The following is a 115,343-nucleotide window of genomic DNA, read 5'->3' on the forward strand; positions in this document are numbered from 1 at the left end:
GAGGGATCAGGGTCTGAGGGGTTGCGGGCCGAGGACGCCCCGGTGATCGGGCTGATCTGGGCCCAGGCGCGCGACGACGCCGGCCGTCCGGTGATCGGTGCGGGCGGGACGATCCCGTGGCACGTCCCCGAGGACTTCGCGCACTTCCGCCGCACGACGGCCGGGCACCCGGTGGTGATGGGCCGGCTCACCTGGGAGTCGCTGCCACGCCGGTTCCGGCCGCTGCCGGGGCGCACCAACGTGGTGGTCACCCGGCAGCAGGGGTGGGCCGACGACGGCGCGGTGGTCGCGCCGTCGGTGCCTGCCGCGCTGGACCTCGCCCGCGAGGCGCCGGGAGGCGACGAGGTCTGGGTGATGGGCGGCGGGCAGGTCTACGCGGAGGCGATGGCGCTCGCGGACCGGCTCGTCGTGACCGAGGTGGACCTGGAGGTCGCCGGGGACACCTTCGCCCCCCGGATCGACCCGGCCCGGTGGGTGCTGAGCGACGCCGTGCCCGACGACGGCGGGTGGCTGCCGTCGTCGGGCACGGCCCGGTTCCGCGTCAGGACCTCCGTGCGCCGCTGACCCGGCGTCGCGCAGCAGGCGGGTCACCAGGAGGCGTTGGCCGCCATCTCCAGGGCGATCTCCTGCCACCAGGCGCCCGCCGAGGGGCCGCCGTTGCAGGTGCCGTCCGACTCGCCCGGCAGCTTGACCCAGAGCAGGGCGTCGAGCCCGGTGCTGTCGTCGACCAGGCGGGGCTGCTCGCCCAGGGCCCGGTCGCGCGGGTTGCACCACTCGCCGTTCGAGCCGTTGCCGTTGCGCGAGGTGTCGACGACGTAGCCGGCCCCACCGGTCAGCGCCGAGATCTGCTCGCCGTAAGCCCGCTCGGCAGCCGTCGGGTTGTAGTTGGACGTGTTGAGCGCGAAGCCGACGGCGTGGTCGAACCCGATCTGGTTCAGCCGGTCCGCCGCGACGGACGGGCTCAGCCAGCCCGAGTGCCCGGCGTCGATGTACACCCGGCCCCCGGCCTCCGTCAGCTGCTCGGCGGCGTACCGCAGGAACCCGACGCGGTCGCCCTGGCCGTCGCAGTCGCCGAGCTGTGCAAGGGCGTCCGGCTCCAGGACGACGAAGGGGTTGCCCTGGATCCCCGCGGCGACCTCGTCGATCCACCGGGCGTACTCGCTCTGCTCGACCCCGCCGCCCGAGTGGCTGCCGCAGTCCCGGCCGGGGATGGCGTACACCGCGAGCATCGCGGTGCTGCCGTCGGCGGCCGCGCGACCGGTGTAGTCGGCCACGGCCTCACGTTCCGTGACGGCGTCGTTCCAGTTGCCGACCCAGTAGGCCTGCGGTGTGTGCGCGATCTTCGCCAGCAGGTCGCGGTCGGTGCCGCTCGCGGACTCCCAGGCGCCGTACGCCTGGGTGGTCGGGTCGACGTAGAGGTCGCCGACCGGCGCCGGCGTGGGCTCGTCGGTCGGGTCCGGCGTCGGGTCCGGGGTCGGCTCGTCGGTGGGGTCCGGGGTGGGTGTCGGCTCCGGTCCCACGTCACCCGTGCAGGGCACGCCGGACAGCGTGAACGCTGTCGGCACCGGGTTCGCACCCGTCCAGGAGCCGATGAAGCCGAAGCTCGCCGTCGACCCGGTGGCCAGGTTCGCGTTCCAGGCCACACCCGTCGCCGAGACCGAGGTGCCGGACTGGACGACGTCGGCGTTCCACGCCTGGGTCACGGCCTGGCCGGGGGCTGCCGTCCATCCGAGCTGCCACGAAGGCACCGGGTCGCCGAGGTTGGTCACGGTGACGTCGGCCTGGAACCCGCCGGACCACTCGCTGGACACCTGGTAGTCGACCGTGCAGCCCTGCGCGGCCGTGGCGCTGGTCGCCGTGAGCACGCCGGCCGTGCCGGCTGCCACGAGGGCGAGGGTCGCGGTGAGGGCGGTCAGTCGGGTACGTCGTCGTCCCGGGATCATGGAGGCTCCGCATCGTCGTCGAGTCGGGTCGCGGGCCACGCTACGAGGGGGCGCGGACCGCCTCCAGCACCTAAACGGTTCGGTCGGCCTCAGGAAGCGTCGGCGGTCGCCACGAACGTCCAGGTGGGGTCCACGGCCTCGCCGTACCCGCGCGACTGCACGGTGAGGCTCCCGTCAGGACCCGTCACGAGGCGCAGCACGAGCGTGGCGAGCACCTCGCCGACGACGGCGCAGCGCACGTCGAGCGTGCCCGGCGCGGTCCAGCCGCTGGTCACCACGACCGTGCCCGGACCGCCGTCGCCCGGCAGGGCCCCGCCCCGGGAGGTGAGGAGGTCGGCTCTCACCGGCTCTCCGTAACGCAGGGGCAGCGTCACGATCCCGCCCGCCGCGTCCGTCTGCCTGGTCAGCGTGCCGCCGTCGGTGCCCAGGTCCAGGTCGATCGTCACGGTCGCGTCCCCGGCCCGGAACGCCCAGCCGCCGACGAGGGGCCGAGCGTGGTCCGGTTCGTGCCTCGGTGCCGGCCACGACAGCGCGCCCGGGGAGGCCGCCGTCGCACCGGGAGCGGGTTCGCCCCACGCGCCGCCGAGCTCGCCCAGGAGCAGGTCGATGAGCCGGTGGTCGCCGGTCGGGCAGGCCTGCGTGTCCCCGGTGACCACCACGACGATGTCGCGCGCGGGGTCGGTCCACACGAGCTGTCCGCCCATCCCGAACATCAACCCTCCGCCGGCGACGGGGAGCCACAGCAGGTGCCCGTAGCCGCCCGCGAGCTGGGCGCCCCACGCCTGCAGCGAGGTGTCGGCGTGCGGCGTCGTCATCTCCCGGAGGAGACTCGCGGGGACGAGCCTGTTGCCGTCGGTCCTGCCGCCGTCGCGCAGCAGCCGCCCCAGGTGCAGCAGGTCGCGTGGGCTGCACACCAGCCCGGAGCCGCCCTGCGAGACACCCTCGGGGTCCGTGAGAAAGCGGAACGAGCCGCTGACCCCCAGCGGGTCGAGCAGCCGTGGGCGCAGGTAGTCGGTGAGCGACGTGCCGGCCAGGCGCTCGACGAGGGCGGCGAGCACGTGCGTCCCGCTGGTGTCGTAGGTGAACACCGTTCCCGGACGGTGGGTCGGCGGCACCCGGAACCACGACTCGACCCAGCCCCGCCCGGCGCGGTCGTAGGTCGTGGCGCGGTGCGGTCCTTGCATGCTCAGCAGGTCCCGCACCCGGGTCCCCCCGGTCCACGGGTGGACCGGGGAGTGCTCGGGGAGGTGCCGGACCACCGGGTCGTCCAGGCCGAGCCGACCCTCCGCGACCAGCAGGCCGACGGCGAACCCGGTGACCGTCTTGGACACCGAGTAGGTGCGCCGCGGGGTGTCCACGGTCAAGGGCGGGTTCGTCGCGCTGACCACCAGCTCGTCGCCGCGCAGCACCTCGACGCTGTGCAGCGCGAGGTCGAGCGCCTCGGCCTCGCGCTGCAGAAGGGTCAGCGGGTGCACCTCGTCAGAGGAGGTCGCGTACGGCGGCGTACTGCTCGCGCACCTCGGGCCGGGGGTCGGCGGCCAGGGTGGTGGCCACCTGGGTCGACCACGCCGGCGCCGTCGCGTCCGGGGCGCTCGCGGCGGCGAGGACCCATGCCGCCTGCCGTGCTGCGCCGTCGGCCACGTACTCGCCGGGCTCCGGGATGCCGATGGGCAGGCCGAAGACCTGCGTCGCGACGGTCTGGACGGCGGGGGACTGCGCCGCGCCGCCGATCAGCATGACCTGCTCGACGGGTACCCCCTGGGCGCGCAGCGCGTCGAGGCCGTCGGCCAGCCCGCACAGCATGCCCTCGACGTAGGCGCGGGCCAGGTGCTCGCGCGTGGACGTCGCGATCCGCACGCCGTGCAGCGTGCCGGTGGCGTCGGGGCGGTTGGGGGTGCGTTCGCCCTCGAGGTAGGGCACGAGCACGAGGCCGTCGGAGCCGGGAGGGGCGGTCAGGGCGAGTCGTGAGAGCTCGTCGTAGTCGACGTCGAGCACGGAGCGGGCGGCGTCGAGCACGCGCGCCGCGTTGAGGGTGACGGCGAGCATCAGGGCGTTGCCGGTGGCGTCGGCGAACCCGTTGATCGCCCCGGACCCGTCGGCGGTGCGTCGCGGCGCGACGGCCGAGACGACGCCGGAGGTGCCGAGCGAGATGGCGATGTCACCCGGGCGCATGCCGAGACCGAGCGCGGCGCCGGCGTTGTCGCCGGTCCCCGGTCCGATCAGGGCACCGCCGTCCACGTCGCGGCCGGCGACCGACGGGTGTGCGAGGCCACCGGACTCGGACGGTGCGAGGACGCGGGGCAGGACGACGTCGTCGCGGCCGAGGGCGAGGCGCAGCAGGTCGCGGCGGTAGGCGCCCTGCTCGGGTGTCGCGTCGTCGTCGGAACCGGTCTCGGGCCCGGACGCCTCGGCGTCGAAGTAGCCGGTGCCGGAGGCGTCGGACCGGTCGGTGAAGAGCGCCGTGAGGTCGGGCCCGAGGGGGGACTCGTCCGCGGGGCCGTAGCCGGCGATGCGCCAGCTCAGCCAGTCGTGAGGCAGGGCGACGGCGGCGACCCGTGCGGCGTTCTCCGGCTCGGCGTCGCGCAGCCAGCGCAGCTTGGTGATGGTCAACGACGCGACCAGCACCGACCCGGTGTCGTCGGCCCAGCGCTGGGCGCCGGCATCGCGGTCGCCGTCGCCGAGCTCGCGGATCAGGTCCTCGGCGGCGGGGGCGGACCGGGTGTCGTTCCACAGCAGGGCGTCGCGGACGACGCGACCGTCGGCGTCGAGGGCGACGAGGCCGTGCTGCTGGCCGCCGACGGCGATCGCGGCGACGTCGTCGAGCCCGCCGGCGGCGCGGGACGCCTCGGTGAACGCCGTCCACCAGTGGTCGGGGTGGACCTCGGTGCCGTCGGGGTGCTGTGCGGAGCCCGTGCGCACCAGGGCGCCGGTCTGCGCGTCACGGACGACGATCTTGCAGGACTGCGTGGAGGTGTCCACGCCGGCCACGAGGGGCATCTTCGCTCCTAGGTAGGTTCAGACGACAAGCGTTGTGGGCGCGATTTCTGGGCTCGGAAGCCCGGCGTACCGGGCATTCCGGGCCAGAAATCGCGCCCACAACACCGAAGGTGGATCGGCCGATCAGCCGTTCCTTGTCGGCTGACCCTGCGGTTCCGCTTCGGGCGGGTGCCTCGTGCCTCGGCCCCCACCCTCTGCGTCACCTCCGTCTCAGCCGATGAGGTGCTTCAGGGCGAGCTGGTGCAGCTTCACCAGACCGTAGTCGCGCTCGGCGGTGGCGTCGACGTCGATGCCGTCCACGGACTCGTCGGCGAGGAACGCGTCGAACGACTCGCCGGCGCCCAGCGTCGACTCGCCGAGCTCGAAGATCCCGGCGTGCTGGAACGCGGCCTGGACCTCGGGGTCCTCGCGGTAGGCCTTGGCCTTGGCGGCGAGCATGTCGTAGGTGGCCATGTTGGCCTTGGCCGACTCCCAGACACCGTCGAGGTACTCGGTGCGCGACGGCTTGTAGTCGAAGTGCCGCGGGCCCTCGTAGCGCGGCCCGCCGTTCGGGAAGCCGTTCTCCAGCAGGTCGACGGTGAAGAAGGCGCTCAGCAGGTCACCGTGGCCGAACACGAGGTCCTGGTCGTAGCGGGGACCGTGCTGGCCGTTGAGGTCGATGTGGAACAGCTTGCCGCAGTACAGCGCCAGCGCGAGGCCGTGCGTGTAGTTGAGGCCCGCCATCTGCTCGTGGCCCGTCTCCGGGTTGAGGCCCACGATGTCGCCGTTGTCGAGGGTGTTGATCAGCGCGATGGCGTGCCCGATGGTGGGCAGGAAGATGTCGCCGCGCGGCTCGTTCGGCTTCGGCTCCAGGCCGATGCGCAGGTCGTAGCCCTTGGCCTTGATGTAGGCGGCGACGGTGTCGATGCCCTCGGCGTAGCGGGCGTGCGCGCTGTGCAGGTCCTTGGAGTTGTCGTACTCGGTGCCCTCACGGCCGCCCCACATGACGAACGTGGAGGCGCCCATCTCGGCGGCGTTGTCGACGCTGCGCAGCACCTTCTTGAGGCCGAACCGGCGGACGTCGCGGCTGTTCGAGGTGAACGCGCCGTCCTTGAAGATCGGGTGCGAGAACGTGTTGGTCGTGACCATCTCGCAGACCAGCCCGGACTCCTGGGCGGCCTTCTTGACGCTGTCGATCCCGGCCTGGCGGTCGGCCTCGGAAGCGCCGAAGGGGAAGACGTCGTTGTCGTGGTAGGTGAAGCCCCACGCGCCGAGGTCCGCGAGCTTGCGGACCGACTCGGCCGGGTCCAGCTCGGGCCGCGTCGCGGTGCCGAAGGGGTCGTTCGCGGGCCAGCCCACGGTCCACAGGCCGAACGAGTACTTGATGTCGCTCACGGTTCTTCTCCTCGTCGAGAGCTCGTCGCCGGGCACGGCCGCGGCGTTTTGTTGTACGAATGAACTATTACCGGTCGCTGGGCTAGAGTCAAGGCGTGACGCCCACACCGACGACGACGCCGCGCGCCCCTCGTGCGCCCTCCGGAGCCGGTGGCAGCGCCTCGCGACAGCACACGCTGCGTGAACGCAACCTCCGCCTCGTGGCGCGAGCGATCTATGACGCGGCCACGGAGGTCTCCGGGTCACCCGACGCCGTCCCACCGTCCCGTGCGGACGTCGCCGCCGCCACCGGGCTCACCCGGGCCACCGTGTCCACCCTGGTCGACCACCTCGTCGCGGCACGCCTCGTCACCGAGCTCGAGCCGGTCTCCTCGCAGCGGGCCGGGCGCCCCGCGGTGCCGCTCGTCCCGGCGCGACGCACCGTCGTCGGCCTCGGGCTCGAGGTCAACGTCGACTACCTCGGCGTCCGCGCCCTGGACCTCGCGGGCGACGTCGTCGCCGACCACGTCGAGGCCGGCACCTTCCACGACTCCGACCCCGCCGCCGTGCTCGCCCGTCTCGGCCTCCTCGCCGCCGACGTCGTCACCCGCCTCGAGGCCGACGGCCTGCGGGTCGCCGGGGCGCGTCTCGCGCTGCCCGGCCTCGTCGACGCCCGCACCGGCGAGCTGGAGGTCGCACCCAACCTCGGCTGGTCGTCCGTGCACCCCGTCGAGCTGCTCGGCCTCGGCGACCTGCCCGTACGCGTCGCCAACGAGGCCAAGCTCGCCGCCCTCGCCGAGCTCGCCGGCGACGTCCCGCCGTCGTTCCTCTACGTCTCCGGCGACGTCGGGATCGGTGCCGCGATCGTCGTCGACCGAGCGCTCTTCCTCGCGGAGCGCGGATGGAACGGCGAGGTGGGCCACGTCGTCGTCGACCCCGCCGGCCCCCGGTGCTCCTGCGGCGCGAGCGGCTGTCTCGAGCAGTACGCCGGCAAGGAGGCGATCCTGCGTGCGGCCGGGCTCGCCACGGAGGCGCCGCTGGACGACCTCGTCGCGGCGCTGGCGGTCCCCGACGGCGGCACCCCGGGCGGGCGGGCACGCTCCGCCGTCGATCGGGCCGGGCAGGCGCTGGGGTCGGCGCTCGCCGACTTCGTGAACCTCACCGGGGTGTCGACCGTGGTGCTCGGCGGGGTCTACACCGAGCTGGAGCCCTGGCTGCGGGCCGAGATCACGGCCGGGCTGGGCGCACGGGTGCTCGCGGCGCCCTTCGCGCCGGTGGACGTGCGCGCCGCCCGTGCGGGGCAGCACGCCGCGCTGACCGGGGGAGCGCGGGAGGTGCTGCGGGAGGTCGTGGCCGACCCGGCGGCCTGGGTGTGACGGTCCACAACCAGCCGACGATGCGGGCGCCGTGCCCGCCGAGTGCCCCGACGCCTCTCACGCCGAGCTCGCCCGTGGCCATGCGGGACCGGCGCGCGAAAGCCGCCCGCCTTGTCGGCTCGCCCTCGTCGTTTCCTCGATGATGCGCGCCACGCGCTAGGCTGTGGGGCGATCCGGGCCGCGCTTCGTGCTCGGCCAGGGTCACCATCGTGCAAGGACGGTGGGAGCGCCTGTAGCTCAGTGGATAGAGCACCGCTCTCCTAAAGCGGGTGTCGGCAGTTCGAGTCTGCCCAGGCGCACAGAGGCCCGGTGGCGTCTCACCATCCGCGTGGGACCGGCGAGGGACCAGGCGAGACGACCCGTCGCCCTGGCGCGGACCCCGTGTCACGAGACCGGCGGCGGACGCCGACTGGTGACGGGGACCCTGGTAGCGCGCTGTGTCGCGGCCGCGGTGCAGGAGAACGAAGGAGTACATGTGGCGAGACCTGGCAGGCGCCGGTCCGGGGGCGCGCGCCCTGACGTCGGCGCTCAGCGTCGCCGCGCCCCCCGTCCTGCCGAGCGAGGCATCGTCCCGGTGCTCGCCGACGTCGCTCGCGAGGTCGACAACGCGGTGAAGCGCCCTCCCACCCGACCGGCGGTCCGGACGAAGTTCCAGGTCGTGGCGCTGCTCGTGCGTGAGGAGCGGGCGCGGGTGAAGGGCGACGGCACGCTGACCGCAGCCAAGCAGGCCCAGGAGCTCAAGCGGCTCGACGGGGTGGCGACGCTGCTGGCGAAGATCGCAGCCCGGGACACGTCGCTGCTCGAGCTGCTCGCGGAGGACGCCCGGCTCTCCGACTCCGCGCACGCGTACAAGGCGAGCGTGATGCGCACGGGTGGGCTCGAGCCGCCCGAGGAGACGGAACCCCCGGCGCCGGCCGCCCCGCCGCCCGGCGCTCAGAAAGGGGTCGTGCCCCAGTCGGCGATCTCGCACCGGCTGGCCAACCCCTTCCTCGCGCCCGACTTCGAGGCGGCGACCGAGCGCGCGGCCGCGCGCCCCCGCCGGCTGGCGGGGTGGGAGCTGCTCGAGCCTCTCTTCCGGTCGTTCGAGGTGGCGTCCCCCGGCACGCCATCCTGCATGGAGTTGCCCGAGGCGGGATCCGTACCCGTCGCCCACGGCCGCGCGCTGATGCCGCACCAGGCCCAGGTCGTGGCCGCGACGGCGCGCGGACATCGCACGTTCCTGCTCGCGGACGAGCCCGGACTCGGCAAGACCGCCCAGGCGCTGCTCGCGGCCCAGGCGGCGGACGCCTTCCCGCTGCTGGTCGTGGCGCCCAACGTGGTCAAGACGAACTGGGCGCACGAGGTCGACCTGTGGACGCCGCTGCGGCGGGCGACGGTCGTCCACGGTGACGGCGATCGGGTCGACGCCTTCGCCGACGTCGTGATCGTGAACTACGACATCCTGAACCGGCACGTCGACTGGCTCGGCGAGCTCGGCTTCCGCGGGATGGTCGTCGACGAGGCGCACTTCATCAAGAACAAGGCCTCGCAGCGTTCGCAGCACGTCCTGGCGCTCTCCGAGCGGATCCGTGAACGCACCGCCCGGCCGCTCCTGATGGCACTCACCGGTACCCCGCTGATCAACGACATCGAGGACTTCCGGGCGATCTGGCAGTTCCTCGGCTGGATCGACGACACGAAGCCGATCGGGAAGCTGATGACGGCTCTGGAGGAGACCGGCCTGACCCCGGCGGACCGGGGGTTCTACGCCTCCACCCGCGCCAGCGTCATCGACAGGGGCATCGTGCGTCGCCGCAAGGTGGACGTGGCGGCGGACATCCCCGCCCGCCGGGTGGCGGACGTGCCGCTCGAGCTCGAGGGCGCCGTCGGCCGCTCCGTCCGGGCTGCCGAGGCCGCGCTCCAGCGGCGCCTCGTCGACCGCTACCGGTCTGCCGTGGCGGCCCGTCCCGACGACGTCGTCGTGGAGGGCATCGACCTGGACCTTGCCCGCCGGGTCGCGGCGGCCGAGCTCAAGGACTCGAGCTCCAGGGCTCGTGGCGAGAACGTGTTCTCGATGGTCCGCCGGATCGGCCAGGCCAAGGCCGGGCTGGCCGCCGACTACGCCGCGCAGCTGGCCCGCAACGTCGGCAAGGTGGTGTTCTTCGCCAAGCACGTCGACGTGATGGACCAGGCCGAGCAGACCTTCGCGGACCGCGGCATCCGGTACGCCTCGATCCGTGGCGACCAGACGCCCGCGGTGCGCGAGAAGAACGTCGCCGCGTTCACGGAGGACCCCGAGGTGTCGATCGCCGTGTGCTCCCTGATGGCCGCCGGCGTGGGCCTCAACCTCCAGGTCGCCTCCAACCTCGTGCTGGCGGAGCTGTCCTGGACCGACGCCGAGCAGACCCAGGCCATCGACCGGATCCACCGGATCGGTCAGGCGGAGCCCGTCACCGCCTGGCGGCTCATCGCCGCGCAGACCATCGACTCCAAGATCGCCGGGCTGATCGACAGCAAGTCGGGGCTGGCCGCCCGCGCGCTGGACGGGGCGGCGGTCGAGGACGTCTCATCGTCCACGGACGTCCAGCTCGAAGCCCTGGTCGGGCTGCTCACCGACGGGCTCGCCGAGGGCGTGGGCTGAGCCTCGGTCGCCGTACGATCGGGAGCATGCCGCTCTCCGCCGTCGAGCCACGCCTTGACTCGCCCGACCCGAAGGCCCAGCTCGTCGCCTACCTCGACTACTACCGGACCGCCGTGGAGCGGAAGCTCGACGGGCTCACCGAGGCCGAGCTGCGCACGAGCCGCCTCCCGTCCGGGTGGACGCCGATGGAGCTGCTGATCCACCTGGTGCACATGGAACGACGCTGGTTCGTGTGGGGGTTCCTCGGCGAGCAGGTCCCCGACCCGTGGGGCGACCACGCCGACGGCGTCCCCGACGGGCCGTGGCAGGTGCCCGACGGCGTCACCGCGGCCGAGCTGGTCGCGGCGCTGCACGCCGGCGGGCGGCGCACGCAGGCGGTGCTCGCCGACCACGACCTCGCCGAGCGCGGCGCCGTCGGCGGCCGGTTCACCGCCGACCCTCCCACGCTGACCTGGATCTGCTTCCACGTGCTGCAGGAGTACGCCCGGCACGCCGGGCACCTCGACGTCGCGCGCGAGCTCGCGGACGGGGACCTCGGCGAGTAGCCCTCCGAGGTGGCTGCTTCCTCTCCACGACGAGGCGGGGGAAACGACTGACTGGCCTGGTGACCCGGGACGATCCCGTCCACAAGGGGCGCACTGCGCGTATTGCCATCCGGACACACCGACTTCACAAGTTGACCACGATTCTGATTGCCGCGACCATGACTCCGCGGACCAGGCGACGTCGACGCCCGCGTCGACTCGGTCGCCCTCGGGCGGTCTGGACGCTCCCGCGGCGTTCTCGTCGTCGGGACCCCCACAGTCCACCCGTGCGAGAGGGCCCCACGCGACATGACCACCACCGTGCCCGCCGACGCCACGCGATCCGCGCGGCGCGGCGTCGAGCCCGCGGCCCCGGCTCCGGCCGCCTCCGTGGCCCCGCCGCCCAAGCTCCGCCGTCGGCCGGTCCTCGTGGTCGCCGGCGTCGCGGCGATCTGCCTGGGGGCGCTGCTGAGCCTGTGGGCGTACAGCTCGACCTCCGAGGCGCAGAGCGTGCTCGCCGTGCGCCAGACCGTCGAGCGTGGTCAGGTGATCAGCGCCGACGACCTCATGACCGTCCAGGTCGGTGTCGACCCGGCCCTGCAGGTGCTGCCCTCGGGCGACCTCGACACCGTGGTGGGCATGCGCGCGGCCCTCGACCTGTCGGCCGGCAACCTCGTGACGGCCGAGCAGGTCACCGACACGCCGATCCCGGCCGACGGCACCTCCGTGGTCGGGGTGAGCCTGTCGGCCGGCACTCTGCCCGTGGGACAGGTCCGCGTCGGCGACCCCGTGCGCATCGTCACCACGGCGGGCGGTGCTGACGAGGACCCGCAGGTCGTCGAGGCCGAGGTCGTGGACATCACCGGCGACGAGCTCTCCGGCACCACCATCCTCAACCTGCAGGTGGACTTCGACGACGCGCCCGTCGTGGCCTCCCGGGCCGCCTCCGGTGACGTGGCCGTGGTGCTCGACCCCAGCCAGGAGGGCTGAGCGATGGCGCTCGTCGCACTCACCTCCGCGGGTGGGTCGCCCGGCGTGACCAGCACCGCCCTGGGGCTGGCGCTGAGCTGGCCGCGCCCGGTGGTGCTCGTCGAGGCCGACCCCTCCGGGTCCCGCGCGCTCGCCGCCGGCTACTTCCGCGGCGGGCAGCTGCCGACGACGCGCACCCTCGTCGACCTCGCCGTCTCGCACCGCCAGGGCAGCCTCGTCGAGGACCTGCCGCGCACGCTGTTCTCGATCCCGGACTCGAAGGTGCAGGTGCTGACCGGTCCGCTGCGCCACTCCCAGGCGCGCGCCCTCGACCAGATCTGGGGACCGCTGGCCGGGCTGTTCAAGTCCCTGGAGCGGCAGGGGCAGGACGTCATCGTCGACATCGGCCGGCTCGGGCTGGAGGGCTCCGGCTACCAGCTGCTGGCCGCCGCCGACCTGGCCCTGCTGACCACGCGCACCGACCTGCCCTCCCTCGTGGCCGCCGGGGCGTGGGCGGCGACCCTCCGGCAGACGTTCGAGCGGGGCGGTGCGCTGCACAACCTCGGCGCGCTGCTGGTCGGCCAGGGGCGGCCCTACGGCTCCGGCGAGGCCGCCAAGGTCCTCGGCCTGCCCGTCGTGGCTTCGCTGGCGTGGGACCCCGACACCGCCCAGGTGTACTCCCACGGAGCAGCACCGGGGCGCAAGTTCGCCACGGCACCGCTCAACAAGTCCCTGCGGGCCGCGGTGCAGGCAGCACAGTCCACGGTGGGCGCCGTCCGGTCCCAGCTCGAGCTCGCGATCGAGGGGAGCCCCCGATGAGCAACCTGCCCCACGACCCCAGCGACCTGCCGATCTTCGGCGGGAGCGGCACCGGCAACGACGAGCTCTCCCCGCTCGCGCACGCCCTGGCGGGCACCCTCACCGAGCGAGGCGGGGCGCGCGGAGCGCAGGCAGCCGGCGACCCGGCCGCACCAGCGTCCACGCCGGTCGCGGTGCAGCACGCGGACGCTCCGCCGTCGTACCCGCCGGCCTTCCGGCCTGCCGGTCCCGCCCGCCCCGCCCCGGCCCAGCAGGCGGAGTCCGTCCAGAGCCCGGTCCACGCCCCCGCGCAGGCCCCTGCCCCCGCCCCCACCCGTGCGCCAGCACAGGCGGGCAGCATCGACTGGAAGCAGGTCGCCGCCCTGCGGTCCCAGGCGTCCGAGCAGCTCACCGCCGCGCTCGGCGAGGAGCGGGGCGCCGACCTCGAGACCGAGCGTGAGCTCGGTCGGGCCATCATCACCGAGCTGTTGCAGTCGACGGTCGCCGACCGCATCCACGACGGCGAGCCGACATGGAACCTCGTCGAGCAGCAGCAGATGGCCGAGGCCGTGTTCAACGCGCTGTTCGGCCTGGGCCGGTTGCAGCCGTACGTCGACGACGACTCCGTCGAGAACATCATCATCACCGGGGCCGCGAACGTCTGGCTGGAGAAGACGGACGGCATGCTCGTGCGTGCCGAACCTGTCGCGGACTCCGACGCCGAGCTGCTCGACTTCCTGTCCTTCGTCGCCTCCCGCAGCGAGGTCAACGCCCGCAGCTTCTCCTCGGCCAGCCCACGGCTGCACATGCGGCTCGACGGCGGCGCGCGCCTTGCGGCCGCGGCGTGGGTCACCGCGCGCCCGTCGGTCGTGATCCGGCGCCACCGGCTGCGCAAGGTCACCCTCGGGGACCTGATCGGCCGGAACATGCTCACCCCGGTGGCGGCGTCGTTGCTGTCCGCGGCGGTCCGCGCCGGCAAGTCGATCGTGGTCGCCGGTCCGCAGGGCGCGGGCAAGACGACGATGGTGCGGGCCCTGTGCGCCGAGTTCGAGCCGCACGAGAAGATCGGCACGTTCGAGACGGAGTTCGAGCTGCACCTTCACGAGCTGCCCGACGTGCACCCGATCGTGCACGCGTGGGAGGCCCGCCCGGGCTCCGGCGAGATCGGCGCGGACGGCAAGCAGGCCGGTGAGTTCACCCTGGACGAGGCGCTGTACGACTCGTTCCGCTTCAACCTCTCGCGCCAGATCGTCGGCGAGGTCCGTGGCCGCGAGGTCTGGGCCATGATCAAGGCGATGGAGTCCGGTACCGGGTCGATCTCCACCACGCACTCGTCCGACGGCGAGGCCGCGATCCGCAAGCTCGTCACCTGCGCGATGGAGGCCGGCCCGCACGTCACGCGCGACCTGGCGACCTCCAAGCTGGCCGAGACCGTCGACATCATCGTGCAGGTCCACCTGGAGACGACCTCGCTGGGCGACGACCAGTGGCGGCGCGACCGGTGGGTCTCGGAGATCGTCCACGTCACCCCGGGCGAGGTGGCCAAGGGCTACGCGACCACCCGCGTCTTCGCGCCGAACCCGGCGGGCGGGCCGGCCGTGCCCGGGACGCTGCCCGACGAGCTGCGCAGCCTGACCCGCTACGGCTTCGACCTCGACGGCTACCTGGCCGCGAGCGTGGGCGAGCAGGTCGCCTGATGCCTCCTCTCGTCCCCGCCCTGGGCGGCGCGCTCGCCGTCGCGGGGATCCTCGCGCTCGTGGCCGGGATCCGTCGTGTCCCGGAGCTGCCGGACACCGGTCCGCGACGGTCGGTGCTGCTGGGGCGCTGGCGCGGGGTGCGCCGGAGCACCCGCCTGCTGCTGCTCGCCGGGCTCGTCGCCGGGATCGTCGCCTACCTCCTGACCGGTTGGCTCATCGCCGTGCCGGTCGGGCCGCTCGCCGTGGCCGGGCTGCCGCTGCTGCTCTCGGCCCCGGCCGGCGCCGAGCGGGTCGCCAAGCTCGAGGCGCTGGAGGAGTGGACCCGTGGCCTCGCGGGGGTGCTGACGGTCGGCGTGGGGCTGGAGGAGGCCCTGCGCGCGACGCTGCGCTCCACCCCGCCGGCGATCCGGCCCGAGGTGACCCGGCTGGTGGCGCGCATCCGTGCCCGCGTCGGCACCGAGGACTCGCTGCGCGCGTTCGCGGACGACCTCGACGACGAGGTCGGGGACACCGTCGCGTCCTACCTGATCCTGGGCGCTCGGCGTCGCGGGCAGGGCCTGGCGTCGGTGCTCAACACCCTGGCCGAGTCGGTGGCCCACGAGGTGCGTGACGCCCGGGCGATCGAGGCGGACCGCGCCAAGCCGCGCACCACCGCGCGCGTCGTCACGCTGCTGACGGTAGGGGCGCTCGGGCTGCTGGCGTTCAGCGGCGAGTACATGGACCCCTACCGCACCGCGGCCGGGCAGGTCCTGCTGGTCTTCTACCTCACCGGGTACGTGGTGCTGCTGATCTGGATGCGGCAGATGACCGCCGGGAAGAAGGCGCCCCGCTTCCTGGGGACCGCCGTGGCCGGGGGTGAGGCGTGATGACCACCGGACTGCAGATCGCCCTGCTGGGCGGCGCCCTCCTCGCCGGCGGCATCGTGCTGCTCGCGTGGCGGCTCATCCCGGCCCAGCCCGACCTCGCGGACGTGCTGCGGCGCAACTCGCCCGAGGGGGTCAAGGAGCAGGCCGCTGCCGACACCGCGGCCGCCGCGGGCGAGGGGTTCGCCGAACGGCTGGGCGTGTGGGCGCTGCGGCGTTTCCCGACGCGGGTGTGGGGCAGGACACCGACCAAGGAGCTCGCGCTGCTGCGGATCCCGCTGCACCGCTACTACGGCGAGAAGGTCGTCTTCGCGCTCGTCGGCCTGCTGTTCCCCTCGCTGCTGAGCTACTTCCTCGCGGTCTCCGGGATCCAGGTTCCCGTCGCGATCCCTCTCCTCGGGTCGCTGGGTCTCGCCGCCGGGCTGTTCTTCCTGCCGGACCTCAACGCCCGTGACGACGCCCGCAAGGCACGCCAGGAGTTCAGCCGGGCGCTGGGCGCCTACTCGGACCTCGTCGCGCTGGAACGCCTCGGCGGTGCCGGTGCCCGGCAGGCCATGGAGCTCGCGGCCGAGATCGGCGACAGCTGGGTGTTCCGCCGGCTCAGCGAGGAGCTGTCCCGCTCCCGCTGGAACGGCAAGGCTCCGTGGGACGCGCTGCACGCGCTGTCCGACGAGCTGGGCCTGCCGGAGCTCGCCGAGCTGGCCGACGTCATGCGTCTCAGCAAGGAGGGCTCCCAGGTCTACACCCAGCTCCGTGCCCGGTCCGAGGGGCTTCGATCCGCCCGGCTGAGCGAGGAGCTGTCCAGCGCGAACTCCGCCAGCGAGCGGCTCAGCATCCCGATCGGGCTGCTCGCCGTGATGTTCGTCGTCATCATGATCACGCCCAGCATGCTCAACCTCATGGGCGGGCTCTGATCTCCGCCCGCGCTTGTCACTCCAGGAAGGTCACCATGTTCCAGAGAATCCTCGCCACCGCCCACCTCGTCGGCCTGCGGCTCGCCGAGTCGACCCGTCGCCGCGCGGAGTCCGAGCGCGGCTCGTACACCGTCGAGCTGGTCGTCGTCCTGGCCGCGATCGTGCTCATCGCCGTCGCGGTGACGGCGATCATCCAGACGGGTGTGCTGGAGCAGGTCAACGAGATCTTCTGAGCGTGAGCCTCCGTCGCACCCACCGAGGTGACCAGCGCCGCGACCGCGGGGCGGACGAGCGGGGCTCGGCAGCCGTCGAGCTCGTCGTCGTCTTCCCCGTGGTGCTCCTGCTGCTGTTCGCCGGCATGCAGGGCGCGCTGCTGTACCAGGCGAAGGCGACAGCCCTCGCGGCGGCGCAGGACGGCGCTCGGACGGCTGCGGGGGAGGGGCGCACGGTGGACCAGGGCTACGCCGCCGCCCGGAGCTTCCTCGCGGCGTCGTCGCTCGGTCAGAAGAGCTCGGACGTGAACGGCAACCGCACTCCCACCGAGGCGACCTTCGTGGTCACGGTCACGTCGCAGACCGTCATCCCGTTGTGGAGCCCGACGGTGACGCAGTCCGCGTCGATGCCCGTGGAGAGGATCACCGGATGACCTGGTTCCGAGCACGCCGCAGCGCCGAGGAGGGATCCTCGGCGCTGGAGCTCGTCATCGTGGTGCCCGTGATCCTGTTGATCTTCGGGGCGATCGCGCTGGGTGGCCGGATCGCCGTCGCCGACCTCGCGGTGGACTCCGCGGCGGCGGAGGCCGCCCGGACGGCCTCGATCGCCCGGACGCAGGGCGAGGCCGACTCCTCGGCCGCGAGGGCCGCCAGGGCCACCCTGGCCAACCAGGACCTCGACTGCGTCGAGGGACCCACCGTCGCGGTGGACACCTCGCAGTTCGCGAACGCGGTCGGCACCCCCGCGACGGTGTCGGCGACGGTGACCTGCCGGGTGAACCTCTCCGGGCTCGCCCTGCCCGGCATCCCGGGGACCAGGGTCATCACGAAGACCGCCACCAGCCCGCTCGACACCTACCGGGAGCGCTGACATGCGAGACCCACGACGTGCGACCGCCCACGACGACACCTCCGAGGACGGCGCCATCTCCACGTGGGTCGCGATGACCACCGTCGCGATGATGCTCTTCGTCGGGATCGCGGTGGACTTCGGCGGTCAGGTCGGTGCTCTCCAGCGCGCCCGGGACGTGGCCACCCAGGCGGCCCGTGCCGGTGGTCAGGAGGTGGACCTCGTGCGGGCGACGCGCGGTGAGGCCGTCGCCGTGGACCCGGGGGCCGCCCAGGTCGCAGCAGCCAACTACCTGGCGACGGCCGGCGTCAGCGGGGACGTGAGGGTGGTCGACGGCACCCGCCTGCTCGTCACGGTCGACGACTCCTACGCCACCAAGGTGCTGACCATCATCGGGGTGAGCAGCCTGCCGGTCACCGGGACCGCCGAGGCCCGGCTGGCCCGCGTCGTGGGAGGGGTCGAGCAGTGAGCGCGCTGCGCCGTCGGCTCCTCGGGCTGGTCGCCCTGCTGGCGATCGTGGGCATCATCGTCGGGCTGCCCGTCGTGCTGCTCGCGCTGGGCGCGAACCCGCTCGACATGGGGGTGCCCTCGTGGGACGAGGTGACGCGGGCGCTCACCTCGCCCGACGACGGGACGTTCGCCGTCGGGCTGATCAAGGTGGTCGCCTGGCTCGCGTGGGCGTTCCTCACCGTGTCCCTGCTGGTGGAGATCCTCTCCCGGCTGCGTGGGGTGCGGGTGCCGCGGCTGCCGGGTCTGCGGTGGCCGCAGACGGCGGCACGCGGGTTGGTCGGGGCCGCGATCCTGCTGTTCGTCGCCGTGCCGTCGGTGAACGTCGCCCATGCGGCACCGGCCCCGGACCACGTCTCGGTCGCGGTGGAGCAAGCAGCCGAGCAGGCGGCGGAGCAACGAGCCGCCGAGGCGGCGGCCGAGGCGGTGCGGCACGAGGTCGCCGCGGTCGAGGAGGCGGCTCCCGAGAGCCAAGCTCCCTCCACCACCACGCACACCGTGCGGCAGGGCGAGTCCCTGTGGTCCATCGCCGAGTCCAAGCTCGGTGACGGACACCGGTTCGGGGAGATCGTCGAGCTGAACGCCGACCTGCTCGGCGGCCAGGCCTCCTTCCTCTCCGTCGGCTGGGAGCTGACCATCCCCGTCGACGGCGCCGCACCCAGCGCCGACGCGGACGGGGGCGCCGAGGCGAAGAGTGTCACGGTCGTCCGCGGCGACACCCTGTCCCAGATCGCCCAGGACGAGCTGGGCGACGCCTCGCGCTACCCGGAGATCTTCGAGGCGTCCCGCGGCATCGAGCAGCCCGGTGGTGCCCGGTTGAGCAACCCGGACGTCATCGACGTCGGCTGGACGGTGCAGGTGCCGGGAACCGAGGCGTCCGCACCGGTCGAGGCCGTCCACGAGGAGCGGGTCGAGCCTCCGGCGGACGTGCCGGTCGAAGAACCTGCCGGCGGACACGTGGTGGCCGACGGCGGTGCTGCCGCAGCCCAGAGCGGTGCGGTCGGCGCTCCCGGTCTGGCCGGCGTCGGCGCGGCGGCCGGCGGGTCCTCGACGTCGACGGCGTCGCCAGAACGTTCGATGTCGGCGGACCCTGCCACCGACCAGACGCACGCCGAGCAGCACGTGCTGCGTTCCGCCGCCGGGGTGGGGGCGATCCTGGGCGCCGGCATCCTCGCGCTGGTCACGGCGCGCCGTCGGACCCTGCACCGCCTCCGCCGACCCGGGCAGCGGGTGCCGGCAGCGCCCGCCGAGCTGTTGGAGGCCGAGGCGGACCTGTGCACGACGGCGGCGCCGCTGTCGGTCGAGACGGTCGACGTCGCGCTGCGGTCGCTCGCGCGGTCCTGCGCCGCGGCGGGCGCGCCGCTCCCGCCGGTGCGGGCCGGGCGGCTGACGGCGACGGCGTTCGACCTCTACCTCACCGAGCCCGCCTCGCTGCCCGCACCGTGGGTCGGCAGCTTCGACGGGACCGTGTGGCGGATCGACGCCGAGCGGGCGCGGCAGCTGCCCGTGGGCCGCGGGATCCCGGCGCCCTGCCCCACCCTGGTGACGGCGGGTCACGACGACGACGGGCACCTGTTCCTGAACCTCGAGCAGCTCGGTGGCCTGAGCGTCGCCGGCGACGAGACCGCACGGCGCGAGGTGCTCGGCGCGATCGCCGTCGAGCTGGCGACGTCGCCGTGGGCCGACGACCTCCAGGTGACCGTGGTCGGCGGCTTCGACGACCTGGAGCGTCACCTGCAGACCGGTCGTGTCCGGGCGGCCCGTTCCGTGGAACGGGTCCTGGACGAGCTCACCGAGCGGGTCGCGCGTGACCGGCGGGCCCTCGCCGCGGCCGGTGCCACGGACGTGGGGCAGGCCCGCTCGGCGGGAGTGGCCCCGGACGCCTGGACGCCCGAGGTCGTCCTGGTGATGGACGACCTCACCGACGCTCAGCGCGAGCAGCTCGACGCGCTCGTGTCGAGCCCGCGCGTCGCGGTGTCGGTGGTGGCCACCGACACCCTCGGCAGCCCGTGGCGCCTCGACCTGGGTGCCGGCGGCACCCGCGAGCACGCTGTTCTTGCACCGATCGGGTTCGAGCTGCGGCCCCAGCGGCTGCCCACCGACCGGTACGGGCACCTGCTGAGCCTCGTGCGCGCGACCGGCCTGGACGCGCTGCAGGGGACGCCGGTGCGCGAACCCAGCCTGGCCGAGGTCGAGACGATCGTCCCGGTCGAGGAGCCCGACGACGTCGACCCGGACGCGGGCACCTGGGACACGGACCCGGATGCGACGCACGTCGCCGGCCGGGCGGTCACCGTGCCTGACGACGTCACCCGCGCCCGGACCACCCCTCGGGGGGTGGAGCAGACCGGCCTGCGCGCGCCTCGCGTGACCGTGCTGGGCCCCGTCGACGTGCTCGACGCGGGCGGCAGCGTCGCTCCCGGGGACCGGGCGCGCCTGCTGGAGCTCGCGACGTACCTCACCCTGCACCCCGGCACCACGCCGCAGAACCCGACCGAGCTGTCGAAGCTGCGCCGCTGGCTCGGGGCGGCGCCCGACGGCACCGAGTTCCTGCCGCGGCACCCGGCGGGCACGGGCTACCGGTTCCACCCCGCCGTGAGCGCCGACGTCGTCGACTGGGACGGGCTGATCGGGCGGCACCCGGCGGACGCCTCCACCGAGGACCTGCAGTCCGCGCTCGCCCTGGTCCGCGGCGCCCCGTTCGACGTCGTGCACCGGCACCGGTACGTCTGGGCGGAACCGGAGCGGCAGCGGCTGGTCGCCGAGATCGTCGACGTCTCCTACGAGCTGGCCCGACGGCGCCTCCTCGAGGGTCGCTGGAGGGCTGCGGAACGCGCCGTGGCGGTGGGACTGAGCGTCGAGCCCGCGCAGGAGTGCCTGTGGCGGATGCGGATCCTGGCAGCGCACCAGAGCCGCGACGTCGACACCGAGTCCCGGGCCGTCCAGGGTCTGCTGACGGTGACCGACCAGCTCGCCTGCGACCTGGAGCCGCAGACGGCGCAGCTCCTCGCGGCGCTGCAGCACCCGCACGGAGAGTTCGACAGGATGATGGCCGATGCGTTCTAGGAGGAACCGGTCGATGCGACACCTTTCCCGGGCTGTGCCCGCCGCCGCGCTGGCGGTGGTGCTGGCAGCGGCGCTGACCGCGTGCGGGGCGGACGACGGCGCGCCGTCGTCAGCCGGACCGGCGCAGGCGAGCCCCTCACCGTCGCCGTCGCTCGACGAGGCCGAGCGCGCGGAGCAGGAGCATGTCGAGGAGGCGAAGGCCGCGCTGGCGGAGTACTACGAGGCGTCCGACGACGTCGCGAACGACGGATACGAGGGCTGGCAGTCGCTACGCGGGTACATGGGGCCGCAGGCATGGAAGTCGGAGTCGTCGATCCTCGAGCTGAACGCGACAGACGGCTGGAGCACGACCGGCAGGGTCGAGCTCGTCTCGATGACCGTCGTCGAGTACGTGGAAGACCCCACGGGCAGCGGCTTTGAGCAGGTCCGCATCGACGTGTGCAGCGATGTCAGCAGCATCACGGTCCACGACGACGAGGGTGACGTGGTACCTCGTGACGAGAGCCTCCCTGACAGTTTCACGACGGTTTACACGTTGCAGCACCAGGGGCCCGGCGAGGGATGGCTCATCAACGGGCGCGACGCGGAGGTGGAGCAGTCATGCTGAAGCAGGTCGTGCGGCTGGTCCTGACGGGTCTGGTCCTGAGTGTCGCGCTGGTCGCACCGTCCGTGGGTGCCGTCGCTGACACGCAGTGCGGACCGGGCGAGGTGCCGGTTCCGGTGACCGACTCTCAGGGAAGCGTCCGGATCGTGTGCGAGCGGGCGGACGGCGGGGGTCCAGGAACGGGAACCGGAGGCGGTGGCGGTGGCGCTCCCCAGTGTTTTCTCGCCTCGGCGATTCCCGGGTACGACGGCCTGGAGATCCCGTGCGTGGACGACTTCTTCGGGGTGTGGAACGCCGGCCTGCAGTGCTACATGTCGGAGTTCACGGGGAACATTCCGAAGGACAGCCCGATCTGGGAGGGCAACGACGACGGCTACATCGTCACCTGCACGCTCCCTGACTGTGTCATCTTCGACCGGCCGTTCCCCGGCACCTGTTCGGGCCCGGCCTGGAGTCCTGATCCGCCGACCGTCGGACCATCACCGCAGGAGCTGGCTGAGCGAGCCGTGGCAGCGATGACCATGAAGATGGGTGAGGTGGGGTCGACCCCGCCGTCGACGGAGATGAAGGCCGACTCCGTGGGGATCGTCGGGGTACCGATCTGGCTGTGGGTGGCCGATCCCGGGCAGAGCACGGTCGGGCCGATCACCGAGACGGCGAGCGATGGCGGACTCACGGTGACGGCTGTCGGTGAGCTGGACCGGATCGTCTGGGAGCTCGCGGACAGCTCGGGCGAGGTCTACCGCACTGTCGAGTGTGTCGGTGCCGACGCCCCCGGGACGCCGTGGTCGGAGGAGATCAGCGACGGTGGACGCGCCTCCTCGCCGACCTGCGGTTTCGACGCGAGTGACAACGTCCGTACGGGTCGGTTGACGCTCACCGGGACGGCCTACTGGACGGTCGCATGGAGCGGTGGAGGGCAGGAGGGCACCATTGACATCGATGGTCTGCCCCGTTCTGCCTCCTTGGAGATCGGCGAGGTTCAGGTCATCACCCAGTGAGCTTCTCGCCAGGGAGGCTGATGCTGGTCGTCGTGCTGGTAGGCGTGGTGGGCGCGCTGTCCGGATGCGGCGCGGCGGCCCGTGACTGCGAGGAGGCGTACGTCGGGTCGATCTCGTCGGTGGAGGGTGTGGCCTCGGTGGAGGCGGAGTGCAGCCTGCAGTTCGGTGGCGGCTGGCAGCGGGTCGACGTCTTCCTGGAGACGAACGACGTGACCGAGGCTCGCGCCGTGGGACAGCAGGTGCTGCAGGCCATCGCCACGGAGCCGACGCTCGAAGATCAGTGGTCGACACCGCGTGCCTACTACCTGCAGGACGGCTCCGGGGTATCGATCGGCCTGCGAGAGCTGGGTTTCAACGGGGTTCCGAACGTCGGCGAGGTGCGCGAGAACGACAGCACCAAGCCGCTGGGCTGACCTCGGGTCCGAGAGGCGTGCTGCCCTTCGGACCCGAGGCGAGCGCCTCGCTCAGACGACGCCGCGACGCCGCAGGACGAGGAGGATCCCGGCACCGAGCAGCAGCGCGGCGGTGAGCGCGATCCCGGCGATCTGCGGGCCGGTCACCGGCAGGCCGTCGGTGGAGTCGTCCACGACCGGTGTCACGGACTGCTCAGGGGTCCGGTCGGGGTCGTCGAGGTCCGCCGGCGTGGTCGGGGCGGGCTGTGAGGCGCCGTCGGACGGTTCGGACGGCTCGTCCGTGGGCTCCTCGGTGGGCGTCTCCGGGGTCGGCGTCGGGGTCGGTTCTGCGGACCCCTCGGCGGTGTTGGTCAGGACGACCTCCACGGCGGTGTCTTCGCGGATCTCCACGTCGAGGGACCCGTCGGCTGCCCCGGCCTCCAGACCGTCGACCTGCCAGCGGGGTGCGCCCCAGGTGACCTCGTCGATCTCGGGGAAGCCTGGCTCGGTCAGGGTGACCGTGCTGCCGGCGGTGAGCTCGTCGATCGTCTCGGTCTCGCCCACGGTCATCGTCAGGGTGACCTCCTCGCCGCCGTCGACGGCGTAGCTCACGGAGTACTCCGTCTCGGCGGGGACGTCCGCACTCCCGTCGCCCTCGACGGCCTTGGTCAGGGAGATGCTCCCGGTCGCGGCGACGGGCTCCGAGCCGCACGGCAGGCTGCCGGCGAAGAGGTAGGCGTGGGCCTCGCCGCCCCGCAGGTCGAGCGAGCCGGCGACGATCTGACCGTCGATCGGCGCCGCGCTGAGGGTGAGGTCGGCGTCCGGGGCGTACACGGAGCCGTCGACGCGGGTGCCGGAGCCGTCGAGGGTCACGGCGCCGTCGTGCTGCGAGAGGTCCCACATCACGTATCGGGCGACCTGCCCCTCGGTGCCGAAGACCTTGCCCGAGAGCTCGGTGGTGCCGGCCGGTACGGAGATGATGAGGGGGGCGTCGGCCGAGGGCAGGGTGCCGTCGGCGAACTGCACCAGGGACGCGTCGGCGATGTCGGCGTAGTCGACCACGTTCGGCACACCGGGCTCGATCGCCGACAGCACGACGCGGTCGCCGACGTCCTCGGCGACGTCGAGGCGGTGCGCGAGGTCGCTGTCACCCAGCTGTGCGAGGCACTGCCGGACCGCGTCGACCCCGGGACCGGACTCGACGTACGAGGCGACCGAGCCGTTCTCGGTGGCGACGGTGTCAGCGCCGTCGGGCCAGGCCTGGTTGGTGGCGTCGATGGCCGGGGCGTCGTCCACGGCGGTGCGGTAGCGCGTCCAGTCGGCCCGCTGGTAGGTGTCGAAGGCCGGGTCGTCGCCGACCACCTTGAGGTAGCCCTCGAGCTCGGGACCGCTGCCCGCCGGGACACCCTTGTTCTCGACCTTGGCGAGCCCCGAGGTCGGCGCGTAGGAGCCGATGAGCAGGCGGGTCGGGTCCCCGTCGACGGTCGGGATCGTGTAGTCGGCCGTACCGGCGGCCTGGTGGATCACGGGGTAGGTGCCGCCGTCCGCCCGGACGGTCAGCTCGCCGCCGACGGCGATGGCGCCCTCGGTCTCGTGGTTGGTCAGCTGCGCGTCGCCGCGCGCGTAGACGGAGAACCCGCCGGCGAGGTCGAACGGGTCGACCTGCGTCGTCGCGGCGCCGGCGGGGACGGCGAGCGTACTCAGGGTGAGGGCGAGCCCGAGCGGGGCGGCGGTGCGTGCGACCCTGCGTCGTGTGCGGTGGGACGGGGTCCGACGGCGGTCGGGTGAGTTCACGGTCATCCTCTCGGTGGGCTGTGGCGGACGCCGGACGAGCCGGTCGACCACGGGGCAAGACACCGGTGGGGCCGAGCGATGACGACAGGATCTGTGGCTTCGCTCACTCAAGATGCTGAGGGCCGGGCGACGTGATAGATGCAGCAGGTTCTCCGGATGCTCGCAAGACCCAGAGCGGGTGAAATCGTGCCCAGCGCATGCGGTTGCCCCGGGCCACGCCTAGCGTCGCGGGTGACCGTCCGGTCAGTGAGGACCGGTGACGAGGCGCTGCAGGGGGCACGCCGCGAGGCCTGTCGCTCCCTGCTCGGAGGGGAGTTGGCGAGCGTGGCGGAGTGGGGGGACTCCGAGCTGTTGGGCGAGATTCGCGGCGGCGCGCGCTGGGCCGCCTCGCGGCTCTACGAACGCCACCGACCGTCGGGCCTGCGCCTCGTGCGGCGGATCAGCCGATCGTTCGAACCGGAGGACGCGCTCCACGACGCCTGGGCGAAGATCCTGCACGCGATCCGGGCCGGCGCCGGCCCCCGCGACGACTTCACCCCCTACTACTACTCGGCGATCCGTTCCGTGGTGTTCTCGCGGGCGGCGCGGGAGGCGCGGAAGGTCGTCGCGGAGCAGGCCGCTGCTTATCAGGAGGCCGTCCTGCCGCGCGACGCCACCGAGGGGTTCGTCGTGCGAGAGGCCTTCGAGAGCCTCCCCGAACGGCACCGGGTCGCCCTGTGGGCGGCCGAGGTGGAGGACCTGCCGCGCGCCCGGATCGGCGAGCTGCTGGGTATCGACGACGGCGCCGTCTCCGCGCTGCTGTACCGCGCGCGAGCCGGGTTGCGGCGTGAGTGGCGATTGCTGACCGACGAGCGCGACCCGGGTTGTCAAGACCGGCCACCCTAGATGTGACACAGGTCACATGGTGGCTCCCGTCACTTTCCTCGACGGGTCAGGTCTTGACGGGTGATCGGTGTCGTGACGGAGACCACACGAGGGCGTCCGTCGAACAGGCCTTCGGGCCTCACGTGGTTCAGCAGTACCTCGACGAAGTCCAGAGTCACGCCAAGGAAAGGGGCCAGCGTGCTCACCTCGCACCGGACCTCCAGGGGCGGCCGTTCCGCCCCCCGCACCACTCGTCTCGCCATGCTGCGGCATCGGATGGCCGGCCTCGCCGTGCTGCTGGTCGCCGCGCTGGTCGGCAGCGTCGCGATCGCGATGCCCGCGCACGCGGAGACGGTCTACGAGCTCGAGGGCGAGTGGGAGGACACCACGCCCGATGTTGTGCAGACCGGTGACTCCATCGCCGCGAAGTGGTGGGCGAACCTCAACGACGACGCCGAGGCCCCGGGCAACGAGCCGGTGGACAACGTGACGATCACGGTCACGGCCGTCGGGGCTGTCTTCGAGGAGATCCCGCCCGTCTGTCTGACGGAGGGAGTCGATCCACCGTCCGAGATCCTGGACGACGGTGTGACGCTGGTGTGCAACGGCGGCACGTTCGACGAGGGCACCGCGCTGACGCTCGACACGCCCGTACGTGTGACCGCCGTGGACGGCGAGCCGGTCTCGATGTCGGCGGTCTTCGAGGACCAGGCGGCGGAGCTTCCCGAGCTTGCGGTGGAGAACCAGTTCTTCATGGACATCGCCTGGGAGCAGAACGCCAACCAGAAGGAGCGCGTCGACGGTGCACGTGACCTGAAGTTCAACTGGTCGCTGTTCCACGGTGCCTTCAGCCCCGATGGGCCGGATGAGATCACCTACACGCTGAACCTGACCAACTCGGTCGGCGATCCGATGTCGGTCGGGCCGGAGGGTTGCTCCGCGTTCGCCGCCGGGACGGCGACCGGGCACCCGTGGTCTGGTGGTGACTATCCGGCGGAGCAGACGGCCCCCTTCGTCGACTCCTGCACCCTGACTCATCAGGGAGGCGGCGAGTTCGAGCTCGTACTCACGGGAATCGACTACAGCCACACCCAGGTGCCGGAACAGGACTCGACGGGGAACCTGCTTCCCACCTCTCGCGTGGTGGTGGCCTCCGGTGAGGTGCAGATCCGGGTGACGACGGAGGAGACCGCCGGACAGATCTCCCTGGAATCGGATGCCCCCGAGTACACCGCTTCGACGGGAGCGGTGATCACTGACGACCCTGACAACAACACCTCGGTGAACAACTGGGTCACCGGCTTCGACAATGCGGGCTGGTGGCCTCGCTACACAGGTTCGGGCGCGTCGCAGTGGACGGACACGTATCGGGTAGCGCCGGGAACGGAGGTGCAGTCCACGGTCGGTGGCAACTATGCGAACTATGCCGACCCGAACCCTCAGGGCGGGCTGTGCACGATCCTCGACACGCGCTACGTCACCTACACGGGCCACGTCACTGTCAATGCCAACGCTAGTGCCGCGGCGCTCGACCTGCCGGTCGAGTACTACGTGGGCACCGCGTCCCTCCTTGATCCGGACAGCCCTTCCTATGATCCGAACGCCTCCGAGGTCTGCGGGCAGGCGGCGGGGTGGGTGAGCGATCCTCCCGCGGACCTGTCCACCGTCCGTGCGGTGCGCACCGAGTTCAACCCCAACACCGATGTCCCGGGTTCGGCGTGGCCCGCCCTGCGGGTCACGCAGGAGATCAACGCGGATGTCGACCCGGGCCAGGACATCTGGACCTGGGCTGCCGTCCGGAACGTCAACACTGGCAACTGGGGCTACCGGAGCCGCAGCATGGACCCGGACGATGTGGGTGTGCTGGGAACGCTGACGCCGGACTCGCGGTACCCCTTCACCTCCAACCACCGAGACGTGCTGCGGATCTCGACAGTGTTTCCCGACGTGACCAAGTCGGTGTCCCCGTCGACGGTGGATCCGGGAGGATCGGCGACATACACCGTGGAGTACGCCGCAGAGGGTTCCGGGGAGATCTCGCCCACGGTGGACGGGTTCGTCATCGAGGACACGTTGCCCGACGGACTGGTGTATGTGCCAGGGTCGTCGGTTCCCGGGCCGGAGCCCGTGGTCGACGGCAATACGCTGACCTGGACGATCGACGGCGTGCCGACGAACGAGGACCAGACCCTGACGTACGAGGTCGAGGCCGACGAGGACGTGGATCCGGGTGCGCGCCTGGTGAACAGCGTCGAAGCCAGCGTCGCTGGTCTGACGAGCGAGCCGGCGACGGCGTCGGTCACGGTCAACGCCGCAGGTTCGACGTCGATCCTCAAGACGGCGGATCAGGCGTTCATCCCGAACATCGACGGTGACGGTGCCGGTGAGGGTTCCTGGACGGTGGACGTGGTCTCGGAGGACCCGCTGCCGCAGGAGTTCACGGACACGATCGACATCCTGCCGTACAACGGGGACGGCCGAGGCACGGACATGGCCGGCACGTACGAGCTCTCGGGCCCGGTGTCGGTCAACATGGGGGCGACCGTCTACTACACGACGGCCGACCCGGCCACGCTGACCGACGACCCCGCCGACCCCGCCAACGGTGCGGCCGGCGACCCCTCCGGCAACACGGTGGGCTGGACCACGACGTTCACGGCGGACGCGACGGCGGTGCGCGTCATCACCGACGAGCTGGAGCCGCGCGGTGCGTTCAACGTCACGATCCCGATCGTGACGGAGGGCATGGACAGCGGCGACGTGCTGGTCAACCGGGCCCAGGGCCGGGCGGAGAACACCCGCCTGGTGATGCGGACCTCGGCGGAGACGCAGATCGCGACCTACTACTCGGCGAACCTGAAGAAGTACGTCCAGGACGTCGAGGGTGAGTGGCAGGACGCACAGGAGCCGGGAACCGGCCCCGAGTTCCACATCGGGGACACGATCCCGTACCGGATCGTGGTGGAGAACACCGGCCAGGGGACGCTGACCAACATCGAGGTCACGGACGACCTGTACCCCGAGCTCGGCTCGTTCACGATCGACGTGCTGGAACCGGGCGAGACCTACACCCACGAGTTCGAGATCGTGCTGACCGAACCCGTCGGGGAGGACGACGTCGTCAACACGGCGTGCGCCGAGTCCGACATCCCGGACGACTCGGTGGACGAGAACGGCGACCCGCTGGCGCCGGAGATCAACTGCGACCCGGCACGGTTCACCCCGCTGGGCGACACCTCGCACACCAAGGACCTGGTCTCGGCCACGCCGATCGGTGACGGGCAGTGGGAGATCGTCTACGAGATCGTGGTGGAGAGCCTGCAGACGCCGGCCGCGCAGTACGCGCTGGCCGACGAGCTGCACTTCACCGACCAGGCGACGATCACCTCGGCCGAGGTGACGTCGTCGCCCGCCGGCGTGACGCTCTTCGACCCGGCGTGGGACGGTCAGGGCAACCTGGTGATCACGGACTTCGCCGAGATCGAGGGCGTCGACAACCCCGACTACGAGCCGCACGTGTACGAGCTGACCGTGGTGGCCGACGTGCCGCTGCAGCTCGAGGGTGCCGGTTCGGGCGATGACGACCCGACGGCGTGCGGCGCTGAGGACGGCGAGCCCGAGGACCGGGCCTTCACGAACACCTCGGAGCTGACCAAGTCCACCGGCGAGACCGAGGTGGACGAGGCCTGTGCCGAGATCCCCTCGATCGACATCACGAAGTACGTCTCGGACGGCCCGGTGCCGAACGGTGACGGGACGTGGACGGTGACGTACGACGTCGTGGCCACGAACGACGGTGCCGCTGACGGCACCTACGAGGTGTCGGACCGGATGACCGCTGACGGTGACATGGAGGTGGTCTCGGGTGCCGTGACGTCGGCTCCGGACGGTGTGACGCCGAACGCATCCTGGACAGGTCTGGGTGCCGAGGGCGACGCGGAGAACGTCATCGCCTCGGACGTGACGCTGTCTGCAGGTGGGACGCACACGTACGAGATCGAGGTCGTGATCGGGATCGCCGAGGGCGCTGAGGGTCAACCGGTCATCACGCCATGCGACGAGCTGGGTGAAGACGGCCCGGGCGGCCTGTCCAACGCGGCGCAGATCGAGCACAACGACCTGACGGACGAGGACACGGCGTGCGTGACGATCGCCTACATCATCATGGACAAGTCGGTCGGTGCCGGCCCGACGCCGAACGGTGACGGGACGTTCACGATCGTCTACGACATCGTCGCGGAGAACATCGGTTCGGACGCTGGGGACTACGACCTGTTCGACCGGCTGGACTACGGCGAGGGGATCGAGATCCTCGACGCCGGGGTGGTCACGACTCCGGACGGGGTCGTGAGCAACACGTCGTGGACCGGCCTGGGGGTGGCGATCACCGATCCCGAGAACTCGGTCGTCGAGGGCGTGACACTGGCTGCTGGCGCGAGCCACACGTATCAGGTCGAGGTCACGGTCGAGATGGACCAGGACACGATCGATCCGTCGGTGCTGGAGTGCCCGCCGCCTGGTAGCGGTGAGGCAGGGGGCCTGGCGAACTCGGCGTCGTTGAACCACAACGGGATCGTGGCCGTGGACGACGCGTGCGCGTCCTTGCCGCTGATCGATGTCGCCAAGTCCATCGCGGACGGTCCGGAGCCGAACGGTGACGGGACGTGGACGATCGTCTACGAGCTCGTCGCCACGAACTCCGGTCAGGCTCCGGGCGACTACGACCTGGTCGACCGCCTGCTGTACGGCGAGGGCGTCGTGGTGGAGTCTGCCGCGGTGACCGCGCCGGACGGGGTGGCGACCAATGCGTCGTGGACCGGACTGGGTGCCGAGGGCGCGGCGGAGAACGTCATCGCCACGGACGTCACCCTGGCTGAGGACAGCGACCACACCTACCAGGTGGACGTCACGGTGTCCTTGGACCGCGAGACGGTCACCCCGGGGGCGCTCGACTGCCCGGAGCCGGGCTCGGGCCAGAGCGGCGGTCTGGCGAACTCGACGGAGCTCACCCACAACGGTGAGGTTCGCGACGACGAGGTGTGTGCTCCGTTGCCGCTGATCGACCTCACCAAGTCCCTGGCGGGCGCGGTGATGCCGGTCGACGGCGAGGACGGCGTCTACGACGTCACCTACTCGCTGGAGGTCACCAACCGCGGTCCCGGTGCCGGGTCGTACGACCTGTCCGACACCCTCACCCCCGGTGAGGGCATCGAGGTCATCGGTGTTCAGGACGTGTCGACCGACGCGCCCGACGCCGATCTCAACGGCGGCTTCGACGGCATCGACGACACCGTGATCGTCACGGACCAGGCCATCGCGGGGGCAGACGGCGGACCCGTCGTCCACGAGTACCTGGTGACGGTCCGCTACAGCGCCGACCTGTTCGGCGTCGAGGTGCCCACCGACGACGTCTGCAGCTCGGACGGCGTGCCGGTCGCCGGTGCCCTGCACAACGGGGCCACCGCGGACTGGAACGGGATCACGGAGGAAGACGAGGAGTGCATCCGTGCCGGCAAGCCGACGATCGACAAGGAGCTGACCTCCGCGGCCCCGATCGGTGACGGTCAGTGGGAGGTCGTCTACGACATCACCGTCGGCAACGTCGGTGGCGAGGCGACGACCTACGACCTGGACGACCGGCTGCTCTTCGCGGCGGAGGTCACGGTCGACGAGGTCGGTGTCACCGGACCCGAGGGCGTGGCGGTCAGCGACACGTTCGACGGCATCGACGACACCCGCATCGCGACGGGGGTGAGCATCGCCGGGCTGGACTCGGACGGCTACGCGCCGCACGTGTACACGGTGACGGTGATCGCGGACGTCCCGCTGCAGTTCGGCGAGGCGGGCCCGGACGGTACCGGTTCTCCGGACTGCACCGAGCCCGGTGGGTCGAACATGCTCGAGCAGGGTCTGAACAACGCTGCGACGTTGACCGACGAGAACGGCAACGAGACCGTCGACACGGACTGCGGTCCGCTGCCGTCGATCTCGATCGACAAGCAGCTCGTCGGTGACCCGAGCGAGAGCGGTGGCACGTGGACGGTGACGTACGAGATCACGGCGACCAACGACGGCGCGGCCGAGGGCATCTACACCCTCACCGACCGTCTGCGGTTCGGTGCCGGTCTGGACATCACGTCCGCGGCCGTGACCTCCACGCCTGAGGGCGTGACGGCGTCGGGCTCCTGGACGGGTCAGGGAGACGCCGGTGCCGCCGCGAACGTGGTGGCCACCGACGTGGCGCTGGACGCCGGGACCACCCACACCTACGAGGTGCAGGTCACCGCGGACCTCGACGCCGGGCAGGCGGACGCCACGACGTTCACCTGCGAGGTGGGCGAGGGTGGCGGTCCCGCAGGGTTCCGCAACGTCGCCGGGATCGACCACAACGGGAACTCGGCGCAGGACGCCGCGTGCGCCACCCCGGACGAGCCTGGTGACCCGTCGACGCCGGGCACCCCCACCACTCCGTCCGGTCCGGGCAGCCTGCCCGTCACCGGCGCCATGGTGGGCTGGTTCGCCGCAGCGGCGATCCTGCTGATGCTGCTCGGCACGGCGGTCGTCCTGAGGGTCCGGCACCGCAGGCTGCACGGGTAGCCGACAGCCTCGGTCGACGCACGACGGCGCCGCTCACCCTGCACGGGTGGGCGGCGCCGTCGTCGTGCACGGGCCGTGCTCGTGCCTCCTCCAGATCGCAGCGTGGGGCGGGACAAGGCCGATGGTATGTGGCGTACATCACACCGTGCCGGCGTCACGCCGAGAGCGGCGCGAGGTCTTGCCCCGTGGACAACCACTGCAGTTGCGACACATCGGGCGCTAGCGACCGGACGTCGAGAGGGAGACATGACGAGGCGAGCACCACGGCACGGCGTGACAGGAGCGACGGCACGTCGAGGACGAGGCGGAGCACGTCTCCTGACCCAGAGGCATCGACGTGGCTGGTCGATCCTGGGGGTCTTCGCGCTCGCGCTGCCGTTGGTGGCCGTACCGGCCACGTCCGCCTCGGCAGCGACCTGGGGCATCCAGAAGATGGAGACCAGCGCCGGTCCCTACGCCCCCGGCCAGGACGTGCAGTGGCTCGTGACCGTCTCCTGCTCGGACCCGAACCAGGACCCGTGCACGAACGCCGTCCTCAGCGACCCGATGCCCGACGGTGTCGAGCTCGTGAGCGCCACGATCCAGAACCAGGGCAGCTCGGACGGGCAGATCGACGCCGACCTGGAGACCGACACTGTCACCTACACGGCGCCGTCCGTGGACAACGGCACGCAGGTCCAGATCGCCATCACCGGGCGTATCGATCCCGACCTGCCGTACAGCGCCTCGGGTGTGCCGATCACCAACACGGCGACGGTCGACGCCGACAACGCCGACGAGGTCAGCGCCGAGGACGACATCGTCCCGGTCGTCGAGCTCGTCCTGGGCTCCGAGACCACCAAGTCGATCGACCCGGGGGGTGCGCTCGCCGAGCCCGGCACGCCGGCGACGATGACGCTGGGAGCCACCAACACCTCCAACGACGCGGTCGACACCCTGGTGGTCCAGGACCCGGCGGACCCGACCGCCGACCCGAACCCCTTCGACTACCTCGAGTACACCGGCACGGGCGACATCACCCTCCCGCCGGACGCGGACACCGTGACCACCGAGTACTGGGACGGCGACTCCTGGGAGACGCTCGACGGCGCGGTGGACCCGAGCACCGTCCAGGGTGTGCGCTACACGTTCAGCGGTGACATCCAGCCTGGTGCCACGGCGACCATCCCGGTCGAGGTCCAGCAGAGCGAGGCCGTGACGGAGCTGACGGAAGCGACCACCGTCGTGAACGAGGTCTCCTCGTACGTCACCCACCCCGAGGGCGACTCGGAGCCGACGACGGCGCAGGACGACTACGTCATCACCCCGCCGAACAACGCGGTGACCGCGTCGAAGTCGTTCGACCCCGCCACCGTGAGCGCCGGCGACCCGACGACGGTCACCCTCGGCGCCACGAACGACGGCACCCAGGTGGGTTCGCTGACCATCACCGAGCCGTCTCCTGGGACGGACAGCCCGTTCGAGGGCGAGTCCGCACTGACGTTCACCGGGTTCGGCACGGACGGTGCCGGTGCCGGGATCGTCTGGCCGGCGGACGCCACCGAGGTCACGGTGACCTTCACGTGTGCCGACGGGGCCACGTCCAGCGAGAGCACGACGACGGCGAACACCCTGCCCGCTCCGCCCGACGGGTGCGAGCTGGTCGGCTTCTCGGTCGAGTTCACCGGCGACATCGTCTCCAGCGCCGAGGCGACCATCCCGTTCACGGCGGACACCGACCCCGACCAGCAGCTCGACGACGTCACGCACACGAACCAGATCACCGCGCAGGTGCCGAACGCCGAGGACACGGCCACCGCGGAGCTGGTCACCCTCAACGACCGCCTGGCGACCGAGACGACGAAGTCGATCACGCCGTCGACCATCCCGGCGGTGCCGGGCCAGGGCGTCATCGTGCAGCTGCCGACCCAGCTGCTGCCGTTCGGCCCGGACGGGTCCACCACCAACGCCGACCAGATCGTCGTCCAGGACCCGACCGACCCGGCGAACCCGTCGAGCTTCTGGGACAGCTTCGCCCCCACCGAGGTGCGCAGCACCGACGTCCCGGCCGACGCGACCCTGACCGTCAGCTACTGGGACGGGTCCGACTGGGTGGCGGCCCCTGGCTGCGGGCCGTACACCGGACCCGACACCGTGAGCTGTGACCTCCCGGACGGCGCCGAGGGCGTGCAGCTCGTCTACGACTCCACCGGGAACGGCTTCGCCCCCGGCACCCAGGTCCAGCCGAACCTCGTGGCCACGTTCACGGGGTCGACCGACCAGGACGAGACGCTCGCGAACTGCGCGGCGTCCACCGCGTCGTCGGAGGCCGTCGGGACCACGGAGCCGTCCGAGGCCTGCGCCGAGGTGACGCTCGAGCCCGTCGACCCGGGGGTGGGACCCGACCTGCTGGACAAGGAGTTCCTCGACAACCCCGCCGACGTGGTGGCCCGCTCCGACGAGCAGGCCACGGCACGGCTCACCTGGTCCACCGGAGGATTCTCCGGCATGGAGCAGGTCGTCGTGCAGGACACGGCCGACCCGGTCGCGGGCGACGACCCCGCCATCGCCGACTCGTTCTTCGACGCGTTCGACCTGGTGAGCATCGCGGCCGACGACCCGCTGCTCCCGTACGACCAGATCGAGTCGGTGGAGCTGTTCGTCGACGGTGCGTGGGTCGCCGCCACCGGCGACCCGTGCCCGTGCGACGGCGGGTTCCCCGGGTACACGCTGACCGAGGCCGAGCAGGAGTCGGCCACCTCCGTCCGGCTCACCTACGTCGAGTCGCCGACGCGCGGGACGGGCGACCCGGTCGCCCCGCAGCCGGGCGACGGCGTCGCCCGGTCCACGCAGTCGGACGGCCGGCACCTCGACCTGACGTTCCAGGTGCGGGACACCAAGCGCAGCGACGGCAGCCCGGCGCTGGGCACGACGAACGGCACGGTGTACAACGCCGGCGACGCCGGACTGGTCAACGACACCGCCCGCGGGACGGCCACGCTCGGCGAGTCCGAGTACACCGACGTCGACGACGACGACGTGACGATCATCGACCAGCCGCTCAACGTCGCCGTCGCCAAGGACTGGACCGGTGGCCCGATCTCCGTGCCGCCGGCGGGTACGCCCGCCGCGCTCTACCCGTCGACGACGGCGACGATCACCGGCACCAACACGTCCGCGGCGAAGGTCGACCAGCTCCGGCTCGCCGAACCGGGGATCCCCGGCTCCGGTGACGTCCAGACCGCCGAGGGCACCCGGCCGTTCGACGACTTCACCCTGACGGCGATCGACCTGACCCCGCCCGCGGGGACCGACGAGATCACCGTCACCCTCACCACCTGGGACGGCGCGACGACCACGAGCACCGACCACGTGGTCGAGGCGGACGGCACGGGGCTGCCCGCCGACCTGTCCGACGTCGTGGGCGTCGAGGTGGCCTTCGACGGTCTCGTCGAGGCCGGCGCCGACGGCGTCCTGGACCTGACCCTGCAGCTGCGCGAGGCCGACCGGTACACCGGTGAGTCGATCACCCTCGACACCCTCGAGTCGAATCCTGTGCCGAACGGCGCCGTGGCGACGATCACGGACCCGGGCGGCACCGGCGACGACGTCCGGCTCGCGTACGACGACGCCACGATGGAGCTGCAGGACGCCGAGATCGACCTCGAGGTCGGCAAGTCGTTCGAGCCCGGCGAGATCGTCGAGCCCGGCACCGGGCCCGTGACGATGACCCTCTCCGGTCGCCCGCTCGGTCCGTCACGCACGGTCGAGATGGTGCTCACCGACGACGATCCGCAGTTCTGGAACCAGTACGACGTCGCGGGCTTCGACGGCGCGACGCTGACGGCCCCGATCGAGCAGGTGCAGGTGGACGCCTTCACCGGTGCCACCTTCACCGGCGAGGCCGGGTCGTCCGACCCGGTCGAGGTCGACGGTGGGACCTGGGTCGAGGGGACGCCGTCGGCCACCTTCGAACTGCCCGACGGCGTCGCCCCGGGCGACGTCCAGGGCCTCCGTTTCACGTTCACCCGTGCCGACGGGTCGGTCTGGGAGAACCCGGCCCTGCCGCTGCAGGAGGTGCCGATCTCGGTCGAGCGGCGTCTCGAGATGCGCAGCGGTGGCGCGGTCCAGCACGACCTGGTGGGCAACGACCCCGCACCGGGCGAGTCGGCACCGGGCGTCGCGAGCAACACCGTCGACGGTCAGGTGACCGGTGCCGACCTGGTGGTCGACCCGGAGACGGGCGAGCCGGTGCCGGTGTCCGCGACGGACGCGGCTGACGCCGAGATCGTCTACGTGCACGCGACGAACGCCGTCGAGATCGTCAAGAACTTCGACGACGTCGTCTCCGGCGGCACGCAGACGCCCAACGGGGTGTTCCCGATGAACATCACGGTCACCAACACCGGCGACCGCGCGATCGTCGACCCGGTGATGGTCGACGACCCGATGCCGTCGGACGGCGACGGGGCCCAGCTCCGGCTGGCCGACGTCGACGAGCCGTTCAGCTACGTGCTCGACGGCGCAGCCCCTGACCCTGCGAACGGACCGGCCCTGCCGACCGACCCGGCTGACGTGACGGTCGACCAGACCGGTGACCTCGAGGCGCTCGAGTTCAGCTTCCCGGACGGCTCGGTGCTCGAGGTCGGACAGTCGTACACGATCACGGTGCAGGTGCAGTTCCGCCTCGGCCTGCCGGCCCAGACCCTGGTCCAGAACACCGCCGGGGTCACCGGCGACCGGCCGTGGGACGCCTGTGAGTCCCGCCTGGACGACGAGACCGGTGCTTGCGAGGCGGACGCCGACGTGACCCCGATCCCCGCTGCGGTGCTCTCCCAGACCAAGCAGGTCAAGGCGACCGAGGACGACCAGCTCGACGTCATCGTCGACCCAGCGGCGTCGAACCCGCCGGCCGAGTGCGTGCCGGACGCTGACGGGTTCTACTCCTACCCCTGCACCCCCGTCATCGCTCCGGGGCACAACGAGACGTGGCGGATCGAGATCAACAACGTCGGCAACCTGCCGATGGACAAGCTCGTGATCTACGACCGGCTGCCCACGCCCGGTGACACCGGGTCGTACGCGAGCTCGGCGCGGAACTCGGCGTGGGGGCCCTACCTCACCACCGACCCGCCACCGGAGCTGGTCAACGCCCCCGAGGGGTCCGAGGTGAGCTTTGCGTACTCGACCGTGCAGGACTATTGCATGGACGATCTCGAGGACGCGGCCAACGAACCCCTCTGTCCCACCGACGACCCCGAGACGGGATGGGTGCAGCTCACGGGGACCGAGTCCGACGAGCTGTTCGCGTCGATCACGGCGATCAAGATCGTCATCACGTTCCCCGAGGACGACCTGTTCCAGCCCGGCGACCACGTCGACCTGGACGGCACCACGACGACGCCGCCCGTGGCACCCGAGGCCGGTGATCTCTCGATCGCCTGGAACTCCGCCGCAGCGTCGGGGTCGGTGATCTCGAACGGCAGCACCGTCTCGATGCTGCCCACCGAGGGCACCAAGGTCGGCGTGGCCACCGCGACGGGCTCGCTCGCCGTGGACAAGGAGGTCACCGGCCCGGGCCAGGCCTACGCCCCGGACAGCTTCGAGCTGACGGTCGAGTGCGTCTCTGCCGTCGGCACCTGGGTGGAGGCCGAGCTGGACCCGATCACCGTGACGGTGACCCCGGGGGAGCCGGTCACCGTGCCGAACCTGCCCTACGGTGCCGAGTGCACGCTGACCGAGGGTGACAATGGTCAGTCGAGCTTCACCACCGAGACGGTCACGATCGGCCAGGAGCCGGACGTCGCCGAGATCACGGCGACGAACGACTACCAGCTCACCGGCCTCGACCTCGCGAAGCTGGTGGAGAGCGACGCCGTCGACGCCACCGGTGGGGCAGTCCCGTACGGGCCGTTCGAGGTCATGGTGGAGTGCACGTTCCTCGGGGAGACCATCTACGCCGACGGCTACGACGCCGAGAACCCTATGGTCCTGACGTTGGAGGGCGGCGCGGCTCCCGTGGTGCTGGACGGGCTCCCCGTGGGGACCGAGTGCACCGTCACGGAGACCGACACGATGTCCGCGGCTTCGACGTCGATCGAGGTCAGCCAGGACGGCACCGACCCGGTCGTGACGGACGGTACGTCGACCACGGTGGTCCTGACCGGTCTGCCGGACACCGCCGAGGAGATCCCGACATCGGTGGAGATCACCAACGTCTACGAGGTCGGAACGCTCGGCCTGCTCAAGGTGGTCAACGGTGACGGTGCCGACGGGTACGGTGCCGGACCGTTCGTCCTGGACGTCGTGTGCGTCCTGACCGGGACCGAGCCGGACCCGCGAGTCGTCTACGACGGCTCTGTGGTGCTCGGGGGTGCCGGCCCGCTCGAGGCTCAGATCACGCACCTGGCCGCCGGCGCGGAGTGCACGGTGACCGAGAGCGAGGACGGCGGAGCGACCAGCACGGTCGTCACGCCCGAGGCCGTGGCCGTCGATGCTGGCGAGACCGTCGAGGTCGAGGTCGTCAACACCTTCGACGTCGGGTCGATCCAGGTGGAGAAGATCGTCGCCGGTGACGCGGCCGAGTTCGCCGTCGGCCCGTTCGAGGTGCTGCTGGAGTGCAGCTGGCAGGGCGAGGACCTGCCGATCCCCGGCGGGGCCGCGCGCGAGCTGGAGCCGGGCGACCCCGTGACCTACGACGGCTTGCCCGTCGGTGCCGACTGCGTGGTGACCGAGACGGTCGACGGCGGGGCGACCTCCGTCGAGGTGTCGACGGTCGACGACGGCGCCCCCGGTGCCGTGACCATCGGCACCGAGCCTGCTGAGGTGACCGTCACCAACACCTTCGACGCCGGGACCGTCCAGGTGGACAAGGTGGTCGACGGCGATGCCGCGCAGTACGCGACCGGCCCGTACGAGGTCGTGCTGGAGTGCACCTTCGGCGGCGAGGAGGTCGACGTCCCGGGCGGAGCCGCCCGCGAGCTGGTCCCCGGTGAGCCCGTGCTCTACGAGGGCCTGCCCGTCGGCGCGGCGTGCGCCGTGACCGAGACCGACGACGGCGGTGCCACCGGCGTGGTCATCGCGCCGGAGTCCGTGACGGTCGGGGCCGAGCCGGTGGAGGTCGTCGTGACCAACAGGTTCGATCTCGGGCAGGTCGCGGTCACCAAGGTGGTCGACGGCCCCGGCGCCGAGTTCGGCGTCGGGCCCTTCGAGGTGGCGCTGGAGTGCACCTTCCGCGACCAGCCCGTCGAGGTGCCCGACGGCGCGACGCGGGTGCTCGAGGCCGACGGCACGGTGACGTACGCCGGCCTGCCCGTCGGGTCCGACTGCCTGGTCACCGAGATCGACACCTACGGCGCGACGAGCAGCCACCTCACGACGACGGTCGGTGACGGCGTACCCGGTCAGGTGGTGGTGCCGGCTGCTGGTGCCGATCCGGCCGTCGTCACCGTGACCAACACCTACGAGGTGGGGTCGGTACAGGTGGACAAGGTCGTGGACGGCCCGGGCGCCGAGCTCTGGGGCGCCGGACCGTTCGAGGTGACCCTCGAGTGCACCTTCGGTGGCGAGGAGATCGAGGTGCCCGGCGGGGCGGCGCGCGTGCTCGTGCCCGGCGAACCGGCGTCGTACCACGGCCTGCCCGACGGTGCGGAGTGCGTCGTGACGGAGACCGACGACGGCGGCGCCGTCGAGGTCGCCGTCTCCGCCGTGGACGACGGCGCCCCGGGCGCCGTGGTCGTGGCCGCGGGGGAGACCGGTGAGGTCACCGTGACCAACACCTTCGAGCTCGGATCGGTCGAGGTGGACAAGGTCGTGGAGGGACCCGGTGCGGAGCAGCAGGGTGCCGGCCCCTTCGAGGTGACCCTGGAGTGCACGTTCGTCGGCGAATCGATCGACGTGCCGGGCGGTGCGGTGCGCGAGCTCGTCCCGGGAGATGCGGTCGGGTACGAACGGCTGCCCGTCGGGGCGGACTGCCTCGTCACGGAGACGGACGACGGCGGCGCGGACGCCACGACGGTGTCCGCCGTCGACGGCGGCGCGCCGGGAGCGGTCTTCGTGTCGTCGGGTGAGGCCACCGCCGTGACCGTGACGAACACGTTCGGACCGGTGCCGTCCGAGCCCGGGACCGGTGGTTCCGACCCCGGTGCCGAGGGCACCGGAGGCAACGTCTCGGGCGGCGGCGACCTTCCCCGCACGGGGGTCGCGGTCGCCGGGGTGCTGGGCCTCGTGGTCCTGCTGCTGGCGGCGGGCGTGCTCCTGCTGACCGTGCGTCGTCGACAGGAGTCCTGACGGCCGACGGCTGACCGACGGCGCCCCTGCCCACGCCGCCAGGGGCGCCGTCGTCGTGTGCGGGGTCGCGCCGGGAACCACGGCGGACTTCACCCGGTGGCTGCCGTCAGGTGCGGGCGCGACGTGGGTCATGACAGGTATCGGGCGGAGACAGGCGAGGGGGCCTCGGTGATGGTGCGGACGACGTACGCGTTGACCCCGACGATCTGGGGGTATGCACGGATCAGTGGTTCCGGGACACCGGAACGGCCCGGTGCGCAGGCGGGAGTGGTTCGCGTCGACGTGATGGTCCCGCCGCTCCTGACGCCTGACGAGCTCGCCGACCTGCACGCGCGCCTGCGACCGACGGCGGCGGAGGGCGGCCGGGAGGTCGATGTCGGTCTGCGTGCTCGTCGCGTCGTCCGTGAGGCCCTGGCCGGTGCCATCGAGGTCCAGACGAGCGAGGCGCTCGACCGGGCCGACCGCGACGTGGCCGAGTCGCCACTCGTCGGCGCTTTCGCCCGCCTGGTGGTGCGCGGCGGGCAGTGCAGTCTTGCGGTCGCCCACGCAGCGCTGGCGCGTGAGCTGGCCTGGGCCGGTGTCCGGGCGGCGTGCGAGGGGGACACCTCGGGCATGGTCGATGCCGTGCTGGCGCTGGACGCCTTGCTGGCGGCGCCGAACCGTACCTGACGGCACGTGGTCCGGGACCCGTCCCCCTGCGACGTGTCCCGGACCGTGGTCGGTGTCGACCCGTGCCTGCGGCAGCGACGACCCGCGGGCAAAGGGGGGGACTACCCGCAAGCCGCCGCCATGTGGACAGACACGGCTGAGCGTGTTCGATGACGGGTCGCGACGTGATCCATGTCACGGCTGGTGGCGTCATGATCGATAAGTACGGTTGTCTAACTATCTGGTGGTGAGAGTCTCCACCAGGGACGATCGAACGGAGCATTCATGACTCACGCAGTGGAGCGGGGGGCCGTCCCCGGCCGCCTGCGCCGGGCGGCAACCCTGGTTGCCGCCACGAGCCTCGCGCTCGGCGGAGCGCTCGCCGCCACCGTCGGGCCCGGAGCGACGCCTGCCGCGGCGGCCGTGCCCGCCGACCGGTGCGCGGCCGAGGGGGAGATGCCGGGCATCGGCAACGTCCCCACCTTCACCGACGGCAACGTCGCCGTGTACGCGGGTGGCGACTACCTCGCCGCCGGCACCGCGGCCGAGTCCGAGGGCCTGCTGCTGGTCCGCGGCGACGCCACGTTCGCCAAGGACTCCGGCGGCGTCTTCAACGTCGGGTCCGTCGGCGTCGGCTCCGGCATCAGCCCGGCGCCCGGCGAGACGATGCTCGCCGTCGGCGGTGACCTCGTCGTCGCCGACAGCACCGAGGTGCACGTCGGCGCGCTCGTCGACGGCGGCGGGGCCGTGCGTGTCGGAGGGAGCCTGACCCCGGGTGGTGGTGTGGACGCCTTCGGCGCCACGGTGACCGACAGCCTGGGCGAGGCCTCGGCCATGGCTCCGTACGAGGACTTCCAGACCACGATCACCGAGGTGTCGTCCGACCTCGCCGGCGCCGAGATCACCGGGACCGTCGAGCGGTCCGGGAACCAGGTCGTCCTCCGCGGCGCCGGTGGCCCCGGCCTCGAGTCCTTCTCGATCGCGGCGGCCGACCTGAACGGCGCCACCGAGGTCTACCTCGACGGTGTCGACGAGGGCGCGGCGGTTGCGATCACGGTCACGGGCGGCCCCGTCGACTTCGCCCCGACCTACCTCGCTCTCGACGGGGAGCGGGTGGACGACTTCACCAGCGACAGCTTCGGCAACGCCGCGTCCCGGCTCCTGTGGAACTTCGCGGACGCCGAGCAGATCACCATCGGTGGCTCCAGCCAGTTCATGGGCACGATCCTGGCGCCCGTCGCGGACGCCGAGATCACGGCCAGCACCAACGGTCGTGTCTACGTCGGAGGCGACCTGACCACCAGCGGCACCGGCAACGAGCAGCACAACTACCCGTGGATCGGCGCGCCGGAGACGAGCTGTGTCGCCGAGACCGTCGAGGTCGGCGGGTTCTCCGTGGTCAAGGAGGTCACCGGCGCGGGTGCCGACCTGGTGGACCCGGGCACGGAGTTCTCCGTGGAGTACGCCGCGACCGTCGACGGCGAGCCCGTCGCGGGCACGCTGGTGGTCCCGGCGGACGGCACCGTCGTCCAGGGCCCCCAGGACCTGCCGACCGGGACGGTCGTGACGTTCGCCGAGTCGGGTCTGCCCCAGGTCGACGGCGTCGTGTGGGGCGCTGCGGAGTTCTCGCCGTCGTCGGTGACCGTGGCCGCCGACGAGGTCGTGCTGGTGACCCTCACCAACACCGCGGACGTCGTCGGCACGGAGGAGGAGACCCCTGAGCCGACGCCCGAGGTCACCGAGCCCGGCGACGAGACCACTGCCGAGGGCGACGAGCCCGTCGGGTCCCAGGACGAGGACAGGCAGGACACCGCCGGTCAGGAGGTGACGGGGACGGACCCCGGCACGCAGACGGCCGACCAGGTGGTCGCGACGTCGGACGAGACGGGCATGCTGCCCGTCACCGGGACCGAGGCCGGCATCGTCGCGGCGGTCGCGGTCGCCCTGCTCGCCGTCGGCGCCTGGCTCACGATCATGGCCCGTCGACGGGTCGGTGACGGACGGGCCTGAGTCTCGTCCCGGGCCGTCCTGAGGTTCAGGGCGGCCCGGGACGCCACCGGCGCCAGCACACCGAGGCGACCGGACGGTCGGTCGCGAGGGCACCGATACGCCTGCCCGCCCGCAGGTCGACCAGGTGAAGGCCGTCGAAGATCCACTGCGGTTCCGGCGCCCACAGCCGGTCGATCCCGAGGCCCCGCGCCTTGAGCGCGGCCTCGCCGCGCACCCAGGCGCGTGAGCCCGCACGTTCCTCCTCGGCGTCGAGCCCGACGGCGCCGCACGGCACGACGGCCATCGCCACGATCCGTCCAGACCTCGTCACCGAGTACGCCGGGCCGTCCACCGCCACGGGACGGCCGTGACCGATGTGACCGCAGCGTGCGCAACGACGGTCGATCCGGACGTCCTCGACCGAGACTCCCAACGTCCGGGCGAGCACGGAGCGCTGCATCGTCCGCGACGTCGCGACGAGGTCGGCGACGGCCGACGACGCTGCCCGGCGGACCGCGGCGGCGTCCTCCGGCGACAGCGAGGGGACGCAGCGCGCCACCGGGAGCACAGGACCGACCCAGAGCTCGACGTTCACGCCCTCTCGAACGCTTGGGTGCGAGCCGGAGACTCGATCCATCCGATCGTGTGGAACCAGTCGATGTAGGCGTCCAGCATCGCCGCGTCGACCGGTGGGCACTCGATCCCGGACCCGGCGAGCCCGGCCTCGGCGTTCTCCTGGCCGAAGCGGGGGAACAGGTCCTCGAAGTACAGCTCCTTGACGGTGACGTCGCGCTGGGCGGCCACGGTGGTGAAGATCGGCAGGAACGCCACGATCGGGTGGTCCGGCGAGGTCGCGCAGAACGCGCGCAGCTCCTCGACCCACTCGTCGTAGCCGATCGTCGTGATCCGGTGCCCGGCGAGCCGCAGACGATCGACCATGTCGGACAGCAGGGCGAAGGACGGGTTCGTCAGGTGGTAGGTCTTCCCGGCGACGTTGCCCGTCCTCTCCCCGAGCCAGACCAGCGCCCGAGCCAGGTAGTCCGCCGGGACGAAGTCCAGCGGGAGCGCTGCGTCAGGAGTGACGCCCATCTCCACGATGGCCTTGAAGAAGGCGACGATCGCCGCCTCGGTGTTCCAGGCCCCGTCGTGCTGGTTGCCGGTGATCTCGTAGGGCCGGTAGACCGACACGGGTACGCCGCGCACGGCGGCCAGACCCAGGACCTTCTCCGCCACCCACTTGCTCTCCGGATAGCCCATCGACATCCGCTCCACGTGCTCGACGGCGTCGTCCTCGGTGAGGGTCCGCACGTCGGCGGACCCCATGCCGGACAGCAGCGCGATGGTCGACACGTAGTGCAGGGGGATGCCACCGCCCCGGAGCGCCAGCCGGGCCAGGGTGCGTGTGCCGTCGACGTTCGTGGGCCGGAGCCACTCGTAGGGGTAGACGAAGTTGACCTGCGCAGCCGAGTGGTAGACACGGCTCGTGCGGCGGGCCAGCGCGTCGAACGTGGCGGGGGAGAGCCCCAGGTCCGGCGCGGTCAGGTCGGCCGGCAACGCCACGATGCGGTCGTCGTCGAGCGGACCGTGCCCGTAGGCGGCCTGCGCGTCGGCGATCCGTCGTCGGCCCGCCGCGGGATCCTGCGCACGCACCAGGCACTCCACCACGGCGTCGGTCCGGGCGAGCAGCTCGCGCAGCAGGTACGACCCGAAGAACCCGGTGGCGCCGGTGAGCAGGATCCGGTCACCGTGCCCGGCGTCAGCGAGCGGCGTGGTCTCCGGCAGGTGGATGTCGGCGCGCCAGCGGTCGGTGGCCTCGGGCGCCGGTTGCGACGCTCCGGCGTTCTCGACCACCGACCCCACCTTGGCGGTGAAATCGTCCAGCCGAGGCGCCGAGAGCAGTGCCCGGATCAGGTCGTAGCCGCTCGCCCCGTCGAGCTCCAGCTCTGCCTGGATCCTCGCGACGAGCCGTGCTGCCCCGAGCGATGTCCCGCCGACGTCGAAGAAGTGCTCGTCGGGCGCGGACGCCGGCACACCGAGCGTTGCTGCCCACGCCGCGGCGACGTGTTCGGCGAGGGTCCCGGGCGAGGGCACGGCGTCCGGATCGGCGCCGGTGGACCTCCGCCGGGCGGCGAGGTCCCGCAGCGCACCCCGGTCCGCCTTCCCGCTCGGTGTCCGCGGAATCTCGGTGAGGTCGACGATGTCGGCCGGGAGCATGTAGTCCGGCAGGACGGATGCCAGCCGGGTGCGGACGCCTGTGCTGTCGAGCCGGTCGCCTGACAGGACGACACCGGCCACCAGCCACCTTCCCGTCTCGTCCTCGGCGTCGACGACGGCGGCCTCCGTCACGTCGTCGAGTCGCCGCAGGGCCTGCTCGACCTCGGCAGGCTCGATCCGGTAGCCCCTGACCTTCACCTGACTGTCGAGTCGTCCCTCGAAGAACAGCAGCCCGTCTCCGGTGCGGCGCACCAGGTCGCCGGTCCGGTAGTAGCGCGATGACCTGCCGGGTGCGGTCTCCAGCAGGACGAACTTCTCCCGTGTGCGCTCCGGGTCGTGAAGATAGCCTGTCGCGACGCCGACGCCGCCGATCAGCAGCTCACCGACACCGGCACCCCGGACGGGTCCGTCGTCCTCGTCGAGGAGCTGGCAGTCGACATACGGCAGCGGGCGGCCGATCGGGGCGGGACCGTCGGCGTCGGGGTCGATGACCTGCGCTGTCGCGACGACGGTCCCCTCCGTCGGGCCGTAGCAGTTGATCAGCCGGTCCACGCGGCGCGCCACCACGGCGGCATGGCGGACGTCGAGCGCCTCCCCGCCGGTCATGACCTGCGAGAGCGCATCGAAGAGCGGCGGGTGGGTCCGCGCCAGGTGGTGCAGCAGGCTGGTGGTGAAGAACGCCGTGTCCACCCGGTGGGTGCGCAGGCGCTCGCCCAGGGCCTCGGGTGCGAGCAGGAGGTCGGACTCGACGACGACGAGGCAGGCACCGTTGAGCAGTGCGGGCCAGATCTCCAGGGTGGAGGCGTCGAAGGCGAGGGTCGAGGCGTGCAGGACGCGATGCCCCGGCCCGAGCGCCAGGAACCCGTTCCGGGTCGCGAGGTGGAGGATGCCGCCGTGCGTCACACCGACCGCCTTGGGGGTCCCCGTCGAACCCGAGGTGAACATGACGTAGGCGTGGTCCTCAGCGTCGGCAGGCAGATCACGCAGGGGTGTGTCGTCCGTCGGGTGGTCCGCCCGGGCGTCCACGACGGTGGCCAACCCGTCGGCGACCCGCTGATCGGTCGTCGTGACGACGACCTGGCAGCCGGTGGACTCCACCATCGTCGCAAGCCGCGCCCGCGGGGTCGCCGGGTCGACCGGGAGGTAGGCGGCGCCCCGGCGGAGCACCGCCAGCATGCTGGCGAGCGTGCGGGCACCCCGGTGTCCGACGACGCCCACCACGTCGCCGTGTCCCACGCCCGCCGCGGCGAGACGGGCGGCGATCTCCCGGGAGGCGTGCTGCAGGTCGGTGAAGGTGGTGGTGCCGCCGGTATCGATCACGGCGGGGTCGTCGGGCTGTCGCCGAGTGATCTCGTCGAGCTGCTGAGTCAGGGTGCGCGCGTCGGCCACGGTCGTCCTCCGGGGTCGCAGGGGGGGGTCAGTCCCGCCAGAAGTGCGCCATCTCCGCCGGGTCGGCCGGGAAGAAGCGCAGCTCGCTCACCGCGGAGCCCCGTACCGTGAAGACGTCGGCGAACTCGGCCCTGACCTGCTCCCCGAACCGGGTGGCCTCGTCGACGGCGATCACCACGCCGCCGTCCTCGTCGACGGCCATCCGCTGCACGACGGCCCGTGAGGTCCCGCCCGTGAGCTCGGCCATGCGGGCGAAGGCGCCGAAGATCTCTGTCTTGCCGTGGTAGACGCCCGAGATCTGCGTCTCGCCGGGGATCGACATGACGGCGTCGTCGTGGAAGAGCTGGTCGAGGGCGGCGACGTCGCCGGCGTTGAAGGCCTCGTAGACCTTCTCGAGGACGCTGCGGTGGGTCTGGGACACGGAACTCTCCTCGGGTGAGGCGGGTGGGGTGTCGAGCCGCACTCACCGTCTCACGGGTAGGCGGGCACCGCACCCGCGACCTCGAACGGGGAGACCACGGTGAAGGTCACCGTCGTCGTCGGCCCGTAGCGGGGCTCGTCGCCGTCGAGGTCCTCCGCCATCCGGAGCCCGAGGGTGTGCTCGCCGGGCTCCAGGCCGTGCACGACGCGTCCCAGCGGCTCGTCCGCGAGGGTGTGGACGTTCCCCGTCCAGGCCCCGTCGACCGCCGCCTGCACCGTGTTCCCGGCGGTCCCGTCGAACGCGACGTCGACGGTGTATGGCGGCTCGCCGGGCACCCAGCGGCCGGGCAGCACGTCGCCGTCGGCCGGTGAGACGATCCGGGGCAGGTCGAACTCGTACGGCCCGATCGTGTCCACGACGGGCTGCTGGTCCGGGGCCGCCTGCGTCACCGTGAGACTGCCGTGGTCGCCGGTCCCCAGGCCGTCGAGCGTGAGGTCCCACGTGCCGCTGTCGTCCACCGTGAGGGTGTTCACGAGCGTCCCCGACGCGTCGGTGACGGAGACGAGAGTCCCGGCCGGTGCCTCGCCGCTGGTCCGTGGGAAGACCGCCACGGTGCCGCGGGGCGTGGTCGAGCCGAGCACCGGCGGGTCGAGCGGCTCCTGCGTGGGTGTCGGAGACGGCGCGGGTGTGGGCGTGAGAGACGGCGCGGGTGTGGGCACGGTCCCCGTCGGGGACGGGGTGGGTGTCGGTGTGGGCGAGACGACCGTCGGTGTCGGCGTGGGCACCGGGGGATCGGGCGGTGGCGTCGCGTCTGCGGGCGCGTCGGTCGGACGCACGCCCGGTGCGGGATCCGCCTCCGTGGGCGTGGCCTGGGGCCGGGACGGTTCGGCGGGTTCGCTGCCCGTGGTGCCGTCGTCGGTGTCCGGCGGCGACGCCTCCACCTCTGGGCTCGGCTCCGTCAACGGGGCCGGGTCCTCGGTGATCGGCTCCGCCGGATCTGTCGGCCCAGCCGGCTCCGGGCCGGCCGGCGAGGCCGGACCCGAGGAGACCACGGCAGCGGCGTCCGGTTGTTCGGGCGCCGACGGGCCACCCAGCACGACACTGCCCGCCCACGCCACCGCACCGACGACGGCGGTCAGGGCCAGGCCCCCGACGACGCCCCGCACCGGCTGGCTGCCGAACCGACCCACCCTGCGCCAGATCCCGGCGATGCCCGCACCGCCGGAGCCCGGCTCGACGCCGACCGCTGCGGTGCCGCCGAGCCCTGCCTTCGCCGCCAGCGCCGGGGCGCCGAGGAACAGGGGCAGCAGTCCGACGCGCAGCCGCGAGGAGACGTCGCCGAGCTCGCCGACGAGCAGCGTGCAGTCGGCGCACTCGGCCACGTGCCGGCGCACCTTGTGGTGCACCTCCCGGCTCAGGCTGCCGCGCAGGAAGTCGCCCATCCGCTCGACGGACCACCGGCACGCCGGGGCGACGGCCCGGACGTTGACGTGCGCCTGCAGCCAGGCCCGCCGCAACCCCTCGCGCGCCCGGTAGGCGAGCGCCGCCGTGGCCGAGGCGGACAGCCCCAGCAGGGGGGCGGCCTCGCGGGGCCTCATCTCCTCGACCTCGACGTACCAGAGCACCGACTGCCACCGCTCGGGCAGGGCGCGGAAGGCGTGCATCGCCACGGAACCCTCGACGACGTCGTCGGACAGGTCACGCGGGTCGGCCTGCTCGGGCAGGTCCTCCACGGGGATGTCGGTGCTCCGGTGGGACCACGACGCCGCGATGTTGCGCAGCGTCTGGTAGAGGTACGGCCGGAACGGCCCGTCCGGGCCGTTGCCGTTGAGCAGGGCGTTCCAGATCCGCAGGTACGCCTCCTGCACGAGGTCCTCGGGGTCGAAGGCCGCGGTCATCCGCCGCGCGGCGGCCAGGCCCGCCCCGGCGTGCCGGTCCCACAGGACACCGAAGGCGCGTTCGGTCCCGGTCCGGACCGCTTCCGCGAGCTGCTCGTCCCCGAGCTCACGGAGCGCGGCGGACTCGCCGTCCCGTGGTCCTCGGTGACCGAACCTCATCGATGCATCCCCCCACGACGTCCCTGCTGCCCGTCCATTGTGGCGCACGGGTGGCACGGACCCTCAATCAGCCTCCGCGTGGGCGATGCTGTCGAGCTGTCGCCAGACCACCGCCAGGGTCACCCCCGCGCCGACGAACGCGAACCAGAACGGCGCCGTGACGCCCCACAGGTCGGTGAGGACGCCGCCGAGAGCGTTGCCGACGACCATCCCGCCGAAGAGCCCGATGAGGTACACCGACCCGACGCGGCCCTGGAGCTGCGTCGGGACGGCGCGCTGGCGCACCGTGTTCGACACCGTCCCCCACACGAACGTGTAGACACCGAAGACGAACACGGTCGCCATCGCGACCCAGGCCGACGTCGTCAGTGCCAGCACGAGATGGAACGCCACCTCCATCGACAGGACCACCTTCATCAGGGTCGCGAGGGAGAACCGCCGTTCGAGCCGGCCGTAGACCAGCGTGCCGAGCACGCCTCCGACGCCGGTGGCGGTGATGAGCAGGCCGTAGCCGACCGGGCCCATGTCCAGGCGGTCGCGCGAGTACAGGACCAGGACGCCCCACGGCGCGGCCCAGGTGGCGTTGAACATGAAGATGACGATCGCGAGCGTCCGCACGGGTGGGTGCGTCCACAGCCAACGGAGCCCCTCGAGGATCTCCCGGCGTGCCGGGGCCGGGGTCTCGGGCCGCGGCACGGGCGGCAGGGAGACGCGGCTGATGAGGACGATGGCGAGCAGCACGCACAGCACCTGCACCCCGAACGGCCATGCCGCCCCCAGGGCGAAGAGGAAGGCCCCGACCGGTGGCCCGGCGAGCTGGTTGCCGGTGAGGAACCCGGCCTGCAGCCGGGCGTTGCCCGTCCCCAGGTCCCGCTTGTCGACGAGCATCGGCAGCAGCGTCTGGGACGTGGTGTCGGCGAACACCTCGGCGACGCCCATGAGCAGCATCGCGGCGAGCACCACGACGACGTTCGCCGTCCCGGTGGTGATCGCGACGCACAGCACGGCCACGACGACGGCGCGCAGCGCGTTGGCGACGATGATGATCCGCCGGCGGTCGACGCGGTCGGCGAGCGCTCCCGCCCACAGCCCGAGGAGCAGCCACGGCAGCCGCTGCAGCAGTGCGGCGAGCGCCACGAGCGTGGCGGAGTCGGTCTGCGAGGCGACGAGCAGCGGCCCGGCGGCGAGCGCGATGCCGTCACCGAGGTTGCTGGTCCAGCTCGACGCGAGCATCCACCGGAACGGGACACCCATCCGGGCCGGGACGATCGCTTCGACGAGTCTCCTCACCGCAGGAGCGTAGTGCGGCCCTCGGCCGACGCGCCACGTCTTTCGACGTCACAGCGGTGGGAGCGATCTCCTCCCGTCGCGGAGATTCAACGCACTGTATTGACTGGCAGGTGACACGAGGGGCAAAATACCTGGTGGCAGCGCGCATCGCCCGCCCCCTGCGCGGTGCGCGCTGTCCTTGACCGGACTTCCGGTCGGACGCCTCCTCGGACCCCCGCCGAGGGGGCGTCGACGACTCGACCGGCCCCCCGTACGGCGATTCCGGCCATCCCGGCGTGCCCGGCGCCGTCGCCCCGACGACCGGGACTACCGTGCTCGCGTGAGAGTCCTCCGCCGATCCACAGCCGCGGCCGCGGCCGAACCCTCGGTCGAGCCGCAGGACGACAGCGCGCCGCGACCGTCCACCGGCCGAACCGGTGCGCCCGTTGCCGATGCCGCCGACACCGACGACGTGCCCGGCGCGTCGGGAGGGCGCGCCCGCCCGGTCCATGCCACGACGACGACACCGCTCGTGGAGGCCGTCCGCCGGTGGCGCGCCGGCCTGGCCGAGATGGTCGGCGGGTCCACGCTCACCGACGTCGGCACGCTCGGCGAGGCGGTGGTCGACCTGTCCGCCGCGCACCCCTCGGGTGTCGCCCAGCTCTTCGCCGGCCGCTCCACACGGCTGTCCAACCTGGTGCGCGAGCCCGGCACGTTCCCCACCGCGCGCCGCCACGCCCGCTCTGTCGTCGTCCGCTCCGCCGAGCACGCGGCGCAGTACGGGCTCGCCCCGACGTCGTTGGCGATCGGTGTCGCCTCCTGGTCGGAGCCGGTCGAGCCCGGTGAGCCGTCGGGCGACCGGGAGGGCGACCTGACCGCGCTGGCCGAGGTGGCCAGCGCGAGCTCCCCGAGCCCGGGCCCCGGTTCTGCCGACTCGCCGAACGACGTCGGCTCCGCGTCGGCGGCCTCGCCCGCCCAGCTCGCGCAGGCTGCGTCGGACAGCGCGCCGGCCGTCACGACGTCGATCCCGGTGGTGAGCGTGGCCCGGCGGCAGCACCGCCCCGCGCGCCGTCCGACCCCGCCCGACGAGGTGACGCCGAGCACCCGGACGGTGCACGTGCCGATCCTGCTGCGTCCGGTGGCGATGACGCCGCGGGGGGACGGGGAGACCGACTACGAGCTCTCGCTGGAGCCGACGGCGGAGATCAACCCCGTCCTCGCCCGCACGCTCCGGGCCCGGGGCGTCGACGCCGACCTGACCGCGCTCGCCCAGGCGACGTTCACGGCGGCCGGGTTCGACCCGGACGACGTGCTCGACCGGGTGGCGGCGCTCGCGGCCGAGCACCTCGACGACTTCCGCTGGGAGAAGCGGGTGCTGGTCGGCACCTTCGTGCACCCGGGCCAGGCGCTCGTGGACGACCTCGACGAGGTCGCGCCCGCCCTGGGCCGCCACGAGCTGGTCGCGGCGCTCGCCGGTGCGGACCAGGCCGTGGCGCGGGTCTCCGGGGCGGAGCTGCCCGCACCGCGGCGCGGGGACGCCGACCCGGCGCGCGAGCGCGGCGTCGGCGACCTCGACCCGCACCAGCGGCACGTCGTCGACGTGCTGGGCACGGGTCAGCACTTCTTCGTCGACGCGCCCCTCGGGGCGGACGTCGCGGGCACGCTCGCCGCCGTGGTCACGGAGGCCGCCGCGGCCGGCCGGTCGGTGCTCTACGTGACCGGTCACCGCCGGGCCGCGGACCGGCTCGCGCAGCGCCTCGACGAGCTGGGTCTCGACGGGCTCTCGCTGGACGTGACCCCGCGCCAGACCTGGCGCGACGACATGGCGGAGCGGCTGCTGTCCGCGATGGCCACCGAGCCGGAGTCCGTGAGCACGTCGGAGACGGCCAGCCTGCGCGACGCGCTGATCGGCGCCCGTTCCCAGCTCACCGGGTACATCGACGCCCTGCACGCCCGGCGCGAACCGTGGGGCGTGTCGGCCTACGACGCCCTGCAGGAGCTGGCCCGGCTCACCTCGGAGCACCCGGCACCGTCGACGTCCGTGCGGCTCGACGCGCGCACGGCCGTGGCGACGGACGGTGACCGACGACGGCGGCTCGCGGCCGACCTGGAACGTGCGGCCGCGCTCGGCGCGTTCACCCTGCGCCCGTCGTCGACCCCGTGGTTCGGCGCGCACCTGACGACCATGGACGAGGCCCGGGACGCGCTGGCACGGGTGCGCCGGCTCCAGGAGACGACGCTGCCGCAGCTGCGCCGTCAGATCGCCTACACCGGTGAGGTGACCGGGCTCGCCGCGCCGGAGACCATCAGCGCCTGGGGTACCCAGCTCCAGATGCTCGCCGGGATGCGCAGCACGCTGGACGTCTTCCACCCGATGGTCTTCGAGCGCACGGCCACCGACCTCGTGCAGGCGACGGCGACCCGACGCTGGCGCCGGGAGCGCGGCGTGGAGATGGGCTGGTTCACGCGCCGCCGGCTGCGCAAGCGGGCCCGCGACATGGTGCGCCCCGGCGTGCGGGTGGCGGACCTGCACACGGCCCTCGTCGAGGTCGCCGCGCAGCGCGACGTGTGGGCCGAGCACTCGCCCCGCGGCGGGTGGCCGACGCTCCCCGAGGGGCTCGCGACCATCGAGGACACCTACGAGGCCGCCCGCATCGACCTGGTCGCGCTGGAGCCCGTCCTCAGCCCGACGACCCATGGTGGCAGGCTGCTGGACCTGGACCTCGACGCGCTCACCGAACGGATGCACCGGCTGGCCGGCGACCCCGGGGCGCTGGAGACGCTCCCCGAACGGACGAAGCTCGTGCGCCGCGCACGTGACGCAGGTCTCGGGGAGCTCGTGGACGACCTGACCTCCCGCCGGGCCGGTGCGGAGCAGGTGGCCGCCGAGCTCGACCTCGCGTGGTGGACGAGCGTGTTCGAGCAGATCCTCGGTGGGGACCCGACCCTCGCGGGTCAGGACGGCGCCGGTCTGGACGCCCTGGCACGCCGGTTCCGCGACCTGGACGCCCGCCACCTCGCCGCCCTGTCGCAGCCGGCCCGGGTGGCGGCGCGGGCGCACCTCGGCACGGCGATGCGCGAGGACCGCGAGGGCTCGGAGGCGATGTTCGCCGAGCTCATCGAAGGCCGGATGACGTCGCTGCGGGACCTGATCGAGGACTACGGCGACGTGGCACGACGGCTGCGACCCGTCGTGCTGGCGACACCGACCCTCGTTCCCCACCTGCTGCCCACGCACCGGACCGTGGACCTCGTGGTGCTGGACGCCGTGCAGCACGTCCCGATCGAGGTGGTCGTCACGTGCCTGGCCCGGGGCCGCCAGGTGGTCGTGGTCGGCGACCCGCGCACGGCGTCGGGCACGTGCGTGCGGGAGCTGTCCGCCCTGCTCCCCACGGTGACGCTGCAGCCGCAGGAGAACCGCCGCGACCCCGGGCTCACGCGGATGCTGGCAGCGCACGGGTACGACGGCCTGCTGCGCCCGGCCCCGCTGCCGCGCCCGGAGGCGCTGGTGCAGCTCGACGTCGTCGACGGCACGGGGATGCCGGACCCGGTCTCGGGGGCGGTGGAGAGCACCCGCGCCGAGGTCGACCGTGTCGTGGAGGTCTCGATCGAGCACGCGTTGACGCGCCCGGAGGAGACGCTCGGCATCGTCACCGTCACCGCGTCGCACGCCGACCGCATCCGCGAGGCGCTCCTGGCGGAGGTCCGGGCCAACCCTGCCCTGGCGTCGTTCTTCTCCGGGCGTCGCGCCGAACCCGTCGTCGTCGCCGACATCACCGGGGTCGCCGGGCTCTCGCGGGACACGATCCTGCTCTCGCTCGGGTTCGGCCGTACCCCGCACGGGCGGGTGCTGCACCGGTTCGGGGTGCTGGGCGACGACGGCGGTGCGGCGATGCTGCTCGGTGCGCTCGGCGCCACGCGGCGCCGGTTGCACGTGGTCTCCTGCTTCCCGGCGGAGGCTCTGGACCCCGACCGGCTGCGCGGCGACGGGCCACGGCTCCTGCGCGAGCTCCTCGAGCTGGCCGAGCGCCGGTCGGGAGTGGCGGACCAGGTCGAGCTGGGCAACGGGATCGACGCCGGGCGGGTGCCTGACCGGCTGCTCATGGACCTCGGGGAGCGGCTGTGGCGCCTCGGCTACCTCGTCGAGACCGACTACGGCATCGGTGACGGCGACCGGATCCCACTCGTCGTGGGGCACCCGGACCTGCCGGGCGAGCTCCTCGTCGCCGTGCTGACGGACGACGCCGAGTACGTGGCCGAACCGTCGGTGCGGGTCCGGGACCGGCAGCTCGCCCAGCGGCTGGAGCGCCTGGGCTGGACCGTCGCGCAGGTCTGGTCGGCAGCGGCGTTCCTGGACCCCGAGGGCGAGGCCGACCGGGTGCGGCGGCTGGTGCAGCAGGTCCGCGACGAGCGGGTCGGCACCCCGGGCGGGGTGCCGGTGCCGCCGGAGGTCGTGGTCCCGGTGGTGGTGGACGACGAGGAGATCGACGGGATCGACGGCCCCGACGGGGTCACGGCCGCCCCGCGGGGGACACTGGAGCCGTGAGCTCCACCTCCGCGGGCACCCCCGAGACTCCCGCTGTTCCTGAGGGCACCCCCGCTGACGCCCCTCGTCCGCCGCAGCGCAAGGCTCCGCGCCGTGCGGTGCGGCGCGGGGCCGAGAAGGAGACGGTCTGGGGCGTCACCGCCGACGACGACGGTGGCCACGACTCGAACGACGAGCGGCTGCGCCGGGACGTGCCGCCCCACTGGTGAGACGGCACGTGCGAGGTGGTCAGGGCTGCCGGGACTGCGCCGCGAGCAGGTCGCGGATCTCGGTGAGCAGGGCCAGGTCAGCCGCGGGCTCCTCGGCGACCGTGTCGTCGACCCGCTGCCGGCGCTCGTTGAGCTTGTTCATCGGCATGACGATGACGAAGTAGAGCGCGGAGGCGACCAGCAGGAAGTTCAGCACGGCGTTGAGGAACAGCCCGATGCTGAACGCCGCCCCGTTGAGCGTGAAGTTCCCGACCCTGGTGATGTCCGGCTCGCCGAAGATCGCGGCGATCAGCGGGGTGATGATGCCGTCCATCAGCCCGGACACGACGGCCGTGAACGCCGCCCCGATGACGAGCCCGACGGCGAGGTCGATGACGTTGCCCCGCAGGACGAAGGTCTTGAATCCGGCCAGCATGATTGGTGAGTCCTCCTGCCCGGGCGCGGTGCGCCCCACCGGGACCGTCCCGGCGCTCGGCGCCGATTCTCCCGGCCGGTGGCGGTCACGGCAACGTGGCCCTCAGGGCACGAGCACGGCCGCGACGGCGCCCCACTCGGCGGCGGCCGAGACGGCGGCGGCCTCGCCGGGGTCGACGGCCACGAGAGTCACGGCCGCGTCACGCCCGGCGGCCGGGGACGCCCCGCCGAGCAGCCCTGCGGTGCCGGCGCCGGCGTCGTCGGGCTCGAGGCCCGGCAGGACGAGCGCTCGCCGCGCGAGGGGGTCGGCGTCGTCCTCGGTGGCGAGCAGGTCGACCCGGTCGCCGGGCCGCAGCCAGGCCGACTCGGTGAGTCGGACGCCGACGACCACCGTCCCGTCGGGCGCCTGGGCCGCGACACCACCACCCGCGACCAGGCCGTCGTGCAGGGGCACGCCCGCCGGCAGGGCGACGGCGGGGGAGCGGCCGACGGCGTCGTCGGTGTCGGTCAGGACGTCCGGCGGGGCGAGCTCGGCCGCGACCGTCAGCGTGTCGAGGTCCCCGGGCCGCAGGGTGGTCCCGGGCGACAGCGCACGTGCCGTGACCACGACCTCCCGGGTGGCCGGCGGCTCCGGTCGCACCGCCTGGACGATCGCGCCGGCGGCGAGACCGCAGCAGAGGGCGGCCACGACGAACCGGCAGCGCCACAGCAGCGTCCGTGCGTGACGGGCCAGCCGGGTCCTGGAGGTGGGGTGCATGCCCCGGACGGTAGGCGCGAGGCGGGCGTCCGGGCTGACGGTGCGCGCGCGGCTGTGGACGACCCCACGGTGGGGACGGGCACGCGGCCCGGGGTCAGGCGGAGGCGGCCTTCGAGGTCGGGGAGCTCGAGCCGGACGACGTGGACGAGCCCGAGGATCCGGAGCCCGAGGATCCGGAGCCGCTGGACTTCGACCCGGACGACGTGGAGGACCCGGAGGAGCTCGAGGACCCGGAGGACGAGCTCTTCCCCGCCCGGGAGTCGGTGCGGTAGAACCCGCTGCCCTTGAAGGTCACGCCCACCGAGCCGTACTGCTTGCGCAGCCGGCCGGCGCACTCGGGGCAGACGGTCAGCGAGTCGTCGGTGAACGCCTGGTGGATGTCGAAGGCGTGGCCGCAGTCGGCGCACCGGTAGGCGTACGTGGGCACGGGGCTCTCCTCGTCGGGCTGGCACTCAGAAGTTGCGAGTGCCAATCATACGCGGACGGTAGTCTCGCCTGCGTGTCAGCGAGCGACGTGCCCCCAGCGAACGAGTCCGATGTCGAACAGGGACGGCCGGACGGGTCGGACCACGAGGCAGCGCCTGCACCGGTGCACTCCCGTCTGCGCCGCGCCGTCGTGGGCGTCGCGGTCGTGGTGGCGCTGGCGATCGTGGCGACCGCCACGTTCACCGTCGTCACCGTGCGCAAGCCGCTGCCGGAGGTCTCCGGGACGCAGAACGTCCCCGGTCTGTCCGGCGAGGTGACCGTGCACCGTGACGCGCAGGGGGTGCCGCAGGTGTACGCCTCGACGCCGGAGGACCTCTTCGCCGCGCAGGGCTACCTGCACGCCCAGGACCGCTTCTTCGAGATGGACTACCGCCGGCACGTCACGGCGGGCCGGCTCGCCGAGCTCGTCGGCGAGGTCCCCGCCGCGATCGACGCGGACATGGTCATCCGCACCTTCGGCTGGCGCGACGTCGCCGAGGAGGAGTGGAACCTCATCACGCCGGAGTCCCGCGGCTACCTGCAGGCCTACGCCCAGGGCGTCAACGCCTACCTCGCCGACCGCAGCCCCGACCAGATCGCCCTCGAGTACACCGTGCTCGGCACCACCGTCGACGTGCCCGCCCCCGCACCCTGGGACCCCGTGGACTCGCTCGCCTGGCTCAAGGCGATGGCCTGGGACCTGCGCGGCAACTACGACGACGAGCTCGACCGGGCGCTCGCCTACGGCACGCTGGACGACGTCGATCTCGTGGACGAGCTGTTCCCCAGCTTCGCAGCCGGTGGGAACACCCCGATCCTCCAGGAGGAGGACCTCACCACGGCCGACGAGGCCGGGTCCGCCTCCCGGTCCGCGACGGACGTGGTGACGGACGTCGCCTGGGGCACCGAGGCGCTCGACGGTGCCGTGGCCTCCGCGGCCGCCGCGATCGAGGCCGTGCCCGTGCTCGTGGGCACCGGTGACGGCACCGGCTCCAACTCCTGGGTGGTCTCCGGCGACCTGACCGAGTCGGGTGCCCCGATCCTGGCCAACGACCCGCACCTCGCGCTCGACGTCCCGAACCTGTGGGCCCAGGTGGGGCTCCACTGCGACCAGGTGACCGTCGAGTGCCCCTTCGACGTCTCCGGCTTCTCGTTCGCCGGGTTCCCCGGGGTGATCATCGGGCACAACGCCGAGCTCGCCTGGGGGCTGACCAACATGGGCGCGGACGTCACCGACTTCTTCGTCGAGCGGGTCCGCGAGGACACCTGGCTGCGGGACGCCGACGCCGAGGAGTGGGTGCCGATGGAGGTGCGCACCGAGACCATCCGCGTCGCGGGGGGCGACCCCGTCGAGCTGGAGGTGCGTTCGACCGACCACGGCCCCGTCGTGTCGTCCGTGCTCGACGTCGGCGACGTCGTCGGCTCACCGACCGAGGCCGGCACCGACTTCGGCGAGTACGCCGTCTCCCTGGCGTGGACCGCCCTCGAACCGGGCCGGACCGCGGACGCCATCTTCGCGATGAGCACCGCGGGCGACGCCGACGACGTCCAGGCCGCCGCCGAGCTGTTCGACGTGCCGGCGCAGAACATCGTGTTCGCGACCGCGGACGGTCACATCGGGTACCAGGCGCCCGGGCGGATCCCGGAGCGACGGCGGGTCGCGGGACCGGTGCCCGCCGACGGCACCTGGCCACGGCCCGGCTGGGACCCCCGCTACGACTGGCAGGGCTGGGTCGACGCGGAGGAGATGCCGAGGGCTCTCGACCCCGACGAGGGGTTCATCGTGGCCGCCAACCAGGCGGTGCTGCCCGCCGGCGTGGGCCCCGCCCTCACCAAGGACTGGGACCACGGGTTCCGCTCGGAGCGCATCCGTGAGCTCCTCGCCGACCAGGTCGCTGCCGGGCGTCCGTTCTCCGTGGCCGACATGAACACCCTGCAGAACGACGACTGGTCACCGTTCGCCGCTGCCCTGGTGCCCGTGCTGCTCGACGTCCAGATCGACGACGCGTACGACGCGGCCGGTCAGGAGATCCTCGCCGGCTGGGACTACACGACGGGTACCGACTCGGCGGCTGCCGCGTACTTCAACGCCGTGTGGCGCAACCTGCTCGAGGCCACGTTCTGGGACGACGTGCCCGAGGGGATGCGACCGTCCGGGGGTTCGCGGTGGCTCGTGGTGGTGCGCGACATGCTCGACCGGCCCGACGACCCGTTCTGGGACGACCGCTCGACCGTGAACGTCGTCGAGACCCGGGACGAGGCCCTGACCCAGGCCCTGGTCACCGCACGCCGCGACCTGACCGTCGAGCTGTCCAAGGAGCCGCAGGACTGGCGGTGGGGGGCGCTGCACACGCTGTCCCTGTCCCACCCCGTGATCGGCGGTCCGGACGTGCCGGCCCTGGTGCGCGACTACGTCAACCCGCGTCCCGTGGAGATGCCGGGCGGCAGCTCCATCGTCAACGCGACGGCGTGGGACGCCTCCACCGGCAGCTTCGCGGTGACCACCGGCCCGTCCATGCGCATGGTGGTCGACCTGGGTGACCTGGACGCCTCGACCTGGGTCACGGTGACCGGCACCTCGGGGCACCCCGCCTCGTCGCACTACACCGACCAGCTCTCGGCCTGGGCGGCCGGGGAGACGTTCGCCTGGCCGTTCAGCCGGGCCGCGGTCGAGGAGGCCGCGACGTCGACGGCGACGCTGGTGCCCTGACGGTCGGCTCGTCCCTCGGCGTCCGGCGCGCCGCTGCCCGCGGTCAGCGGGCGGGCAGCGGCAGCCACCCTCCCGGGGTGGCGACGGCCTGCACCGCCACGTCGTGCTCGAGGATCGGCAGCGGGCGCTCGTCCGCGTCGTAGAGCTCCTCGGGGAAGACCGTCGCGATGGACTGCACGCCGGGCCGCACCTGCTTGAGGACGCGGTCGTACCAGCCGCCGCCCTGACCGAGCCGGGTGCCGGCGGTGTCGACCGCCAGCGCCGGGGCGATCACGACGTCGGCCGCGCTGATCACCTCGGCGCCCAGGTTCGGGCCGCCCGGCTCGGGAGGACGGCCCGGGGCTCGCTCGAGCAGGTCGTCGGGGCCGGTGTAGTCGGCCCAGTCCCGGGCGAGGCCCGCGCCGAGCACCGGGAGCAGGATGCGGGCGCCCCGCGCGGCGAGCAGGTCGAGCAGCGGCAGCGTGCACGGTTCGGTGGGCCGGGCCGCGTAGGCGACCACGACGGCAGCCTCCTTGACGGCGGGGATCTCGGCGACGACGTCGGCGAGGGAGCGCGCCGCCTCGTCGCGCAGTCGCTGAGAACGCTCGGTGCGGTGGTGGCGGATCGCGCGCCGGAGCTCGTCCTTGGCGTCTTCGGGCTCCATGCCCGCGACGACCGGGTACGGCTGGCGGGCTGTCGAGGCCTTGAGGTCGCCGTGCATGTCCTTATTGTGGCAGGGTCCGGGGCACGGGGGACCCGGCGCGCCGGGTGGACGAGGGAACCGGGATGAACGATGCGAAGAGGTGGGCGGTGACCAGGCCGTGGCCGGTCACCCTGCGGGAGGACACCCCGTCGGGCGCCGTCGTGCTGCGCCCGCTGCGGCGCCGGGACGGCGGGGAGTGGATGCGGCTGCGCCGGCTCAACGCGTCCTGGCTGGAGACCTGGGAGGCGACGACGCCGGGGGTGCAGCCCGAGGCCACGACGTTCGCCGACTACGTGCGCGCGCTCAGCGCCCAGGCGCGGGCCGGTACGGGCCTGCCGTTCGTGGTCGAGCTCGACGGTGCGCTCGTCGGGCAGCTCACCGTGTCGTCCATCCAGTACGGGTCGCTGTGCTCCGGCAGCATCGGCTACTGGGTGGCGCGCGAGCACGCCGGCCGCGGCATCATCCCGACGGCCGTCGCGATGGCCACCGACTACTGCTTCCTCGTGCTCGGGCTGCACCGCATCGAGATCAACATCCGGCCCGAGAACACAGCGAGCCTGCGGGTCGTGGCCAAGCTCGGCTTCCGCGACGAGGGGTTGCGGGAGCGCTACCTGCACATCCAGGGCGCCTGGCGCGACCACCGCACGTTCGCGCTGACCTCTGAGGAGGTGCCCTCCGGGCTGCTGGCCCGGTGGCAGCAGGTCCGCGACGAGGCCTGACACTCCCTGATCGTGCCCGACGACGGCGGTCAGGTCGCGGACACGCCGCCCTGCGGTGCGGCACGGGTCGCCCCGCCTCGCCTACCGTCGTCGTGTGGAGACGTCGCCCGCAGGACTCGCAGCCCTCGCGCTGTTCGTGCTGTGGCTGGGCTACTGGGTCCCCCAGCGCGTGCGTCACCGACAGCAGCTCGCCGACGCGCAGCTCGACGACCGGTTCTCCGGTGGGTTGCGGGTGCTCGCCGTGGCGGACGGCGGTTCGGACCGAGCAAGGGCTGGTGGACGACGGAAGGAGGGCGCGATGCGACAGAGCGACAGGGCGTCGGCGGTGACCGGCAGCGTCCCGCCCACCGGAGCGCGCGCGGCCGGACCGCCGTCGGGCGCCACGCCGCGCGTGCGGACCCAGCGGCTCGCCGTGCTGGAGCGTCGCGCGGCCCGGGCGCGCCGCAGGTTCCTGGTGACCCTCGGCCTGGTGCTGGTCACGGCCGGCGCGTGGGCCGCCGTCGGGCTCGGGTACCTCGTGTGGTGGGGGGCGATGGTCCCCACGGCGCTGCTGGCGGCCGTGCTGCTCCTGGGACGGTTCGCGGTGCTCGCGGCCCGCCGCTCGGACGCGCGGTGGCGTGCGGAACGACGGGCCGAGCAGCAGCGGGCGACGCAGGAGCGGACGCTCGCGCACGGCGGGCCGTACGCACCCCGCAACCGGGCTCGCATCACGGGCCGCGCGGTGCACCCCTCGGACACGAGCACCGGGATGATCCCGCGGGTCCGGCCGGCGACTGCCGGGCAGGCGGAGCCCGCCGAGCGGGGGGCGACGCACCGTGAGGCCGAGACCTCCGTGCCGGCGGGCGACACCCGGACCGGCGACGCCGACGACACGGAGCCTGTCCGAGAGGCGCCCGGCGACCCGCGGCCGTCCACGGAGCCCTGGGAGCCCGTGCCGGTGCCGCTGCCGACGTACGTGACCAAGCCGGCAGCACCGCGTCGCGAGCAGGCCACGACCGTCCCGACGCACGAGACGCGTGCCGCGCCTCCCGGTGCGGTGCCCACGGCGGAGGCGCCGTCCACGGGTGAGCGCCCTGGTCCGGACGAGCGGCACGAGGGGGGGCGCGAGCTGGAGGAGCCTCGCCCCCGCACGGAGACGCTCGGGCTCCCGCTGGAGCAGATCCTCGCTCGCCGCCGGGCCGCAGGCTGACCTTCCAGGTCGGTGCGGTGTACGTCACCCTGCCGACCAGCGGCCCGATTTGGTCGGCAGCGGTAGCAGGGTGCTAATCTGGCTACCGCTCCACGGGGCTATGGCGCAGTTGGTAGCGCGTCTCGTTCGCAATGAGAAGGTCGGGGGTTCGAATCCCCCTAGCTCCACCCCGACGGAAACCCCGTCCGACCAAGGTGTCAACCTGACGGTCGGGCGGGGTTTCCTGTCTCTCGGACGCGGTGCGGGCGTGGGCCGCCAGCAGGAGAGGGGTCGTCATGGCGTGGAGCACGCGTGAGCTCGCCGAGCTGGCAGGCACGACGGTCAGGTCGGTCCGGCTCTACCACGAGCGAGGACTGCTCGAGGAACCCGACCGACGGCCCAACGGGTACAAGCAGTACGAGGTGCGCCATCTTCTCAGCCTGCTGCGGATCCGGCGGCTCTCGGAGCTCGGTGTCCCGCTCTCGAAGATCGACGTGGTGCGCGAGGGGGACAGCAGCTCACCGGAGACGCTGCGCGCGCTCGACGCAGAGCTCGCGGCGAGCATCGAGCGCCAGGTCAAGGCCCGGTCGGCCATCGCGGCCATCCTGAGCGACGGCGGCCCGGTCGACGTGCCCGAGGGGTTCGAGGCCGTCGCGTCCCGGCTGTCCTCCGCCGACAGCTCGCTGGTTCACCTCTACGGCCGGCTCTACACCCAGGAGGCGATGTCGGATCTCCGGAGGATGGTCGAGAGCGACGGGTCCACGCTCGTCGGCGACGAGCTCGACGCGCTGCCTCCGGACGCGGACGACGGGACGCGTCAACGCCTCGCCGATCAGCTCACGCCGGAGATCGCGCGTCACCTGGCGAGCCATCCCTGGCTGACCAGCCCCGGAGCGCGTCTCTCGACGAGCGAGGGGGCCGCTCGCGAGATGTTCGCCGACGCCGTCGTCGAGCTCTACAACCCGGCCCAGCTGGACGTGCTGCAGCGTGCCAGTCGCGCCGCGCACGAGACGTTGGGTCTGGACCCCGGGTCCACCCCGTCGAGCTGACGAGGCTCAGGCGGCGGGGCCGGCCGCCCCGGTGAGCAGCACGAGCAGCGGCAGTCCGAGGTTGTTGACGGCGTGGACGATCACGGCCGGCCAGATGGACCCGCTGCGACGCATGGCCTCGGCAGCGATGATGCCCACGACCAGCGCCGAGGGCAGTGCCATGTTGATGCCGTGGACGAGGGCGAAGAAGACCGAGCTGGACACGACGCCGATGACCGGACCGTAGCGCAGCAGGGCGTTGGTGACGACGCCGCGGAAGAAGAGCTCCTCGCCGATCGGAGTCAGGACCGAGAGGAAGACGAAGGTCAGGATCAGAGGCAGCAACCCGCCGCCGGCAGCGTCGTAGTAGTCACCCTGCGGGTCGGAGCTGAAACCGGTCACCGCGATGATGCCTGCGTTGAGGAACCCCTTGAGCAGGAACGCGACGATGCCCGCGACCACGCCGACGCCCACCCAGCGCCAGGTGGTACGGCGCACGCTGAAGGCGCTCCAGGACCGGAGACGGATCAGCGCGGCGACGGCGAAGCCGACGAGGCCGGCGACTCCCGACCACGCGGTCAGGACGAGCCCGTGCGCCACGGGGTCCCCGTCCAGTCCGACAAGATCGAACAGCGGGAGCGCCATCAGGGCGACGAGCGCCCCGAGCGTGCCGGCGATGATCTCCGGCCATCCCGGTCGAGCGGGGGGCGCGACACGGGTCGGGTGCTGGTTGGTGCGGTCGTCACGGCTGGTCGTCATGGCGTCGAGCTCCTTGCACTGGTCGTCAGCGGCGTCGGGCGACCAGTGGAAACGATGCCCCTGGGGCAAGGTCAAGGAGCCGGGGTGCGGCGTCAGTCGACGGTGAGGACGACTTTGCCGTGCGGCCGCTCCGCCTCGGGGGCGAAGGCGTCCGGCAGCTCCTGCCACGACCGCACGGCTCCGACGACGGGGTCGAGACGCCCGTGGTGGATCTCGGCCGCGAGCCATCCCATGTCGGGGCCGAGGTCGGGCTCGGCCCCGAGGAAGAACGTCGACAGGGACCGGTCGTGCCGGCCGGCGTCACCGAACAGGTTCCCGTAGCTGAAGTGCTCGGCCTCCCCGGCGGCGTGCCCCAGGGCGACGAGCGTGCCGCCCGGCGCCAGCCGCTCGAACGCCTGGACCAGGTGGGAGCCGCCGAGCAGGTCCAGCACGCCGGTCACGTCGTCGTCCAGGTCGGACGGCGAGCCGACCACCTCGCGCGCGCCCAGCCCGACCAGGCGATCTCGCGCGGCAGGGTTCCTCGTGGTGGCGACGACGTCGGCACCCGCGCGGGCGGCGAGCTGCACGGCGAACAGCCCGACCGCGCTGGTCCCGCCCAGGACCAGGACGCGGCGGCCGAGGACCGGGCCGAGGCGGCGAAGACCGCGCAGCGCGCTGGTGGCGGCGACGGGCACGACACTCATGGCGTTCGGGTCGGCGCCGCTGGGGGCGATCCCGACAGACTCGGCCGTCACCAGCCGTCGCTGCGCCCACGCGCCGCCGGTCCCCAGGGACGCCACGGTCTGGCCGAGGCGAGGCCCGGTGCCGTCGGCCGCCTCGGCCACGACGACGCCCGCGGCGTCCCAGCCGGGGATCGTGCCGGCCGGCAGGCTCGGCAGCGTCTCGAGGTCGCCGTGGTTCGGCGCGAAGGCCTGCACCTGGATGACGGCGTCGTGCGGCCCGGGTTCCGCGTCGTGCACCTCGCGCAGGCTGAGGTGGCCGGGTGACGAGTGGTCGACTGTCCATGCGAGCATGCTGCCACCGTATGCCAAGTGCCACTGAGTGCCAACTTGCTACCATGACCCCATGACGACACCGCCCGCGACCGGCACTCTCCGCAGCAGGCGCATCGCGCGTAGTCGGCAGCGCCTTCTCGAGGTCGCGCTGCCGGCGTTCGCCGAACGCGGGTACGACGCGGTGACCGTCGACTGGTTGTGCGAGCAGGCCGAGGTGTCCAAGCGGAGCTTCTTCCGGTACTTCGAGGGCAAGGAAGACCTCGCACTGACCCCGCTGAACGATGTCTGGCGGACCCTGATCGATGACCTCGACGCCGTGCTCGCCCGGAGCGGGCCGTTGCTGGAGGTCGTGGGTGACGCGCTCGTCGAGGTGGTCGACCGCATGCCGGCCGGGTGGGAGCGCCTCGCCGTCCTGAGCGCACGCCTGAGCGGTACCAACCCGGCGATCGACGCAGCGGGGATGGTCGTGTGCGAACGCTTCACGCAGCGCGTGGTCGATGCGATAGCAGCACGGCTCGCCACCGTGCCCGGCGCGGACGTCTCTGCGCGCGTCGTGTGCGCCGTCGCCGTCGCAAGTCACCGGGCCGCCGTCGACACCTGGCAGTCGGCGCCCGACGCCGAGGTGCTCGCCACCCGCGCCGAGCTGTGCGCCTTGCTGCGGGAGTCGTTCGCGGCCGCCCCGGCGGCGCTGGAGGCCCGGCTTCCGTGACGAGCGCGCGGTGCCACATGGTTGACGCCCTGCCGGGCCCGACTTAGGGGGATGAGCCCGGCAGGGCGTCTGATCGCCACGCTAGACACGGAGCGTCAGCGCCCCGTCGGGAACGCCTCAGGGATTGCTCAAGATCGGCGCAGCACGACGGTGCCCCCTGGAGCGGGCACCGGCACCACCGCTGCCCGCGACCTACTCCGGTTCGCGGTGCGACCAGTTCACGTCGCGGGGGTCCAGGAACGCCGCGACGGTCGTGGCCAGCACGAAGGAGCTGATGACGGCCGCCAGCATCAGTCCGCTCTCGTTGCTGGTGCTCAGGCGCTCTCCCAGGACGCTCTGCGCGACCACCTGGAACGCCACGTGGAAGCCGATCGGTGTCCAGAGGCTGCCGGTCTGGATGCGCAGCAGGCCGAGCACCACCCCCACGGCGAAGAACATGACGCCCCGCTCGGCCAGGACGCCCCACCCCTCGGTGGCGACCCACAGCCCGGTACCGAAGACGCTGAACAGGACCGCCTGGACGATCGCCGCGACCCAGGGTGGCATCGCGGTGGTCAGGTTGCGCTGGAGGTGCCCGCGGAAGATCAGCTCCTCCGGCAGCGCCTCGAAGAAGAACACCAGGACGACCCGCAGCGCCGCCCACCCGACGATCGTCGCCCACGGCACCTGGGGCTGCAGGTCCACCCAACCCGTCAGGAGTGCCACGCCGAGCCCGAGCGCGGACGGCAGGGCGAACGCCGCGACACCGACGAGGAACGGCCGGCCCGCCCGCCGCCACGGGTCGAGCCCGAGACCGCCGAAGGGTCGCCGGTCCAGGTGGCGGCGGGCCAGGACGACCATCGGCACGGCCAGGCCACTGATGAGAGCGGCGTTCAGGAACCGCACCGGGATGGTCAGGTCGTCGGCGAAGAGGGCGTCGTTGATCCAGCCCATCGCCGCCCAGATGGCCGTCGCGCCGACGAGGACCGCGAGGAGCCGCACCACCAGGGGAGCACCGCGCGCGGTCGTGGTGGTGGTCATCGGCTGCCTCTCGAGGATCGGTCGGGACGGATCCCACGCTAGGTGGCACGGTCAGACGGCCGGCAGTGCCGGAAGTCACGCCCGGTGGCGTGACCAGCGGGTGAACGATCGTGAACGCCGGTCGAACCTTGCGAGGACTTCCCGGTGGTCTCGACATCTCGCGGCGGCTTCGCGTCATCCTGGGCCGCGTGCATGACGAGATCACCGAAGTCGCCCGGCATCGCCAGGTCCGGGGCGGCACCCGCCTCGCCGGCGTCGTCTCCGACCTCGCCCGCCCCGTGGTCGTCGTGGGGTCGACGACGCCCGTCGGCCAGCTCGAGGTGATGTTCCGCAACCCTGAGCTGGGCTGCGTCGTCGTGGTCGAGGACGGTGGCACCCGCACCGGGATCATCATGCGGTCGGGCCTGACGGCCGCACTGACCGGCCGGCTCGGCTACGGACGAGCCGTGCTCGAGCGCAGGCCGACGTCCGAGGTCACCGACTGGAGCCCGATGGTGGTGCACCCGCACGACGCCGTGTCGTCCGTCGCGACGCGGGCGATGGAACGGTCCGACGCCCGCCGCTACGACGACGTCCTGGTGGCGGCGGAGCAGTGGGCGAGCGCCAGCACCGCGGACCTCATGCGGTCGCTGGTGGCGGCGCTCGCGGACCGTTCCAGCCGTGATCCGCAGACGCGGCTGCCCACCCGGTCGGCGACCTGGCACTCGTTGGCGCGGCGCTGCGATCTCGTGCAGGGAACCCGGACGCGCGTCGTGCTGGTCCTGCTGGACGTGCGCGGCATGTCGGCCCTCAACGCACGGCACGGCTTCGTGGCGGGGGACGCCGTGCTCGTCGACCTCGCCGGTCGGCTCGTCGGAGGGCTGCCCCGGGGGTGCGAGGCGGGGCGGGTCGACGGCGACCGGTTCGCGGTGCTCGCGACCCTGCCGCCCATGGACGACATCCAGGCGGCCGCGTCGGCCGACCATCTGCGCCGCCACGTGCTGGCCAACCTCGCGCAGCCGTCGGCCGCGACGGGCGCCGCGGTCTGGCCGGAGCTGCGTTCCTCGGTCGTGTGGTCGGTGGCCGGCGCGGCCGACGCCGAGGAGCTCGTGCGGGAGGCCGAGTCCCGGCTGGGAGGGTCCGGCAGCCCGGGCGGGTCGCGGGTCGGTCGCACGGCGCCGTCGGCTCCAGGGCCGTCGGAAGGTGCCGGCGACCGTCTACCCCTGCGCCGGGTCGGCTGATCTCGGTCGCGGCGACCTCGCGGCACCGTGCCGCGCCCGAGGATCGTGGACCGGCATCGACCTCCTGCCCGGAATGCGCGAGGATGGGGCACGTGCGTGTACGGAACGCCCGATTCGTCCTGACCTTCTGCTGCGCGGCCGCGTTCGTCGTCGGCTGCGCTCCCGACGACCCTCCGCCCGAACCCGAAGGCCCGGCCGTGACGGCCGTGGTCTCGGGTCCGGTGGGTCATACCCTGCTGCTGCCGGCGGCCGACCCGGCAGAGCTGGCGCTGACGACGAGCCAGCAGATCTTCGAGCGGTCCCCGGTGGCGGTGCTGGCCGAGGGGTACCCCGTCGAGGGTGACCCCGAGGACGACGACGTCGCCGCGGCCGCCGCGGTGCGGGCTGCCCAGGCCTCGGCGGCCGAGGATCTCGGTGCCCCCGCCCTCCTCGTCGGTGGCGCGGTGTCCGCCCACGGGGTCACCGACGAGCTGGACCGCCTGGGCGTCCAGGTGGCCGTCGTCGTGCGTCCGGCGTCCGGCCCCGGCGACGGTGGCGCCGCGGAGCAGGCGGCCGTCGCGGCCGGGGCCGCCGTCGTCGACCTTCGCTCCACCGCCCTGCCGGGCCGCAGCGACGAGCCGGGGGCGCTGAGCGACGCGGAGGCGTCGCGTCTGCGCGCGGACGTGGAGTCTGCGCTGCTCAGCGGGTCGTCCACGGGTGTCGAGGGGTTGCGGGAGGTGCTCGCCCTGACCGACCCGCAGCCCGGCCAGGAGGCCGCCGTCGCGACGCTGCGGGCGGCCGGTGCCGTCGACCACGAGGTGCCGGGCGGGGACATCGCCGCCTCGCCGGAGTCGATCGAGCGGATCGACATGGCGCAGGCCCTCGCCGTGATCGGGGTGGGTCCGTCGTTCGGCGCCGCGGCCGACTTCGGGTGGCGGGTGGCGGCGGCCGAGCGCGGCGACCTGCTGCCGACAGGGACCCAGCACCTGCTCCCGGCGCGCTACGTCACCACCGCGGGGGACCGCCGCGACGAGCCGGCCGACGTCGTCGAGCGGGCGGCGTCCTCCGCCGAGGCCTATGCGGACCTGGAGGGCGGCCCGGTGGTCCCGACCGTCGTCGTGCAGGCCAGCGCGCGGGCCGGGCACCCGGGGGAGGACGGCGACTGGGTCGCCGAGGAGCCGCTCGCGGAGCTGGAGCCGCTGGTGGACGCGGCGCTGGCGGCCGACCAGTACGTGCTGCTCGACGTCGGCGCGGGGGCCTCGACCCTGCTCGAGGAGGTCGAGCCGCTCACCGAGCTGCTGCGACGACCGGGGGTGGGGGTTGCTCTGCACCCCGAGCAGCGCCGGTCGGACGGTGGGCTCCCCCCGGGACAGGTGCCGGTGGACGAGGTGGAGGCCGTGATCACCTATATTGAAGGTGTGGTTACTAATCACGGTCTGCCCCCGACGACGGTGGTCGTGCACCAGACGCGGCCGGAGTCCGTCGTCGACCGTGAGCGCCTCGCCGACGTGGCCGCCGCCACGGACGCGGTCGAGATCGTCCTCGCCGCGGACCGCACCGGCGGACCGACGACCACCGAGTGGGTGTGGGGCCGTGTGACCGACGACGTCCCTGACGGGGTGCACGCCGGCTGGGCGGGGCCCGTCTACCCCCCGACCCAGGCGGCAGACCTCGTCCCCACGGACCCGGCACCGCTCTTCGTCGCGGGGTCCTGACCAGGAGAACCCATGCTGCCCCTCATCCCGTGGCCCACCGAGGTCGTCGAGCCCGCTGCGACCGCAACCGGCCCCGCAGCCCTCGCGCTGCCCGCCGTGCGGGTCGACGCCCCGGCCGGCCTGACCGCCGTCGTCGCCGAACTGGTCGCGGCCGCCGGGGTCCCGGTGTCCGACCACGACACGGACGGACCCGCCGTCCCGTTCACGCTGCGCCTGGACCCGGCCGGCGGCCCCACCGGCAGCGACGGCTCGCAGAGCCCGGAGCGCTACACGCTGCAGGTGACCGCCGCGGGTATCGAGGCGACCGCGCCCGAGCCGGTCGGTCTGCTGCACGCCGCACGGACCCTCCGCCAGCTCGTGGTCCGGCCGGCCGACGGCGCGGCGGGCGGGACGCCGTCGACCGTGCCCGTCGTCGTCGTGCGCGACGCCCCGAGGCACTCCTGGCGCGGGCTCTCGTTCGACGTCGTGCGCCACTGGTTCGGCCCCGACGACATCCGGGCCGTCGTCGACCTCGTCGGCGCGTTCAAGCTGCGCGTGCTGCACCTGCACCTCACCGACGACCAGGGCTGGCGCATCGAGATCCCGTCCCGGCCCGAGCTGGAGAAGGCCTCCGACAACCAGGTCGGCGGTGGGTCGGCCGGCTACCTCACCGCCGACGACTACCGCGATCTGCAGGAGTACGCCGCAGCCCGGTTCATCACGATCGTGCCCGAGTTCGACATGCCCGGGCACGTCAACGCCGCCACGCACGTCTACGGCGCGCTCACCGCGGACGGCCTGGCGACCGACGCCTACGACGGCATCGAGGTCGGATTCTCCCGGCTGTGGTTCGACAACCCGGCCACCGAACCGTTCCTGCGGGACGTCATCGGCGACCTGGCCCGCATGACCCTCGGAGAGTGGGTGCACGTCGGGGGCGACGAGGTCCTCACGATGGACCACGCCGAGTTCGCGAAGTTCGTCGACCTCGCGCAGCAGATCGTCCGGGAGCACGGCAAGACGCCGGTCTTCTGGCAGGAGGGTGCCCGCGGACCGGTGGAACCGGGCACGTTGCTGCAGTACTGGGAGCCCAAGGGCGAGGAGTTCGACCGGTTCGTCGCCGCGGCGCACGCCGGGGCACGCTTCATCATGTCGCCCGGCAACCATGCCTACCTCGACATGAAGTACACCCCCGAGCACCCGCTCGGTCTGCACTGGGCCGGCTACGTGGAGCTGCGGGACTCCTACGACTGGGAGCCCACGACGGTCATCGACGGACTGCCGGCGTCCGCCGTGGAAGGGGTGTCGGCGGCGGTCTGGACCGAGACTCTCACCACCCGCGACGAGCTGTTCTCCATGCTGCTGCCGCGGCTCGGCGCCGTCGCCGAGGTCGCCTGGACGAGCCCGCAGGCCAAGGACTTCGACGCGTTCGCGGCACGCACGGCCGCCCAGGCGCCGTCCTGGCGGGCAGTCGGCTGGACGTACCACCCCACCCCGCAGGTCACCTGGTAGCCGCGGCCCGGCGCGGGGTCAGACCCAGTTGCGGAACCGGATGACCTCGCGCCAGTAGTCGTAGGGCACCTGCATCGCCGACCAGAACGGGTAGAAAGCCACCGAGACGGCCGCGATCACCAGCAGGACTCCGGCGATCAGCCCGATCGCGCCGCCGCGACCCCGACCGCGTGCCGTGCGCTCCAGCGCGACCACCATCGGGTACAGGAGCGTCAGGATCACCCACGGGGTGAAGACGATCGAGTAGAACGCGAAGATCGTCCGGTCGGTGTACAGGAACCAGGGAGCCCAGCCCGCGATCGTGCCGGACAGCACCGCGAGCGCCCGCCAGTCCCGCAGCCAGACCCCGAGCACGATCGTCACGACGATCGCGATCGCCGCGAGGAACCACAGCAGCGGGTTGCCGAGCGCGGTCACCGCGACCGCGCACGCGCCGTCGGCGTCCACCGGGCACCCCTCCTGCCCCGGGGCGGACCGCTCCCAGAAGAAGGACGTGGGGCGCCACTGCACGATCCAGCCCCACGGGTGCGCGGCGTACGCGTGCTCGGAGTCGAGACCCGTGTGGAAGCCGAGCATCTGCTGGTGGTAGTGCCAGAGGCTCTCCAGCCAGTCCGGCACCCAGGTCGCCTGGTCGGGGTTGTCCGTCGCCCAGGTGCGGTAGTAGCCCGGTGCGGCCGACCCGGCGCTCGCGATCCACGACCACCACGAGGCCACGTAGGTGACGAGCGCGACCGGCACGACCTGGACGAAGGCGTAGGGGGCGTCGAACGCCAGCGCCTTCACCGTCCCGTGCGGGATGCCGGCCCGGCGCCGTGCCGTCACGTCCCACAGCACGGTCAGGAGACCGAACACCGCGACGAACCACAGCCCGGACCACTTGACCCCGCAGGCGAGACCCAGAGAGACCCCCGCGGCCAGGCGCCACCACCGGGCGCCGAGCCAGCGCGGCGCCTCGCTCAGGCTGCCACCGGACCCGACGACCGCGGCGACCCCGGCCGCCAGCCGTCGTCGGGCCTGCTCCCGGTCCAGCAGCAGGCAGCCGAACGCCACCAGGACCCAGAACATGAGGAACTGGTCCAGCAACGCCGTGCGCGAGTGGACGATCGCCTGGCCGTCGATCGCCAGCAGGAACCCCGCGGCGAGGCCCATCACCGTGCTCGAGAACAGCCGCCGCGCGATGCGGGCCAGCAGCAGCACCGCGAGGATGCCGACGACGGCGCTCGCCAGGCGCCACGCGAAGGGGTCGGTCGCCCCGCCGCCGGCCTCCATGCCGAGCCAGATCATCCACTTGCCGACCGGCGGGTGGACCACGTAGGCGGCCTGGTCGAGATAGGTGTCGACGTCCCCCGCCTCGAACGCCGGGTCGGGGTCGTCGGGCCACTGCCGCTCCGAGCCCTCGCGCCCGAGGGTGTAGGCGTCCTTGACGTAGTACGTCTCGTCGAAGACGAGGGTGCCCGGCTTGCCCAGCTCCCACAGCCGGGCCACCGCGGCGAGGAGCGTGATCATCACGGCTCCCGCCCAGCCGAGGGCGCGGGCCTGCCGCGTGGCGCCGAGAGCCAGTCGCCGTTCGCCGAGCAGGCGCACGAGCAGCGTGCGCTCGGTCGTGGCCGGCTCGTCACGCATCCCGGTCGGACCCTCCGCCTGCGCCGGTCCCTCGGTGCCCGACGGCGGCAGGTCCGGCGGGTCGGCGGCCGGGGCAGCGCTCCCAGCGGGCGTCGTCCCCGCGCGCGGCCCGGCATGCTGGCCCCCGCTCTGCCCGACGCTCGGCACGGCGCCGGTGAGGGCGCGGATGGCGCCGGTCACGACCGGGATGCCGCGCGTGTCCGTGCGACGGTGCCCGTGGACGTCCCGTCGCGAGGGGTACTGCTGGCGGGGCTCCGAAGGCGTGTCGACCGCAGGGGTGTCACCGGTGGTCGGGGCGTCGGCATCGGGGGCGCTCACCTCGGCCACTTTAGGGGGTCATGACGCTCCCGTGGGACAGTGGGCCGCATGAGTCGTCTCGCCGAGGCCGGGTCCGTCGTGCTGGCCGCCACCCCTATCGGCAACGTCGAGGACGCCTCGCCCCGGCTGCTGCGTCTGCTGCAGGAGGCCGACGTCGTCGCCGCCGAGGACACCCGCCGCCTGCACGGCCTGGCCGGCCGGCTCGGGATCACGGTCGGCGGGCGCGTCGTGTCCTACCACGAGCACAACGAGCGTGACCGCGCCGACGACCTGCTGGACGTCGTCGACGAGGGCGGGACCGTCGTCGTCGTCACCGACGCGGGGATGCCTGCCGTGTCCGACCCCGGGTTCCGACTGGTCGAGCGGGCCGTCGAACGCGGGCTGCCGGTGACGGCCGCGCCGGGGGCGTCGGCCGTGCTGACGGCGCTCGCGCTGTCCGGTCTGCCCACCGACCGGTTCACGTTCGACGGGTTCGTCCCGCGCAAGTCCGGCGACCGGGCGCGGTGGCTCGGGGCGCTGGCGTCCGAACCGCGCACCATGGTGCTCTTCGAGGCGCCGCACCGCGTCGTCGAGACGCTCGCGGCGATGGCCGAGGCGTTCGGCGTCGACCGTCCCGCAGCCGTGTGCCGTGAGCTGACCAAGACCTACGAGGAGGTGCTGCGCGGCACCCTCGGCGAGCTCGCGGCGCTCGCGGGGGAGCGGGCCGCCGACGGCGCCGCGCTGCGCGGCGAGATCTGCCTCGTCGTCGGCGGGGCGCCGGCGGCAGGGGCGCCCCGCGTGGAGGACCTGGTCCCCGAGGTGCTCGACCGGGTGGCGGCGGGTGAACGGCTCAAGGCCGCGGTGGCCGAGGTCGCCACCGCGGCCGGGGTTCCCAAGCGGGACCTCTACGCGGCGGCCCTGGCCGCGCGCGCATCGAGGTAGGGCGCCGCCGCGAAGGTCAGGAGAGGTTGCGGAAGAACGCGCGGAGATCGTCCGCGAGCAGCTTCGGCTCCTCCATCGCGGGGAAGTGGCCGCCCTCGGTGAACTCGCTCCAGTGGCCGGCCGCGTTCCACGGGTCCAGCACGCGACGCAGGAGCGGATGGGTGTCGAACACCGCCCATCCGGACGGGACGTCGGCGGCCATGGTCCACCCGAGCTCCGAGTGCTCGCCCTCGTAGTAGAACTGTGCGCTCGACGCACCGGCCCGTGTGAACCAGTAGAGGCTGATGTTCGTCAGGAGCTGGTCGCGGTCGACCGACTCGTCGGGCGTCCGGTGGGTGCCGGTGGTCCCGGTCGCGAACTTCTCGGCGATCCACGCCAGCTGGCCGACCGGTGAGTCGGAGAGAGCCGCACCGATGGTGTCCGGGCGGTGGTTCTGCATCTCGAGGTACCCGCGGTCGGCCGCGGCCTCCGCGCGCACCGCCTCGATCTGCGAGACCTCGTCGTCGGACAGTCCGTCGGGCCAGGGGAGCTTGTCGCCCACGAACCCGAGCAGCCGGCGTTCGACGGCGGTGTGCGTGCCGACGACTCGCTCCGGGTAGAGCGCGGCGAGGCGGCCGGTGATGCCGGAGCCGATGTCGCTGCCGTGGGCCGCGAACCGTTCGTAGCCGAGGCGCGTCATGATCTCGGCGTAGGCGTCCGTCGTCCGCGCGAGCTCCCAGCCTGTTCCCGACAGCGGCGTGGAGAAGCCGAAGCCCGGCGGCGACGGGATGATCACGTGGAAGTCGTCGGTCAGCAGCGGGATCAGGCGCTGGTACTCGACGAACGAGCCCGGCCATCCGTGGTGGAGGACGAGCGGGGTCGCGTCCGGGTTCGTCGACCGCACGTGGACGACGTGGAACGTCTGGCCGTGGACGACCGTGGTGAGCTGGTCGTGCTCGTTGAGCGCCGCCTCCTGCGCGCGCCAGTCGAACCCGTCGAGCCAGTACGCGGTGAGCTCCTGCAGGTACGCCTGCGGGATGCCGCGGCTGAAGTCGGTGCGGTCGTCCCGGCCCGGGACGGGGTGCGGCCAGCGGGTCTGTGCGAGCCGGTGGCGCAGGTCGTCGACGTCGGCCTGCGGGATGTCGATGCGGAAGGGTGTGAGGGCTGTGTTCTCGGTCATGAGGATCACGTTCGCAGCCGATGCGGCGGGTTTTCTTCCGCAATGGCTGAGATGATCGGGAACGTGTTGGAGACCTCGGCCCGCCTGCTCGAGCTGCTGTCGTTGCTCCAGGTCCGGCACGTCTGGACGAGCGCCGAGCTCGCCGACCGGCTCGGTGTGAGCACGCGGACCGTGCGTTCCGACGTCGGCAAGCTGCGGTCGCTCGGCTACCCGGTGGACGCGCGCCCCGGCGTCGCGGGCGGGTACCGGCTGGCCGCCGGGACGGCGATGCCCCCGCTGCTGCTCGACGACGACGAGGCGGTCGCCGTCGCCGTCGCGCTGGGTGTGGTCGCGACCCGGCGGATCGGGGTGGAGGAGACCTCGCTCACCGCGCTCGCGAAGCTGGAGCAGGTGCTGCCCTCGCGCCTGCGTCGGCGGGTCGAGGCGGTCCGTGAGGCGACGAGCGTCGTCGCCCGGGTCGACCCTCCGCTCGACCTCGCGGTGCTCGGCGCCGTCGCCGCGGCGATCCGCGGCCATGAGCGGCTGCGGTTCGGGTACACGAAGCCCGGGGGCAGCGAGGAGGCGCGGCTCACCGAGCCGCAACGGCTCGTGACCTGGGGGCCGTACTGGTACCTGCTCGCGTGGGACCTGCACCGTGACGACTGGCGGGTCTTCCGCGTCGACCGCATGATCCCGCACGCACCCACGGGAGCACGGTTCCGGCCGCGAGCGATCCCGGAGGACAAGGTCGTCGAGTACGTCGTCGGCCGCGTCAGCAGAGGGGCCTGGAAGTACCGCGCCCGGGTGCTCGTGCACGCTCCGGCCGCTCAGGTCGCCACGAGGCTCGTCGTCCCGGTCGACATCGAGCCGGTCGACGACTCCACCTGCTGCGTCGAGCTGGGCGCCGACGACCCGGACGGTCTCGCGCTGTGGTTGACCCAGCTGGACGTCGACCTCGAGGTGCTCGACGGCGACGAGCTCGCCGCGGCGTTCGACCGCCTCGCGACGCGGTTCCGCCGCGCGGCGGGTGGCGCCACCACGAGGTGACGCGCGGACGTGCTACCGGGCCTCGCCGGACTCGGCGAGCTCGACCCCGGCGGCAGCCATCTCGTGGCGTGCCTGCTCACCGAGCTCCGGGGAGACCGGCGCCGTGAGGTCGGTCAGGACGCGAGCCGCGAACCCGAGGCGGGCCGCGTCCAGCGCCGTGTGCTTGACGCAGTGCGACTCGGCCAGGCCCACCACGTCGACCGCGTCCACCCCGGCCTCGCGCAGCACGTCCACGAGCCGACGGCCCTCGGCGTCCGCGCCGTCGAACCCGGAGTACCCGTGGTCGTACTGGCCCTTGAGGACGGCGACGTCGGCGGCCAGGTCCGCCAGCGCGGGGTGCAGGCGGGCGTTCGGCGAACCCGCGACGCCGTGCACCGGCCAGGAGTCGACGAAGTCCGGGGCGTCGCTGAAGTGTTCGCCGGGGTCGATGTGCCAGTCCTGGGTGGTGACGACCAGCCCGTACCGGTCGCGGTGCGCCCCGGCGAAGGCGGCGACGTCCTCCGCGACCCGGTGGCCGCCGTCCACGCCGAGCTCGCCGCCCTCGCAGAACGTGGGCTGGACGTCGACGACGAGAAGTGCGCGCGTGCTCATCCCTCCACTGTGCCACCCTCCACCCCGCGAGATCGACCTACCCGTCGTGAGATCGACCTACCGTGGGTCGATCTCACGACGGGTAGGTCGATCTCGCGGCACGGCCCGGGCCAGTAGGATTCGGGCCATGACCCACATCCTCTCGGCCGTGGCATGGCCCTATGCCAACGGTCCGCGGCACATCGGCCACGTCGCCGGCTTCGGCGTTCCCTCCGACGTCTTCAGCCGGCACATGCGGATGGCGGGTCACGACGTCCTGATGGTCTCCGGGACCGACGAGCACGGCACCCCGATCCTCGTCCAGGCCGAGTCCGAGGGCGTCACGCCGCAGGAGCTCGCGGACCGCTACAACCGCGTCATCGTCGAGGACCTCACCTCCCTCGGCCTCAGCTACGACCTGTTCACCCGGACCACGACGCGCAACCACTACGCCGTCGTGCAGGAGATGTTCCGCACCGTCCACAAGAACGGATACATGGTCGAGAAGTCGACCATGGGCGCGATCTCGCCGTCCACGGGCCGCACGCTGCCCGACCGCTTCATCGAGGGCACCTGTCCCATCTGCGGCTACGACGGCGCGCGCGGCGACCAGTGCGACAACTGCGGCAACCAGCTCGACCCCATCGACCTGAAGAACCCGCGCAGCCGCATCAACGGCGAGACGCCGAAGTTCGTCGAGTCGAACCACTTCTTCCTCGACCTCCCGGCGTTCGTCGACGCGCTGTCCTCCTGGCTCGAGGGCCGCGACGGCTGGCGGCCCAACGTGCTGAACTTCAGCCGCAACCTGCTCGACGACGTGCGCCCGCGGGCGATGACGCGCGACATCGACTGGGGCATCCCCGTGCCGCTCGAGGGCTGGGAGGACAACCCCTCCAAGCGGCTGTACGTGTGGTTCGACGCCGTGATCGGCTACCTGTCCAGCTCGATCGAGTGGTCCCGGCGCCGGGGCGAGCCCGAGGCCTGGCGCCAGTGGTGGACCAACCCGGACGCCCGCTCGTACTACTTCATGGGCAAGGACAACATCACGTTCCACTCCCAGATCTGGCCGGCGGAGCTGCTGGCGTACGACGGCGGCGGGAACCGCGGGGGCGAGCCGGGCCCGTTCGGCTCGCTGCAGCTGCCGACCGAGGTGGTCTCCAGCGAGTTCCTCAACGTCGAGGGTCAGAAGTTCTCCTCCTCCCGCGGCGTGGTCATCTACGTGCGCGACATGCTGGCCCGCTACCAGCCGGACGCGTTCCGGTACTACGTGGCGGCGGCAGGCCCGGAGAACCAGGACGTGGACTTCACCTGGGAGGGCTTCCTGCGCCGCACCAACGACGAGCTGGTGGCGGGCTGGGGCAACCTGGTCAACCGCACCGCGAGCATGGTGCACAAGAACTTCGGGCAGATCCCGACGCCGGGAGAGCTGGCGGACACCGACCGCGACGTCCTGGCGTCCACGCGCAAGGCGTTCGGCGACATCGGGTCGCTCATCGAGTCCAACCGGCAGCGCCCCGCGATCGCCGAGGCCATGCGCGTCGTCGGTGACGTCAACCGGTACGTCTCCGAGACAGAGCCGTGGAAGCTCAAGACGGACCCGGACCGCCTGGCCACCGTGCTGCACACCACGACGCAGGCCGTCAGCGACTGCAACACGCTGCTCGCGCCGTTCCTGCCGCACTCCGCCCAGGCGATCCACGAGACGCTGGGCGGCACGGGCGAGTTCGCCCCGCAGCCGCGCATCGAGGAGGTCACCGACCTCGACGACGACTCGCGGCACTACCCGGTCATCACCGGCGACCACGACGGCGGCTACCGGTTCCCGGCCTGGGCGTCGAGCCCGGTGGCGACCGGGACCCCGATCCCCAAGCCGAAGCCGGTGTTCACCAAGCTCGACGACTCGATCGTCGACGAGGAGCTGGAACGCCTGCGCGAGAAGGCCTGATGGGTCGCTCGAAGCGTGAGCGGGGATTCCCGCCCGACCCGGAGCCGCTGCCGCTGCCGGTGGTCGACAACCACACGCACCTGGACGCGATCGGCGAGCTGGTCTCCGAGTCCGTCGACCATGCCGTCCTGACCGTCGAACATGCCCTGGACGCCCGTCTGGCAGAGCGGACGGGCCGCCACGACATGGTCGGCGGGCAGCTGGCCCATGCGGCGGCCTGCGGCGTCGACCGGGTGGTGCAGGTCGGGAGCGACCTGCCCTCCATCGAGTGGACCGAGGCCCTGCTGCGCCTGCTCGACGCCGAACATGCCCTGTCGACCGCCGACCATGTCGTCAGCGACCGTCCGGTCCCACAGACGGGCGCTGATGACATGTTCGGCACCAGGGCGGTGCTCGGGGCGGTGGCGATCCACCCCAACGAGGCTGTGCTGCACGCCGGCGTCCGCGAGGTGGGCCCCGACGGGCTCGAGCCGGCACCGCAGCCCCACCACGCCACGGGGCTCGACGACGCGATCGCCCGGGTGGCGCAGGTCGCCCGGGACAACCCGCGCGTCCGGGCGGTCGGCGAGACGGGGATGGACCTGTTCCGCACCGGGCCGCTGGGCGAGCAGGTGCAGCGCGAGGCCTTCCGGGCGCACGTCGCGCTCGCCAAGGAGCTCGGCCTGGCGATGCAGATCCACGACCGCGACGCGCACGCCCAGGTGATCGAGGTCCTGCTGGCCGACGGTGCGCCCGAGCGCACCGTGTTCCACTGCTACAGCGGCGACGCCGAGATGGCCACGCTCGCCGCGGAGCACGGCTGGTACCTCTCGTTCGCGGGCCCGGTCACGTACCCGAAGAACGACCACCTGCGTGCGGCGCTGCGCACCGTGCCCCTCGAGCTGGTGCTCGTCGAGACCGACGCCCCGTACCTGCCGCCGCACCCCTTCCGGGGCCGGCCCAACGGCCCCTACGTCGTCGCGCACACCGTGCGGGCCATGGCCGAGATCCTGCAGCGGCCGCTCGAGGACGTCTGCCGGGCGCTCTCGACGAACGCCGAGCGCGTCTACGGATCGTGGTGAACCCCTGTCGCTCCGCACCGGCTTCGGCTACGGTCTGGTGATCGTGGCGAGGCGTGAGCGAGGACGACGGCGACAGGCCGCCTCTCGTCGTCCTTCGGAGCAGTTCGTCGGTCGCCGCGGACCGCTCGGCCAGGTGTCCAGGAACGTGCTGCAGGCACTCGTGGTGGTCGCGGTCGCGATCGGCTCGTACGGTGTGGTCGACGCCCACCGCGAGCTGGTCGTCGACGTCGACGGCAGGGTCCAGACCCTCGACGGGTACGGCCGGACAGTCGGCGAGGTGCTGGCCTTCCACGACATCCGCCCCGGCCCGGACGACCTCGTCCAGCCGGCCGCCTCGTCCCCCGCCCCGCGCGGTGGCGAGGTCGTGGTGCGGTCCAGCAAGGAGGTCACCCTCGAGGTCGACGGCGAGGCCTCCACGTTCACGACGACGGCGCACACGGTGGGCGAGCTGCTCGCCGCGCTCGGCCCCCGAGGGGACGGCGCGGTGACGTCGGCCTCCCGCAGCGATCCGCTCGGTCGTGGGCCGGTCCGGGTCTCGACCCGCAAGACCGTCTACGTCTCGGTGGACGGATCGGTGCTGCCGCTGCGGACGACCGAGGCGACCGTCCGCGACGTGCTCTCGGAGGTCGAGATCTCGCTCGGGGACGAGGACCGGACGTCCGTGCCGCTCGGAGCGGCAGCGGTCGACGGCATGGTGGTGGTCGTCAACCGGGGTGAGACCACCGCCGACACCGTGACCGAGGTGCTCCCGTTCGACACGGAGCGCATCGAGTCCGAGGAGCTCCCGAAGGGCCACGAGACGGTCCGCACGCGCGGCGTGCCGGGGGAGCGGGTGACCACCTACGAGATCCGCACCCTCGACGGCGCCGAGGTCGCGCGGACGGTGGTCGAACGGTCGGTCACGGTGGAACCGGTCGACGAGGTCGTGGTGGTCGGCACGCTCGACGTGTCCCAGGTGCAGGCGGACCCGGGCTCGGCCCGCGCGCTGGGCCGGGCGCTGGCCGCGGAGCGTGGGTGGGGCGACGACCAGTTCGTCTGTCTCGACAAGCTGTGGACCAAGGAGTCGAACTGGCGCTGGAACGCCGCGAACCCCTCCAGCAGCGCGTACGGCATCCCGCAGGCGCTGCCCGGCTCGAAGATGGCCTCGGCGGGCTCGGACTGGCGGACCAACCCGGCGACGCAGATCACGTGGGGTCTCGGCTACATCGCGGGGCGGTACGGCACCCCGTGCAGCGCCTGGAACCACTCGATGTCCGTCGGGTGGTACTGACGGCCCGTCCCCGGCCGCGAGCCGGGCGATCCTGTGACATCGATCGCGGAACCACGGTGAACTTTCCCGGCGTACCACGCCGTAGCCGGGCATACGTACCACAACCGGCCTTGGATAAAGATCACGATGCGGTTACGGTCGTCGGAGCCACCGGATCGACCGCAGGCCCGACCGCCAGTCGGGAGCCGCCGTCGTAACCGGGACCACCGACGTCTGGAATCCCCTTGAACGACTGGCCCGACGACTCCGTCACGCCGCCCGCTGCCCCTGACGATGCAGCACCCGCCTCCGAGCCTGCGGCCGCCGCCGCCCCGGCGACCGCCCTGCGCCGCCGCCGGTGGCCGCTGGTCGCCATGGTGGTCGCGCTGAGCGTCATGGTCGCCGGCGGCGTCAGCTTCGCCGTCGTGGAGCAGCTCCGCAAGGACGTCACCCTCGACGTCGACGGCGAGCTGGTCTCCGTGACGACCTACGCCAGCACCGTGGACGACGTGCTCGTCGAGGAGGGTGTGCGCGTCGGCGACAACGACGAGATCACCCCCGCCGCGGGCGAGGAGCTGCGTGACGGTGCCGTCGTCCAGGTCCGGTACGGCCGCGAGCTCACCGTCGAGGCCGACGGCGAGGAGCAGGACGTCTGGGTCGCGGCGCTCGACGCCGACGACGCGCTGCAGCAGCTCGCCCATCGCGACGAGCAGGTCCGCCTGCTGCCCTCGCGGTCCGCGGACCGAGCGTCGCTGCCCATCCGCCTGGACGCCGACCGGCCGGTCGCGCTGGTGGTCGGCGGCGAGGAGAGCGTGGTCGACGACGGTGCCCGCACGCTGACGGAGCTGTTCGAGGCCGAGTCCGTCGAGATCGACGCCGACGACCGCGTGCACGTCGACCGGGTCGAGCCCGAGACCGCGTCGGACCCGTCCGTGCGGGTCGTGGTCCAGGTGGTCGACGTCGAGGAGGTCACCAAGACCAAGAAGATCGACTTCGAGACCGTCACCGAGAAGGACGCCGACCGCTACAGCGACCTCGGTTCGACCGTGTCCCAGAAGGGCAAGAAGGGCGAGCGGACCATCGTCCGGCTCGTGACCCGTGTCGACGGTGAGGTCGAGTCGCGCGAGAAGCTCTCCAGCGAGGTGACCACCGAGCCGGTGGACGAGATCGTCGTCGTCGGCACCAAGGAGCGCCCCGAGCCGGAACCCGAGCCCGAGCCGGAGCCGGCGTCGTCCGGCAGCTCGTCGTCCGGCAGCTCGTCGTCGGGTTCGGGCGGGTCGTCCTCGAGCTCGAGCGGCTCCTCCGGCGGCAGCGCCCCCTCGGGCGTCTGGTCCCAGCTCGCCCAGTGCGAGTCGGGAGGCAACCCGTCGACCAACACCGGCAACGGCTACTACGGGATGTACCAGTTCTCGCTGCCGACCTGGCAGGCGGTGGGTGGCTCCGGGCTGCCCTCGGACGCCTCGGCCGCCGAGCAGACCAAGCGGGCGAAGATCCTGCAGCAGCGTGCCGGCTGGGGCCAGTGGCCGCACTGCGCCAGCAAGCTCGGCCTGCTCTGACCTGAGGCCGCCTCGGCAGCGACGGCTCGTCGGCGTGTGCCCGACGTGTGAAGGCACGTGAAGTCGTCGTGCCGAGGCGCTCAGGTGTGACGCAGACCGTCTTGCGTCAGATCACGAATCAGTTACGGTCGGGTGTCGTTCGCGCCCTCGGCCAGTTCTTGCCGTAGAGGCCTGACCCCTACGGTCGCACCCCCCACCCTTCTGGAGATCCATGACCTCCGCACCGGAGAACCACGAGCCCCGGCCCAGCACGGCCGAGACCCGCGCCGTCACCCGGACCCGCCGCACCCGGCGTCGTCGGGCGATCGTCGCCACCGTCGCCGGCGGCGCCCTCGTCCTCGGCGGCGGGTCCGCCGTCGCCGTCTCCCAGGCCTACAAGACCGTCACGCTCGACGTCGACGGCGAGACCCGGACGGTCGGCAGCTTCGCCGGCGACGTCGACGGGCTGCTCGCCGCCGAGGGTGTCGCCGTCACCGACCGCGACCTCGTCACCCCCGCCCTCGGCGACCCGCTCACCGGTGGGAGCGACGTCGTCGTGCGCACCGGCAAGGAGATCGACGTCGAGATCGACGGCGAGGCCACGTCTACCTGGGTCACCGCCCTGGACGCCCACGAGGCCCTCGACCTGCTCGCCCAGCGCGGCAGCGACGTCGCCCTCGTCGCCTCGCGGTCGGACGACCGGACCGAGCTCGGCCTGCAGGTGCACGACGGGGACCAGGTCGCCGTCGTGCACGGCGGCACGGTGGACGTCGTCGACGGCTCCGACGACCTCGACACGGTCCTGGCCGCCGCCGAGGTCGAGGTGGACGACGACGACAACGTCACCGTCGCCCGGGCCTCCGACACCGGCGTCGACGCCGACAGCCTCCCGGACGGCACCGACGTGCCGCAGGTCGCCGTCGTCGTCGAGCGCGTCGAGGTCGAGCAGGTGACCAAGGTCAAGGAGATCGAGCACGAGACCCGGACCAAGAAGAGCGACCAGCGCTACGAGGACCTCGACCCCAAGGTGCAGCGCGAGGGCCGTCCCGGCTCGCGCACCGTCGTGCGGGAGATCACCACGGTCGACGGCGAGGAGGTCTCGAACAAGAAGATCGCCTCGATGGTGACCGCGGAACCGGTGACCGAGGTCCTCGTCCAGGGGACCAAGGAGCGCCCGGAGCCCGAGCCCGAGCCGGAGCCCGAGACCGCGTCCGGCTCCTCGTCCGAGTCGTCCGCGGACAGCTCGTCGACCAGCTACTCCGGGTCGAACCGCGAGATCGGCCAGCGCATGGCCGCCGACCGCGGCTGGACCGGCAGCCAGTGGACGTGCCTGGAGAACCTGTGGACCAAGGAGTCGAACTGGTCGCACACGGTCGCCAACCCGTCCTCCGGCGCCTACGGCATCCCGCAGTCGCTGCCGGGCAACAAGATGGCCGCCGCCGGCGCCGACTGGCAGACCAACCCTGCCACCCAGATCACCTGGGGCCTGGACTACATCGCCGGCCGCTACGGCACCCCGTGCGGCGCCTGGGGCCACTCGCAGGCGAACAACTGGTACTGACCCGTCCGGTCGGGCGATACTCAGCCCCATGACTGACACCCCTGGCGCCCTGCTCGGCCCTGCGGAGATCCGCGAGCTGGCAGGGCGTCTCGGCGTCCGGCCCACCAAGACGCTCGGGCAGAACTTCGTGCACGACGGCGGCACGGTCCGCAAGATCGTCCGTGCGGCCGGGGTGGAGCCCGGGGACCGTGTCGTGGAGGTGGGCCCGGGCCTCGGCTCGTTGACCCTGGGCCTGCTGGAGGCCGGGGCGTCGGTCGTGGCGGTCGAGATCGACCCGGTCCTGGCCGGGCAGCTCCACACCACGGTGCACGGCCACGCCCCCGACGCGGACCTGGAGCTGGTGACCGCCGACGCCATGGACGTCACCGACCTGCCCGGTGCGCCGCCGTCGGCGCTCGTGGCGAACCTGCCCTACAACGTGGCCGTGCCGGTGCTGCTGACGTTCCTGCAGCGTTTCGACTCCCTGCGCTCGGTGCTCGTCATGGTGCAGGCCGAGGTGGCCGACCGGCTCGCCGCCCCGCCCGGCTCCCGGACCTACGGGGTGCCGTCGGCCAAGGCCGCCTGGTACGGCGCCGCCCGCCGGTCGCTGACGATCAGTCGCCACGTGTTCTGGCCGGTGCCGAACGTGGACTCGGCGCTCGTCGAGATCGTGCGGCACGACCCGCCGGTCACGACCGCGACCCGCGAGGAGGTCTTCCGGGTGGTCGACGCCGCGTTCGCCCAGCGCCGCAAGACCCTGAGGGCCGCGCTGTCCGGGCTGTTCGGCTCGGGTCCGGCCGCCGAGGAGGCGCTGCGGGCCGCGGGCGTCGACCCGTCGCTGCGTGGCGAGCGGCTCGCGATCGCGGACTTCGCCCGCATCGCCGAGCGCCTGGGCGCCGAGGCTGGCACGGTGGACGCGTGAGCCACCTCGCCGCCGCCCCCGCGCCGTCCGTCCGTGTGCGCGCCCCCGGGAAGATCAACCTCACGCTGCGCGTCGGACCGGTGGCCGAGGACGGCTACCACCCGCTGGTCACCGTGTTCCAGGCGGTAGCCCTGCACGAGGAGGTCACCGCGACCGAGGTCCCCGAGGGCGCCGGCATCTCGCTGACGGTCGAGGGGCCGCAGGCCGAGCGCGTCCCCCTCGACTCCACCAACCTGGCCTGGCAGGCCGTCGAGGCGATCGCCCGGCACGTCGGGCTCGATCCCAGCGTCGCGCTGCACATCGCCAAGGGCGTGCCCGTGGCGGGTGGGATGGCCGGCGGGTCCGCCGACGCGGCCGCCACCCTGCTGGCCTGCGACACCCTGTGGGGGACCGCGTTGCCGCGCGAGGAGCTGGCCGGCCTGGCGGCGACGCTCGGGTCCGACGTGCCTTTCGCGCTGCTGGGCCACACCGCCGTCGGGACCGGGCGCGGGCACCTGCTCACCCCGGCGATGACCCGCGGCGAGTTCCACTGGGCGTTCGCGACGCGTGACGAGGGACTCTCCACCCCCGAGGTGTACCGGCGGTTCGACGAGCTCACCGGCCCGACCGCCCCGTCGGTGGGCGACGCCGACGACAACGGGCTCATGCAGGCCTTGCGCGCGGGGGACGCCCGGGCCCTCGGCGCGGCGCTGCAGAACGACCTGGAGGCCGCGGCGCTCGACCTGCGCCCCGAGCTGGCGCGCACCCTGGAGATCGCCCAGGACGGTGGCGCCCTCGGGACCATGGTCTCCGGGTCGGGGCCGACGGTCGCGGCCTTGGCACGCTCGCGTCAGCACGCGCTCGCGCTGGCCGCGACCTGGACGGCCGAGGACGCGGCCGACGCCGTGTGGTGCACGACGGGTCCGGCGTCGGGAGCACGCGTCCTGTGACGCACCGCCCCACCGCGTAGCGCGGGGACCGCGCGCTATGACTCCGCGGTCGGATGGCCCTGCCCGGCAGGGAGCGGGGTCACCGGCCCGCCGTCGGCCGTGTGACCGACGACGACGGCACGGCTCATGACCGGGCCGGAGCCGTCGTCCTCCCAGGCCGGCAGCGCGGCAGCGGTCCCCGGGAGCTGCTGCACCCCGTCGGCAGTGAGCACCTCGACCTCGGTGATGCCGGGCCCGCCGACGACGACGAGCTGCGGGTGCGAGGTGCCGAGCTGCTCGGGCTCGAACCACCGGGCCGCGAGCACGGGGCCGCGGCGCTCGCCCGCGTGGACCAGGCCGGGCGGCTGACCCGCGCCGAGGCGCACCACGCGCGTGGAGGCCCCGGTGGCACCGGGCAGGTTCAGGCCGCCCACGACCACCCAGGACGGGTCCCGTCCGCCCGTGCCGTCCGCCTGGACGGCCACCACCATCACGCTCCGGCCGTCCTCGAGCTCGACCGGCTCCCACAGCGCGGCCAGCGGCAGCGCCGACCCGCTGGTCCGGGGCCGGGCATCCTCGTAGGCGTCGCGCAGGGCCCTCTCGGTCCGGGCGCTCGTGACGGGGTCGTCGAGCGCCTGCCACAACGCGTCGTCCCGGACGGCCACGGTCCTGCCGGACTCGGTGAGCACCAGACCCTGGTACTCCTCGCGGCCGTGGGCGAAGGCCTGCTCGTGCCGGATGACGCCGGGTGGTGCGCCGAGGACGAGGCCGTCGTGCACCGCGACGGCCTCGTCCTGGCCGGCGACCCGCACGGAGTCCACGACGTCCGAGGTCTCGGCGAGGAGCAGGACACCGTCCCTCGGCGAGATCGCGGCGTCGCCCGGCCACGCGATGGCCTCGGACACGAGGGTGTAGTCGCCCGTGCGCTCGCCGTCGGACCCGACCGGGGCCACGGCCGCGGCGAGCTGGTTGAAGGACTGGAGGAGGAGGAGCCGAGCGGTGCCGAGCTCGCCGGCCTCGTCGCGCAGGTGCTCGCGGGCGTACGGCAGGTCGCGTGCCTCGACGTCCCCGGCCCACATCAGCTGGATCTCGCGGCCCATCTCCGGGGGCTTCGTCTCACCGCCGGCGGGCACGGCCCGCCAGACCTCGGCGGCCGCCTCGGCCTCCGGCTCCCAGCCGCCCGCCGCGACGAGGTCGCCGCGTGCCGGGTAGCCCGTGTGGGTGGAGGCGACGACCGGGTCCGGCGCTTCCTCGCCGCCGCGGTCCACCACGGCCACGACGGCCACCGCACCCAGCACCACGATGCCGACCAGCGCCACCACGACGCGTGGCCTGCGCCACCAGGCCGCCTGGTCCTTCGTGCGCACGAGATGTCGTCCTTCCTGTCGGTGATCGGTCCGGTGTCCGTGACCAGGTGTCGTCGGTGCGCTCAGACGTGCTTGCGCAGCCAGGCCAGGGTGGGGGCGAACCGGTAGTGCTGACCACCCTCGTGCCCGTTGTACGGGTAGACGTCGATCTGCTTCTCGGCCGCACCCCAGGCGTTGTAGGCGGCGTACACGGTCGAGGGCGGGCACACGGCGTCCATGAGGGCCACCGAGAACAGCCCGGCGGCCTGCGCGCGCCGCGCGAAGGAGACCCCGTCGAGGTACGACAGCGTGCGCCACACGGCGTCCTCGTGCTCCCGGTGCACCGACAGGTACTGGGTGATCTCCCCGTACGGGAACGCGTCGGTGATCTGCACGGCTCGCCGGAAGTGGCTGAGGAACGGCACGTTCGGCGCCGCGGCCGCGACGTCGGGCAGCAGGCCCGCCACGGCGATCGCGATACCGCCGCCCTGGCTTGTCCCGGCGACCGCGACGCGCCCCGGGTCGATCCCGTCGACCTGCCGCACGGCGTCGACGGCGCGCACCCCGTCGGTGAAGACCCGGCGGTAGTAGTGCTCGGCCGGGTCGACGATGCCGCGGGTCAGGAACCCGGGGGAGGCCGGGGCATGGCCCACCGGGTCCGGGGTGTCGCCGCCGGAGCCCCAGCCGGAGCCCTGCCCCCGAGTGTCCATGACGAGGTGGGCGAAGCCGGCGGCGGCGAGCCCGAGCTGCTCGTGGGGCAGGCCGCGGCCGCCGCCGTAGCCGACGAACTCCACGACGGCGGGCAGCGGGCCCTCGGCCCGCGCCGGTCGCACCAGCCACGCCTTGACCGGGTGGCCGCCGAACCCGGGGAACGTCACGTCGTCGACGGTGATCTCCGTCAGGCCGGTGTCGACCCGCGCGACCTCGACGCCGTCCCCGTGCCCGCGGGCCTCCGCGATGGTGCCGGACCAGAACGCGTCGAAGTCGGCGGGCTCGTCGATCTCGGGGGCGTACTGCTCGAGCTCGGGCAGCGGAAGGTCGAACTGGGCCATCGGTGGTCCTCCGTACGTGGCGCGTCGGTGCTGCCCAGCACTCTATCGCCGCCGGTCAGGTCGCTGCGGGGACCGGTGGTGCGATGATCGCCGGGTGCCTGGAGATTTCGAGCTGACGGCCGACGAGCTGCGTGCCGTGGTCCACTTCGCGGCCGGCTCCGCGCAGCAGGTCCTGCCCCTGTTCGAGGAGGTCCGGCCCGACGACGGCCGCCCCCGTGAGGCGCTCGCCGCCGCACGAGCGTTCGTCGACGGGGCGCCGCGCAGCAGGCGGCAGCGGCTCAGCGCGACGGACGCGCACCGGGCCGCCCGGGAGGCGCCGACCGAGGTCTCACGGCTGGCCGCGCAGGCTGCCGGCGACGCACCGGCCGCGGCCTACCTGCACCCGATCGCGAGGGCGCACCAGGTCGGGCACGTGCTGCGCGCCGCGGCGAACGCCGCCCGCATCGCCGAGATTCAGGCGGGAGAACGGCCCGCCGCCGCCGAGCGCGAGATCGCGCTCGCGTGCGCCCGGGCCGGAGGCGTCGTCGTCGACGTGCTGCGCCGGTACCCGCCGGCACCACCCGGCAGGAGCCGAGCCGCACGACTCCTGGCCGAGCTGGACGGCGCTCTGCGGTCGTCCGGGTGACTACCCTTCTGGGGTGGCTCATCTTCTCGGTGCTGACGGCATCTCCCTGACCATCGGCACCCGCACCCTGCTCGACGGCGTCTCCCTCGGCCTCGACGACGGCGACCGCATCGGCGTCGTCGGCCCCAACGGTGCGGGCAAGTCCACCCTGCTGCGCCTGCTGGCCGGGACCGCGGCGCCCGACGGCGGTCGGGTCACCCGGGTGGGCGGCTCCCGGCTCGGGATGCTCGACCAGCGCGACGAGGCCCGCCCCGGCGCCACGGTGCTGGACCTGGTCCACGGTGACGACGCCACCCACCAGTGGGCCTCGGACGCCCGCATCCGTACCGTCCACGCCGGGCTGCTCGCCGACCTCGACCTCGACCAGCCGGTCTCGACGCTCTCCGGCGGGCAGCGGCGTCGAGCGGCGCTCGCCGCCCTGCTGGTGACCGACCCCGACGTCATGCTCCTCGACGAGCCGACCAACCACCTCGACGTCGAGGGGGTCGCGTGGCTGGCCGAGCACCTGGCGAACCGGTACGGGACGGCCGGGCGTCCCTCCGGTGGGCAGGGTGCGCTCGTCGTGGTCACCCACGACCGGTGGTTCCTGGACGCCGTCTGCTCGCGCATGTGGGAGGTGCGCGGAGACGGCACGGGCGCCGTCGACGGCTACGAGGGCGGGTACGCCGCCTACATCCTGGCGCGCGCCGAGCGCTCCCGGCAGGCGGCGACCGCCGCGGAGAAGCGCAACAACCTGCTGCGCAAGGAGCTCGCCTGGCTCAAGCGTGGTGCACCCGCCCGCACCTCCAAGCCGAAGTTCCGGCTCGACGCCGCGGCCGCGCTCATCGACGACGAGCCGCCGCCGCGCGACACCCTCGAGCTCACCCAGATGGCCACCAAGCGGCTCGGCAAGGACGTGCTCGACCTCGAGGACGTCACCGTCTCCGTCCCGCAGCCCGACGGCGGCCGGCGGACGCTGCTCGACGACGTCACGTGGCGCCTCGGGCCCGGCGACCGCTACGGGCTGGTCGGTGTCAACGGTGCGGGCAAGACGACGGTGCTCGCGCTGCTCGCCGGGCGTCGAGAACCGGACGGCGGGCGCGTGCGACGTGGCAAGACCGTCGAGGTCGCCGAGCTCACCCAGGAGGTCACCGAGCTCGACGAGGTCGGTCATCTCACGGCCGTGCAGGTGGTCGACTCCGAGAAGCGCACCGTCGTGGTGGACGGCAAGGAGATGACGGCCGGGCAGCTCACCGAGCGGCTCGGGTTCACCCGCGAGCGGGCCCACACGCCCGTGCGCGACCTGTCCGGTGGGGAGCGGCGCCGTCTGCAGCTGCTCCGCCTGCTGGTCTCCGAGCCCAACGTGCTGCTGCTGGACGAGCCCACCAACGACCTCGACACCGACACCCTGGCCGCGGTGGAGGACCTGCTCGACGGCTGGCCGGGCACGCTCATCGTGGTCTCGCACGACCGGTACCTGCTGGAGCGGGTGTGCGACCGGCAGTGGGCGCTGCTCGGGGACGGCACGCTCCGGGACCTGCCGGGTGGCGTGGAGCAGTACTTGTCCCTACGCCGCGCTGCGGCGTCGGGCGCGGCGGGGTCGAGCGGGTCAGGACTACCGCGCGGCGGCGAGTCGGCGTCGGGACCCGGGGCGGGCAGCACCGCCGGGCCGAAGGCGTCGGCGGCGGACCAGCGGGCCGCGAAGAAGGCCGTGCAGCGCCTCGAGAAGCGGCTGACCCGGCTGGCGGCGGAGGAGGCGAGGCTGCACGAGCAGATGGCGGCCGACCCGACGGACTTCGAGGCGACGGCGAAGCTCGACGCGCGGCTGCGGGAGCTGCTCGCCGAGAAGGACGAGGTCGAGACGGAGTGGCTGGAGGCCGCCGAGCTCGCCGAGTAGCGGCGGGCGACGGCGCCTGGGCGCCGTCGCCCCCCGATCACGGCACGGTGTAGCCCGCCGCGCGGAACAGCTCGTACCACTCGGCACGGGTCAGCGGGACGTCCGAGCCCTGGGCCGCACCGGCGACGCGCTCCGGCGTCGTCGTGCCGAGCACCACCTGCATGCCGGCAGGGTGGCGCGTGATCCAGGCCGTCGCGATCGCGATGGCAGGCACGTCGTACGTCGCGGCCAGCCGGTCGATGACGGCGTTCAGCTCCGGGTAGCCCTCGTGGCCGAGGAACACGCCGGTGAAGAACCCTGCCTGGAACGGCGACCAGGCCTGCACGGTGATGTCGTGCAGGCGGCAGTAGTCGAGGATCCCGCCGTCGCGCGCCGTCGACTGGTCCAGGCCCGCCATGTTGGCCGCCACGCCCTGCGCGACCATCGGCGCGTGCGTGATCGACAGCTGGAGCTGGTTCGCCACGAGCGGCTGACGCACCGACCTCCTCAGCAGCTCGATCTGGCCCGGCGTGTGGTTGGAGACACCGAAGGCGCGGACCTTGCCGGTCGACTCCAGGTGGTCGAACGCCCGGGCCACCTCGTCGGGCTCCACCAGCGCGTCGGGACGGTGCAGCAGCAGCACGTCCAGGTAGTCGGTGTCGAGCGCCCGCAGCGACCCCTCGACCGACTCCACCAGGTGGTCGTACGAGTAGTCGAAGTACGGGCCGTCCGGCACGATCCCGGCCTTCGACTGGATGGTCAGCTCCGCGCGCTGCGAGGGCGTGAGCTGCATGGCCTCGGCGAACCGGCGCTCGCAGCCGTGCAGCTCGTCGCCGTACACGTCGGCGTGGTCGATGAAGTCGACGCCGGCGTCGCGGGCGGTGCGCACGAGCCGGCGGACGGCGTCGTCGTCCATCTGCGCGATACGCATCAGGCCGAGGACGACGTTGGGGACCTGACGTCCCGTGGGGCCCAGGGGGACGGTCTTCATGGTGATCCTCCTCGATCGGTCGGTGGTCAGGAGGCCGAGAGCTCGGCGAGCTCGTCGGCGGTGAGCTCGAGCTCGACCGCGCGGGCCGAGTCCTCGATGCTCGCGGGACGCGACGCGCCCGGGATGGGGACGACGACGGGCGCGAGCGCGAGCTCCCAGGCGAGCGTGACCTGGTGGGGGCTCACGCCGTGGCGCTCGGCGACGCGGCCGAACACGGCGTGCGTCGATCCCAGCTCGGCAGCCTGGGTGATGCCGCCGAGCGGGGACCAGGGCAGGAACGCGACACCGATCTCGGCGCAGTGCTGCAGCTCGTCGAGGCTGGAGCGGAACCTGGGGGAGAACTGGTTCTGCACCGAGGCGAGCCGCCCGCCGAGGACCTGGCGGGCCTCGTCGATCTGGTCGACGGTCGCGTTGGAGATGCCGGCCTGCTGGATGACGCCCTCGTCGAGCAGCTCGGCCAGGGCGCCGACCGACTCCGCGTAGGGCACCGACGGGTCGGGTCGGTGGAACTGGTAGAGGCCGATCGCCTCGACCCCGAGGCGTTGCGCGGAGGCCTTCGCGGCCTGCTTGAGGTGCTCGGGGCGGCCGTCCTGGGTCCAGGTGCCGTCGCCGGGGCGGAGGTGACCGCCCTTCGTCGCGACCAGCACCTCGGAGGCGTCGCCGCCCCAGGCGCGCAGCGCGCGGCCGATGAGCTCCTCGTTGTGGCCGACCTCCCCGGCGTCGCGGTGGTAGGCGTCGGCCGTGTCGATGAGGGTCACGCCCGCGTCCAGCGCGGCGTGGACGGTGGCGACGGCGCGGTCGAGGTCGGGGCGGCCCTCGATGGACAGGGGCATGCCGCCCAGGCCGATCGCGCTGACAGACCGGCTTCCGATGATGCGAGCTTCCACGGTTCTCCTTGTCTCGACGGTGCCTCCGACGATAGGAAGGGAACGGTCATGAGTCCAACAACTTGAACTCATCGGATTCAGCAACGGGAGTGATCTATGGAGCTGCGGCAGATGGAGTACCTGGTGGCGGTGGCGGAGGAGGGCCACTTCACCCGGGCGGCGGCACTGTGCGGGGTGACCCAGTCGGGGTTGTCCGCCGCCGTCCGCAGCCTGGAGAAGGAGCTCGGTGCGTCGCTGTTCGCCCGCACCACCCGGCGGGTCGCGCTCACCGACGCCGGCCGGGCGCTGCTGCCCTTCGCTCGTCGGATGCTCGCCCAAGCGTCCGCAGGCCGTGACGCCGTCGCGCGGGCGAGTCAGCACCTGTCCGGCCAGCTACGTCTCGGCGCGGAGCAGTGCCTCGGGGTCGTCGACGTCGGGCCGCTGCTGGAGAGGTTCCGGCTGCGCTACCCGTTGGTCGACGTCCAGTTCACGCAGGCAGGCTCCGCCGAGCTCGCCACCCAGGTGCGCGCCGGTGACCTCGACGTCGCGTTCCTCGCCACGACCCAGCACCTCGGGTCGTTGCGCCGCCTCGAGCTCGGGAGGCGACCCGTCGTCGGGCTCGTGCATCCCACCGACGACCTCGCGAGCTCCGGCCAGGCCACCTGGGAGGGTCTCGCCGCGCGTGACTTCGTCGACTTCCGGGAGGCGTGGGCGATCCGACAGCTCGTGGACACGGCGTTCACCGACCGGCACCTCGACCGACGCGTCCGGATGAGCGTCGACGACGTCCACACCCTGCTCGACTTCGTCCAACGCGGACTGGGTGTCGCGGTCGTACCGCAGCACGTGGCGGCGAAGCCGCAGGCGGCCGGTCTCGCCGTTCTCGAGCTGCCCGCCGAGAACGCCCCCGAGTGGGTGGTCTCAGCCGTCTCGGCGCCGACGGCAGAACCAGCCGCCGTGCGCCTGCTGGAGCTGCTCGCCGAGGCCAACCTCGCCGTCGCGCAGCCGGCGTGACGGCTCAGCCCCGGGGGAGGGTCGGGCGGGTGGGCCCCGCGGCAACCCACAGGGCCACCGACATCGCGACCAGCAGCGCGACGACCACCAGCAGCGGAGCCGTCCACCCTCCGGTCGACTCGTGCACGGCGCCGAGCACCGTCGGCACGGTGGCCCCGCAGGCGTACCCGCCGGTCTGCACCATCGCCGAGGTGCGGCGTGCGCCGGCCACCGACGGTGACCGCCGCGCGATCAGCGTGAAGATCACCGTGAAGATGCCGCCCTGGGCCGCCCCGGCCAGGCAGACACCGACCCACCATGCCTGCGGGGTGAGCAGCAGGACCGCCGGGAGAGTGAGCCACAGGAGACACAGCCCGGTCGCGACCGTGCGCTCGGACAACCGCCCGGCGAGCCCCAGCGGCACCAGGAACGCCCCGGCGACCGCCGCGAGCTGGAAAGGCGCGGCAGCGCCACCGGCCGCCGCGGCGTCGAGACCCAAGCGGTCGGCGAGGATCGTCGGCAGCCAGGTCGACATCCCGTAGTAGCCCGAGGTGTGCCCGGCGAACGCGATCAGGAGGAGCAGGGCCAGACGGCGCTGCGACGTAGCCAGGCCGCCGGCCCTGGACGGGTCGGTGCCCGACGGCGCCGCTCCCGCGTGGCGGCGCGCGAGCGAACGACCCGCGGGGACCCAGGCGACCAGCGCCACCACCGCCAGGACGCCCCAGCCGGCCAGCGCCCACTGCCAGCCGAACGCGACGGCCAGCGGCACGGTGCAGAGCGTGGTCAGCGTGGAACCGGCGTTCATCGTGGCGGTGTAGGCGCCCGTCACCCCGGCCGCCCGGCGCCGGAAGTCGCGGGTGATCACGACGGGCACGGCCACGTTGCCGACGGTGATGCCCGCCCCGAGCACGGCCGTTCCGACCAGTGCGGCACCGACCGATCCGCTCGACCGCAGCAGGGTGCCGCCGAGGATCGCGAGCAGCCCGAGGGCGACCGCTCGCTCGGGGCCCCACCGCCCCACCAGGGCCGCGGCGGCCGGTGTGCACAGCGCGAAGGTCAGCACCGGGATCGAGGTGAGCAGACCGACGCCGGCGGAGGTCAGCCCCAGCCCGGCGGCGACGTCGCCGGCCACCGGGGCGAGCGCGGTCAGCGGGGCGCGCAGGTTGAGGGCGACGAGCAGCAGAGCGGCGAGCGCCAGCCCACCGGCACCCGCGGCGAGCGCCGCACCGGGCCGTGCGCCGTCGTCGTCCCCGTGGCCGTCGCTCGTGCTCACTCGTCGAACTGTGCGCCGAGGGTGCGCAGCAGACCGGCGAGGCGCGGGCGCTCGGCGGTCGGCAGCGCGTCGAGCACGTGGGCCTCGACGTCGAGCAGGTCGCTCATCGCGGCGTCGACGCGAGCGCGTCCGGCGGACGTGAGCTGGACCAGCACGCCGCGGCGGTCGTCGGGGGAGCGGTGCCGCTCGACGAGGCCGCGCCGCTCGAGGCGGTCGATCCGGTTGGTCATGGTGCCGCTGGTGACGAGGGTCTGGGCGACGAGGGTGCCGGGGGAGAGGCGGTACGGGTCGCCCGCGCGGCGCAGGGCGGACAGGACGTCGAACTCCCAGGTCTCGAGGTCGTGCCCGGCGAAGGCCCCGCGGCGGGCACGGTCGAGGTGGCGTGCCAGGCGGCTGATGCGGGAGAAGACCGTCAGTGGCTCGACGTCCAGGTCAGGGCGCTCGCGCTGCCAGGCGTCGACGATCCGGTCGACCTCGTCCCCCCGCTGCGTGCTGTCCATCCGCTCAGGGTAGCGCGAGTCTCTCGACGTCAAGAATCTTGACGCCCCGGGCCTCCCTCCCCCGCTGCGGGTGGACGACACGCCGCCATGACAGGTGATTCCACGGCGTGTCGTGCACCCGCAGCGAGCAGGCCGGGCGGGGTCGGGTCAACGGCGGCGCCAGGCGCGGACGTCCTCACGCCACTGGGCCCAGCCGCGTCACGGTCTCCGGGCCGGAGCCGGTGCCGGGCCGCATGCGCGGGACCTGATCGCGCAGCCGGGTGATGCCCTTGACCTTGCGCGTCCGCCCCGCCAGGTCGGTCAGCTCCGCCACCGTGGTGAGCGGCCGTTGACGCCGCATCATCGCGTCACCGAGGACGACGACGTCGTCGGGCCGGCGCAGCCCGACCCCGACGTGGACGAACGTCTGGGTCACCGTCGTACCGTGGCCGGTCCTGCTGCCTGACGGTGACCACGTGGAGGGCGTCGTCACCCTCCAGCGTCCAGGGGCGCTCGATGCCGAGCAGGTCGAGAGCCGTCGTGCGGGAGAAGGCCACCTCGTCGCCGAGGCACGGGGACACGCTGCCGGTGCGCGCGTGCGTCGGGGAGGGTCGACGTCGTCCCTGTGGACAACCTCGCCGCACCCACGGCGGCCGGGGGTCAGCGCTTCGTCAGCTCCGGGCGGCGCTCCATGCCGGCCAGGCCGTTCCACGCCAGGTTCACCAGGTGCGCGGCCACCTCGGTCTTCTTCGGACGCTGGGCGTCCAGCCAATACTGACCGGTCAGGGCCACCATGCCCACCAGCATCTGCGCGTACAGGGGGGCGGCCTTCGGGTCGAGGCCGTTGCGCCTGAACTCGTCCGCCAGGATGTGCTCCACCTGCGTGGCGACGTCGCCGATCAGCGAGGAGAACGTGCCGGTCGCCTGGGCGACGGGGGAGTCGCGCACCAGGATGCGGAAGCCGTCCTCCGAGTCCTCGATGTAGCCCAGCAGCGCCAGCGCGGTGCGTTCGACCATCACCTTCGGGTGGCCGCCCTCCTCCAGGGCGCCCGTCAGCACGGAGGTGAGCGCCTGCACCTCGCGGTCGACGATGACGGCGTAGATGCCCTCCTTGCCGCCGAAGTGCTCGTAGACCACCGGCTTGGACACCTCGGCGGTGGCCGCGATCTCCTCGACGCTGGTGCCCTCGAACCCCTTGCCCGCGAACAGGCCCCGGCTGACGGCCAGCAGCTGTTCACGGCGCTGGCTCGCCGTCATCCGGGCACGCGGGGCACGCTTGGACGCGCGGGAGTCGGCAGGCATGGGTCCATCATGCCTGCTCCGTGCGCACTCCCTGTGGTCCGCGCCACGCCGGCCCTCCGTCCGGTTCGCCCGGATGTGCGCGGGGCACACCGGGCGACCTGGCAGACTGGGCCACGGACGCGTGACGGCGGTGTGCAGCAGGTGGGCAGCGCCGCGTGCTGCGGGGAGGATCCCGGGCCGCCGTGACGCACCGATCCGCCTTGGTGTAATCGGCAGCACACGGGTTTTTGGTGCCCTTGGTCCAGGTTCGAGCCCTGGGGGCGGAGCTCGCGCGACACCCGACAGAGACGGAGCACCGGTGGATTCCACGGCCCCTCAGGACGAGCAGGACGCAACGCACGGCTCGACGCCTTCCTCGGACGACCTGCCGCGACCGGCCGCCGTCGTCGTCCTCGCCGCAGGCCAGGGCACCCGCATGCGGTCCGCGACGCCGAAGGTCCTCCACCGCCTCGCCGGCCGGTCGATGCTCGGGCACGCGATGACGGCGGCGCGCGAGCTCGACCCGGCGCACCTCGCCGTCGTCGTGCGGCACGAGCGCGACCAGGTCGCCGCCGCGGCGCGGGCGCTCGAGGAGACCGCCGTGGTCGTCGACCAGGACGAGATCCCAGGCACCGGGCGCGCCGTCCAGTGCGCGCTGGACGCGCTGGACGCCCGCGCGCACGCCGCCGTGGCGGCCCGTCTCGCCGAGACCGGCGACGCCGGGAGCGACCTCGGTGACGGGCTGCAGGGATCGGTGGTCGTCCTCGCCGGCGACATCCCGCTGCTCGACGGCGCCGCGCTCGGCGAGCTGCTGGCCGCCCACCACGCCGACGGCAACGCCGTGACCATCCTGACCACGGAGCTCGACGACGCCACCGGCTACGGGCGCATCGTGCGCGAGCAGGGCACCGGCGACGTAGTCGCGATCGTCGAGCACGCCGACGCGACCGCGGAGCAGCGGCAGATCCGCGAGATCAACTCCTCGGTGTACGTGTTCGACGCCGCCGTGCTGCGTCGCGGACTGGGCGGCCTGGCCGCGGACAACGCCCAGGGCGAGGTCTACCTCACCGACGTCGTCGCCTCGGCCCGCGCCGAGGGCGGCACGGTCCGCGCCCTGCTCAGCGACGACCCGATGCTGGTCGAGGGCGTCAACGACCGTCTCGCGCTGGCGACCCTCGGGGCGGAGCTGAACCGGCGGATCCTGGCGGACTGGATGCGTGCGGGCGTGACCGTCGTCGACCCGGCCACCACCTGGGTCGACGCCGACGTCGAGCTCGCCCAGGACGTCACCCTGCTGCCGGGCACCCAGCTGCACGGGGCCACCCGCGTCGAGTCCGGTGCCACGATCGGGCCGGACACGACGCTCACCGACGTGGAGGTCGGCGCGGACGCCACCGTGGCGCGCACCCACGGCTCGCTCTCGGTGATCGGCGACGGTGCCACGGTCGGCCCGTTCGCCTACCTGCGGCCGAACACGCGGCTCGGTGAGCGAGGGAAGATCGGCGCCTTCGTCGAGACGAAGAACTCGGAGATCGGCGCGGGCTCGAAGGTCCCGCACCTGTCGTACGTCGGGGACGCGACGATCGGTGAGCAGAGCAACATCGGCGCGGCGTCCGTCACCGTGAACTACGACGGCGTGCACAAGCACCGCACGGTGATCGGCTCGCACGCCCGCACCGGTGCCGACAACATGTTCGTCGCGCCGGTGACCGTGGGGGACGGTGCCTACACCGCGGCGGGCAGCATCATCACCCGTGACGTCCCGGCCGGTGCGCTCGGCGTCAGCCGCTCCCAGCAGAAGAACGTCGACGGATGGGTCGAGCGTCGACGGCCGGGCAGCGCCGCTGCCGAGGCGGCCGCCCGGGCGAGCAGCGACGGCGCGGTCAAGGACGGGCTCGGTGCGCAGGCGAAGCGTGAGCTGGCCGAGCACAATGCCCTCACCGGGAACGTCCCGGGCGACGTCGCGTCGCCGCAGTCCTCAGAGTCCGCCTGACCGCCTGCCCGATCCCGAGACCTCGTACGAAGGAAGCAACCCCCTGATGAACACCTCGATCCCCGGCACCGGAGAGCGCAACCTCGTCCTCGCAGCCGGCAGGGCGCACCCTGAGCTCGCCGACGCCGTCGCCGAGGAGCTGGGTATCGGCCTGCTGCCGGTCTCGGCGTACGACTTCGCGAACAGCGAGACGTACGTACGGTTCGGCGAGTCGGTCCGTGGCGCGGACATCTTCCTGCTGCAGAGCCACACGGCGCCCGTCAACCAGTGGCTGATGGAGCACCTGCTGATGGTGGACGCGGCCAAGCGCGCCTCGGCGCGCACGGTGACCGCGGTCACGCCGTTCTACGGCTACGCCCGTCAGGACAAGAAGTCCCGCGGTCGCGAGCCGATCTCTGCGCGTCTGGTCGCCGACCTGCTGCGCACCGCCGGGGCCGACCGCATCATGAGCGTCGACCTGCACACCGCGCAGATCCAGGGGTTCTTCGACGGGCCGGTCGACCACCTGTGGGCGATGCCGCTGCTCACCGAGTACGTGCGCACCCGGGTCGACACGACCAACGTGACCGTGGTGTCGCCGGACGCCGGGCGCATCCGCGTCGCCGAGCAGTGGGCCGAGAAGCTGGGCGGCGGCCCGCTGGCGTTCGTCCACAAGACCCGCGACGTCACGCGCCCGAACCAGGCGGTCGCCAACCGCGTCGTCGGCGACGTCGAGGGGCGCGAGTGCGTGCTCGTCGACGACCTCATCGACACCGGCGGCACGATCGCCGAGGCCGTCAAGGTCATCATGGACGCCGGCGCGAAGTCCGTGGTCGTCGCGGCCACCCACGGTGTGCTCTCCGACCCTGCCGGGCAGCGGCTCAGCGAGTGCGGCGCCTCGGAGGTCGTGGTCACCAACACCCTGCCGATCTCCGCCGACAAGCGGTTCCAGGGCCTGACGGTGCTGTCCATCGCCCCCCTCATCGCGCGGGCGATCCGCGAGGTGTTCGACGACGGGTCGGTCACCTCCCTGTTCGACGGGAACAGCTGAGACGAGTCCCACGGGCCTGCCGCGAGCACTGACTTTCCACCGTGCCCCTGCGGCGGGTACAGTATTCAGGTTGCCTCGGCGAGGGACGTCTGACGGGCGCCGGTCCACCGGTCGCGAGCTTCTGCTCGCAGCCCGCAGAGCTGGATCCGTCGGATTTCCGTGATCGACTGGGCGGCTGCCGGTAGCGCGCATGCGCCCCGACCGTGCGGCGCCCCTCGATCGCGTCCGTCACGTGTCCCACGCCGACGCAGCCGCCCGTCCGCGCCGGTTCCCCACGCGGACAGCCGATGGCTCCCTCTGGTCGTCGGCACGCACAGACTTCAAGCAGGAGTGATCCACATGGCCGAGATCAAGCTCGCAGCCGAGGCCCGCACCGAGTTCGGCAAGGGGGCCGCCCGTCGCGCCCGCCGCGCCGGCAAGATCCCCGCCGTCCTCTACGGCCACGGCGCCGACCCGCTGCACATCAACCTGCCGGGCCACGAGACCATGCTCGCCGTCCGCCACACCAACGCCCTGATCGGTCTCGACGTCGACGGCGAGGGCTACCTCGCGGTCGTCAAGGACGTCCAGCGCCACCCGGTGCGCCCGCAGATCGAGCACGTCGACCTGCTCCTGGTGAACAAGGGCGAGAAGATCGCCGTGGACATCACGGTCCACATCGTGGGCGAGTCCGCGCCGGGCTCCATCCACCTGGTCGAGGAGCAGACGCTCTCCGTCGAGGCCGACGCGACGAACCTCCCGGAGACCATCGAGGTCTCCATCGAGGGCAAGCAGGCCGGCGAGAGCATCCTCGCCGGCGACATCCCGCTGCCCGAGGGCGTGGAGCTCCTCACGGACCCCTCCTACACCGTCGTCACGATCACCGAGCCGCGCGGCGAGGAGTCCGACGAGGAGTCGGCCGACTCCGCGTCGGCCGCGAGCGAGTCCTCCGCCGAGTGACGCTCGTCTGACGAGTCAGCACCACCCGAACGCCCGACGGCGGCCGTGCGCCGCCGTCGGGCGTTCTGCGTGCCGGGCTACAGTGCACCCGGCGAAAGGATGAAGCACATGTCGGACACGCCCTGGCTCGTCGTCGGGCTCGGCAACCCCGGACCGAAGTACGCCGGCAACCGGCACAACGTCGGCCAGATGGTGCTCGACCTCCTCGCCGATCGGACCGCCGGGCGCTTCGCCAAGCACCCGCGCGCGCAGGCCGTCGTCGCCGAGACGCGGCTCGGGACGCTGCCCGGCGGGGCCCCCGGCCCCCGGGTCGTCCTGGCCAAGCCCGCCACCTACATGAACACCTCGGGCGGACCCGTCTCGGCGCTCGCCCAGTACTACGGCATCGACGCCGATCACGTGCTGGCCGTGCACGACGAGGTCGACATCCCGTTCGACACGATCAAGCTCAAGGCGAGCGGCGGAGAGGGCGGCCACAACGGGCTGCGCGACATCTCCAAGGCCCTCGGCACGCGCGAGTACACCCGGGTGCGCGTCGGCGTCGGCCGCCCGCCCGGTCGCATGGACACCGCCGACTACGTGCTGCGCGACTTCACCGCCACCGAGCGCAAGGACCTGCCGATCCTGGTCGACGACGCCGCCGACGCCGTCGAGATGGTCGTCACCGAGGGGCTGCTGGCCGCGCAGGGGAAGTTCCACGCGGTGAAGGGCTGAACCGGCGGGTTCGGACCTGGCCGTGCCGACCCGCTACCCAGCGATCCAGCGGCTGGTCGCCCGGTCCCAGCGGCGGTCGCTGCCGATGTCGAGGAGGTAGTGCTCGGGGCGTCGGCCGATGTGTCGTTCGACGTCGGCGAGCACCGCGCGCGTCACCTCCGCGTCGCGCACGCGGGGGTCGGGGGAGGTGGACGTGTACGGGCCGAGCACGCGCAGCGTGACCGTCCGCCCTCTCGGCGGTTCCGGCAGCGCCAGCAGCAGGGGGCAGCGCGCGCTGCGGGCGATGCGTGCCGAACCGGTGGAGAACGTCCGTGAGGCATGCCCCGCGAAGGGCATCTCGACGGTGGGCCCGCGGCCCGCCGTCCACGGCGCGTCGATGTTGATCCACACGAACCGCTTCTCGGCGCTCAACGCCTGGAGGGCGTGCCTGGCCGCGTTGCCCAGGTAGATCAGCTCGAAGTCGGCCGGTGCGCTCCACCGTTCGAGCGCTTCGAGGCTGGCGGACAGCTGGCGCTGGACCCGGCGCTCCTGCGCGGTGGTGGCCTCGGCCGGAGGTTCCACGGTGATCAACGACGACGACCGATGGCTCACGGTGGGCGCGAACATGGCGAAGAGCGCCGCGTCGCGCAGGAAGTGGCCCGAGACGACGACGAACGGCTCGTTGCCGTCCAAGACCTGCCGTGCCTCCGGAGTGGCGACGATCCGGATGTCGTAGTCGTCGGGGCGGAGCCGTCCGGCTCGTGCGCCGTGCTGGAAGGCGTGCTCCTCCAGCAGCCCGGCCTGCTGGGCCCAGAAGACCCCCAGCGCCCGGGCCGTGGAGCAACCCAACGCGTCGCGGTACCGGTGCCATCCGGTGCTGCGCCATCCCTCGGCGGCGACGAGCAGCGCGGCGCACGGCCAGGCGAGGGCACGCACCACCGGCATCGGGAGGTGTCGCCCGGCAGGACGGAACACGCCGCTGTACAGACCGGCACGCAGGCTGTCCCTGCGTTGGCTGCTCATCGAGCGCAGCCGGGCTACCACATGACCTGACATCGTCGCCTCCGGGAGTCCGTCGCCTCGTTCGATCATGGGGCCGGGGGGCCGTGCCCGGCCCGGTGCACGCGGACTTTCACCCGGGTGACTCCGGTCCGCCGAGCCCCCACGGCCGGACCCGGCGACCTACGCTGACGGAGCGCGTCGGTCCTAGCGTCGCGCTGCGGGAGGCTCGGATGTCGGACGGTGTCGTGCTCGCGCACGACTACGCCACCCAGCGGGGCGGGGCGGAGCGCGTCGCGCTGCTGATGCTGCGCGCGTTCCCCGGGTCGCCCCTGTACACGACCTTGTTCGACCCGGGCGGGACGTTCCCGGAGTTCGCCCGGGCCGATGTGCGGACGTCGTCGCTCGACCGGGCCGGTCTCCTGCGTCGCCACCATCGTCTGGCGCTGCCGCTGCTCTCCACGGCGGTCGACCGCCAGCGGGTCGAGGGCGACGTGCTGCTGGCGAGCTCCACCGGCTGGGCGCACGGCTACCGCGGGGCCCGGCGGACGGTGGTCTACTGCCACGCTCCCGCACGGTGGCTCTACCAGCGCGACCGCTACCTGGGCGTCGGGGGGAGTCTCGTGGAGCGGTCGCGGGCCACCCTGGCACGCGCCACCCTGCGGGTGCTCGACGGTCCGCTGCGCGACTGGGACCGGCGTGCCGCAGAACGAGCCGACACCTACCTCGTGAACTCCTCGGTCACCCGGGACGCCGTCCGCGCGGCCTACGGGATCGAGGCCGAGGTGCTCCCGCCGCCGCCGGCGCTGGCGCCGGGACCGGTCCGCGAGGTGCGCGACGGCGGGGAGCCCCTGGCCCCCGGGTACCTGTTGTGCGTGGCGAGGCTGCTTCCGTACAAGAACGTGGACGTGGTCGTCGAGGCCGCCCTGGCGCTCGGGCGACGCCTCGTCGTCGTGGGCGAGGGGCCGGACCGGGCCCGGCTCGAACAGCTTGCCGCGCGCGGTGAGGCGGGAGCCGTCCGGTTGGTGGGACGCGTGGACGACGCCGAGCTGCGGTGGCTCTACCAGCACGCCTCGGCGCTGGTGGCGGCGTCGCACGAGGACTACGGGCTGACGCCTCTGGAGGCAGGGATGTTCGACGTGCCGGTCGCCGCGCTGCGGGGTGGCGGCTACCTCGACACCGTGCGCCCCGGCGTCAACGGGGAGTTCTTCGACGAGGTGGCGCCCGATGCCGTCGCGCTCGCGGTCGAGCGGCTGGAGGCCACCCGTTGGGACCTGAAGGCGCTCCGGTCGCACCTGGCCGACTTCGGCGAACGACGCTTCACGGATCGCCTCCGGACGGTGGTGTCCGGGCTGCTCGGTGAATACCAGCAACCCGTCAGGTCCAGCAACGAGGGAGCGGCGGCGTGACGATCCGAGAGTTCGGCAGAGTGGTCTGGACGGGGAAGTGGTACGTCCTCGGGGCGGTCATCCTGGTGATCGCGGCGACGATGTGGTTCGCCGACCGCCAGGTGACCGAGTACCAGGCGACGACGGTGGTCCAGCTGGAGGAGAGCACGACGGGCAACGGGTCCGTCGTGGTGGGCGACGACGCCGGTCTCGTCACGTCGCCGGTGGTCGCCACGGCTGCTGACGCCGTGCTCGACCCGCCGACGTCCGCCCTGGAGAGCGTCGACGCGGTGTACGACGCCGAGACCCAGACGCTCGTCGTGTCCAGCCAGGCGAGCGACCCGCAGCGCGCGGTCGCACTGTCGAACGCGTACGCGCAGGCGCACCTCGACCATCTGCCCACCGTCATCGAGGAGCAGGTCACGCTCCTCGACGAGCAGATCGCCGCGGTGAGCGAGCAGGTGCGCGAGGCGCGCGAGACGTTGGAGGACGACAAGGACGACCCGGTCGCCTCGGCGCTCGAGCAGACCGGCAACGAGTCGCTGGGCGGCCTGACCTCCACCCTGACGGCGTACCTCGCCCTCGTGCGCCCCGGCTACGTCGCGGTCGAGGCGGTCTCGGCCACGCCCGTGGGTCTCGACACGACGATGATGCTCGCCGTCGCCGTGCTGGCAGGCATCGTCGCCGGGGTCGGTGCGGCGTTCCTGCGCTACGCGTTGGACATGCGGGTGCGTTCGTCCCACGAGGTGTCGTCGATCACCGAGGCCCCCGTCCTCGCCGGGCTCGCCGACGCCCGCAAGGCGATGCGGTGGGCGAGGTCCGAGGGCACGCTCCCGGTGGCCACCCGTGTCGCCACCCCCTTCACCGAGTCCGTCCGTGAGCTGCGCACCGCCATCCAGGTGGACCTGGGCGAGCGCCAGCACGGCACCGTCGTGGTCTCCGCGGCGGACCCGCGAGCGCCCCGCGCCTTCGTCGCCGCCAACCTGGCGGCGTCGTTCGCGCTCTCCGGTCGACGGACCGTGGTGCTGTCCGGGGACCTGCGCCGACCGCAGATCGACGCCCTGCTTCCCCCGCCGGAGGGTTGGGACGGCTCCCGTGGGCAGATGCGACCCTCGATCGTCCCCAACCTCGACGTCTGCCCCATGCCGGACGTCCCGCTCGACCCGGCCGACTACCTCGCCAGCGAACGGGCCCGGGACCTGGTCGAGGCCGTGAAACGCCGCGCCGACATCGTCGTGGTGGACGCGCCCCCCGTCCTCGCTGCGGCCGATGCCACCATCCTGGGCTCGTACGCCGACGGTGTGGTCCTCGTGGCAGAGGTCCGTCGGACCGACCGTGCGATCCTCGCGGAGGCGGCCCAGCGCCTGCGCACGAACTCGGTGCGGCTCATCGGTGTGGCGGTGGCCGGCCGGTCGGAGACGCACCGCGCCGCCTACGCGGCGACCTACGGCGACGTCGACGACGCCCGGCCCGGCCCTCGGGACGGCGCGAGCCCGTCCAGTGTCGCCAGTGCGTCGAGCGCCGAGGCCGGTGTCGGGTCGCCGGGTGGCCGCCCCGGGCCGTGGGCGCGGCTCCCGTTCGTCCCGCGGGAGGCGTCTGCCGACAGCAGCGCGGAGGACAGCGCGGCCTCCGCCTCCGGGACGGGGACGCAGCGTGCCCGCCAGACAGGGTGAGCGCGAGCTGCCGCTGCGCGTGACGCTCGTCGGCCACTCGGCGCAGGCCTCGGGCGCCGAGCTCGCGCTGCTCAGGCTTCTCGGTGCGACCGACCCGGAGCAGGTGCAGGTCGAGGTGGTGCTGATGGAGGACGGCGAGCTGGTGCGACCGCTGGCCGAGGTGGCGCACCGGGTCGACGTGCTGCCCCTGGGCCGCACGGCCGCAGGGGTCGGACGCGCACGGCTCGGCAGCCTCGAGGCGCTGCGAGCCCTCCCCGCGGCATGCACGACGCTGTGGCGCCTGACCCGCCACCTGGCTCGTCGGAGGCCCGACGTCGTGGTGACGACGACGATGAAGGCTCACGCCCTCGGGTCGATCGCGGCACGGCTCCTGCGGATGCCGCTCGTCTGGCACGTGCACGACCGGTTCGCTCCCGAGTACCTGCCGCGGGGTGTCCTCGCGCCCCTGAGGTTCGCTGCGCGTCGGCTGCCCGTCGCGGTGGTGGCCAACTCGCGGGCCACGGCGCGGACGCTGCCGGGGGCGGCCGTCTCCGTCGCGTACCCGGGCTTTGCGCCGGAGCAGGCGCTCGACGACCCGGGTCGGCACCGCGACCCTGCCGAGCCCGTCGTGCTGCTCCTCGGCCGGGTCAGCCCGACCAAGGGACAGCTCGAGCTGGTGCGGGCGGCACCCTGGCTGATCGCCCGTCATCCCGGTCTGCGGATCCGCATGGTCGGCGCGCCGCTCTTCGGTGCCGAGGAGTACGCCCGGGCGGTGCAGCAGGAGATCGACCGGCACGTCCTGGGCGACCACGTCCGCCTGGAGGGAGCGGTCGACGACCCGAGCGCGCTGATCGACGCGGCCACCGTCCTCGTGCACGCGTCCCCCGTGCCGGAGCCCTTCGGCCAGGTGGTCGTCGAGGCGATGGTCCGCGGGCTGCCGGTGGTCGCCACCGAGGCCGGCGGTGTGCCGGAGATCCTGGTGCCCGACGGCGGTGCACCGCTCGGGCTGCTCGTCCCTCCCGGCGACGTGGAGGCGCTCGCCGTTGCTGTCGCGGAGGTCCTCGACGACCCGGCGGGAGCACGGCGGCGTGCTGCGGCGGCGCACGCCTCCGCCGTCGAGCGCTTTGCCGTGGCAGCAGCCGCGGACGTCGTCACCGAGGTCTGGCGGCGGGCGGGCGCATCAGGCCACCGAGCACCTCGCGCATGAGCGCTGCCTGACTGTCCCAGGTCGGGAGCCCGGACGGGATCTCCTCGGCCTCCTCCCCGGAGGTGCCGGGTGAGGTGGCGGTGTGCACGACGACGGCGGGGAAGCTCTCGGCCGGGACCGCGCGGACGAGGGGGTCGCCAGCCTCCCGGAACCCGGCGACCGGGGTCGCCACCACGGGACGGCGTGCCGCGCGGTACTCGTAGAGCTTGATGGGGTCGAGGCTGTCCGTGAACCTGTCCACCACGTGCGGCACGACGAGGACGTCCGCGCTGCGTGCGTACGCCGGCACCTGCCCATGGGGTCGCGGACCCATCAGCTCGGCTCCCGCCCTCACCAGGCGCGTCCGCTCCTCGGCCTGGAGGGCGTCCGGGCCGAGCAGGACCAACCGTGCTCCGGCACGGACCAGGTCCTGCGCCGTGCGGGCACAGAGGTCGACGTCGAGGCGGTCGGCGTGCAGGGTCCCGACGTAGAGCGCGACGGGCCCCGTCGCGAGGTCGTGAGGCCTCTCCAGGGGCCCACGGTAGGAGCCGACGTCCACGCCGTTCGTGAGCAGCACGATGTCGGGCCGCACGGCGCCCTTGTCCCTGACGAGGGCGGGCGAGCAGGCGGTGACGGCGCGGGACTCGGTGAGCAACCGGTGCTCGGCGGCGGTCAGCCGCGCGTTCTCCTCGGGTGATCGGCGTGCCGCGAGCCAGTCGTCGGTGAGGTCGTACAGCACCGGGGCGTCGGTCAGGTCGAGGGCGTGCACCGCGGAGATGTCGTTGACCCACACGGCCGTCACCGGCCCCTGGTGCGCCGCCGTCCGCAGCGCCGCGCGAGCCCGGCGCCGGTCACCGTGGGGGTCCAGCCGCCGCGGCCACCACTTGGTCGGCTGGTAGGTCCTGAGCCGCGTGACGTCCCCGTCCTCGAGGTCACCGTTCCCCCCGCGCACCGGGTGGTCGACGCGACGGCGCCCGCGGCCTGGCCGCGGCAGCCGGCCGTGGAGCGCGGCGTGCAGGGGGTCTGCGGGCGGCTCGACGAAGAGGACCGCCAGGTCGGCGTCCGCGGCCAGCAGGCGCGAGACCAGGTGCTGGTTGCGGCGCCAGACGTCGTCCCACGGCTCCAGGGAGTACACCACGACGATCCTGCGCTCCGGCTCCGGCCTCACAGCAGCTCCTCGTAGACGTCGGCCGTCCCGGCCACCTGGGCCGCGAGGGTGTAGCGAGCGCGTTGCCGCGCCGCGGCCGCCCGGCCGTAGGCGGCACGCCCGGCGTCGTCGGCGGCGAGCGCCCGGAGCCGGTCGCCCGCCGTCGCGGCGTCGCCCGGGGGGAAGAGTGCGCGGTCGTCGAGCCCGGCGAGCAGCTCGGTGTGTCCGCCCGCGTCCGCCGCGACGACGGGCAGGGCGTGCGCCATCGCCTCGAGCACGCTGAGTCCGAGGCCTTCGACCGGGCACGGCGCCAGGAGGATGCCGGCGCTTCCGAGCAGCTCGTCCACGTCCGCGCGGTGGCCGAGCAGCTCGGCGCGCAGCCCCAGGCGGTCGGCCAGCGCGGCGAGCTCGGCGGCCTGCGAGCCGGTGCCGGCCACCTGCAGCCGCCACCCGTGGTGCAGCATCCCCGAGGACGCGACGGCTCGGAGCGCGACGTCGGTCGCCTTCTCCGGCTCGAGGCGCTGCAGCACCAGCACCACCCGTTCCTGCTCGGCCGTCGAGGGTGCGACGTCCACGCCCGGGTAGACGACGGTCGTCGGGCCGTCGACGTGGTCGGCGACGTAGCGCGACACGGCGATCTGCGCCTGGACCGCATGCCGGGCGAGACGTGCCACGAACGGCCCGGTGCGACCGCTGCCGCGCGGCGCCGCGAAGTGGCGGGTGGCCACCACGGCCGGCCGGTGCCGTGCCCAGGGCACGAGACCGGCGGCGATCTCGGCAGCGGTCATGTGCACGTGCACGACGTCGGCGCCCCGACCGTGACCGGCCAGCCGCCGGGCCACCTCCGGGACGGTCCGGGCCTCCAGGTGCCGCACCCCGTCCAGCTCGCGACGCATGTCGTCGGCCGCCCCGCCGACGACCGTGACGTCGTCGCCGTGGTGGGCCTGTGCCCGCGCCAGTCGTGCGACGTGCCGCTCGACGCCCGCGAACCCGTCCGACCTGACGGCGTGCACGATCCTCATCGCGACCCGCCGCCGTCCGCGGTGCTCAGCCCGCGCAGGACCGTCAGGTACCGGGCCGCGACCTCGTCCCAGGACCATCGTTCGGCCGCCTCGCGGGCCGCAGTGCGGAACGAGCCCTGCCCGTGCCGGAGCACGGACTCCAGCGCCGAGGCGACCGCGAGCGCGTCGGCGGGCACGATCCGGCCGGTGGCGTCGGTGACGACGTCCGGGACGACGCCGACCGGCGTGGACACCACCGGGAGCCCCGTGGCGAGCGCCTCGAGGTAGACGAGGCCGAACGACTCGTAGGCGCTCGGCAGGCAGAAGACGTCCGCGGCGTGCAGCGCCTCGCGGACGTCGGGCACCGGGCCGGTGAAGGTGCATCGGTCGGCGACCCCGGCCCGGGTGGCACGCTGCCGTGCCGTCGCGACCATCCGGGGATCGCCCCCGACGACCAGGAGCCGTGCCCCGCGGACGTGCGCGAGAGCCTCCAGGACCAGGGGCAGTCCCTTGCGGTCGTGCTCGTTGCCGACGAAGAGCACCACCCGGTCCTGCGGCGCGTACCCGAGGCGGGCGCGTGCCGCCGAGCGCTCACCGTCCGTGGGCGGCCGGAAGCGCTCGAGGTCGACCCCGTTGCCCACGACGGTGGTCGCGGTGGCGAGGCGCGGGTACACCTCGCCCAGCAGCCGGTCCTCGGTCGAGCTGAGGTTCACCACGAGCCGGTGGGTGCGGCTGCGGAAGCGGTGCCGGTCGCGGGCGACGACGAACAGGTGCATGGGGTTGCGGAGCATCCTCCAGCGCGCTCGGCCGCGGTCACGCATGGCGGCCTGCAGGATGCCGTGGTTGACGTAGACGTCCCCGGCCAGGGCGTCGTTGTGGCACAGGGCCACCGCCCCGGGCACGGACCGGCAGTACCGGCGAGCGAGGACGGAGCCGACCGTGGAGAACCAGACGACCCTCGCGAGCAGGGTGAGCCGGCCACGCAGGCTGGTCGACACGGGGGGCAGCCAGCCGCCGGCCGCGTCCGCCAGGGTGAACCGACGGGTCTCCACCCCGGCCCGGTGCCAGGCGGCCTCCAGGTCGGCGGCGACGCCGCCCACCCCGGTCCCTGCGCCGATCTCCGGGCAGATCTGGACGACGATCACGGCTGTCCCAGCAGGGCCGGTGGGCGGCCGGCTCGCTCGACGACGGGCGTCGGGACGGCCTGCTCCACGTCGTCGGCGCGTGCCGCCGCTCCGAGGCAGATGCCGGCGATCAGGTACGGGACCGAGACGCTGACGGCCACCCAGAACAGGTCGAGCTGGCCCTGCACCAGGCGTGAGGCGAGGACGGCGAACGCGAGGGTCCCGTAGTCGGGGCGGACCCGCCACAGGACGACCAGGCCGCCGATCTGCAGGACGAGGAACGCCGCGAGGCCGATCACGCCGGTCGAGCTGAGGACCTCGAGCTCGGCGTTCGGGGGCTGGAAGGAGTAGTGCTCCCCGGTGGTCCACCATCGCAGGCCCACCCCGACGAGCGGGTTCTCCCGCCAGACCTCGATCGCCTGGTCGAACCAGGTCAGGCGTTGGAACGTCGAGTTGAACGCGTTGCCCTCCTCCACCTGCTCGCGGACGAGGGTCAGCACCGCGATGCAGGCGATCACGACCGGCGCGAGGATCCAGGGGGTGTGCCGGACGCCCTGGCCGCGGCGGAAGAGCACGATGACGACGGCGACGGCGAGGCTCACGTAGGCCTGCCGCGCCTGGGTGGCGGCGACGGCCGCCGTGAGCACCGTGAACGCCGTGTAGCTCGTCCAGCGTGGCCAGCGCATCCAGCGGGGGCGCGCGTAGACGACGGTGGCGGCGAAGGCGAGGAGCGTCCCGATGAAGTTCTTGTGCATGCCGTAGGGCCAGTGCAGGTAGACGGGCCCGGTGTTGCCGACGGCGAGCTGCAGGGCGCCGAAGGCGAGGGTGAGGGCGGCGATGACGAGGCAGGCGCCGACGAGCAGCGTCATGCCGCGCGCCGCGTAGCCGGAGCGTCCGACAGCCCACCCGACGACGAGCGCGCCGCCCACGAGGAGCCAGGCGTGGAACCACTCGACCGTGTTGGCGAGGTAGGGGTTGACGATCACGGTGAACAGGCTGGCCGCCTGGTAGACCGCGCTGAGCCAGAGCATGGTCCGCATCGCCGGGCTGTACGGGCGGTGCCCGAGCAGGAGCGCGAACCAGAAGGCGCCGAAGATCGCGACGTCGCTCAGCGAGAGGTCCACCCCGCTCGCCCCGACGCGTTCGACGACGACGACGGCGGGGATCGCCAGCAGGGGGACGGCGACGGGTTCGTACACGGTCAGGGCGACGAGCAGCAGGGCCAGCGCGCCGACGACGGCGAGCGGGCCGGAGAGCACCGTCAGGGCACCGAGCAGCACCAGGCAGGTGACGACGGCCGCCGTGGCCAGGGCGGCACGAGCGGCTCGGGAGACGTCGCGGGTGGTCGGCGGCGTCACGCCGCTGCTCCGTGGACCAGGAGCCGCAGGCGACGGCGGGCGACGTCGCGGCGCGGCCCCAGGACGGTCCGGGCCGCCGCGCCGACGACGCCGCCGGCACGCGCCGTCGCCCATCCCGCGGTCCCGTAGTGCTTGCGCCAGTAGCGCTCCTGGGACGCTCGGACCCAGGCGTCGCGTCGCGCCGGGTCGTCGCTCGTGGCCGCCCCGAGATGGACGGCGAGGACCTCCGGCACGAGTCGGTGGTGCCAGCCCCTGCGGTGCGCCCGGAAGGCCCAGTCGGTCTCTTCCGCATAGAGGAAGAAGCCTTCGTCGAGGGGACCGACGTCGTCCAGCGCCTCCGCCCGCAGCAGCAGGACGGAGCCGATGACGTAGGTGTTCCCGGGCCGGCGTCGCCCGGTCCGACCCAGCAGCCGGCGCGCGGCGTCCACGCCCAGGGCCTCGGACCACGCGGCCCACGGACGGGGGAACGGCCACTCGACCTGTGCCGGTTCGCCGTCACCGTCGACCTGGCGCGGCCCGACGCTGGCGGTGCGCTCGTGGGCGCGCAGCGCGCGGTGGAGGGTGTGGATGCCGGTCTCGTCGACGACGGCGTCCGGGTTGAGCAGCAGCACGTCCCGTCCGGGGTGCTGGCGGTGGGCGATCCCGTGGTTGACGCCGGCGGCGAACCCCCCGTTGCGGCCGGGGTCCAGGTAGCGGCCGTGCGCCGACGCCGTGATCTCGCGCACCCGCTCGTCGCGGGAGTTGTCCACCACGGTGATCGGCAGGCGCCCCGCGATCGGTGCCAGTGCTCGGCGGAGCAGCTCCGGGGAGCCGTAGGCCACGACGAGCACCTCGGGCGGTTCGGCCGGTACCGCAACGGAGGGAGCTTCCACGGTGGCGGGTCCGGTCGACGCCACGTCGCGGTACAGCTCGTGCAGCCGCGTGGCCACTGCGGGCCAGGAGCACTGCGCGGCCCGCTCGGCGCCGCGACGGCTGAGCCGTGCCGCGAGGCCGTCGTCGTCGAGCACCCGCCGCAGGGCGCCGGCGAGCGCCGTGGCGTCGTCGGGCGGGACGAGCAGGCCCGCACCCTCGACGAGGTCGGGCAGGGCGCCGGACCGGCTGGCCACCACCGGGGTGCCGCAGGCCATCGCCTCCACCACGACGCGGCCGAACTGCTCCACCCACCCCGGGGTGTCGCGTGACGGGACGGCCAGCACGTCGACGGAACGGTAGAGCTCGACGAGGTCGTCGCCGTCGAGCGGCCCGTGGAAGGTGACGCGGCCGGGGGCGACCACCTCCGCGCGTCGGCGCAGCGCCTCCTCCTCGGGGCCGGCGCCGGCGACCACCAGGTCCGTGCCGGGGCACTGCGCCAGGGCGTCGAGCAGCACGTCGACACCCTTGTGCGCCGCGAGCCGGCCGGCGTAGCCCACGGTCGGTCGAGCGCCGGGGGAGCGGCGGGCGGGCGAGAAGGCTGCGAGGTCGACGCCCAGCGGGATGGTCTCGATCCGTCCGCGGGCCCCTTTCGCTCGCAGGATCCGGCCGGCCTCGTCGTTGCACACCTGCACCGCCGCCGCGCGGCGCAGCACGGCTCGTTCGACCCACCGGAACGGGACGGGGTAGCGCTTGGTGAGGTTCTGGGCGCTGTACACCACGAAGGGCCGGGCCGGGCTCGGGCGTCCACGGAGCCGGTCGACGACGCGGCGCAGCCGGGCCAGGACGAGCACCTCCGCGGTGGCGAGCGCGAACGGCTCCTCGTGGATGTCGAGCACCTCGTGGTCGGTGCGCAGCGCCCGCCACAGGGGTCGTGGGTCGTAGACGAACAGCGCGGGGTGCGTGCCCCAGGTGCGTGCTCCGGTGACGTCCTCGCCGGGACGGGCGACGAGGGGGACGTCGCGCCCCCCCTCGTCCCACACCGCCGCGCACAGCAGCGCGACGTCCAGACCCTGTCGGCGCAGCTCGCGCTCGCGCTCGCGCCAGGCGTCGACGACCGCGCTGTGCGACACCCGCAGGACCCTCATGCTCACCGATCCTGGCTCATGGGCCCCGGCGCGGGAACGCGGTGCCCGGACAATCACCCGCTGCCCGGGCAGATTCACCCCCTGGCGACCTGACCGAGCCTGTCGCGCCGTGGGTACCGTCGAGACGGCTTGCGCGTCCACCTCGGTCGCCGCGCGACGCCGCCACCACGACAGGGGAGGAACGATGCGGGTTCTCGTCGACGGAGACCGTGGTTACGTCGGAGCGGTCCTGGTGCCGTTCCTGCGCGCCGCGGGCCACGAGGTGGTCGGTCTCGACGCCGGCTGGTACGACGGCTGCGACTTCGGCCCCGCGGTGGGCGGCTACGAGCAGCGCACCGGTGACGTGCGCGACGTCCGGCCGCAGGACCTGGAGGGGTTCGACGCCGTGGTGCACCTCGCGGCGATCTCGAACGACCCGCTCGGTCACCTCAACCCGGACGCCACGTTCTCGGTCAACACCGACGGCGCGGTGCACGCGGCCCGCACGGCCCGTGCGGCGGGTGTCCCGCGGTTCCTCTTCTCCTCCTCCTGCTCGCTGTACGGGGCGGCCGGCGACGCGCCGGTCGACGAAGAGGCGGACTTCCACCCGGTGACCCCGTACGGCGAGTCCAAGGTGCGTGCCGAGCGGGGCATCTCCGCGCTCGCCGCCGACGACTTCTCGCCCACGTACCTGCGCAACGCCACGGCGTACGGGTCGTCGCCCCGGCTGCGCGCCGACATCGTCGTCAACAACCTCACCGGTGCGGCGTTCACCCGCGGGGAGGTGCGGTTGCAGTCGGACGGCAGCCCGTGGCGTCCGCTCGTGCACGTCGAGGACATCGCCCGGGCCTTTCTCGCAGCGCTCGAGGCACCGCGGGAGACGGTGCACGACCGCGCGTTCAACGTCGGCCGCGACGAGGACGTCGTGCAGATCCGCACGGTGGCCGAGCAGGTCAGCGCGATCACCGGTGCGCCGGTGACCTTCGCCCCGGGCGCCGGGAGCGACGCCCGCAACTACCGCGTCGACTTCTCCCGGATCACGAGCGAGCTGCCGGCGGCCGCTCCGCGGTGGACCGTGCCGGACGGCATCCAGGAGATCTGGGACCACGCCCGGCAGCGTGGTCTGACGCGACAGGACTTCGAGGGGCCGCGGTACGTCCGGCTGCGTCGGGTCCAGGAGCTGGCCGATGCCGGCGCTCTCGACCTCACGACCCTGCGGACGGCGGTGTCGGTATGACCGCGGACCCCGGGCTCGCCCTGGCGGACGCGGGTGCCGAGGCCGCGAGCGCACCGGCCTGTCGCCTGTGCGGCGAGCCGCTGCGGCGCACCTTCGTCGACCTCGGCATGTCACCGCTGTGCGAGACGTACCCGACCGCTGCGCAGGTGGACGGACCGGAGACCTTCTACCCGCTGCACGTGCTGGTGTGCGAGAGCTGCCTGCTGGTCCAGCTGCCGGCCTACGTGGCGGCCGAGGAGATCTTCGACGACTACGCCTACTTCTCGTCCTACTCCGACTCCTGGGTGCAGCACGCGCGACGTTTCGTCGACGACGCCGTCGACCGGCTCGGGCTGCAGCCCGAGCGATCCTTGGTGGTGGAGGTGGCCAGCAACGACGGCTACCTCCTGCAGCACGTGCTCGACCGGGGGATCCGGTGCCTGGGGATCGAGCCGTCGTCGAACGTCGCCGCCGCCGCGGTCCGGCGCGGTGTCCCCACGCAGGTCGACTTCCTCGGCGCGGACACGGGCCGGGCGGTCCGTGCCGCCCACGGTCCGGCCGACCTGGTCGTGGCGAACAACGTGTTCGCCCACGTGCCCGACATCGTCGACTTCGCCCACGGCCTGCGCGCGCTGGTCGCCGACGAGGGCCGGGTGAGCATCGAGATCCCGCACCTGCTCCGCCTCGTCGAGGGCAACGAGTACGACACCATCTACCACGAGCACTACAGCTACCTCTCGCTGCTCACGACGCAGCGGGTGCTCGCTGCCGCCGGGCTCACCGTGGTCGACGTCGAGGAGCTCGCCAGCCACGGTGGGTCCTTGCGCACGTGGTCCGCGCCGTCCGAGCGCGCGCCGGACCCGTCGGCGGCGCTCGCCGACGTCCTCGCCGCGGAGGCGGCCGCCGGGCTGCACACCGTGGCGGGCCACGCCGGGTTCGCCCGGCAGGTGGCCGCGGTCCGCGACGACGTGCTGCGCTTCCTCCTGGACGCGCGCCGGGAGGGTCGGCGCGTGGTCGCCTACGGGGCGCCCGGCAAGGGCAACACCCTGCTCAACCACTGCGGGGTGCGCGGCGACCTCGTCGAGTTCGCCGTGGACCGCAACCCCTACAAGCACGGCCGGTTCACCCCCGGCACCCACCTGCCGATCCGGCCACCGGAGGCCCTGGACGCGGCTCGTCCCGACTACGTGGTGATCATGCCGTGGAACCTGCGCCGCGAGATCTCCGCACAGCTCGCGCACGTGGCGTCGTGGGGCGGGCGGCTCGTGACGTTCCTGCCACGCCTCGACGTCTTCGAACCCGGCACGTGACCGACTCACCG

General features: G+C 73.1%; 88 protein-coding genes and 3 tRNA genes (1 of these 91 only partly in view). 57 read left to right on the plus strand and 34 right to left on the minus strand.

Annotated elements, in window-relative coordinates; genetic code table 11:
- The first annotated feature begins 42 nt into the window (after window positions 1-42).
- The gene (locus HDG69_RS09605; protein WP_171783565.1) at window positions 43-564 is read left to right on the plus strand and encodes a dihydrofolate reductase; all 522 of its coding nucleotides are present in this window, start codon (window positions 43-45) and stop codon (window positions 562-564) included.
- A gap of 23 nt (window positions 565-587) precedes the next feature.
- On the opposite strand, the gene HDG69_RS09610 is transcribed toward HDG69_RS09605, so the two are convergent.
- The 4 genes from HDG69_RS09610 to xylA form a co-directional block, all read right to left on the minus strand.
- Window positions 588-1,943 carry a glycoside hydrolase family 6 protein gene (locus HDG69_RS09610; RefSeq protein WP_171783566.1) on the minus strand — a complete coding sequence of 452 codons (1,356 nt, stop codon included), beginning with the start codon at window positions 1,941-1,943 and terminating at the stop codon, window positions 588-590.
- 89 nt (window positions 1,944-2,032) lie between these two features.
- Window positions 2,033-3,418 (minus strand): serine hydrolase, encoded by a 1,386-nt coding sequence (locus tag HDG69_RS09615; protein ID WP_171783567.1) that lies wholly within the window; start codon window positions 3,416-3,418, stop codon window positions 2,033-2,035.
- Between the two features lie 4 nt (window positions 3,419-3,422).
- Window positions 3,423-4,940 (minus strand): xylulokinase, encoded by a 1,518-nt coding sequence (locus tag HDG69_RS09620; protein ID WP_171783568.1) that lies wholly within the window; start codon window positions 4,938-4,940, stop codon window positions 3,423-3,425.
- Between the two features lie 210 nt (window positions 4,941-5,150).
- The gene (xylA, locus tag HDG69_RS09625; RefSeq protein ID WP_171783569.1) at window positions 5,151-6,314 is read right to left on the minus strand and encodes a xylose isomerase; all 1,164 of its coding nucleotides are present in this window, start codon (window positions 6,312-6,314) and stop codon (window positions 5,151-5,153) included.
- Between the two features lie 95 nt (window positions 6,315-6,409).
- Here xylA and HDG69_RS09630 point away from each other — a divergent pair, with 95 nt between their 5' ends.
- The 17 genes from HDG69_RS09630 (at window position 6,410) to HDG69_RS09710 (ending at window position 22,707) form a co-directional block, all read left to right on the plus strand.
- Window positions 6,410-7,669 (plus strand): ROK family protein, encoded by a 1,260-nt coding sequence (locus tag HDG69_RS09630; RefSeq protein ID WP_171783570.1) that lies wholly within the window; start codon window positions 6,410-6,412, stop codon window positions 7,667-7,669.
- Between the two features lie 226 nt (window positions 7,670-7,895).
- Window positions 7,896-7,968: transfer RNA gene (locus HDG69_RS09635), tRNA-Arg, on the plus strand.
- 176 nt (window positions 7,969-8,144) lie between these two features.
- Window positions 8,145-10,289 (plus strand): SNF2-related protein, encoded by a 2,145-nt coding sequence (locus HDG69_RS09640; protein WP_171783571.1) that lies wholly within the window; start codon window positions 8,145-8,147, stop codon window positions 10,287-10,289.
- A gap of 26 nt (window positions 10,290-10,315) precedes the next feature.
- Window positions 10,316-10,834, plus strand: a complete 519-nt coding sequence (locus tag HDG69_RS09645; protein ID WP_171783572.1) for a DinB family protein — start codon at window positions 10,316-10,318, stop codon at window positions 10,832-10,834.
- Window positions 10,835-11,122: 288 nt separating this feature from the next.
- A complete protein-coding gene (locus HDG69_RS09650) occupies window positions 11,123-11,803 on the plus strand; it encodes an SAF domain-containing protein (protein ID WP_171783573.1) in 681 nt (226 codons plus the stop codon).
- Between the two features lie 3 nt (window positions 11,804-11,806).
- Window positions 11,807-12,601: a CpaE/TadZ family protein gene (locus HDG69_RS09655; RefSeq protein ID WP_171783574.1), complete on the plus strand. Its 795-nt coding sequence runs from the start codon at window positions 11,807-11,809 to the stop codon at window positions 12,599-12,601.
- Window positions 12,598-14,277: a TadA family conjugal transfer-associated ATPase gene (locus HDG69_RS09660; protein WP_246256405.1), complete on the plus strand. Its 1,680-nt coding sequence runs from the start codon at window positions 12,598-12,600 to the stop codon at window positions 14,275-14,277. The genes HDG69_RS09655 and HDG69_RS09660 overlap by 4 nt, the downstream gene beginning before the upstream one ends.
- On the plus strand, window positions 14,277-15,143 hold the full coding sequence (locus HDG69_RS09665; RefSeq protein WP_171783575.1) for a type II secretion system F family protein: 867 nt from the start codon (window positions 14,277-14,279) through the stop codon (window positions 15,141-15,143). The genes HDG69_RS09660 and HDG69_RS09665 overlap by 1 nt, the downstream gene beginning before the upstream one ends.
- The gene (locus HDG69_RS09670; RefSeq protein ID WP_171783576.1) at window positions 15,143-16,054 is read left to right on the plus strand and encodes a type II secretion system F family protein; all 912 of its coding nucleotides are present in this window, start codon (window positions 15,143-15,145) and stop codon (window positions 16,052-16,054) included. Before HDG69_RS09665 ends, HDG69_RS09670 begins: the two co-directional genes overlap by 1 nt.
- 35 nt (window positions 16,055-16,089) lie before the next feature.
- Entirely contained in the window at window positions 16,090-16,287 is a 198-nt protein-coding gene (locus tag HDG69_RS09675; protein ID WP_171783577.1) for a hypothetical protein, read from the plus strand.
- Between the two features lie 2 nt (window positions 16,288-16,289).
- On the plus strand, window positions 16,290-16,700 hold the full coding sequence (locus tag HDG69_RS09680; protein WP_171783578.1) for a TadE/TadG family type IV pilus assembly protein: 411 nt from the start codon (window positions 16,290-16,292) through the stop codon (window positions 16,698-16,700).
- Window positions 16,697-17,137 carry a TadE/TadG family type IV pilus assembly protein gene (locus HDG69_RS09685; protein ID WP_171783579.1) on the plus strand — a complete coding sequence of 147 codons (441 nt, stop codon included), beginning with the start codon at window positions 16,697-16,699 and terminating at the stop codon, window positions 17,135-17,137. Before HDG69_RS09680 ends, HDG69_RS09685 begins: the two co-directional genes overlap by 4 nt.
- A gap of 1 nt (window position 17,138) precedes the next feature.
- Complete coding sequence (locus HDG69_RS09690) at window positions 17,139-17,585, plus strand: pilus assembly protein TadG-related protein (protein ID WP_171783580.1); 447 nt, start codon at window positions 17,139-17,141, stop codon at window positions 17,583-17,585.
- Complete coding sequence (locus tag HDG69_RS09695) at window positions 17,582-20,689, plus strand: LysM peptidoglycan-binding domain-containing protein (protein ID WP_171783581.1); 3,108 nt, start codon at window positions 17,582-17,584, stop codon at window positions 20,687-20,689. The genes HDG69_RS09690 and HDG69_RS09695 overlap by 4 nt, the downstream gene beginning before the upstream one ends.
- Before the next feature lie 13 nt (window positions 20,690-20,702).
- Window positions 20,703-21,296, plus strand: coding sequence for a hypothetical protein (locus HDG69_RS09700; RefSeq protein ID WP_171783582.1), 594 nt, complete (start codon window positions 20,703-20,705; stop codon window positions 21,294-21,296).
- Complete coding sequence (locus HDG69_RS09705) at window positions 21,290-22,294, plus strand: hypothetical protein (protein WP_171783583.1); 1,005 nt, start codon at window positions 21,290-21,292, stop codon at window positions 22,292-22,294. The genes HDG69_RS09700 and HDG69_RS09705 overlap by 7 nt, the downstream gene beginning before the upstream one ends.
- A 20-nt stretch (window positions 22,295-22,314) precedes the next feature.
- Window positions 22,315-22,707, plus strand: coding sequence for a hypothetical protein (locus HDG69_RS09710; protein ID WP_171783584.1), 393 nt, complete (start codon window positions 22,315-22,317; stop codon window positions 22,705-22,707).
- Window positions 22,708-22,758: 51 nt separating this feature from the next.
- Here HDG69_RS09710 and HDG69_RS09715 read toward each other — a convergent pair whose 3' ends face one another.
- On the minus strand, window positions 22,759-24,480 hold the full coding sequence (locus HDG69_RS09715) for a collagen-binding domain-containing protein (RefSeq protein WP_171783585.1): 1,722 nt from the start codon (window positions 24,478-24,480) through the stop codon (window positions 22,759-22,761).
- A gap of 246 nt (window positions 24,481-24,726) precedes the next feature.
- On the opposite strand from HDG69_RS09715, the gene HDG69_RS09720 reads away from it, so the two are divergent.
- From HDG69_RS09720 to HDG69_RS09740, 5 genes are all read left to right on the plus strand, one after another.
- A complete protein-coding gene (locus HDG69_RS09720; RefSeq protein ID WP_171783586.1) occupies window positions 24,727-25,365 on the plus strand; it encodes a sigma-70 family RNA polymerase sigma factor in 639 nt (212 codons plus the stop codon).
- Between the two features lie 255 nt (window positions 25,366-25,620).
- Window positions 25,621-31,941: a DUF7507 domain-containing protein gene (locus HDG69_RS09725; RefSeq protein WP_171783587.1), complete on the plus strand. Its 6,321-nt coding sequence runs from the start codon at window positions 25,621-25,623 to the stop codon at window positions 31,939-31,941.
- Between the two features lie 381 nt (window positions 31,942-32,322).
- Entirely contained in the window at window positions 32,323-40,209 is a 7,887-nt protein-coding gene (locus HDG69_RS09730; protein WP_171783588.1) for a DUF5979 domain-containing protein, read from the plus strand.
- A gap of 168 nt (window positions 40,210-40,377) precedes the next feature.
- Window positions 40,378-40,878, plus strand: coding sequence for a hypothetical protein (locus HDG69_RS09735; RefSeq protein ID WP_171783589.1), 501 nt, complete (start codon window positions 40,378-40,380; stop codon window positions 40,876-40,878).
- 264 nt (window positions 40,879-41,142) lie between these two features.
- Entirely contained in the window at window positions 41,143-42,867 is a 1,725-nt protein-coding gene (locus tag HDG69_RS09740) for a choice-of-anchor A family protein (protein ID WP_171783590.1), read from the plus strand.
- 25 nt (window positions 42,868-42,892) lie between these two features.
- Here HDG69_RS09740 and HDG69_RS09745 read toward each other — a convergent pair whose 3' ends face one another.
- From HDG69_RS09745 to HDG69_RS09765, 5 genes are all read right to left on the minus strand, one after another.
- Complete coding sequence (locus HDG69_RS09745; protein ID WP_171783591.1) at window positions 42,893-43,441, minus strand: hypothetical protein; 549 nt, start codon at window positions 43,439-43,441, stop codon at window positions 42,893-42,895.
- Window positions 43,438-46,449, minus strand: a complete 3,012-nt coding sequence (locus HDG69_RS09750; protein ID WP_171783592.1) for a non-ribosomal peptide synthetase — start codon at window positions 46,447-46,449, stop codon at window positions 43,438-43,440. The genes HDG69_RS09745 and HDG69_RS09750 overlap by 4 nt, the downstream gene beginning before the upstream one ends.
- A 28-nt stretch (window positions 46,450-46,477) precedes the next feature.
- The gene (locus HDG69_RS09755) at window positions 46,478-46,870 is read right to left on the minus strand and encodes a nuclear transport factor 2 family protein (protein WP_171783593.1); all 393 of its coding nucleotides are present in this window, start codon (window positions 46,868-46,870) and stop codon (window positions 46,478-46,480) included.
- Between the two features lie 50 nt (window positions 46,871-46,920).
- The gene (locus HDG69_RS09760; RefSeq protein WP_171783594.1) at window positions 46,921-48,927 is read right to left on the minus strand and encodes a sigma-70 family RNA polymerase sigma factor; all 2,007 of its coding nucleotides are present in this window, start codon (window positions 48,925-48,927) and stop codon (window positions 46,921-46,923) included.
- A 63-nt stretch (window positions 48,928-48,990) separates the two neighbouring features.
- Window positions 48,991-50,217 carry an MFS transporter gene (locus HDG69_RS09765; RefSeq protein ID WP_343036360.1) on the minus strand — a complete coding sequence of 409 codons (1,227 nt, stop codon included), beginning with the start codon at window positions 50,215-50,217 and terminating at the stop codon, window positions 48,991-48,993.
- A gap of 319 nt (window positions 50,218-50,536) precedes the next feature.
- Between HDG69_RS09765 and HDG69_RS09770 the strand changes: the two genes are divergently transcribed.
- Both HDG69_RS09770 and HDG69_RS09775 read left to right on the plus strand, forming a co-directional pair.
- Window positions 50,537-54,742 (plus strand): hypothetical protein, encoded by a 4,206-nt coding sequence (locus HDG69_RS09770; RefSeq protein ID WP_343036361.1) that lies wholly within the window; start codon window positions 50,537-50,539, stop codon window positions 54,740-54,742.
- Window positions 54,739-54,951: a hypothetical protein gene (locus tag HDG69_RS09775; RefSeq protein ID WP_171783595.1), complete on the plus strand. Its 213-nt coding sequence runs from the start codon at window positions 54,739-54,741 to the stop codon at window positions 54,949-54,951. The genes HDG69_RS09770 and HDG69_RS09775 overlap by 4 nt, the downstream gene beginning before the upstream one ends.
- A gap of 19 nt (window positions 54,952-54,970) precedes the next feature.
- Here HDG69_RS09775 and mscL read toward each other — a convergent pair whose 3' ends face one another.
- From mscL to HDG69_RS09790, 3 genes are all read right to left on the minus strand, one after another.
- Window positions 54,971-55,366 carry a large conductance mechanosensitive channel protein MscL gene (mscL, locus tag HDG69_RS09780; protein ID WP_171783596.1) on the minus strand — a complete coding sequence of 132 codons (396 nt, stop codon included), beginning with the start codon at window positions 55,364-55,366 and terminating at the stop codon, window positions 54,971-54,973.
- A 102-nt stretch (window positions 55,367-55,468) separates the two neighbouring features.
- Complete coding sequence (locus HDG69_RS09785) at window positions 55,469-56,122, minus strand: SAF domain-containing protein (protein WP_171783597.1); 654 nt, start codon at window positions 56,120-56,122, stop codon at window positions 55,469-55,471.
- A gap of 94 nt (window positions 56,123-56,216) precedes the next feature.
- A complete protein-coding gene (locus HDG69_RS09790; RefSeq protein ID WP_171783598.1) occupies window positions 56,217-56,549 on the minus strand; it encodes an FmdB family zinc ribbon protein in 333 nt (110 codons plus the stop codon).
- Between the two features lie 162 nt (window positions 56,550-56,711).
- Between HDG69_RS09790 and HDG69_RS09795 the strand changes: the two genes are divergently transcribed.
- Window positions 56,712-59,297, plus strand: a complete 2,586-nt coding sequence (locus HDG69_RS09795) for a penicillin acylase family protein (RefSeq protein WP_171783599.1) — start codon at window positions 56,712-56,714, stop codon at window positions 59,295-59,297.
- A gap of 43 nt (window positions 59,298-59,340) precedes the next feature.
- Here the strand turns inward: HDG69_RS09795 and HDG69_RS09800 are convergent, their stop codons facing one another.
- Window positions 59,341-59,997: a 5-formyltetrahydrofolate cyclo-ligase gene (locus tag HDG69_RS09800; protein WP_171783600.1), complete on the minus strand. Its 657-nt coding sequence runs from the start codon at window positions 59,995-59,997 to the stop codon at window positions 59,341-59,343.
- Between the two features lie 65 nt (window positions 59,998-60,062).
- Between HDG69_RS09800 and HDG69_RS09805 the strand changes: the two genes are divergently transcribed.
- From HDG69_RS09805 to HDG69_RS09820, 4 genes are all read left to right on the plus strand, one after another.
- Window positions 60,063-60,698: a GNAT family N-acetyltransferase gene (locus HDG69_RS09805; RefSeq protein WP_171783601.1), complete on the plus strand. Its 636-nt coding sequence runs from the start codon at window positions 60,063-60,065 to the stop codon at window positions 60,696-60,698.
- Between the two features lie 94 nt (window positions 60,699-60,792).
- On the plus strand, window positions 60,793-61,887 hold the full coding sequence (locus HDG69_RS09810; RefSeq protein WP_171783602.1) for a hypothetical protein: 1,095 nt from the start codon (window positions 60,793-60,795) through the stop codon (window positions 61,885-61,887).
- 94 nt (window positions 61,888-61,981) lie between these two features.
- Window positions 61,982-62,054: transfer RNA gene (locus HDG69_RS09815), tRNA-Ala, on the plus strand.
- A gap of 108 nt (window positions 62,055-62,162) precedes the next feature.
- Window positions 62,163-62,915, plus strand: a complete 753-nt coding sequence (locus tag HDG69_RS09820) for a MerR family transcriptional regulator (protein WP_171783603.1) — start codon at window positions 62,163-62,165, stop codon at window positions 62,913-62,915.
- Between the two features lie 6 nt (window positions 62,916-62,921).
- Here HDG69_RS09820 and HDG69_RS09825 read toward each other — a convergent pair whose 3' ends face one another.
- Window positions 62,922-63,653 carry a CPBP family intramembrane glutamic endopeptidase gene (locus HDG69_RS09825; protein WP_171783604.1) on the minus strand — a complete coding sequence of 244 codons (732 nt, stop codon included), beginning with the start codon at window positions 63,651-63,653 and terminating at the stop codon, window positions 62,922-62,924.
- A gap of 92 nt (window positions 63,654-63,745) precedes the next feature.
- Window positions 63,746-64,666: a zinc-binding dehydrogenase gene (locus HDG69_RS09830; protein WP_171783605.1), complete on the minus strand. Its 921-nt coding sequence runs from the start codon at window positions 64,664-64,666 to the stop codon at window positions 63,746-63,748.
- Window positions 64,667-64,718: 52 nt separating this feature from the next.
- On the opposite strand from HDG69_RS09830, the gene HDG69_RS09835 reads away from it, so the two are divergent.
- Entirely contained in the window at window positions 64,719-65,357 is a 639-nt protein-coding gene (locus tag HDG69_RS09835; RefSeq protein ID WP_171783606.1) for a TetR/AcrR family transcriptional regulator, read from the plus strand.
- A gap of 192 nt (window positions 65,358-65,549) precedes the next feature.
- On the opposite strand, the gene HDG69_RS09840 is transcribed toward HDG69_RS09835, so the two are convergent.
- On the minus strand, window positions 65,550-66,377 hold the full coding sequence (locus HDG69_RS09840) for a CPBP family intramembrane glutamic endopeptidase (RefSeq protein WP_171783607.1): 828 nt from the start codon (window positions 66,375-66,377) through the stop codon (window positions 65,550-65,552).
- 188 nt (window positions 66,378-66,565) lie between these two features.
- On the opposite strand from HDG69_RS09840, the gene HDG69_RS19570 reads away from it, so the two are divergent.
- From HDG69_RS19570 to HDG69_RS09855, 3 genes are all read left to right on the plus strand, one after another.
- Window positions 66,566-67,597, plus strand: a complete 1,032-nt coding sequence (locus HDG69_RS19570) for a diguanylate cyclase domain-containing protein (protein ID WP_171783608.1) — start codon at window positions 66,566-66,568, stop codon at window positions 67,595-67,597.
- Between the two features lie 92 nt (window positions 67,598-67,689).
- Complete coding sequence (locus tag HDG69_RS09850; protein ID WP_171783609.1) at window positions 67,690-69,291, plus strand: hypothetical protein; 1,602 nt, start codon at window positions 67,690-67,692, stop codon at window positions 69,289-69,291.
- A 12-nt stretch (window positions 69,292-69,303) separates the two neighbouring features.
- Complete coding sequence (locus HDG69_RS09855) at window positions 69,304-70,782, plus strand: family 20 glycosylhydrolase (protein ID WP_171783610.1); 1,479 nt, start codon at window positions 69,304-69,306, stop codon at window positions 70,780-70,782.
- A gap of 18 nt (window positions 70,783-70,800) precedes the next feature.
- Here HDG69_RS09855 and HDG69_RS09860 read toward each other — a convergent pair whose 3' ends face one another.
- Window positions 70,801-72,723, minus strand: a complete 1,923-nt coding sequence (locus HDG69_RS09860; protein ID WP_343036362.1) for a dolichyl-phosphate-mannose--protein mannosyltransferase — start codon at window positions 72,721-72,723, stop codon at window positions 70,801-70,803.
- Window positions 72,724-72,771: 48 nt separating this feature from the next.
- Here HDG69_RS09860 and rsmI point away from each other — a divergent pair, with 48 nt between their 5' ends.
- A complete protein-coding gene (rsmI, locus tag HDG69_RS09865) occupies window positions 72,772-73,644 on the plus strand; it encodes a 16S rRNA (cytidine(1402)-2'-O)-methyltransferase (RefSeq protein ID WP_171783611.1) in 873 nt (290 codons plus the stop codon).
- Between the two features lie 16 nt (window positions 73,645-73,660).
- Here rsmI and HDG69_RS09870 read toward each other — a convergent pair whose 3' ends face one another.
- On the minus strand, window positions 73,661-74,803 hold the full coding sequence (locus HDG69_RS09870) for an epoxide hydrolase family protein (RefSeq protein WP_171783612.1): 1,143 nt from the start codon (window positions 74,801-74,803) through the stop codon (window positions 73,661-73,663).
- 42 nt (window positions 74,804-74,845) lie between these two features.
- On the opposite strand from HDG69_RS09870, the gene HDG69_RS09875 reads away from it, so the two are divergent.
- Complete coding sequence (locus HDG69_RS09875; protein ID WP_216645444.1) at window positions 74,846-75,829, plus strand: helix-turn-helix transcriptional regulator; 984 nt, start codon at window positions 74,846-74,848, stop codon at window positions 75,827-75,829.
- Window positions 75,830-75,841: 12 nt separating this feature from the next.
- Here the strand turns inward: HDG69_RS09875 and HDG69_RS09880 are convergent, their stop codons facing one another.
- Entirely contained in the window at window positions 75,842-76,420 is a 579-nt protein-coding gene (locus HDG69_RS09880; protein WP_171783613.1) for an isochorismatase family protein, read from the minus strand.
- 127 nt (window positions 76,421-76,547) lie between these two features.
- On the opposite strand from HDG69_RS09880, the gene metG reads away from it, so the two are divergent.
- The 7 genes from metG to HDG69_RS09915 all read left to right on the plus strand — a co-directional run bounded on the left by metG (window position 76,548) and on the right by HDG69_RS09915 (window position 85,580).
- Entirely contained in the window at window positions 76,548-78,344 is a 1,797-nt protein-coding gene (metG, locus tag HDG69_RS09885) for a methionine--tRNA ligase (protein ID WP_171783614.1), read from the plus strand.
- Entirely contained in the window at window positions 78,344-79,405 is a 1,062-nt protein-coding gene (locus HDG69_RS09890; protein ID WP_171783615.1) for a TatD family hydrolase, read from the plus strand. The genes metG and HDG69_RS09890 overlap by 1 nt, the downstream gene beginning before the upstream one ends.
- Before the next feature lie 145 nt (window positions 79,406-79,550).
- Complete coding sequence (locus HDG69_RS09895) at window positions 79,551-80,675, plus strand: resuscitation-promoting factor (protein WP_343036363.1); 1,125 nt, start codon at window positions 79,551-79,553, stop codon at window positions 80,673-80,675.
- Window positions 80,676-80,899: 224 nt separating this feature from the next.
- Window positions 80,900-82,210, plus strand: a complete 1,311-nt coding sequence (locus HDG69_RS19385; protein ID WP_281360164.1) for a resuscitation-promoting factor — start codon at window positions 80,900-80,902, stop codon at window positions 82,208-82,210.
- A 211-nt stretch (window positions 82,211-82,421) separates the two neighbouring features.
- Window positions 82,422-83,750: a resuscitation-promoting factor gene (locus tag HDG69_RS09905; RefSeq protein WP_171783617.1), complete on the plus strand. Its 1,329-nt coding sequence runs from the start codon at window positions 82,422-82,424 to the stop codon at window positions 83,748-83,750.
- Window positions 83,751-83,778: 28 nt separating this feature from the next.
- Window positions 83,779-84,651 (plus strand): 16S rRNA (adenine(1518)-N(6)/adenine(1519)-N(6))-dimethyltransferase RsmA, encoded by an 873-nt coding sequence (rsmA, locus tag HDG69_RS09910; protein WP_171783618.1) that lies wholly within the window; start codon window positions 83,779-83,781, stop codon window positions 84,649-84,651.
- Window positions 84,648-85,580 carry a 4-(cytidine 5'-diphospho)-2-C-methyl-D-erythritol kinase gene (locus tag HDG69_RS09915; RefSeq protein WP_171783619.1) on the plus strand — a complete coding sequence of 311 codons (933 nt, stop codon included), beginning with the start codon at window positions 84,648-84,650 and terminating at the stop codon, window positions 85,578-85,580. The genes rsmA and HDG69_RS09915 overlap by 4 nt, the downstream gene beginning before the upstream one ends.
- 35 nt (window positions 85,581-85,615) lie before the next feature.
- Here HDG69_RS09915 and HDG69_RS09920 read toward each other — a convergent pair whose 3' ends face one another.
- A complete protein-coding gene (locus HDG69_RS09920) occupies window positions 85,616-86,926 on the minus strand; it encodes a hypothetical protein (RefSeq protein ID WP_171783620.1) in 1,311 nt (436 codons plus the stop codon).
- A gap of 62 nt (window positions 86,927-86,988) precedes the next feature.
- Window positions 86,989-87,957, minus strand: coding sequence for an acetylxylan esterase (locus HDG69_RS09925; protein ID WP_171783621.1), 969 nt, complete (start codon window positions 87,955-87,957; stop codon window positions 86,989-86,991).
- Window positions 87,958-88,051: 94 nt separating this feature from the next.
- On the opposite strand from HDG69_RS09925, the gene HDG69_RS09930 reads away from it, so the two are divergent.
- Window positions 88,052-88,582 (plus strand): putative immunity protein, encoded by a 531-nt coding sequence (locus tag HDG69_RS09930; protein ID WP_171783622.1) that lies wholly within the window; start codon window positions 88,052-88,054, stop codon window positions 88,580-88,582.
- A gap of 13 nt (window positions 88,583-88,595) precedes the next feature.
- Window positions 88,596-90,458, plus strand: coding sequence for an ATP-binding cassette domain-containing protein (locus HDG69_RS09935; RefSeq protein WP_171783623.1), 1,863 nt, complete (start codon window positions 88,596-88,598; stop codon window positions 90,456-90,458).
- Window positions 90,459-90,495: 37 nt separating this feature from the next.
- Here the strand turns inward: HDG69_RS09935 and HDG69_RS09940 are convergent, their stop codons facing one another.
- A complete protein-coding gene (locus HDG69_RS09940) occupies window positions 90,496-91,428 on the minus strand; it encodes an aldo/keto reductase (protein ID WP_171783624.1) in 933 nt (310 codons plus the stop codon).
- A 26-nt stretch (window positions 91,429-91,454) separates the two neighbouring features.
- A complete protein-coding gene (locus HDG69_RS09945; protein WP_171783625.1) occupies window positions 91,455-92,315 on the minus strand; it encodes an aldo/keto reductase in 861 nt (286 codons plus the stop codon).
- 96 nt (window positions 92,316-92,411) lie between these two features.
- On the opposite strand from HDG69_RS09945, the gene HDG69_RS09950 reads away from it, so the two are divergent.
- A complete protein-coding gene (locus HDG69_RS09950) occupies window positions 92,412-93,308 on the plus strand; it encodes a LysR family transcriptional regulator (RefSeq protein ID WP_171783626.1) in 897 nt (298 codons plus the stop codon).
- A 4-nt stretch (window positions 93,309-93,312) separates the two neighbouring features.
- Here the strand turns inward: HDG69_RS09950 and HDG69_RS09955 are convergent, their stop codons facing one another.
- The 4 genes from HDG69_RS09955 to HDG69_RS09970 form a co-directional block, all read right to left on the minus strand.
- Window positions 93,313-94,560 carry an MFS transporter gene (locus tag HDG69_RS09955; protein ID WP_171783627.1) on the minus strand — a complete coding sequence of 416 codons (1,248 nt, stop codon included), beginning with the start codon at window positions 94,558-94,560 and terminating at the stop codon, window positions 93,313-93,315.
- Window positions 94,557-95,060: a MarR family winged helix-turn-helix transcriptional regulator gene (locus HDG69_RS09960; protein ID WP_171783628.1), complete on the minus strand. Its 504-nt coding sequence runs from the start codon at window positions 95,058-95,060 to the stop codon at window positions 94,557-94,559. The genes HDG69_RS09955 and HDG69_RS09960 overlap by 4 nt, the downstream gene beginning before the upstream one ends.
- Window positions 95,061-95,235: 175 nt before the next feature.
- Window positions 95,236-95,475 carry a hypothetical protein gene (locus HDG69_RS09965; protein WP_171783629.1) on the minus strand — a complete coding sequence of 80 codons (240 nt, stop codon included), beginning with the start codon at window positions 95,473-95,475 and terminating at the stop codon, window positions 95,236-95,238.
- A gap of 224 nt (window positions 95,476-95,699) precedes the next feature.
- On the minus strand, window positions 95,700-96,296 hold the full coding sequence (locus HDG69_RS09970) for a TetR/AcrR family transcriptional regulator (protein WP_171784018.1): 597 nt from the start codon (window positions 96,294-96,296) through the stop codon (window positions 95,700-95,702).
- Window positions 96,297-96,535: 239 nt separating this feature from the next.
- Between HDG69_RS09970 and HDG69_RS09975 the strand changes: the two genes are divergently transcribed.
- From HDG69_RS09975 to pth, 5 genes are all read left to right on the plus strand, one after another.
- Window positions 96,536-96,607: transfer RNA gene (locus HDG69_RS09975), tRNA-Gln, on the plus strand.
- Between the two features lie 149 nt (window positions 96,608-96,756).
- Window positions 96,757-98,313 carry a bifunctional UDP-N-acetylglucosamine diphosphorylase/glucosamine-1-phosphate N-acetyltransferase GlmU gene (gene glmU, locus HDG69_RS09980; protein ID WP_246256552.1) on the plus strand — a complete coding sequence of 519 codons (1,557 nt, stop codon included), beginning with the start codon at window positions 96,757-96,759 and terminating at the stop codon, window positions 98,311-98,313.
- A 46-nt stretch (window positions 98,314-98,359) separates the two neighbouring features.
- Window positions 98,360-99,343 carry a ribose-phosphate diphosphokinase gene (locus HDG69_RS09985; RefSeq protein ID WP_171783631.1) on the plus strand — a complete coding sequence of 328 codons (984 nt, stop codon included), beginning with the start codon at window positions 98,360-98,362 and terminating at the stop codon, window positions 99,341-99,343.
- Between the two features lie 339 nt (window positions 99,344-99,682).
- Window positions 99,683-100,282: a 50S ribosomal protein L25/general stress protein Ctc gene (locus tag HDG69_RS09990; protein ID WP_171783632.1), complete on the plus strand. Its 600-nt coding sequence runs from the start codon at window positions 99,683-99,685 to the stop codon at window positions 100,280-100,282.
- Window positions 100,283-100,390: 108 nt separating this feature from the next.
- Window positions 100,391-100,996: an aminoacyl-tRNA hydrolase gene (pth, locus tag HDG69_RS09995; protein WP_171783633.1), complete on the plus strand. Its 606-nt coding sequence runs from the start codon at window positions 100,391-100,393 to the stop codon at window positions 100,994-100,996.
- Window positions 100,997-101,029: 33 nt separating this feature from the next.
- Here the strand turns inward: pth and HDG69_RS10000 are convergent, their stop codons facing one another.
- Window positions 101,030-101,998 carry a lysophospholipid acyltransferase family protein gene (locus HDG69_RS10000; RefSeq protein ID WP_171783634.1) on the minus strand — a complete coding sequence of 323 codons (969 nt, stop codon included), beginning with the start codon at window positions 101,996-101,998 and terminating at the stop codon, window positions 101,030-101,032.
- Between the two features lie 209 nt (window positions 101,999-102,207).
- Here HDG69_RS10000 and HDG69_RS10005 point away from each other — a divergent pair, with 209 nt between their 5' ends.
- From HDG69_RS10005 to HDG69_RS10015, 3 genes are read left to right on the plus strand one after another with little or no spacing between them, the layout of a single operon-like run.
- Entirely contained in the window at window positions 102,208-103,383 is a 1,176-nt protein-coding gene (locus HDG69_RS10005) for a glycosyltransferase (RefSeq protein WP_171783635.1), read from the plus strand.
- Window positions 103,380-105,035 (plus strand): tyrosine-protein kinase domain-containing protein, encoded by a 1,656-nt coding sequence (locus HDG69_RS10010; RefSeq protein WP_171783636.1) that lies wholly within the window; start codon window positions 103,380-103,382, stop codon window positions 105,033-105,035. The genes HDG69_RS10005 and HDG69_RS10010 overlap by 4 nt, the downstream gene beginning before the upstream one ends.
- Entirely contained in the window at window positions 105,016-106,221 is a 1,206-nt protein-coding gene (locus tag HDG69_RS10015) for a glycosyltransferase (RefSeq protein WP_171783637.1), read from the plus strand. Before HDG69_RS10010 ends, HDG69_RS10015 begins: the two co-directional genes overlap by 20 nt.
- Here the strand turns inward: HDG69_RS10015 and HDG69_RS19575 are convergent.
- The 5 genes from HDG69_RS19575 to HDG69_RS10040 are packed head-to-tail and all read right to left on the minus strand — an operon-like array spanning window position 106,166 to window position 112,827.
- Window positions 106,166-107,368, minus strand: a complete 1,203-nt coding sequence (locus HDG69_RS19575; RefSeq protein ID WP_171783638.1) for a glycosyltransferase — start codon at window positions 107,366-107,368, stop codon at window positions 106,166-106,168. The genes HDG69_RS10015 and HDG69_RS19575 overlap by 56 nt on opposite strands.
- The gene (locus HDG69_RS10025; protein ID WP_171783639.1) at window positions 107,365-108,369 is read right to left on the minus strand and encodes a glycosyltransferase family 4 protein; all 1,005 of its coding nucleotides are present in this window, start codon (window positions 108,367-108,369) and stop codon (window positions 107,365-107,367) included. The genes HDG69_RS19575 and HDG69_RS10025 overlap by 4 nt, the downstream gene beginning before the upstream one ends.
- Complete coding sequence (locus HDG69_RS10030) at window positions 108,366-109,493, minus strand: glycosyltransferase (RefSeq protein ID WP_171783640.1); 1,128 nt, start codon at window positions 109,491-109,493, stop codon at window positions 108,366-108,368. The genes HDG69_RS10025 and HDG69_RS10030 overlap by 4 nt, the downstream gene beginning before the upstream one ends.
- A complete protein-coding gene (locus HDG69_RS19580; RefSeq protein ID WP_171783641.1) occupies window positions 109,490-110,830 on the minus strand; it encodes an O-antigen ligase family protein in 1,341 nt (446 codons plus the stop codon). The genes HDG69_RS10030 and HDG69_RS19580 overlap by 4 nt, the downstream gene beginning before the upstream one ends.
- Window positions 110,827-112,827 (minus strand): glycosyltransferase, encoded by a 2,001-nt coding sequence (locus HDG69_RS10040; protein ID WP_216645446.1) that lies wholly within the window; start codon window positions 112,825-112,827, stop codon window positions 110,827-110,829. The genes HDG69_RS19580 and HDG69_RS10040 overlap by 4 nt, the downstream gene beginning before the upstream one ends.
- 184 nt (window positions 112,828-113,011) lie before the next feature.
- On the opposite strand from HDG69_RS10040, the gene HDG69_RS10045 reads away from it, so the two are divergent.
- The 3 genes in view from HDG69_RS10045 to HDG69_RS19585 are tightly spaced (each overlapping or abutting the next) and all read left to right on the plus strand, a layout consistent with a single transcriptional unit that may run on beyond the window.
- Window positions 113,012-114,043 carry an NAD-dependent epimerase/dehydratase family protein gene (locus HDG69_RS10045; RefSeq protein ID WP_171783643.1) on the plus strand — a complete coding sequence of 344 codons (1,032 nt, stop codon included), beginning with the start codon at window positions 113,012-113,014 and terminating at the stop codon, window positions 114,041-114,043.
- Window positions 114,040-115,332, plus strand: coding sequence for a class I SAM-dependent methyltransferase (locus HDG69_RS10050; protein ID WP_171783644.1), 1,293 nt, complete (start codon window positions 114,040-114,042; stop codon window positions 115,330-115,332). Before HDG69_RS10045 ends, HDG69_RS10050 begins: the two co-directional genes overlap by 4 nt.
- Window positions 115,329-115,343, plus strand: partial view of a methyltransferase domain-containing protein gene (locus HDG69_RS19585; protein WP_171783645.1) — the 5' end (the start) only. The gene runs 1,170 nt beyond the window's last position; the window shows 15 of its 1,185 coding nt (coding positions 1-15); its start codon is at window positions 115,329-115,331; its stop codon lies off the right edge, out of view. Before HDG69_RS10050 ends, HDG69_RS19585 begins: the two co-directional genes overlap by 4 nt.

Origin of the sequence: Isoptericola halotolerans, assembly GCF_013149785.1 — a bacterium.
GTDB lineage: Bacteria > Actinomycetota > Actinomycetes > Actinomycetales > Cellulomonadaceae > Isoptericola > Isoptericola halotolerans.

Excerpts from the sequence above, each read along its gene's own strand:
- HDG69_RS09610 (WP_171783566.1), bottom strand. The coding sequence starts at position 1,943 with ATGATCCCGGGACGACGACGTACCCGACTGACCGCCCTCACCGCGACC.
- HDG69_RS09620 (WP_171783568.1), bottom strand. The coding sequence starts at position 4,940 with ATGCCCCTCGTGGCCGGCGTGGACACCTCCACGCAGTCCTGCAAGATC.
- HDG69_RS09645 (WP_171783572.1), top strand. The coding sequence starts at position 10,316 with ATGCCGCTCTCCGCCGTCGAGCCACGCCTTGACTCGCCCGACCCGAAG.
- HDG69_RS09650 (WP_171783573.1), top strand. The coding sequence starts at position 11,123 with ATGACCACCACCGTGCCCGCCGACGCCACGCGATCCGCGCGGCGCGGC.
- HDG69_RS09655 (WP_171783574.1), top strand. The coding sequence starts at position 11,807 with ATGGCGCTCGTCGCACTCACCTCCGCGGGTGGGTCGCCCGGCGTGACC.
- HDG69_RS09660 (WP_246256405.1), top strand. The coding sequence starts at position 12,598 with ATGAGCAACCTGCCCCACGACCCCAGCGACCTGCCGATCTTCGGCGGG.
- HDG69_RS09665 (WP_171783575.1), top strand. The coding sequence starts at position 14,277 with ATGCCTCCTCTCGTCCCCGCCCTGGGCGGCGCGCTCGCCGTCGCGGGG.
- HDG69_RS09670 (WP_171783576.1), top strand. The coding sequence starts at position 15,143 with ATGACCACCGGACTGCAGATCGCCCTGCTGGGCGGCGCCCTCCTCGCC.
- HDG69_RS09675 (WP_171783577.1), top strand. The coding sequence starts at position 16,090 with ATGTTCCAGAGAATCCTCGCCACCGCCCACCTCGTCGGCCTGCGGCTC.
- HDG69_RS09685 (WP_171783579.1), top strand. The coding sequence starts at position 16,697 with ATGACCTGGTTCCGAGCACGCCGCAGCGCCGAGGAGGGATCCTCGGCG.
- HDG69_RS09690 (WP_171783580.1), top strand. The coding sequence starts at position 17,139 with ATGCGAGACCCACGACGTGCGACCGCCCACGACGACACCTCCGAGGAC.
- HDG69_RS09700 (WP_171783582.1), top strand. The coding sequence starts at position 20,703 with ATGCGACACCTTTCCCGGGCTGTGCCCGCCGCCGCGCTGGCGGTGGTG.
- HDG69_RS09705 (WP_171783583.1), top strand. The coding sequence starts at position 21,290 with ATGCTGAAGCAGGTCGTGCGGCTGGTCCTGACGGGTCTGGTCCTGAGT.
- HDG69_RS09710 (WP_171783584.1), top strand. The coding sequence starts at position 22,315 with ATGCTGGTCGTCGTGCTGGTAGGCGTGGTGGGCGCGCTGTCCGGATGC.
- HDG69_RS09725 (WP_171783587.1), top strand. The coding sequence starts at position 25,621 with ATGGCCGGCCTCGCCGTGCTGCTGGTCGCCGCGCTGGTCGGCAGCGTC.
- HDG69_RS09740 (WP_171783590.1), top strand. The coding sequence starts at position 41,143 with ATGACTCACGCAGTGGAGCGGGGGGCCGTCCCCGGCCGCCTGCGCCGG.
- HDG69_RS09760 (WP_171783594.1), bottom strand. The coding sequence starts at position 48,927 with ATGAGGTTCGGTCACCGAGGACCACGGGACGGCGAGTCCGCCGCGCTC.
- mscL (WP_171783596.1), bottom strand. The coding sequence starts at position 55,366 with ATGCTGGCCGGATTCAAGACCTTCGTCCTGCGGGGCAACGTCATCGAC.
- HDG69_RS09785 (WP_171783597.1), bottom strand. The coding sequence starts at position 56,122 with ATGCACCCCACCTCCAGGACCCGGCTGGCCCGTCACGCACGGACGCTG.
- HDG69_RS09800 (WP_171783600.1), bottom strand. The coding sequence starts at position 59,997 with ATGCACGGCGACCTCAAGGCCTCGACAGCCCGCCAGCCGTACCCGGTC.
- HDG69_RS09805 (WP_171783601.1), top strand. The coding sequence starts at position 60,063 with ATGAACGATGCGAAGAGGTGGGCGGTGACCAGGCCGTGGCCGGTCACC.
- HDG69_RS09820 (WP_171783603.1), top strand. The coding sequence starts at position 62,163 with ATGGCGTGGAGCACGCGTGAGCTCGCCGAGCTGGCAGGCACGACGGTC.
- HDG69_RS09825 (WP_171783604.1), bottom strand. The coding sequence starts at position 63,653 with ATGACGACCAGCCGTGACGACCGCACCAACCAGCACCCGACCCGTGTC.
- HDG69_RS09830 (WP_171783605.1), bottom strand. The coding sequence starts at position 64,666 with ATGCTCGCATGGACAGTCGACCACTCGTCACCCGGCCACCTCAGCCTG.
- HDG69_RS09835 (WP_171783606.1), top strand. The coding sequence starts at position 64,719 with ATGACGACACCGCCCGCGACCGGCACTCTCCGCAGCAGGCGCATCGCG.
- HDG69_RS09840 (WP_171783607.1), bottom strand. The coding sequence starts at position 66,377 with ATGACCACCACCACGACCGCGCGCGGTGCTCCCCTGGTGGTGCGGCTC.
- HDG69_RS09855 (WP_171783610.1), top strand. The coding sequence starts at position 69,304 with ATGCTGCCCCTCATCCCGTGGCCCACCGAGGTCGTCGAGCCCGCTGCG.
- rsmI (WP_171783611.1), top strand. The coding sequence starts at position 72,772 with ATGAGTCGTCTCGCCGAGGCCGGGTCCGTCGTGCTGGCCGCCACCCCT.
- HDG69_RS09870 (WP_171783612.1), bottom strand. The coding sequence starts at position 74,803 with ATGACCGAGAACACAGCCCTCACACCCTTCCGCATCGACATCCCGCAG.
- HDG69_RS09875 (WP_216645444.1), top strand. The coding sequence starts at position 74,846 with ATGGCTGAGATGATCGGGAACGTGTTGGAGACCTCGGCCCGCCTGCTC.
- HDG69_RS09880 (WP_171783613.1), bottom strand. The coding sequence starts at position 76,420 with ATGAGCACGCGCGCACTTCTCGTCGTCGACGTCCAGCCCACGTTCTGC.
- metG (WP_171783614.1), top strand. The coding sequence starts at position 76,548 with ATGACCCACATCCTCTCGGCCGTGGCATGGCCCTATGCCAACGGTCCG.
- HDG69_RS09890 (WP_171783615.1), top strand. The coding sequence starts at position 78,344 with ATGGGTCGCTCGAAGCGTGAGCGGGGATTCCCGCCCGACCCGGAGCCG.
- HDG69_RS09905 (WP_171783617.1), top strand. The coding sequence starts at position 82,422 with ATGACCTCCGCACCGGAGAACCACGAGCCCCGGCCCAGCACGGCCGAG.
- rsmA (WP_171783618.1), top strand. The coding sequence starts at position 83,779 with ATGACTGACACCCCTGGCGCCCTGCTCGGCCCTGCGGAGATCCGCGAG.
- HDG69_RS09925 (WP_171783621.1), bottom strand. The coding sequence starts at position 87,957 with ATGGCCCAGTTCGACCTTCCGCTGCCCGAGCTCGAGCAGTACGCCCCC.
- HDG69_RS09940 (WP_171783624.1), bottom strand. The coding sequence starts at position 91,428 with ATGAAGACCGTCCCCCTGGGCCCCACGGGACGTCAGGTCCCCAACGTC.
- HDG69_RS09950 (WP_171783626.1), top strand. The coding sequence starts at position 92,412 with ATGGAGCTGCGGCAGATGGAGTACCTGGTGGCGGTGGCGGAGGAGGGC.
- HDG69_RS09960 (WP_171783628.1), bottom strand. The coding sequence starts at position 95,060 with ATGGACAGCACGCAGCGGGGGGACGAGGTCGACCGGATCGTCGACGCC.
- HDG69_RS09970 (WP_171784018.1), bottom strand. The coding sequence starts at position 96,296 with ATGACGGCGAGCCAGCGCCGTGAACAGCTGCTGGCCGTCAGCCGGGGC.
- glmU (WP_246256552.1), top strand. The coding sequence starts at position 96,757 with ATGCGGTCCGCGACGCCGAAGGTCCTCCACCGCCTCGCCGGCCGGTCG.
- HDG69_RS09985 (WP_171783631.1), top strand. The coding sequence starts at position 98,360 with ATGAACACCTCGATCCCCGGCACCGGAGAGCGCAACCTCGTCCTCGCA.
- HDG69_RS09990 (WP_171783632.1), top strand. The coding sequence starts at position 99,683 with ATGGCCGAGATCAAGCTCGCAGCCGAGGCCCGCACCGAGTTCGGCAAG.
- pth (WP_171783633.1), top strand. The coding sequence starts at position 100,391 with ATGTCGGACACGCCCTGGCTCGTCGTCGGGCTCGGCAACCCCGGACCG.
- HDG69_RS10000 (WP_171783634.1), bottom strand. The coding sequence starts at position 101,998 with ATGAGCAGCCAACGCAGGGACAGCCTGCGTGCCGGTCTGTACAGCGGC.
- HDG69_RS10005 (WP_171783635.1), top strand. The coding sequence starts at position 102,208 with ATGTCGGACGGTGTCGTGCTCGCGCACGACTACGCCACCCAGCGGGGC.
- HDG69_RS10025 (WP_171783639.1), bottom strand. The coding sequence starts at position 108,369 with ATGAGGATCGTGCACGCCGTCAGGTCGGACGGGTTCGCGGGCGTCGAG.
- HDG69_RS10040 (WP_216645446.1), bottom strand. The coding sequence starts at position 112,827 with ATGAGGGTCCTGCGGGTGTCGCACAGCGCGGTCGTCGACGCCTGGCGC.
- HDG69_RS10045 (WP_171783643.1), top strand. The coding sequence starts at position 113,012 with ATGCGGGTTCTCGTCGACGGAGACCGTGGTTACGTCGGAGCGGTCCTG.
- HDG69_RS10050 (WP_171783644.1), top strand. The coding sequence starts at position 114,040 with ATGACCGCGGACCCCGGGCTCGCCCTGGCGGACGCGGGTGCCGAGGCC.